101 protein-coding genes (2 of these 101 running past the window's edge) are annotated in these 115,343 nt (G+C 37.0%); 68 read left to right on the forward strand and 33 right to left on the reverse strand.

The window, feature by feature from the left end; all coding sequences use genetic code 11:
• The 4 genes in view from JKP34_RS12465 to JKP34_RS12480 are tightly spaced (at most 24 nt apart) and all read left to right on the forward strand, a layout consistent with a single transcriptional unit that may run on beyond the window.
• A protein-coding gene (locus tag JKP34_RS12465; protein WP_201921895.1) for a S41 family peptidase crosses the window boundary here: on the forward strand, nt 1–822 show its 3' portion. Its footprint begins 804 nt before the window's first position; 822 of the gene's 1,626 nt are visible here — the last part of the coding sequence; its start codon lies off the left edge, out of view; its stop codon occupies nt 820–822.
• Nucleotides 823–826: 4 nt separating this feature from the next.
• Complete coding sequence (locus JKP34_RS12470) at nt 827–1,990, forward strand: homogentisate 1,2-dioxygenase (protein WP_201921897.1); 1,164 nt, start codon at nt 827–829, stop codon at nt 1,988–1,990.
• Between the two features lie 24 nt (nt 1,991–2,014).
• Entirely contained in the window at nt 2,015–2,881 is an 867-nt protein-coding gene (locus JKP34_RS12475; protein ID WP_201921899.1) for a formylglycine-generating enzyme family protein, read from the forward strand.
• Between the two features lie 2 nt (nt 2,882–2,883).
• Nucleotides 2,884–4,281 carry an exonuclease domain-containing protein gene (locus tag JKP34_RS12480; protein ID WP_201921901.1) on the forward strand — a complete coding sequence of 466 codons (1,398 nt, stop codon included), beginning with the start codon at nt 2,884–2,886 and terminating at the stop codon, nt 4,279–4,281.
• A gap of 72 nt (nt 4,282–4,353) precedes the next feature.
• Here the strand turns inward: JKP34_RS12480 and dnaA are convergent, their stop codons facing one another.
• Complete coding sequence (dnaA, locus tag JKP34_RS12485) at nt 4,354–5,775, reverse strand: chromosomal replication initiator protein DnaA (RefSeq protein WP_201921904.1); 1,422 nt, start codon at nt 5,773–5,775, stop codon at nt 4,354–4,356.
• Between the two features lie 311 nt (nt 5,776–6,086).
• Here dnaA and JKP34_RS12490 point away from each other — a divergent pair, with 311 nt between their 5' ends.
• The 21 genes from JKP34_RS12490 (at nt 6,087) to JKP34_RS12590 (ending at nt 29,458) form a co-directional block, all read left to right on the forward strand.
• Entirely contained in the window at nt 6,087–7,892 is a 1,806-nt protein-coding gene (locus JKP34_RS12490) for a methylmalonyl-CoA mutase family protein (protein ID WP_201921907.1), read from the forward strand.
• Nucleotides 7,892–10,018 (forward strand): methylmalonyl-CoA mutase, encoded by a 2,127-nt coding sequence (gene scpA / locus JKP34_RS12495; protein WP_201921910.1) that lies wholly within the window; start codon nt 7,892–7,894, stop codon nt 10,016–10,018. Before JKP34_RS12490 ends, scpA begins: the two co-directional genes overlap by 1 nt.
• 517 nt (nt 10,019–10,535) lie before the next feature.
• On the forward strand, nt 10,536–11,729 hold the full coding sequence (locus JKP34_RS12500) for a PQQ-dependent sugar dehydrogenase (protein ID WP_201921913.1): 1,194 nt from the start codon (nt 10,536–10,538) through the stop codon (nt 11,727–11,729).
• A 125-nt stretch (nt 11,730–11,854) separates the two neighbouring features.
• Nucleotides 11,855–12,643: a TIGR00266 family protein gene (locus tag JKP34_RS12505; protein WP_201922870.1), complete on the forward strand. Its 789-nt coding sequence runs from the start codon at nt 11,855–11,857 to the stop codon at nt 12,641–12,643.
• A gap of 273 nt (nt 12,644–12,916) precedes the next feature.
• Entirely contained in the window at nt 12,917–13,483 is a 567-nt protein-coding gene (locus JKP34_RS12510; RefSeq protein WP_201921916.1) for a hypothetical protein, read from the forward strand.
• A gap of 326 nt (nt 13,484–13,809) precedes the next feature.
• A complete protein-coding gene (locus JKP34_RS12515) occupies nt 13,810–14,181 on the forward strand; it encodes a VOC family protein (protein ID WP_201921919.1) in 372 nt (123 codons plus the stop codon).
• A 203-nt stretch (nt 14,182–14,384) separates the two neighbouring features.
• The gene (locus tag JKP34_RS12520; protein ID WP_236664995.1) at nt 14,385–15,683 is read left to right on the forward strand and encodes an ADP-ribosylglycohydrolase family protein; all 1,299 of its coding nucleotides are present in this window, start codon (nt 14,385–14,387) and stop codon (nt 15,681–15,683) included.
• A 212-nt stretch (nt 15,684–15,895) separates the two neighbouring features.
• Nucleotides 15,896–16,591: a helix-turn-helix transcriptional regulator gene (locus tag JKP34_RS12525; protein ID WP_201921921.1), complete on the forward strand. Its 696-nt coding sequence runs from the start codon at nt 15,896–15,898 to the stop codon at nt 16,589–16,591.
• Nucleotides 16,592–16,638: 47 nt separating this feature from the next.
• Nucleotides 16,639–17,625: a BtrH N-terminal domain-containing protein gene (locus JKP34_RS12530; protein ID WP_201921924.1), complete on the forward strand. Its 987-nt coding sequence runs from the start codon at nt 16,639–16,641 to the stop codon at nt 17,623–17,625.
• A gap of 156 nt (nt 17,626–17,781) precedes the next feature.
• The gene (locus JKP34_RS12535; protein ID WP_201921926.1) at nt 17,782–18,471 is read left to right on the forward strand and encodes a helix-turn-helix transcriptional regulator; all 690 of its coding nucleotides are present in this window, start codon (nt 17,782–17,784) and stop codon (nt 18,469–18,471) included.
• An 81-nt stretch (nt 18,472–18,552) separates the two neighbouring features.
• Nucleotides 18,553–18,945 (forward strand): RidA family protein, encoded by a 393-nt coding sequence (locus JKP34_RS12540; RefSeq protein WP_201921929.1) that lies wholly within the window; start codon nt 18,553–18,555, stop codon nt 18,943–18,945.
• Nucleotides 18,935–19,516 (forward strand): YdeI/OmpD-associated family protein, encoded by a 582-nt coding sequence (locus tag JKP34_RS12545; RefSeq protein WP_201921933.1) that lies wholly within the window; start codon nt 18,935–18,937, stop codon nt 19,514–19,516. Before JKP34_RS12540 ends, JKP34_RS12545 begins: the two co-directional genes overlap by 11 nt.
• 157 nt (nt 19,517–19,673) lie before the next feature.
• Nucleotides 19,674–20,411: a hypothetical protein gene (locus JKP34_RS12550; RefSeq protein WP_201921936.1), complete on the forward strand. Its 738-nt coding sequence runs from the start codon at nt 19,674–19,676 to the stop codon at nt 20,409–20,411.
• Between the two features lie 185 nt (nt 20,412–20,596).
• On the forward strand, nt 20,597–21,256 hold the full coding sequence (locus tag JKP34_RS12555) for a hypothetical protein (RefSeq protein ID WP_201921939.1): 660 nt from the start codon (nt 20,597–20,599) through the stop codon (nt 21,254–21,256).
• Between the two features lie 263 nt (nt 21,257–21,519).
• Nucleotides 21,520–22,284, forward strand: a complete 765-nt coding sequence (locus tag JKP34_RS12560) for a tetratricopeptide repeat protein (RefSeq protein WP_236664996.1) — start codon at nt 21,520–21,522, stop codon at nt 22,282–22,284.
• Nucleotides 22,285–22,444: 160 nt separating this feature from the next.
• Nucleotides 22,445–23,203, forward strand: a complete 759-nt coding sequence (locus tag JKP34_RS12565; RefSeq protein WP_201921945.1) for a hypothetical protein — start codon at nt 22,445–22,447, stop codon at nt 23,201–23,203.
• 172 nt (nt 23,204–23,375) lie between these two features.
• The gene (locus JKP34_RS12570) at nt 23,376–24,056 is read left to right on the forward strand and encodes a hypothetical protein (RefSeq protein ID WP_201921948.1); all 681 of its coding nucleotides are present in this window, start codon (nt 23,376–23,378) and stop codon (nt 24,054–24,056) included.
• Between the two features lie 285 nt (nt 24,057–24,341).
• Nucleotides 24,342–25,340 (forward strand): proline iminopeptidase-family hydrolase, encoded by a 999-nt coding sequence (locus JKP34_RS12575; protein ID WP_201921951.1) that lies wholly within the window; start codon nt 24,342–24,344, stop codon nt 25,338–25,340.
• Nucleotides 25,341–25,454: 114 nt separating this feature from the next.
• The gene (locus tag JKP34_RS12580) at nt 25,455–26,939 is read left to right on the forward strand and encodes an aminopeptidase P family protein (RefSeq protein WP_236664997.1); all 1,485 of its coding nucleotides are present in this window, start codon (nt 25,455–25,457) and stop codon (nt 26,937–26,939) included.
• An 84-nt stretch (nt 26,940–27,023) separates the two neighbouring features.
• Entirely contained in the window at nt 27,024–27,860 is an 837-nt protein-coding gene (locus JKP34_RS12585; protein WP_201921954.1) for a DUF4349 domain-containing protein, read from the forward strand.
• 113 nt (nt 27,861–27,973) lie between these two features.
• Nucleotides 27,974–29,458, forward strand: a complete 1,485-nt coding sequence (locus tag JKP34_RS12590; protein WP_201921957.1) for a dihydrolipoyl dehydrogenase family protein — start codon at nt 27,974–27,976, stop codon at nt 29,456–29,458.
• On the opposite strand, the gene JKP34_RS12595 is transcribed toward JKP34_RS12590, so the two are convergent.
• Genes JKP34_RS12595 through miaA form a run of 3 tightly spaced genes read right to left on the reverse strand, consistent with a single transcriptional unit; the run spans nt 29,451 to nt 31,670 of the window.
• Nucleotides 29,451–30,260 carry a tetratricopeptide repeat protein gene (locus JKP34_RS12595; protein ID WP_201921960.1) on the reverse strand — a complete coding sequence of 270 codons (810 nt, stop codon included), beginning with the start codon at nt 30,258–30,260 and terminating at the stop codon, nt 29,451–29,453. The two genes, JKP34_RS12590 and JKP34_RS12595, sit on opposite strands and share 8 nt — an antisense overlap.
• Complete coding sequence (locus tag JKP34_RS12600; RefSeq protein ID WP_201921962.1) at nt 30,247–30,759, reverse strand: hypothetical protein; 513 nt, start codon at nt 30,757–30,759, stop codon at nt 30,247–30,249. Before JKP34_RS12600 ends, JKP34_RS12595 begins: the two co-directional genes overlap by 14 nt.
• Nucleotides 30,760–30,761: 2 nt before the next feature.
• Complete coding sequence (gene miaA / locus JKP34_RS12605) at nt 30,762–31,670, reverse strand: tRNA (adenosine(37)-N6)-dimethylallyltransferase MiaA (RefSeq protein ID WP_201921965.1); 909 nt, start codon at nt 31,668–31,670, stop codon at nt 30,762–30,764.
• A gap of 57 nt (nt 31,671–31,727) precedes the next feature.
• Between miaA and JKP34_RS12610 the strand changes: the two genes are divergently transcribed.
• From JKP34_RS12610 to JKP34_RS12645, 8 genes are all read left to right on the forward strand, one after another.
• On the forward strand, nt 31,728–35,003 hold the full coding sequence (locus JKP34_RS12610; RefSeq protein WP_201921968.1) for a PAS domain S-box protein: 3,276 nt from the start codon (nt 31,728–31,730) through the stop codon (nt 35,001–35,003).
• Between the two features lies 1 nt (nt 35,004).
• Nucleotides 35,005–35,382: a response regulator gene (locus JKP34_RS12615; RefSeq protein ID WP_201921970.1), complete on the forward strand. Its 378-nt coding sequence runs from the start codon at nt 35,005–35,007 to the stop codon at nt 35,380–35,382.
• 6 nt (nt 35,383–35,388) lie between these two features.
• Nucleotides 35,389–35,664 (forward strand): hypothetical protein, encoded by a 276-nt coding sequence (locus JKP34_RS12620; protein ID WP_201921974.1) that lies wholly within the window; start codon nt 35,389–35,391, stop codon nt 35,662–35,664.
• A complete protein-coding gene (locus JKP34_RS12625; protein ID WP_201921978.1) occupies nt 35,661–36,422 on the forward strand; it encodes an MBL fold metallo-hydrolase in 762 nt (253 codons plus the stop codon). The genes JKP34_RS12620 and JKP34_RS12625 overlap by 4 nt, the downstream gene beginning before the upstream one ends.
• Nucleotides 36,422–37,984, forward strand: coding sequence for an NFACT RNA binding domain-containing protein (locus tag JKP34_RS12630; RefSeq protein ID WP_201921980.1), 1,563 nt, complete (start codon nt 36,422–36,424; stop codon nt 37,982–37,984). Before JKP34_RS12625 ends, JKP34_RS12630 begins: the two co-directional genes overlap by 1 nt.
• 111 nt (nt 37,985–38,095) lie before the next feature.
• Nucleotides 38,096–39,046, forward strand: a complete 951-nt coding sequence (locus JKP34_RS12635) for a hypothetical protein (RefSeq protein ID WP_201921983.1) — start codon at nt 38,096–38,098, stop codon at nt 39,044–39,046.
• Nucleotides 39,047–39,049: 3 nt separating this feature from the next.
• The gene (locus JKP34_RS12640) at nt 39,050–41,593 is read left to right on the forward strand and encodes a CHAT domain-containing protein (RefSeq protein ID WP_201921987.1); all 2,544 of its coding nucleotides are present in this window, start codon (nt 39,050–39,052) and stop codon (nt 41,591–41,593) included.
• 9 nt (nt 41,594–41,602) lie between these two features.
• The gene (locus JKP34_RS12645) at nt 41,603–42,118 is read left to right on the forward strand and encodes a YdeI/OmpD-associated family protein (protein WP_201921990.1); all 516 of its coding nucleotides are present in this window, start codon (nt 41,603–41,605) and stop codon (nt 42,116–42,118) included.
• Between the two features lies 1 nt (nt 42,119).
• On the opposite strand, the gene JKP34_RS12650 is transcribed toward JKP34_RS12645, so the two are convergent.
• The 6 genes from JKP34_RS12650 to JKP34_RS12675 form a co-directional block, all read right to left on the reverse strand.
• Entirely contained in the window at nt 42,120–42,548 is a 429-nt protein-coding gene (locus tag JKP34_RS12650; RefSeq protein ID WP_201921993.1) for a (4Fe-4S)-binding protein, read from the reverse strand.
• A 9-nt stretch (nt 42,549–42,557) separates the two neighbouring features.
• Nucleotides 42,558–42,842, reverse strand: a complete 285-nt coding sequence (locus JKP34_RS12655; protein ID WP_201921996.1) for a GNAT family N-acetyltransferase — start codon at nt 42,840–42,842, stop codon at nt 42,558–42,560.
• 121 nt (nt 42,843–42,963) lie between these two features.
• Nucleotides 42,964–43,500: an SRPBCC family protein gene (locus tag JKP34_RS12660; RefSeq protein ID WP_201921999.1), complete on the reverse strand. Its 537-nt coding sequence runs from the start codon at nt 43,498–43,500 to the stop codon at nt 42,964–42,966.
• A gap of 439 nt (nt 43,501–43,939) precedes the next feature.
• Entirely contained in the window at nt 43,940–44,080 is a 141-nt protein-coding gene (locus JKP34_RS12665; RefSeq protein ID WP_201922002.1) for a hypothetical protein, read from the reverse strand.
• 97 nt (nt 44,081–44,177) lie between these two features.
• Nucleotides 44,178–44,681: a hypothetical protein gene (locus tag JKP34_RS12670; protein ID WP_201922005.1), complete on the reverse strand. Its 504-nt coding sequence runs from the start codon at nt 44,679–44,681 to the stop codon at nt 44,178–44,180.
• Between the two features lie 259 nt (nt 44,682–44,940).
• Nucleotides 44,941–47,211 carry an ATP-dependent helicase gene (locus tag JKP34_RS12675; protein ID WP_201922008.1) on the reverse strand — a complete coding sequence of 757 codons (2,271 nt, stop codon included), beginning with the start codon at nt 47,209–47,211 and terminating at the stop codon, nt 44,941–44,943.
• A 136-nt stretch (nt 47,212–47,347) separates the two neighbouring features.
• Between JKP34_RS12675 and JKP34_RS12680 the strand changes: the two genes are divergently transcribed.
• Both JKP34_RS12680 and JKP34_RS12685 read left to right on the forward strand, forming a co-directional pair.
• A complete protein-coding gene (locus tag JKP34_RS12680; RefSeq protein ID WP_201922011.1) occupies nt 47,348–47,944 on the forward strand; it encodes a DUF3109 family protein in 597 nt (198 codons plus the stop codon).
• Complete coding sequence (locus tag JKP34_RS12685) at nt 47,916–49,262, forward strand: sensor histidine kinase (RefSeq protein ID WP_201922013.1); 1,347 nt, start codon at nt 47,916–47,918, stop codon at nt 49,260–49,262. Before JKP34_RS12680 ends, JKP34_RS12685 begins: the two co-directional genes overlap by 29 nt.
• Nucleotides 49,263–49,266: 4 nt before the next feature.
• Here the strand turns inward: JKP34_RS12685 and JKP34_RS12690 are convergent, their stop codons facing one another.
• Together JKP34_RS12690 and JKP34_RS12695 are read right to left on the reverse strand one after the other, a co-directional pair.
• Entirely contained in the window at nt 49,267–50,070 is an 804-nt protein-coding gene (locus JKP34_RS12690) for a 3'-5' exonuclease (protein WP_201922016.1), read from the reverse strand.
• Between the two features lie 3 nt (nt 50,071–50,073).
• The gene (locus JKP34_RS12695) at nt 50,074–51,450 is read right to left on the reverse strand and encodes a UDP-N-acetylmuramate--L-alanine ligase (RefSeq protein WP_201922018.1); all 1,377 of its coding nucleotides are present in this window, start codon (nt 51,448–51,450) and stop codon (nt 50,074–50,076) included.
• 183 nt (nt 51,451–51,633) lie between these two features.
• On the opposite strand from JKP34_RS12695, the gene dnaB reads away from it, so the two are divergent.
• Together dnaB and JKP34_RS12705 are read left to right on the forward strand one after the other, a co-directional pair.
• Nucleotides 51,634–53,205 carry a replicative DNA helicase gene (dnaB, locus tag JKP34_RS12700; RefSeq protein WP_201922021.1) on the forward strand — a complete coding sequence of 524 codons (1,572 nt, stop codon included), beginning with the start codon at nt 51,634–51,636 and terminating at the stop codon, nt 53,203–53,205.
• A 9-nt stretch (nt 53,206–53,214) separates the two neighbouring features.
• Nucleotides 53,215–54,207: a quinone oxidoreductase family protein gene (locus JKP34_RS12705; protein ID WP_201922024.1), complete on the forward strand. Its 993-nt coding sequence runs from the start codon at nt 53,215–53,217 to the stop codon at nt 54,205–54,207.
• A gap of 103 nt (nt 54,208–54,310) precedes the next feature.
• Here JKP34_RS12705 and JKP34_RS12710 read toward each other — a convergent pair whose 3' ends face one another.
• The gene (locus JKP34_RS12710) at nt 54,311–55,867 is read right to left on the reverse strand and encodes a SulP family inorganic anion transporter (protein WP_201922027.1); all 1,557 of its coding nucleotides are present in this window, start codon (nt 55,865–55,867) and stop codon (nt 54,311–54,313) included.
• A 242-nt stretch (nt 55,868–56,109) separates the two neighbouring features.
• A complete protein-coding gene (locus JKP34_RS12715; RefSeq protein WP_201922031.1) occupies nt 56,110–57,366 on the reverse strand; it encodes a cystathionine gamma-synthase family protein in 1,257 nt (418 codons plus the stop codon).
• 118 nt (nt 57,367–57,484) lie between these two features.
• Between JKP34_RS12715 and JKP34_RS12720 the strand changes: the two genes are divergently transcribed.
• The 6 genes from JKP34_RS12720 (at nt 57,485) to JKP34_RS18205 (ending at nt 63,226) form a co-directional block, all read left to right on the forward strand.
• A complete protein-coding gene (locus JKP34_RS12720) occupies nt 57,485–57,970 on the forward strand; it encodes an Lrp/AsnC family transcriptional regulator (protein WP_236664998.1) in 486 nt (161 codons plus the stop codon).
• A gap of 68 nt (nt 57,971–58,038) precedes the next feature.
• Entirely contained in the window at nt 58,039–58,446 is a 408-nt protein-coding gene (locus JKP34_RS12725; protein ID WP_201922034.1) for a rhodanese-like domain-containing protein, read from the forward strand.
• An 87-nt stretch (nt 58,447–58,533) separates the two neighbouring features.
• Nucleotides 58,534–59,898, forward strand: a complete 1,365-nt coding sequence (locus tag JKP34_RS12730) for an NAD-dependent succinate-semialdehyde dehydrogenase (RefSeq protein ID WP_201922037.1) — start codon at nt 58,534–58,536, stop codon at nt 59,896–59,898.
• A gap of 60 nt (nt 59,899–59,958) precedes the next feature.
• Nucleotides 59,959–61,338, forward strand: coding sequence for an MBL fold metallo-hydrolase RNA specificity domain-containing protein (locus tag JKP34_RS12735; protein WP_201922039.1), 1,380 nt, complete (start codon nt 59,959–59,961; stop codon nt 61,336–61,338).
• A gap of 269 nt (nt 61,339–61,607) precedes the next feature.
• The gene (locus tag JKP34_RS12740) at nt 61,608–61,976 is read left to right on the forward strand and encodes a BlaI/MecI/CopY family transcriptional regulator (RefSeq protein WP_201922041.1); all 369 of its coding nucleotides are present in this window, start codon (nt 61,608–61,610) and stop codon (nt 61,974–61,976) included.
• Complete coding sequence (locus JKP34_RS18205) at nt 61,976–63,226, forward strand: M56 family metallopeptidase (RefSeq protein ID WP_236664999.1); 1,251 nt, start codon at nt 61,976–61,978, stop codon at nt 63,224–63,226. The genes JKP34_RS12740 and JKP34_RS18205 overlap by 1 nt, the downstream gene beginning before the upstream one ends.
• 177 nt (nt 63,227–63,403) lie before the next feature.
• On the opposite strand, the gene JKP34_RS12750 is transcribed toward JKP34_RS18205, so the two are convergent.
• Entirely contained in the window at nt 63,404–65,566 is a 2,163-nt protein-coding gene (locus JKP34_RS12750; protein WP_201922043.1) for a glutamine synthetase III family protein, read from the reverse strand.
• A gap of 240 nt (nt 65,567–65,806) precedes the next feature.
• Between JKP34_RS12750 and mtaB the strand changes: the two genes are divergently transcribed.
• Nucleotides 65,807–67,129 carry a tRNA (N(6)-L-threonylcarbamoyladenosine(37)-C(2))-methylthiotransferase MtaB gene (mtaB, locus tag JKP34_RS12755; protein ID WP_201922045.1) on the forward strand — a complete coding sequence of 441 codons (1,323 nt, stop codon included), beginning with the start codon at nt 65,807–65,809 and terminating at the stop codon, nt 67,127–67,129.
• A 94-nt stretch (nt 67,130–67,223) separates the two neighbouring features.
• Here mtaB and JKP34_RS12760 read toward each other — a convergent pair whose 3' ends face one another.
• Entirely contained in the window at nt 67,224–68,222 is a 999-nt protein-coding gene (locus JKP34_RS12760; protein WP_201922047.1) for a hypothetical protein, read from the reverse strand.
• A 46-nt stretch (nt 68,223–68,268) separates the two neighbouring features.
• Entirely contained in the window at nt 68,269–69,087 is an 819-nt protein-coding gene (locus JKP34_RS12765; RefSeq protein WP_201922049.1) for a hypothetical protein, read from the reverse strand.
• A 262-nt stretch (nt 69,088–69,349) separates the two neighbouring features.
• Here JKP34_RS12765 and JKP34_RS12770 point away from each other — a divergent pair, with 262 nt between their 5' ends.
• Nucleotides 69,350–71,257 (forward strand): tetratricopeptide repeat protein, encoded by a 1,908-nt coding sequence (locus tag JKP34_RS12770; protein ID WP_201922051.1) that lies wholly within the window; start codon nt 69,350–69,352, stop codon nt 71,255–71,257.
• On the forward strand, nt 71,254–71,895 hold the full coding sequence (locus tag JKP34_RS12775) for a response regulator (protein WP_201922054.1): 642 nt from the start codon (nt 71,254–71,256) through the stop codon (nt 71,893–71,895). Before JKP34_RS12770 ends, JKP34_RS12775 begins: the two co-directional genes overlap by 4 nt.
• A gap of 170 nt (nt 71,896–72,065) precedes the next feature.
• On the opposite strand, the gene JKP34_RS12780 is transcribed toward JKP34_RS12775, so the two are convergent.
• The 3 genes from JKP34_RS12780 to JKP34_RS12790 all read right to left on the reverse strand — a co-directional run bounded on the left by JKP34_RS12780 (nt 72,066) and on the right by JKP34_RS12790 (nt 75,270).
• On the reverse strand, nt 72,066–72,680 hold the full coding sequence (locus tag JKP34_RS12780; RefSeq protein WP_201922056.1) for a hypothetical protein: 615 nt from the start codon (nt 72,678–72,680) through the stop codon (nt 72,066–72,068).
• A 233-nt stretch (nt 72,681–72,913) separates the two neighbouring features.
• Nucleotides 72,914–73,234 (reverse strand): hypothetical protein, encoded by a 321-nt coding sequence (locus tag JKP34_RS12785; protein WP_201922060.1) that lies wholly within the window; start codon nt 73,232–73,234, stop codon nt 72,914–72,916.
• Nucleotides 73,235–74,604: 1,370 nt separating this feature from the next.
• Complete coding sequence (locus tag JKP34_RS12790; RefSeq protein ID WP_201922063.1) at nt 74,605–75,270, reverse strand: hypothetical protein; 666 nt, start codon at nt 75,268–75,270, stop codon at nt 74,605–74,607.
• Between the two features lie 527 nt (nt 75,271–75,797).
• On the opposite strand from JKP34_RS12790, the gene JKP34_RS12795 reads away from it, so the two are divergent.
• Nucleotides 75,798–77,396: an OmpA family protein gene (locus tag JKP34_RS12795; protein WP_201922066.1), complete on the forward strand. Its 1,599-nt coding sequence runs from the start codon at nt 75,798–75,800 to the stop codon at nt 77,394–77,396.
• Nucleotides 77,397–77,430: 34 nt separating this feature from the next.
• Here the strand turns inward: JKP34_RS12795 and JKP34_RS12800 are convergent, their stop codons facing one another.
• A complete protein-coding gene (locus JKP34_RS12800; RefSeq protein ID WP_201922069.1) occupies nt 77,431–79,416 on the reverse strand; it encodes an elongation factor G in 1,986 nt (661 codons plus the stop codon).
• 66 nt (nt 79,417–79,482) lie between these two features.
• A complete protein-coding gene (locus tag JKP34_RS12805; RefSeq protein WP_201922072.1) occupies nt 79,483–79,941 on the reverse strand; it encodes a hypothetical protein in 459 nt (152 codons plus the stop codon).
• A 73-nt stretch (nt 79,942–80,014) separates the two neighbouring features.
• Between JKP34_RS12805 and JKP34_RS12810 the strand changes: the two genes are divergently transcribed.
• Complete coding sequence (locus tag JKP34_RS12810) at nt 80,015–80,218, forward strand: YwbE family protein (protein ID WP_201922075.1); 204 nt, start codon at nt 80,015–80,017, stop codon at nt 80,216–80,218.
• A 95-nt stretch (nt 80,219–80,313) separates the two neighbouring features.
• Here the strand turns inward: JKP34_RS12810 and JKP34_RS12815 are convergent, their stop codons facing one another.
• Nucleotides 80,314–80,721: a hypothetical protein gene (locus JKP34_RS12815; protein WP_201922078.1), complete on the reverse strand. Its 408-nt coding sequence runs from the start codon at nt 80,719–80,721 to the stop codon at nt 80,314–80,316.
• 163 nt (nt 80,722–80,884) lie between these two features.
• Between JKP34_RS12815 and hppD the strand changes: the two genes are divergently transcribed.
• The 3 genes from hppD to JKP34_RS12830 are packed head-to-tail and all read left to right on the forward strand — an operon-like array spanning nt 80,885 to nt 84,236.
• Nucleotides 80,885–81,979 carry a 4-hydroxyphenylpyruvate dioxygenase gene (hppD, locus tag JKP34_RS12820; protein WP_201922081.1) on the forward strand — a complete coding sequence of 365 codons (1,095 nt, stop codon included), beginning with the start codon at nt 80,885–80,887 and terminating at the stop codon, nt 81,977–81,979.
• Nucleotides 81,980–82,006: 27 nt separating this feature from the next.
• A complete protein-coding gene (locus JKP34_RS12825; RefSeq protein ID WP_201922083.1) occupies nt 82,007–83,731 on the forward strand; it encodes a phospho-sugar mutase in 1,725 nt (574 codons plus the stop codon).
• 4 nt (nt 83,732–83,735) lie between these two features.
• Nucleotides 83,736–84,236: a metallophosphoesterase family protein gene (locus JKP34_RS12830; RefSeq protein ID WP_201922087.1), complete on the forward strand. Its 501-nt coding sequence runs from the start codon at nt 83,736–83,738 to the stop codon at nt 84,234–84,236.
• Between the two features lie 45 nt (nt 84,237–84,281).
• On the opposite strand, the gene JKP34_RS12835 is transcribed toward JKP34_RS12830, so the two are convergent.
• On the reverse strand, nt 84,282–85,286 hold the full coding sequence (locus tag JKP34_RS12835; RefSeq protein ID WP_201922090.1) for an ABC transporter ATP-binding protein: 1,005 nt from the start codon (nt 85,284–85,286) through the stop codon (nt 84,282–84,284).
• Between the two features lie 77 nt (nt 85,287–85,363).
• Nucleotides 85,364–85,660, reverse strand: coding sequence for a hypothetical protein (locus JKP34_RS12840; RefSeq protein ID WP_201922901.1), 297 nt, complete (start codon nt 85,658–85,660; stop codon nt 85,364–85,366).
• A gap of 160 nt (nt 85,661–85,820) precedes the next feature.
• On the opposite strand from JKP34_RS12840, the gene hisS reads away from it, so the two are divergent.
• The 6 genes from hisS (at nt 85,821) to JKP34_RS12870 (ending at nt 93,353) form a co-directional block, all read left to right on the forward strand.
• Nucleotides 85,821–87,200, forward strand: a complete 1,380-nt coding sequence (gene hisS, locus JKP34_RS12845; protein ID WP_201922093.1) for a histidine--tRNA ligase — start codon at nt 85,821–85,823, stop codon at nt 87,198–87,200.
• A gap of 3 nt (nt 87,201–87,203) precedes the next feature.
• Nucleotides 87,204–88,694 (forward strand): histidine ammonia-lyase, encoded by a 1,491-nt coding sequence (gene hutH / locus JKP34_RS12850; protein ID WP_201922096.1) that lies wholly within the window; start codon nt 87,204–87,206, stop codon nt 88,692–88,694.
• Nucleotides 88,691–90,631, forward strand: a complete 1,941-nt coding sequence (locus JKP34_RS12855) for a T9SS type B sorting domain-containing protein (RefSeq protein ID WP_201922100.1) — start codon at nt 88,691–88,693, stop codon at nt 90,629–90,631. The genes hutH and JKP34_RS12855 overlap by 4 nt, the downstream gene beginning before the upstream one ends.
• A 6-nt stretch (nt 90,632–90,637) precedes the next feature.
• Nucleotides 90,638–90,976: a YbaB/EbfC family nucleoid-associated protein gene (locus JKP34_RS12860; RefSeq protein WP_201922103.1), complete on the forward strand. Its 339-nt coding sequence runs from the start codon at nt 90,638–90,640 to the stop codon at nt 90,974–90,976.
• Nucleotides 90,977–90,987: 11 nt separating this feature from the next.
• The gene (locus JKP34_RS12865) at nt 90,988–91,989 is read left to right on the forward strand and encodes a glycosyltransferase family 2 protein (RefSeq protein ID WP_201922106.1); all 1,002 of its coding nucleotides are present in this window, start codon (nt 90,988–90,990) and stop codon (nt 91,987–91,989) included.
• A 71-nt stretch (nt 91,990–92,060) separates the two neighbouring features.
• On the forward strand, nt 92,061–93,353 hold the full coding sequence (locus tag JKP34_RS12870) for a hypothetical protein (RefSeq protein ID WP_201922108.1): 1,293 nt from the start codon (nt 92,061–92,063) through the stop codon (nt 93,351–93,353).
• On the opposite strand, the gene JKP34_RS12875 is transcribed toward JKP34_RS12870, so the two are convergent.
• A complete protein-coding gene (locus tag JKP34_RS12875; protein WP_201922111.1) occupies nt 93,342–93,716 on the reverse strand; it encodes a DUF1304 domain-containing protein in 375 nt (124 codons plus the stop codon). The genes JKP34_RS12870 and JKP34_RS12875 overlap by 12 nt on opposite strands.
• Nucleotides 93,717–93,838: 122 nt before the next feature.
• On the opposite strand from JKP34_RS12875, the gene JKP34_RS12880 reads away from it, so the two are divergent.
• Nucleotides 93,839–94,801, forward strand: a complete 963-nt coding sequence (locus JKP34_RS12880; RefSeq protein WP_201922114.1) for an SDR family oxidoreductase — start codon at nt 93,839–93,841, stop codon at nt 94,799–94,801.
• On the opposite strand, the gene JKP34_RS12885 is transcribed toward JKP34_RS12880, so the two are convergent.
• The gene (locus tag JKP34_RS12885) at nt 94,798–95,556 is read right to left on the reverse strand and encodes a TMEM175 family protein (protein ID WP_201922117.1); all 759 of its coding nucleotides are present in this window, start codon (nt 95,554–95,556) and stop codon (nt 94,798–94,800) included. The two genes, JKP34_RS12880 and JKP34_RS12885, sit on opposite strands and share 4 nt — an antisense overlap.
• A gap of 162 nt (nt 95,557–95,718) precedes the next feature.
• On the opposite strand from JKP34_RS12885, the gene JKP34_RS12890 reads away from it, so the two are divergent.
• Entirely contained in the window at nt 95,719–96,528 is an 810-nt protein-coding gene (locus tag JKP34_RS12890) for an enoyl-ACP reductase FabI (protein WP_201922120.1), read from the forward strand.
• 82 nt (nt 96,529–96,610) lie between these two features.
• Nucleotides 96,611–97,405 carry a 4-(cytidine 5'-diphospho)-2-C-methyl-D-erythritol kinase gene (gene ispE, locus JKP34_RS12895; RefSeq protein ID WP_201922123.1) on the forward strand — a complete coding sequence of 265 codons (795 nt, stop codon included), beginning with the start codon at nt 96,611–96,613 and terminating at the stop codon, nt 97,403–97,405.
• 1 nt (nt 97,406) lies between these two features.
• Here ispE and JKP34_RS12900 read toward each other — a convergent pair whose 3' ends face one another.
• The 4 genes from JKP34_RS12900 to tgt all read right to left on the reverse strand — a co-directional run bounded on the left by JKP34_RS12900 (nt 97,407) and on the right by tgt (nt 102,490).
• A complete protein-coding gene (locus JKP34_RS12900; protein WP_201922127.1) occupies nt 97,407–99,251 on the reverse strand; it encodes a hypothetical protein in 1,845 nt (614 codons plus the stop codon).
• 58 nt (nt 99,252–99,309) lie between these two features.
• Nucleotides 99,310–100,209 (reverse strand): DMT family transporter, encoded by a 900-nt coding sequence (locus JKP34_RS12905; RefSeq protein ID WP_201922131.1) that lies wholly within the window; start codon nt 100,207–100,209, stop codon nt 99,310–99,312.
• Nucleotides 100,206–101,279: an LptF/LptG family permease gene (locus JKP34_RS12910; protein WP_201922134.1), complete on the reverse strand. Its 1,074-nt coding sequence runs from the start codon at nt 101,277–101,279 to the stop codon at nt 100,206–100,208. The genes JKP34_RS12905 and JKP34_RS12910 overlap by 4 nt, the downstream gene beginning before the upstream one ends.
• 80 nt (nt 101,280–101,359) lie before the next feature.
• Nucleotides 101,360–102,490, reverse strand: a complete 1,131-nt coding sequence (gene tgt / locus JKP34_RS12915; protein WP_201922137.1) for a tRNA guanosine(34) transglycosylase Tgt — start codon at nt 102,488–102,490, stop codon at nt 101,360–101,362.
• A gap of 85 nt (nt 102,491–102,575) precedes the next feature.
• Between tgt and JKP34_RS12920 the strand changes: the two genes are divergently transcribed.
• The 7 genes from JKP34_RS12920 to JKP34_RS12950 all read left to right on the forward strand — a co-directional run bounded on the left by JKP34_RS12920 (nt 102,576) and on the right by JKP34_RS12950 (nt 109,986).
• Nucleotides 102,576–103,691 carry a glycosyltransferase gene (locus JKP34_RS12920; protein WP_201922139.1) on the forward strand — a complete coding sequence of 372 codons (1,116 nt, stop codon included), beginning with the start codon at nt 102,576–102,578 and terminating at the stop codon, nt 103,689–103,691.
• Nucleotides 103,682–104,299 carry an RNA polymerase sigma factor gene (locus JKP34_RS12925; protein WP_201922142.1) on the forward strand — a complete coding sequence of 206 codons (618 nt, stop codon included), beginning with the start codon at nt 103,682–103,684 and terminating at the stop codon, nt 104,297–104,299. The genes JKP34_RS12920 and JKP34_RS12925 overlap by 10 nt, the downstream gene beginning before the upstream one ends.
• 2 nt (nt 104,300–104,301) lie before the next feature.
• Nucleotides 104,302–104,925: a 16S rRNA (guanine(527)-N(7))-methyltransferase RsmG gene (rsmG, locus tag JKP34_RS12930; protein ID WP_201922144.1), complete on the forward strand. Its 624-nt coding sequence runs from the start codon at nt 104,302–104,304 to the stop codon at nt 104,923–104,925.
• 43 nt (nt 104,926–104,968) lie between these two features.
• Nucleotides 104,969–105,712: a hypothetical protein gene (locus JKP34_RS12935; protein WP_201922147.1), complete on the forward strand. Its 744-nt coding sequence runs from the start codon at nt 104,969–104,971 to the stop codon at nt 105,710–105,712.
• Between the two features lie 159 nt (nt 105,713–105,871).
• Nucleotides 105,872–107,506: a CTP synthase gene (locus JKP34_RS12940; RefSeq protein ID WP_201922150.1), complete on the forward strand. Its 1,635-nt coding sequence runs from the start codon at nt 105,872–105,874 to the stop codon at nt 107,504–107,506.
• 7 nt (nt 107,507–107,513) lie between these two features.
• Entirely contained in the window at nt 107,514–109,367 is a 1,854-nt protein-coding gene (gene yidC, locus JKP34_RS12945; RefSeq protein ID WP_201922153.1) for a membrane protein insertase YidC, read from the forward strand.
• A gap of 181 nt (nt 109,368–109,548) precedes the next feature.
• Nucleotides 109,549–109,986 (forward strand): hypothetical protein, encoded by a 438-nt coding sequence (locus tag JKP34_RS12950; RefSeq protein ID WP_201922156.1) that lies wholly within the window; start codon nt 109,549–109,551, stop codon nt 109,984–109,986.
• Nucleotides 109,987–109,991: 5 nt separating this feature from the next.
• On the opposite strand, the gene ppk1 is transcribed toward JKP34_RS12950, so the two are convergent.
• Nucleotides 109,992–112,106, reverse strand: a complete 2,115-nt coding sequence (gene ppk1 / locus JKP34_RS12955) for a polyphosphate kinase 1 (protein ID WP_201922159.1) — start codon at nt 112,104–112,106, stop codon at nt 109,992–109,994.
• Between the two features lie 89 nt (nt 112,107–112,195).
• Entirely contained in the window at nt 112,196–114,157 is a 1,962-nt protein-coding gene (gene gyrB, locus JKP34_RS12960; RefSeq protein ID WP_201922163.1) for a DNA topoisomerase (ATP-hydrolyzing) subunit B, read from the reverse strand.
• A gap of 177 nt (nt 114,158–114,334) precedes the next feature.
• Here gyrB and JKP34_RS12965 point away from each other — a divergent pair, with 177 nt between their 5' ends.
• Nucleotides 114,335–115,343: the 5' portion of a leucine-rich repeat domain-containing protein gene (locus JKP34_RS12965; RefSeq protein ID WP_201922166.1), read on the forward strand. The gene runs 431 nt beyond the window's last position; 1,009 of the gene's 1,440 nt are visible here — the first part of the coding sequence; its start codon is at nt 114,335–114,337; its stop codon lies off the right edge, out of view.

Consider the following 115,343-nt stretch of genomic DNA (forward strand, 5'->3'; position numbering starts at 1 on the left):
ACCAAAGGTAAAGAGAAACGCTACAACTCTGAAGCACGGGCCATAAAAGAAGGCGAGTTTGAAGACAAACCTTTGATTGTACTTATTAATGAAGGTAGTGCTTCCGCATCAGAAATTGTTTCAGGAGCAATACAGGATAACGACAGAGGTTTAATTGTGGGTAGAAGATCTTTCGGTAAAGGCCTTGTTCAAATGCCAATCCCATTAAAAGATGGCTCTGAATTACGCTTAACAATTTCAAGGTATTACACTCCGAGTGGTAGATCAATCCAGAAGCCTTTCGGTGAAGATCCTGATGAATACCGAATGGAAATGAAAGAGAGATATGAGCATGGAGAGTACTTCAATGCAGACAGTATAAGCTTCGTTGATTCCTTAAAATACACTACTACTGATGGCAGAATAGTATACGGAGGCGGAGGTATTATGCCGGATTATTTTATTCCGCTTGACACTACTTACCACTCAGATTATTTAAACAAACTATTCTACAGCAATAGTCTGAGACAATATTCATTTTCTTTCTATGAAGAAAATCAGCAGATGCTCGAAAACATGAACCTGGAAGACTACATCCAGAAGTTTCAAATAACTGATGAGATGATTTCAGAAATGAATGAACTGGCAAAATCTAACGGAGTGGAAGCTAACTGGAATCAAGTAGACAGATCGGCTCCTCTTGTGAAGATATATTTGAAGGCATACATAGCCAGAAATGTTTGGAATAATGAAGGCTTCTACCCTATTTTCAACGAACAAAATGAAATTCTTCAAGGTGCTTTAAAACTTTTTGATAAGGCAGAAGCACTAGCAAAAAAATAATATTATGGCGTATTACGTAAAAATGGGAAATATCCCTCCTAAGCGACACACACAATTCAGACAGCCTGATGGAAGCCTCTATGCAGAAGAATTGGTGAGTTCATTAGGTTTTTCGGGTGTATACTCAAACTTATACCACATCAATCCTCCAACGGAAGTTAAGGAGATAAAAAAATCTGTGCCTTATTCGCAGAAAGTGGATAAGGATTTCCCTTTACAGCAAATCCACCTGAATACTTCTAAAATAAAAGAGACTGGAGGTGACTTTCTTGAAAGTAGAAAGTATCTTTTGATGAACGATGATGTGGCCATGGCGCTAAGCATGCCATCGCGCAAAAGCATGGATTATTATTACAAAAATGCTGAAGCTGATGAGGTGCTTTACATTCATGATGGAAAAGGAACACTTTACTCTCAATTTGGTAAGCTTGAAATTAAAAAAGGAGATTATGTAGTAATCCCAAGAACTACCATTTATAAAATTGAATGGGATTCTGCAGAAATCAGATACCTCTTGATAGAATCTTCCAGCCCGGTAGAAACGGTTAGCCGTTACCGTAATAAACTTGGTCAACTAGAGGAACACTCACCTTATTGCGAAAGAGATATTCATCCTCCTCAAGAATTATATACTGAGGAAAGTAAAGGTGACTACCACGTGAAAATCAAAAAAGGAGGATACATACATAACTATGTTTATGACCACAGCCCTTTTGATATTGTGGGTTGGGATGGCTTTTTATATCCTTATACCTTCTCTATTTATGACTTTGAACCTGTAACAGGACGTATTCATTTGCCACCTCCTGTTCATCAGACTTTCCAGGCACATGGCTTTGTCATTTGCTCTTTTGTTCCAAGGTTGTTTGACTATCATCCGCTTTCAATTCCTGCTCCATACAATCATAGCAATATTGATTCAGATGAAGTTTTATACTATGCTGAAGGGAACTTTATGAGCAGAAAAGGCATTGACAGAGGGTCTTTTACTTTGCACCCTGGTGGTTTGCCACATGGACCGCATCCGGGTACGGTAGAGAAAAGTATTGGCGCTAAGGAAACCAAAGAGTATGCTGTAATGGTGGACACTTTTAAACCGCTATATGTTACAGAAGATGCGAAAGAGTTCCTTGACCCCAACTATCCTATGAGCTGGACTGAGAAGTAACTCTCAGTCCTCAACTTTTTATTAATGATTATTAGAGGCTTTTTAATAACCCTTTTTCTATTTCAATTTACCGCAAAAGCACAAGTACCTGCTCCTCCTAATACCATTCCATTTGATTCATCTCTTTATGTGGATAAATCTGAAGTGGCCAACATTCATTGGTTAGAGTATTTGCACTATGTAAAGAAAGATTCCTCAGATAAATTCTACAAAAGCTGCATTCCTGATACTACATTAATCATTAAATTTTTTCCAAAAGGTGAAGTGTTAAACAACGCTGATTACATTAAAATTAAGGAATTCAGATACTTCCCTATTGTTGGCATCAGCTACCAACAGGCTATCAATTATTGTAAGTGGCGCTCAGAAGCAGTCAATATTAAATGGGCTCAGGAAAAAATAATAGACACATCAGAAGTCAAAGTACAATTTAGACTACCTACCATCGAGGAATGGATTAAAATTGCTTATGCCGGTAATTACTCGGTCAATATTACCGACAGCTTGAGCTGGGAAGAAGATTCCTTATCAGCCATACTTGACAATATGGGGCTACTATCTGATAATACCGATGAAAATAAACTACTCCTCCAATACTTTGATAACAATCCAATTCATCTTGTAGAAAACCTAAAATATAAAAATGTTCCTACAGCATTAAGTGGAAAATTGCCCATGATCTTCCCAGCTACCACAGTTAAGAAAAACGCCAATTATATTTATGACTTAAGGGGTAATGTTAGTGAGATGACACTCACAGAAGGGATAGCAAAGGGAGGCAACTGGAAGAGCACGCCCGGAGAAATTAAACTGATGGATAACGTCAGATATCAGTATCCTTCGGAATTAATTGGCTTCAGATGTGTTTGTGAATTTATAGAAAGGGAATAAACTTGAATTATGCCATTGTAGATATTGAAACCACTGGTGGCTATGCTGCACGTAACCGCATATGCGAAATAGCCATTATCATCCATGATGGAGAAAAAGTGGTTAAAGAGTACCAATCTTTGATAAACCCTGAACGCAGCATTCCAATTGGTGTACAAGCTATACATGGAATTTCAGATACCATGGTAGCCGATGCTCCTAAGTTTTATGAAGAAGCCAAAACCATTCTGGAGCTTCTCGAAGGTAACATCTTTGTAGCACATAGTGTCAATTTTGACTACTCCTTTGTAAAAGCAGCCTTTTCCGATTTAGGATATAATCTGAACTGCAAAAAGCTTTGTACTGTCCGCTTAAGCCGAAAAATACTTCCCGGCTATAAGAGTTACAGTTTAGGAAACTTATGTGAGCAGCGTGGTATTAGAATCCAGGACAGACACCGTGCTTATGGAGATGCTTTAGCCACCGCAGAACTCTTTACGCAGCTTGTTCAGCATGATGAACAACAGATCATTGAGAAATCACTCAAGCGCAATGCTTCCATAGTAAATATTCCTGACAACCTCGATAAAAAGGAATATGATCAACTACCTGAAAAGGCCGGTGTATATTACTTTCTTAACAAGAAACACCAAATCATTTATGTGGGTAAAGCCAAGAATATAAAAAAGAGAATCACTTCTCATTTTGGAGGCAGCAAAACCGAAGTAGCCAAGCAGGCTTTTCAACAAGAAATTTACCACATCGATTACCTCGAAACAGGTAATGAACTGATAGCTTTATTACATGAATCTTATGAAATAAGAAAGAACTGGCCGCGATATAATCGTGCACAAAAGAATAATAATCCGGGCTATTGCATATTCATTTATGAAGATAGATCAGGTTATAAAAGGCTGCAAATTGGTAGAAAGCAGGGTGGGATGAAAACACTTATTCGTTTCACCAATCATGCTACAGCTTTTCATTTCCTTACCACCACTAGCAGAAAGCTAAACATTTGTCCTAAGTTGGCAGGCTACCAAAATAGCACAGGTGCTTGTTTTGATTATCAGGTTGGTACTTGTGAGGGCGCTTGTGTGGGAGAAGAATCACCAGAGACACACAATGATAAAATAGCACAATTTATAGATGCTTGTGATGAAGAAAAAAGAGATTACATTCTAATAGGTGCTGGAAGATCACAGGACGAAAAAACCATAGTAATGGTAGAAAACGGCACTTATCTAGGCTACGGTTTTTTTGAAGAATCTGAAACTGTTAATGATTGGGAAGGATTGAAAAACCTAATTCAAAGATTCCCTGATAACCCAGAAGTCTATAGAATTTTAGCCAGTGATTCTGCTACCAAAGGCAATAAAAAGGTAAAGAAAGATAAGTGGAAAACTGAAGTGGGTAGTTAGGTATATTCTGAGCTCATAGTTTTGAGTTACAAGCTACGAATCTTAAGACTTTATATTTCTATCAGAAATTATTTAGACTTTCTTCATCTTGAAGCGTTTCTTTAAACCTTCAACCTGCTCCTTAAAGTTCTTGTCTACATGCATCATATCATTTACAGATTGTACAGCATGTATTACTGTAGAATGATCTCTCCCTCCAAAATGGTAACCTATAGATTTAAGTGAGTGGTTAGTATGTTCTTTACAAAAGAACATAGCTACCTGACGAGCTATTACGATTTCCTTCTTTCGGGTTTTAGCTTTTAAATCATCAATGGAAACCGCAAAATGTTCAGCGATAGTTTTCTGTATATAGTCGATACCTACCTCAGACTCAATATCATGGACAATATTTTTAAGCGTTTGCTTAGCAAGCTCAAGGTCAATTTCTTTTCTATTAAGTGAAGCATGTGCTATTAAAGAAATCAGTACTCCTTCAAGCTCTCTTATATTAGTATCTATGCTGTAAGCCAGATATTCAATTACATCTTCAGGTATGTTGATACCATCGCTCTCCATTTTATTCTGGATAATGGCAATTCTGGTCTCCAAATCAGGCTGTTGCAAATCTGCAGTTAAACCCCATTTGAATCGGGAAAGCAATCTATCTTCAAGACCTTTCAAATCTCTTGGAGGTCTATCACTTGTCATGATAATCTGCTTACCGTTTTGATGTAAGTGGTTGAATATGTGGAAGAAAATTTCCTGAGTTCTTTCCTTACCTCCTAAAAACTGAACATCATCAATGATAAGTGCATCTACGTGCAAATAGTAATTAGAGAAATCCTGAATCTTATTATTCCTCAGCGCATCAATAAACTGATTGGTAAACTTTTCAGATGATACATAAAGCACAAATTTACCCTCAAGCGTCTGCTTAATCTCGTTCCCAATTGCTTGCACAAGATGTGTTTTTCCGAGACCAACACCGCCATATACCATTAAAGGATTAAAAGAAGTTATTCCAGGCTTTTTGGCTACTGCGTAACCTGCAGAACGAGCAAGTCTATTACAATCTCCTTCAATAAAGGTATCAAAAGTATAATTAGGATTAAGTTGAGAGCTTTGCTGACTTAGATCAATACCGTTAAGCGTAAAAGGATTGGCAAAACCATCAACAGTTTTCTTGGCCTCTTTAGGCCTGTCACTTTTATTGTTGTTTGGCAGGTTAATGGTGAAAGGTTTATAACTCTCATTTCCCCTATCCATAATTACCGAATACTCTAACCTGGCATCTGTACCAAGCTCTTGATGAATGACTTTTCTAAGGATATGCACATAATGCTCTTCTAACCATTCATAGAAAAACTGACTAGGAACCTGTATGGTAAGGACGTTATTTTCCAGCTTTACGGGCTCAATAGGAGAAAACCATGTATTGAAGCTTTGTTCTCCAACGTTCTCCTTAATTGTACGCAGACAATTATCCCACACTGATTTACAGTCTTTTACCATTTATCTTTAAGCCTTCTTGGATTGTATTATGTTCCCGAATTTTTAATGCGGTCGACAAAAATGATAAAAAAATAGAGAACAAAAAAATGCTTTTTTACTTGACACAAGCATAAACAGAATTAGGTCAATTTATGTACTTATATTTCGTAAAATTTCTTTAAAAAATCACATTGTCATTATTAACTATTTCCCTATCAGCCACTTAAACTTTTTAAACCTTTTTTGAAACAGTCTATACCAACTAGCATTTATACAAATGACTTTTATGGTAACAGCCAAATTAACTAAATTAGCAAAAAAATAAGCTTTTTATGCAGCAGGACAATCTCTTTAAAGACTTTCAGCCATCATCAGCAGCTGATTGGAAAGAATTGATAATCAAGGATTTGAAAGGTGCTTCTTTTGAATCGCTCGTAACGCAAACATCAGAAGGTATAGATATACAGCCTTTTTATCATAAAGAGCTTGACAACAATACTATTAACATTGCTAATCCTGCACAGCAAACCCACGAAGCTTTAGCTATCAGGAACTGGATCAATAATTTCGCTATAAAGGTGACTGATGAAAGTGAGGCTAATAAATTGGCATTAGAAGCTTTAAACATTGGTGCTGACGGATTGATTTTCGAGTGCTCGTCAATTCCAGATTTCAAGAAATTATTAAAAGACATACAGGCTGAATACTGTAGCATTTCTTACAAAACGGAAGCTTCTAGTTATGAACTTGCAAAAGCTTATTTTAACTATTTAATAAGTGAAAAAGTTGATTTAAGTAAAATTAGCGGATCCATTCTAACAGACACACTTGAACTTAGAGATGCTGGCGTTGTAGAACTTGCAGAAAGTAATTTTAAAGACTTAGCCAAATTGATTAATTCAATTAAGGAAGTTCAGAATTTTAAAGTTGCTAACATTAGTGCTGATTTATTTCACAATGCAGGAGCTAACATTGTTCATGAACTAGCTTTCACTGTTTCAAAAGCCGTAGAATATTTTGACAAACTCACGGAGGAAGGCCTTTCTATATCAGACATCTTTAAGCATACAGTTTTCTCATTTGCTTTTGGTAGAAAATATTTCTTTGAAATTGCCAAGATAAAGGCATTTAAGATGATCATGATCAAAATAGCCAAAGCCTATGACTATGAGTTAAATCCTGATGATATTTTTATACATGCTGAAGTAAGTAAAAGAACTAAATCAGCTTTAGACTTTCATGTTAATCTTTTGCGCAATACTACAGAAAGCATGTCTGCTATTCTTGCGGGCTGCCAATCATTGTACGTAGCTCCTCATGATGATACCAAAGCAGCTGAAGAGCAAAAACAAACCTTTAAACGTATCGCACTAAATCTTTCCAACATATTAAAGGAAGAAGCTCATCTTGATAAAATCACTGATCCTACGCTAGGTAGCTATTATATAGAATCATTGATTGAAGAAATTGAAAGCAAAAGCTGGGAGGTATTTCTAAGTCTTGAAAAACAAGGATCGTATAGCGAGCTTTTTAAATTACAGCTGGTGAAGTCCTTTATTGATCAGGATGAGAAACTTGGTTCTGACGCAGCACTAGGTAGAAAAGATGCATTTATCGGAGCTAATATGTTCCAAAATGTTGGTGAGCCTTTAAAATTGAAAGCTATACCTACCGAAAGCAGTGATTTTCTAAGTTCAAAGCGTGCAGCCTGGAAAATTGAGAAGTTAAGAAAGCGTACGGAAGACTTTGTTTTACAAAATGGAGAAGATTCACGACCTAAGGCTACAATCATTCTATTTGGAACAGATGCTGTTGCAAAAGCAAAGTCAGACTTCACCTACTCTTTTCTTGGGATGGCAGGTATCAAAATTGAGGAAGAAATTTTCCTGAAAGATTTCGCCAAACTTGAAACAGTTAAAAAGAATCTCAACTCAGATTTGATCATTTATTGCTATAAGGAAAAGCCTGATTTTCATGAAGCAAACTTTAAGCATGACAATGCCAAAATTATGATTGCAGGACAAGAGGCTAATGAAGAGGAAATGTGTTCAAAAGGACTTTATGCCTGCATTCACAGACATTCAGAAGCTTTCAGTTTCTTAAACGATTTATTGAACGACTTAAAGATTACGCTATAATGAGACCTGATTTCAGTAAAGTAGATTCAAAGATTGATATTAAGTCAGTTGAAATAAAAGATAGAAGCAATTGGGAAACACCTGAAGGAATAAGTGTACCGCCATCTATCTCTGCAAACGACATAAAAACGCTTAAGCATCTTAATTTTATAGCCGGTAAAGCTCCCTATCTGAGAGGACCTTATAGTACCATGTATGTGAAAAAGCCATGGACTATCAGGCAATATGCCGGATTCTCGACAGCAGAAGAATCAAATGCTTTTTACAGAAGAAATTTGGCTGCCGGCCAAAAAGGCCTATCTGTTGCCTTCGATTTAGCCACACATAGAGGTTATGATTCTGATCACCCTCGGGTAGAAGGTGATGTGGGGAAAGCAGGAGTTGCCATCGACAGTATTTTAGACATGAAAGTGCTATTTGATCAGATTCCTTTAGATCAGATGTCTGTTTCAATGACCATGAATGGCGCTGTAATTCCGATCATGGCATTTTATATAGTGGCAGCTGAAGAGCAAGGAGTTCCACCAGAAAAGCTTTCAGGGACAATTCAAAATGACATTTTGAAGGAATTCATGGTGCGTAATACTTACATCTATCCGCCCGAGCCTTCTATGAAAATCATCTCTGATATTTTTGAATATACAAGCAAGCACATGCCGAAATTCAACTCTATCAGTATTAGTGGTTACCACATGCATGAGGCAGGTGCTACAGCGGATATTGAATTGGCTTATACCCTTGCAGATGGTTTGGAATACATTCGCGCTGGCTTAAAATCAGGTTTGAAAATCGATGAGTTCGCTCCTCGCCTATCTTTCTTCTGGGCTATTGGCATGAACCACTTTATGGAAATTGCCAAGATGCGCGCAGGTCGTTTATTGTGGGCTAAAATAGTGAAACAATTTGATCCACAGAATTCTAAATCTTTAGCATTAAGAACACATAGCCAAACATCAGGCTATAGTTTAACTGAGCAGGATCCATATAATAATGTAAGCAGAACTTGTGTAGAAGCCATGGCTGCCGCGCTTGGGCATACACAATCATTACACACTAATGCACTGGATGAAGCCATTGCCTTGCCAACCGATTTCTCTGCAAGAATTGCCCGTAATACGCAGCTATTTTTACAGAATGAAACAGGAATCACCAAAACGGTTGACCCTTGGGGAGGTTCCTATTATGTAGAATACCTCACCGATCAATTGGTGCAGAAAGCCTGGAAACTCATTGAAGAAGTAGAAGAGTTGGGCGGTATGGCCAAAGCAATAGAGACAGGCTTACCAAAAATGCGTATTGAGGAAGCTTCTGCCAGAAAGCAAGCACGCATTGATTCAGGCAGAGATATTATTGTTGGTGTAAATCGCTACCAAACAGAAGAAGAAAGTGACATTGAACTGCTGGAGGTAGATAATACGGCTGTACTCAAATCGCAAATTAAAAGAATTGAAAAACTCAAAGCAGAGCGCGACCAGGCAAAAGTAGATGCTTCTTTAGCTAAACTCGAAGAGGCGGCAAAAACTGGTAAAGGCAACTTATTAGCTCTAGCCATAGATGCGGCTAGAGACAGAGCCACTTTAGGAGAAATATCAGATGCTATGGAAAAATCATTTGGAAGGCATAAAGCCACTATCCGATCTATATCAGGCGTTTATTCTGGTGAAGTAGGCACTTCAGATGAATTCAAAGCGGCACAAAAACTAGCTAATGATTTTGCCGAACTGGATGGTAGAAGACCTAGAATCCTTATTGCCAAGATGGGTCAGGATGGGCACGATAGAGGTGCTAAAGTGATAGCTACCAGCTTTGCTGATTTAGGCTTTGATGTAGACATTGGGCCGTTGTTCCAAACGCCTGAAGAAGTAGCAATGCAGGCAGCTGAGAATGATGTTCACATGGTTGGGGCTTCCAGTTTGGCAGCAGGCCATAAAACATTGATTCCAAAGCTAATAGCTGAACTCAAGAAAATTGGCAGAGAAGATATCATGGTCATTGCAGGTGGGGTAATTCCACCAAAAGATTATGATTTCTTGTATGATGCTGGAGTAAGTGCCGTATTCGGGCCAGGAACCAACATCGCTAAAGCAGCAGGTGAAATATTGCAAAAGCTGATGGAAGAAGAGTAAGAAACATAACACCTCTTGTCCATATATTATTAGCTAAGAACAGACTCTCCCTTAGAAAAAGGGGGGACTAAGGGGGATTTTATATTGTATTAATCAATCCTCCCTAACTCCTTCTCCAAGGAAGAGAGTTTGTAAGAAACTTATCCAATTGTTGGTATTATCACCAACAAATACCAATTACCGTCATACCAGAATTTTTTGACCTATTTTTCCAAAGGTCAAAAAATATCAGGTATCTCTTAAACCAATAACCGAAAGTACTAAAGGAGATTCCTGATAAATAAAGTCCTTTAAAGTTTAGCGAAGAGAATCTCTCCCTTAGAAAAAGTGGGATTTAGGGGAATTTTATTATGAATTAATCAATCCTCCCTACATCCTTCTCCAAGGAGGAGAGTTTGTAAGAAACTTATCCAATTGTTGGTATTATCACCAACAAATACGCGCTAACTCTAAGTTTTAACTAATTTCAATCAAACAACTCTTTTTACAATCAGTTAGCTAACAAACCCATAATAAAATGAACAAAATCAAATATTTATTCGGACTCATATCTCTACTGATTATAGCCTGCTCATCTTCTAATGAAGATAAGCCGAAGGAAAATCAGCCAACATCAGCCGAAATACTGGCATCGGATTCAACTTCCAGCAATGTCCAATATAGCGGTGATGAAAGATTAGCCAGCATCAACTTACCAGATGGCTTTCATATTTCTGTATTTGCAGAAGTAGATAATGCACGCTCCATGACGCTCTCTCCCAGCGGAACTTTTTATGTTGGTAACAGAAAAGGAGATAAAGTCTACGCTGTGCGAGATTCCGATAATGATAATATCGCTGATGAGAAATATATAATTGCCGAAGGTCTGGACATGCCTAATGGTGTAGCTTTTAAAGATGGTGATTTATATGTAGCTGAAAACAGCCGCATCATCAAATTTACCAATATTGAAAGTCAACTAGCCAATTCACCAGCTTATGAAGTGATTTATGATAAATACCCTACAGATGATCACCATGGCTGGAAGTATATTGCTTTCGGTCCTGATGGGAAATTATACGTGCCTGTGGGTGCACCTTGCAATATTTGTAACAATCCTGATAAGCCGATTTATGCAAGTATTACTCGAATGAATGCCGATGGTAGCAATATGGAAATATTTGCCGAAGGCGTAAGAAACACCGTAGGTTTTACATGGCATCCTGAAACTGGTGACATGTATTTTACTGACAATGGTCGCGATATGCTGGGTGATAATATCCCTCCATGTGAGTTAAATGTAGCATCCGCTAAGGGACAACATTTTGGTTATCCTTACTGCCATGGTGGAACTATTGCTGACCCACAGTTTGGAGAATTAAGAGGCTGTGAAGAATTCAAAAAGCCTTATAGAAATTTAGGCCCTCATGTGGCACCACTAGGGGTGAAATTTTATACGGCCAATATGTTTCCTGAGCAGTACCAAGATCAGATTTTTATTGCTGAGCATGGTAGCTGGAATCGCTCTACCAAAATTGGCTACCGCATACAAATGGTATCAAACACGCAAGACGGACAACCAACATATGAAACCTTTATTGATGGTTGGTTAGATGATGAAGAACAAGAAGCCTGGGGCCGCCCTGTTGATGTATTGATTGCACCTGATGGAGCAATGCTCATTAGCGATGATAAAGCAGGATTAATTTACAGAGTTACCTACAAAGGATAGAGAAAAAATTCCTGATGAATATAAAGCAGCTAAAATTTTAGCTGCTTTTTTTGTTGGTAGCTGCTAGTTTTCCGTATCATCATTATATTTTAAGCTTATAATTAATTGAACTGAAAACTAATATGATGAATTCACACGAAATTGACTACACCATTCATGGAGATGACATGCAGGTTGTTTCAATAGAATTAGACCCACAGGAAACCGTTATAGCTGAGGCCGGCTCTATGAACTGGATGGACAGAGATATTCGCTTTGAAGCCATGATGGGTGATGGCTCCAAACCAAGTCAGGGCATATTCAGCAAGTTGTTAGATGCTGGCAAGCGAGTACTCACTGGCGAATCTATTTTTATCACACATTTTACCAATGTGGGAGTGGGCAAAAGAGAAGTAAGCTTTGCCGCCCCCTACCCCGGTAAGATTATTCCTGTTGATTTAAGTGAAATGAATAAGAACATTCTTTGTCAAAAAGATGCATTTTTATGTGCTGCCAAAGGAACTGAAGTTTCCATTGCACTCAACAAGAGACTCGGTTCAGGTTTTTTTGGTGGTGAAGGTTTTATACTACAAAAGCTCAGAGGTGACGGACTAGCTTTTTTACACGCTGGTGGCACTGTCATTAAAAAAGAACTGAATAATGAATCTATATTGATAGATACAGGCTGTATTGTTGCTTTTACTGAAGGTCTGGATTTTAATATTGAAAGAGCAGGAAATTTAAAATCGATGTTTTTTGGTGGTGAGGGCTTATTCCTGGCAACACTACAAGGAACAGGAACGGTTTATTTACAAAGCTTACCTTTCTCACGTTTGGCCGATAGAATTATACAGCATGCCCCTAAAATGGGAGGCTCATCAAAAGGTGAAGGCTCTATATTAGGTGGTTTCGGAAGGTTAATTGATGGAGATTAATCACCCATAAATAGCCTAATATTTTACCAGTCATCCTATGACTTCAAGTCATGGGATGAATATTTTATAAACAATCTCCCTGTTGCGTCACATAGGTAAAATATTTAGTTTGCTTTATGTGAATCATCAAATCGATTCAAAGCCTCCATCCTAAACGATAACAAACGCTCACAATCTGTTATTAAAATATAATGCGGATATAACAACTTGCGTTTCTATATTCGGATGTTAGAGTGAATAGAAATATAATTTCTATAATAAATCAGAAAGACAATGTGGCACAATAGAATTTTAATTGCATTTATAGCGTTCATTATAATCTCCTGTTCAGATAGAAAAGCCGAGGTTACAATTGATAACCCAACTGGTTCTAAAATAGTCTTGCAATTTGAGGGAGAAGAACATATAATCGACTCGTTAAGTCAGAAAATCATTTACTTCAAAGTAGGAAAGAATGAAATAACATATAATGATTCTACTATTACATACGATTTAACTGAATTTGATAATGACTACAATAAACCTGATTTCCTACTAAATCCAACCGCTAGCACTTATATACTCGAACAAATCAACTACACAAACCGTAGTCCAAACGGAAATATAGATTTATATAAAGATAAGATTCCATATGACACGATACGTGTTATGAACGCTTTTGATATTTCAGGAAATTATTTGAAGACAAATGACTTTATAATTAGGGAAAAATGGGATTATGGAATTAACGAAAACATCCCAAGAAAACTACAGATAAAAGATGTTAATAAAAATGTATATCGCGTAAAGATCTATAGGGAAGCTGATTTTATTGATAAATTAATGGAGCAAAATAAATAATAAATGCTCTGAAAAAAGGGCTATATAACTTATAAATAAAGTAAAACCTGTTGATTAAAAAATGAAACTTGATATGATGAAATGAAAATCACTCTAACAAATGCTACGAATGAATGGGGTTTCATCGGTCAGGAAATTTTGGTTGCACTTGGAAAGTCCACCACAAGTTTTAAATTTAAATCAAGGCGTGGCTATGTGCGAGATAGGAGGTTAGTGCTTTCTAATCCCCACTCATCATAGCTCAACGTTAAAATCATAACTCAACCTCTCCTAAAAATTCTTTATATTGAGTAAAAGCAATTATTCAAAAACTAAAACTCAATCTTATGCAATTAGGTGCCTTTTCTGTAAGTCTCAATGTCAAGGATATTGAGGCCTCCAAAGCTTTTTATGAAAAACTAGGCTTTAGCGTATTCGGTGGTGACCTCAACATGAAATATCTCATCATGAAAAATGGTGATACGCTTATCGGGTTATTTCAAGGCATGTTTGAAGGCAACATATTAACCTTTAACCCCGGCTGGGATCAAAATGCTCAAACGCTTGATCAATACGATGACGTTAGAGATATCCAGAAAAGCCTAAAGTTAGCTAATATCAAGCTGGAAAAAGAAGCGGACAGCTCCACATCAGGCCCTGAAAGCATTACACTTATTGACCCTGACGGCAATGCTATTTTGATTGACCAGCATATTTGAGTAACAACCGATTGGCAAAAACCTATTGCTTCATATAGGCAAAATGTTTAGTTTGCCTATATGTTAAACCAAAGCCGATACAAAGCCCCTTCACTAAACGACAACAAACGTTTACAAACGCTTACAATCGGTTATCCAAAAAATATAAGCCGGATATAACAACTTTGGTTACTATATTCGGGTGTTATCGGCAATAAACCAAAATGAGAACAGCAACTGCACCTAAAAAAGAGAAGTTTAAGCCAATAGAAATAGAACATTGGGTTGAATCTGACATTAGGTTGAATGAAGAAGAGTATCAGAAAGTCCTGCTTGGTTTAATGCCTGACTCCATGGACGATAAATGGTACATCTTTTTTGATGATAACCAATTACATATGCATCGTTCTTGGACAGGAAAGGAAATATATCGAGCCGAATTCCACCAAGATGGTGATTATTACTTAGCCCATGGGTTCTTTGTCGAAAGAAATAATGAAGTGTACAAAAATGAAGATGACTCAATAGATATTAAACTTTTTAATAATCTCTTAAAACATCTAAAGGATAGGAAGCTATGGAATCATCCAAAAAACGCTATTTTGGGATTAATTGTAGGTGATGCTCTTGGAGTACCAGTCGAATTTCAAAATAGAGAATCCCTTTCTAAACGCTCTGTTAAAAAGATGATTGGATATGGGACACATAATCAACCTGCAGGTACTTGGTCTGACGATAGTTCTCTAACATTATGTTTAGCGGATGAACTCACAAAAGGGTTTGATCTTGATAAAATCGGTAAATCATTTGTTTCATGGCTAGATGAGGGAAGATGGACTCCGTACGGCAACGTTTTTGATATTGGGATTGGAACACGAAAAGCTATAGACAGATTAAGGAAAGGTGAAGTAGCTTATTTGGCTGGTGACTGGGACGAAATGTCTAACGGTAATGGCTCTTTAATGAGAATTCTCCCACTTTTATTTCATATACGGTATTTGCCCATATTAGATAGATATGAAATAACAAGAAAAGTATCAAGCATAACTCATGGTCATGTAAGAGCGGCATTAGCTTGTTTTTACTATCTAGAATTTGCAAAAGTACTGTGTGAATATTCTTTGCCCACCTACGCTTACAAAATGGCAAATATCAGTTTGAAGTATATCGTAGGTGAATTAAATATCAATGAAAAGGAATACGATCAATTTCATAGATTAACAAAAGGAAATATTCATGAATTAAGCCAAAATGAAATAAAGTCTTCAGGATATGTCATTGATACTCTTGAAGCATCAATCTGGTGCGTATTGACATCCAGTTCCTATGAGGAAAGCGTTTTAAAGGCTGTAAACCTTGGTGAAGATACAGACACGACAGGTGCAGTTACAGGTGGATTGGCGGGTTTGATTTATTCAGCGGCAGCTATTCCATTAGAGTGGTTAGACAAGATTCCACGATTGAATGAAATTGAGATAGTAATTGAACAATTAAGGCTAAAGTATAAAGAAGAAAGCCGATAACATTCTGTATAAATCATGGCTAGTTAGTGCTAAATGAAACTATGGTTCTTCGTAGATAGTCCGTCAATCCGCAGGATTGACTTATTGCTGAAAATTAATTTAATAAGCCAATCCCGCGGATTGCCTCGGTAGTTAAAGCAAATTTTTATATTTTTAATCAGCCACGAATTTATACAGTGGCGTTAGGCACAAACTAAAAACAACAAACTAAAATGGACAGACTGACACGATTGACATCTATATTAATTCAATTGCAGTCAAAAAAAATAATTGTTGCTAAAGAAATTGCAGACAGATTTGAAATAAGTCTTAGGACAGTTTATAGAGATATTAAAACATTACAAGATGCTGGAGTTCCGATAGGTTCTGAAAACGGAAAAGGTTATTTTCTAGTGAGTGGTTATCATCTACCTCCAATTATGCTTAATGAAAAAGAGGTGAACACATTAGTAACAGCTGAAAAATTGATACAAAACCAAGAAGATAACTCACTTCAAAGTGATTTTTCCTCACTACTTTTTAAAATAAAATCTGTATTGAGAGAATTTCAAAAAGAAAATTATGAAAAACTAGAAAATAGAATTGCTCCTTCTTATCTGAAAATACCATTTCAAAGTAATTCACTTTCAGATTTTAAAAATGCTATTATCAAAAATGAAATCGTTGAAATAATCTATCATTCTATTCACAAAAAAGAAATATCTAAACGAACAATTAATCCTTTAGGCGTTTACTTTTCAAATAAAGCTTGGATTCTTGTTTCCTTTTGCAACAATAAAAAGGAATATAGAGAATTTAGACTTGACAGAATAACTGATTACAAATTTACTAATAGTAAATTTGAAAATTTAACTGATTTTGACCTCACTAAATATTTTATTGAAAAGTATAAACCAAAGTTGACATAAGGTTGTCATAACTCAACTCTAATTTTGTGCTGAACAAATAAAATATTATGATAATAAAGAACTTTAAAGCATTTAACGGACAACATTGTGAAACTACAACAACTGGAAGCTTATTATATCAACTTGATATTAACCTTTCAGAGCCTATGCTATTCGGACTTGGAGAAGGTTTAGGTTATATTTTTTGGAATATGAAAATTATGGATTTCCCTTTTATTGGAGGTCGAATAAAACCAGATATATTAACAGAAAACATTTGTAGAAACTTGAACCTTAATCTAGAAGTAAAGGAAACTTCATCTATAAAAAAGGCTTGGGAAAATGTTAAAGTAAATATTGTACAAGGAAAAGCAGTCGGTTTGAAACTAGATTGCTATCACTTAGATTATTTCACAACAAAAATTCACTTTGCTGGACATTACGCTTCCATTTATGGTTATGACGAAAAATTAGCATATTTAAATGATACCAATCAACAAGGCAGACAAGCTAGAACAACATTAAAAAACCTAGAATTAGCAAGAAATGAAAAAGGTCCAATGTCTTCAAAAAATCTTTCTTATACTATTTCTAAAAATGAAAAACTACCTGAATTAGAAAAAGCTATAAAAAGTGCAATTCAAAACAATGCTAATGATTTTTTAAACCCTCAAATAAAAAACATTGGCTACAAAGGAATATATAAAACTAGTTCAGAAATTAAAAAGTGGTTTAAAACGAGTGAGAATATTAAAAAAGACTTTCAAACTTCTGCTTCTTTAATGGAAAATGGAGGGACAGGTGGCTCTTTGTTTAGAAACATTTATCGAGATTTCTTAAAAGAAAGTGGAGAATTAATTGAGTCCAATGAATTACTTAAAGCAAGTGAAAAATATGATACAATAGCTAAATTATGGAAGAATGTTGCTGATTTATTTATTAAAATAGGAGAAACAGAAGATATTAAATATGTAAATCAAACCTCTGAAATATTAGTTGAATTATCTGAACTAGAAAAAAAAACTATGGAAGAACTAAAAAAAGCCAGTGCCTAACAATGTGTATAGTGCATGCGGGTTTCAGAGGTTTTCGGGCGTTTGTGGATCGTAAAAACAGTGGCTGTAAATTGACAGTAAATCGCTTCGTAATCCCGCACGACACCATACCATAAAACGTTGTAAGCCATTTGAAAAACGACTGAGAAATAACGAATGAACGAAAATGAAACAAAACGACTTTCAAGGCTGACTGCTATTTTAACGCAGTTACAAACGAAACGACTTTTGACTTCTACAGAATTAGCGGACAAATTTTCGGTAAGTGTTAGAACGATTTATAGAGATATCCGAGCTTTGGAACAAGCAGGAGTTCCTATAATCACAGAAGAAGGCAAAGGCTATTCATTAATGGAAGGTTACAAAATTCCGCCAGTAATGTTTACTGAATCCCAAGCCAATGCTTTAATCACAGCCGAACAATTAGTTCTTAAAAACAAAGATACTTCATTAATAAAAGATTATTCAGAAGCTATTGAAAAAGTGAAGGCAGTTTTGAAATATAGTCAAAAAGACAAAGTCAATTTGCTATCTGAAAGGACACGATTCAAACAAAATCTCAACCGAGAAAGAAACAGCAACAACCTATCAGAACTACAATTTGCTTTGACCAATTTTCGACTTGTGAATATCGACTACATAAACGCTGACGAGAAATCAACCTCGCGAATTATAGAACCATTTGCATTATTAAGCACAGAAAATTGGTTGCTGGTTGCTTACTGCCAATTACGTGAAGAATTTAGGTTTTTCCGTTTAGACAGAATTAAAAAATTGCACGTACTCAACGAACATTTTGAACCGCACAAGATGACCTTGCAAGAGTACTTTGATAAATTTCATTAGGCTCATTTCAACCCCTGACATAAGGCTGTCACAACCCCATTTTATTTTTGCTTCAAGTTTAACAAGTAAATTATTCTCAAAATGGAAAAAAGAACAATTGACCCTTGGAAATGGGGCGAACAAACCAATTCTGCGCAAGCGGTAGAAGTAAAAAATGTAGACGGAACCTTGTACTGTTCCGGACAGGTTGCCATAGACGAAAATGGCGTGCCAAGTAAGGCAGATATGCGTTCTCAATTGATCCAAACTATTCAAAATTTAGAAAAGTTAATCAACGAATCGGGATATGAATGCAAAAACATTGTAAGGCTTAATGTTTACACAACTTCAACACAAGATTTTTTCACAACGTGTATGGATGTGTATGTTCCGTTTTTACAAAAGTATGGTATAAAACAAGCAACAACATTACTTGAAGTTAAAGGACTTTTCGCAACTTTGACGGTAGAATTAGAGGCCACAGTTGTCAAGTAAAAACATAGAAACATATTATCCAACAAGCCGTGCAGATTGGCGAAGATGGTTAGTGAAAAATCACGAAACCGAGCAATCTGTATGGCTTGTGTTTTATAATAAAAAATCAGAAAAGGAATCTATTAGTTGGAGTGATGCAGTTGATGAGGCGCTATGTTTTGGTTGGATTGACAGCAAAAAACAGACAATTGACGAATTCAGTTATCGCCAATACTATTCAAAAAGAAAATCGAATAGCACTTGGTCTAAAATCAACAAAGCGAAAGTAGAACAACTCGTGAAAAACGGTTTGATGACAAAATCGGGCTTGAACAGCATTGAAGTTGCAAAGCAAAACGGTTCTTGGGCAATTTTAGACAAGGTAGAGAATTTAACTGTACCAAAAGACTTAAAAGAAGCATTGGCGAGTTACAAAAATGCTTTTGAATACTTTGACAGCCAAAGCAAATCCAACAAAAAGATGTTGTTGTATTGGGTTACTTCTGCCAAACGTCCAGAAACCAGACAAAAACGAATTGAAGAAATTTCTGAATTAGCAAGCGTAGGAAAAAAGCCAAAACAATTCAGATAAAAATAAAAAACGGCTTACGAAAATGTGAATAAGCAATAGCGGCTTTAGTGTAAACTTGAACCGTTTTTGCGTTATATTAAGTATCTTGTTTCCAGAAAAATAGTAGCTATAAATCCGCTACTGCTCATACGCGGGACCGTTATACACATCTAGTTTAATGCCTAAACGAATTAAGTATTTTCATAGCAAACTTTTGATACCCGTAGGATTCTTCGGAATATGTACATTTTTTGCTTACATCAATATTATTGCTCATGGATTTAGCCTCTTCAATATTCTTATTTTATTATCAAGTCTTGCTTTGACGGTATTTGGACTCTTTTCAATTTGGAAATACCGTTTCTTTAAAGAACCAAAACCTATAAGACAGCAAGAACTCAAATTTGATTTTAATGACGATTCAATAATTCTAACTCAAGGTTATTATTTTAGACATAGCAGCATTTATAAAAGTCAAAGAATAAAGGCATGTCAAATTTCTGAAGTAACCTTGAACACGTCTCCTCCTTCTATAGTAATTAACAACAATGAAGTCATTTTCCTTGGTTATGAAGATCTAGATCAATTAAGAGAATTCAGCGAACGAAATTCTTTGGAAGAATCTGAACGAGTTGATATTTGGGAGTTACTCAATCAGCCGTTTCTTGACACGGAGTTCAGTGAAGAAGAAAAGTCTCAGACTTTACAGAGATTAAGAGACAACGGACTGACAAAATACGAAATTAAGACGATCAGGAAACGAATAGGAAGAATTATGTGGCTCTATACCTGGAGCATGGAATGGGCATACCTAGGACAAATGGATTACTTGAGACTGTCGTTTGAGTCAAAAAAAAGGTACTGGTGGTCAATGGGTATCGCATTAAGAAACTTCAAAAAAAGCGGACAACATTAGCCGTGAATGAATGAGGTTTCATCGGTCAGGACAGTTTGGTAGCATTTGGAAAGTCCACCACAAGTTTTAAATTTAAATCAAAGCGTGACCATGAGCGAGACGAGAGGTTAGTGCATTCTAATCCCCACTCATCATAGCTGGTCGTTGTATGGAATTTGAACAGAACCATAATAAGTATTAATACCATGAAAAGAGTAGTTCTTTTATTTTTCTTCCTAGCATATTCCCATCTTGGATTGAGCAAAAATGTTGTTGATATTTTTACTCAATTACCCGCTAAATATGTATTAAATTTAAACGTATCAGAGAGAGAACAGCTTCTTGAAACATATTATAATGTGACTATCAAAACTGAAGAATCGAATAGGCATCCTTCTGGAGAAATTTCCATCACTCTTATTGACATAAAGAACGGATACATGAAGATTTCAGCGAACTATGGTGATGCAGGGCTCGAAATTTGTTATTGGAACAGAGAAAAGACAGAAAAGTTAATTGCAATTAACCATTATGGTTATGCTACTTCAAAATTTACTATAGCAATAAGCTTTTTGTTGTATCAGGATAAATCTGATTTTACAGAATTACAATCAACTGAAATAATTCCTTATGCCGACATCAGTAAGCATTTGAATAAGAATAAAATGACAAGCGATGAACAAAAATTGGCTAGACAGCTTGAATTGTATAAACAAGAAAACATAGTTTTAGAACTACCGCGTTTCGGAAAAAGGATAAAAGCTACTTATGGAATTGACAATTCTGACAATTGGAGAACAAGACTCTTAGAACATGATTCTGTTGAGTTAGGATGGGATCAATTAAACCTCGTCATTCAAAAGTAACTCCACACCATGTTCTGTATTAAGCGTTTCAGTGCATTAAGCTATCGAGATTTTAGCTCTGCTTAGATAACTCGTCAATACTGCAGAGTGTCTCGGTAGTTAATTGAAATTTTCATACTTTTAATCAGCCACGAATTTATACAGTGGCGTTATCTCTCATAAGTGCTACAATGAAATACTTGCTTTCAATTTTAACTTTATCCTTTACTTGCATAAATCTGCTAGCTCAGGAACCTATGGCACCTTTTCCTGTTAAAATTAGCTTGGATAATTTTAAAGACTGTCAATATCCACAGGATACGACTTCTTTACATGAGACTATTACGAATCTGGATTTCCAATACGGAAAAAAACCTTATGATTATTCTAGGTTCGAATATATAGATATAAATCAGGACGGTGAATGTGAAGTATTTCACTATTTTTCCTCTGGTGTTAGAGGTTGGCCACACGATTTCTTGACTGTTTATGATTTAGTAAATAGTAATTTGATAAAACTATTTGACGGATCAAGCTATTTTTCATCTTTTGCCGAATCAGACGGCAAGTATCTTCAAATAAACTACATAGAGTTTGACGGACACAAAACTAATCCTATCTATAAAAACACAGTTTGGAAATTTGATGGTGAAAAATATTCTCCTTCATACTCTCCTGATTTTACTAAAGGACAAATGAAGTCTGCAGGCCTTAAATCATATCAGAATCAAGACTATAGTACAGCCTTAGTCTATTTTAAAAATGTATTAATTATGCCTCATAATTCAGAAGATGAGTTATTAGCATCAGCAAATGATGTGGCTATTACTCTTATAAAACTAGACCGTTCAAATCAGGTTGAAGATTTTTTAAAGCCCTATATTTTTAAAGCATCAGACCAGGACATTTTAGCAAATAGCTATTATAATCTTGGGCTAGCAAAGGAATTAATTGATGACCTCGATGAGGCAAAAGAATATTTTCAAAAATCGAATCAATTAAATCAGACAAAAGCAGCACAAGATAAAATTAAAAAATACGAGAGGTAACATTCTGTATAAATCATGGCTGTTAAGTGGAATATTGTGACTTTAACTCTTCGTAGTTAGCACTTCAATACTCCGGATTGCCGTGGTAGTTAACTCAAAATTTTATACTTTTAATGAACCACAAATTTATGCGGTGGCGTTATGCTTAATTACTCATACCATGAATAAAATCTTAGTTCTATTTCCGTTATTATTTTTGGCTTTATCTTCTACTGCCCAGACGTCAGATAATATAGTCAATAAAACAAGCGAATATAAAAAACTTGATTTTAGCTCTGTATTTGTTGGCGAGAAATTTTATTCAGACAATCGAACAGAAAAATACAATAGGGTTGAACCAATAGGATATTTTGGAAGCAATTATCAAAGAGTTTTTGTCCATTTCATTTCCGTCATTCAGGATCAGGAAAATCCATTAGTATATTTCGTTTATGGTAAGACTAAACTGAAAGACAATATATCAGTTTTTCAGGGTAAAATCATTATTAAAGAGGTAATTGAATATAAAAGACATGAATTTCCAGAATTTAATCGTGGAGAAATTAATGGTGAATATGTATTTTTTGAAGACACAAAAAATAATGGTTCAGGAAAATTCCAAGGAGAATTTACTTCTAGCTGGTTAATAAATCAGGACAATAAAGTCGAATATGATGGAATGATGTTGGCAGCGGACGGATTTTCAAACAATCAATTTGAAGGAGTTTGGATAAGTTATAATTCGGGAAAAGAATATATCTGCAATTGGGGTGATTACAGAATTCCTAATAGCGGAAATCTTGATAATGGAGCTGGTGAATTTTTCCCTAGTAAAGAATATCTTAATAGAGGCTGGCAGACCTATATTGATCAATATGGAGATCCGAGCGAAGTTAAAACCAAAAGAGCACGAGAATTAGAAAAAGCAAATTGGTGGTAAAAACTAAGCATAACATTCTGTATGAAATCATAGCTGTTAGTAGGTCATTGCTCCCTTAGCTCTTCTTAGATAGCCCAGCAATACTGTGTATTGCCGCGGTAGTTGACGCAAATCTTTATACTTTTAATCAACCACGAATTTAAACGGTGGCGCTAGTTTTAACTATAATCAAATGCGAATCCTAATTTTATATCTGCTACTTTATGCCTTCTCAACATCATATGGACAACTTCCAGAAGTTTCCAAAAATTGGGAAAAGGAACATGTAGCAAGTAGATTATCATCAAAAGATTTAAAAGATTATTTGAAATACGATTTTTCAAATATACTATCTAATCAAAACCGATTTGAGGGTGATGGTTGGTCTTCATATACGGGATTTTTTGGACCAAAGAATAGAAGGATAGACTTTCATCTTCTTGCAACAAAAATCTCCCCTGAAGTATATTCTGTTACAGGCAAAAGTAAATTAGGCGAAAACATACGTGAACTATCAGGTAAAATTGTATTACTGAATGCCTATATAACAAATTGGAAGGCCCATGTAATTACATTCAAATATGAATTGAATGAGCCTGGAGATAAAGATGGAGACGGTAAATTTGTAGGAATCGGTTCAATAGCGTTTCAATTAAATGAAAATAATGCAGAAATCTTCTGGTCAGCTGCTGGAGATTATAGAGAATATAATAATGTATTTGTTGGTGAGTGGCAAAGATTTAACTCAAGCGTTACAAGAGAATGTATTTTCACCTTTTATGTGAGTGGAACGCATAACAAACTAGTTTTGAAGTCAGAGCTTTTTATAAACCATTTCCTGAAGAAAGTGAATGCAAATGCTTTTATGAACTAAAGGATGAAGTTAGGCAGTACGGGTGGCAAGATTATAATGATCGAGATATCAAGAAAGAAATCTGGTGGAAATAAAGCTATACCTAATAACAGATAAAAAACCAGAACTACCGGGAAAGCAAAGCTTTTTAGCCATATCGTTAAAATAATTCTTCTTACCGCCAATGCTATTTTGATTAGCATATTTAGAGAAGTAACCTATCTTTCGGTTATAAAATTAAAGGGAAATCAATTGAGGTTATAAATCTGTAAATTGAGCCCAACTGTTTAAAAACGCCAAATAATTATGAAGCAAACAATATTCAAATCTACCCAATCCATAGTCAAAGCTATTATGCTCTCTATTTGCATGGTGGCAGTTATTATATCCTGTTCACAAAAACAAGCCAAAGAAACTGATAAATCGGCTAACAACTTAAGCACAGGCGAAGGCTATGTAGAAGTGGAAGGCGGAAAAGTTTGGTATGGCATTATGGGTGGTGGCGATAAAACACCTATTCTATGTTTGCATGGAGGCCCCGGAGGCACAAGTGCTGGCTATTACAAATTGTCAGAACTGGCCGAGGAAAGGCCTATCATTTTCTTTGATCAATTGGGCAGTGGCAGATCCGATCATCATCAAGATACTTCGCTCTTGAAAGTGGAAAAGTTTGTAGAACAGGTGCATGCTGTAAAAGAAGCACTAATGCTGGACAATTTCTACCTGATGGGTGGCTCTTGGGGTGGTGCTTTGGCGCTTGAATATTATTTGGTCCATCCCGAAGGGATTAAAGGTTTGATCTTTAGAAGTCCTTATTTTAGCACACCTATTTGGGAAAAAGATGCCGATATTTTGGTAAGTCAATTACCGGATACCATCAAAGCGGCCATCTACCAGGCAGAGAAAGATAGCACATTCAATACAGAAGCTTATGCTGCTGCCAATACATATTTCCTTAAGCAACACGGCAGAAGAACAGAAAAGGTGCAACATCCTTATGATACAGTTCCATCGCCTGGAAATTCCTTTATATACAATTACATGTGGGGACCAAGTGAATTTACTGCTACCGGCACCCTGAAAACTTATGACAATCACGAAGCGCTTAAAAAGGTGAAAGTGCCGGCATTATTTACCACGGGTGAATATGATGAGGCAAGGCCAGAAACCATTGAAGAATTGTCAAAACTGGTTCCTCAATCAAGCTTTGTGGTAATTCCTGATGCAGGGCATTCCACGCTGAGTGATAACCGATCAGCTATGATTGGCGCCATTCAAACATTTTTAAAAGAACAAGAAGAGTAAATTAGTAAATTGAATTATGTAATGAGCATAAACTTAGAGTCCTAAACATACCAACTGCGGATGAATAAGTTTATTGCGAATTCCATGTGGCCATAAAAGATAAAATATATACACATGAAAAGACTCCACTTATGCTCGCTCCTTTTTCTTTGGTTGAATTTGATCATGGTCAGTCATTTAACTGCTCAAAAGCCGGATGATTTCCTAAGTTCTGAATTCCATCGGGAAAGAAGAGCTACCCTGAGAGCCAAAATGCCTGCCAATAGCGTTGCTGTATTTTTCTCCAATCCGGTAAGGAACAGGGCCAATGATGTAAATTATATGTACCATCAAGACCCTAATTTTTATTACCTCACTGGTCATGAAGCGCCCCATGCACTCTTGATGATATTTTCTGAGAAGCAGCCAATAAATGGACAAAAGGTTGATGAACTTCTTTTTATAAGAGGCAAAAATGCTTTGGCAGAACTTTATGATGGCGCAAGGATGAATCCTCAGGAAGCTGCTGAAGCTTTGAAAGTAGCCACAGTATTTCAAACGCCCGACTTTAAAGATTTCCCTATTGATTTTGGTCAGTTTGATCATGTGCTGTTCTACGATTTTAAGGATGACGTAAGAAATACGAATGAAGCGGGAGACCTTTATGACCTTATTGAACAATTTAAAATAAAAACTAATTACCCTAACGATCAGCAGCTTACACTGGAAGTAGAGCCCTCTCCTACTAACCTTAACACCAAAATGCTGGATAGTTTGCTGGCACCTATGCGTGGCATTAAAACGGCTCAGGAAATTGAATTGCTGAGAAAAGCAGTGAAAATTTCAGCACTTGGACAGGCAGAAGTAATGAGAGCCATGCAACCGGGCATGTCAGAATTTGAAGTGCAGGGCATGCATGAGTTTATTTTCAAAAAATACCAGGCTGAATATGAAGTTTATCCTAGTATAGTAGGTGCCGGACATAATGGTTGTGTATTACACTACATCGATAATTACAAACCTTCTATTGAAGATGGTGAGCTCATATTAATGGATTTAGGTGCAGAATATCATGGCTATACAGCCGATGTTACACGCACCATTCCGGTAAATGGTAAATTCACCAAAGAACAAAAGCAGATTTATGATTTGGTTTATAAGGCACAGGAAGCAGCTATGTCTATCGCTAAAGCGGGCGTTCCTTTTAAAGCTTTGTATGATACAACTCTGGCGGTAGTAAATGAAGGCCTATTGAAGTTAGGCATTCTAAAGTCCCTGACGCCAGAAGATATGATCAACCCTGCTACAGGTCGCCATTGGTTTTATCCTCATGGCTGTTGCCATCATATTGGTTTAGATGTGCATGATTTAGGCACCTATGGCAATTTAGAAGCTGGCATGGTGATTACCATTGAGCCGGGTATTTACATTCCTGCTGGTAGCCCTACTGAAAAAAAATGGTGGGACATCCCTGTCCGTATAGAAGATGATTACTTAATCACTGAAGAGGGCATTGAATTATTATCCGATGATGCACCTAGAAAAAGTGAGGAGATTGAAGCATTGATGAAAAAGGAAAGTGCTTTCAACCAAATGCAGTTACCTGCACTGGATGAATAGTTCCTTTTCTAAAAATGAATTTAAAATCAACTTGAATATTTGATTCAATAATTCGTTGTGTCTCCATCAATTAACCTCATTGAAATGAAAAATTTTGTACTTGCTCTGTTAATCACACTTTCAGCCTGTTCTGGAAATCCTGAGAATTTAGAGGCCTATAATGAAGCCTCAGTAGCTAACTTAATGGAATTGCCTGCGACTAAGCAGTCGGCACAGCCTGATTCAAAAGCTGGTACCAATGAAATAAGAAAGAAACTTGTTTATAAAGGCGGGATTGAATTTGAGTCAAAGAACATTGAGAAAGACTATCAAAAAATTAGCGAGCTGCTACCTAAGTATGAGGCTTACCTTGAAAATGAAGATCAGTCAAAAAATGATTACCGCATCAATTATCATCTAACAATCAGAGTTCCGGTAGATGCTTATGATACTGTTTATTCAAAAATCTCAAGCTATGCCTATAAACTGGATAACCGTTTTTCCAGAATTGAGGATGTAACCGAACAATACTACGATCTTAAAGGAAGGTTAAAGAATCAGCAGGAACTTGAAAAGCGTTATTTACAGCTGCTCAACAAAGCTGATGACATTAAAGATGTCCTGGCTATTGAGAATAAACTCAATGAGGTACGAACTGAAATTGAATACTTGCAAGGGCAGTTTAATTACCTATCGAAACAAGTAAGTTATAGCACTATTGAAGTTAACTTTTATGAAAAACTACCTTATGAGGATAGTATAAGTGGAAGAGATAGCTTTGGCGAAAGAATAGCCAATGCCCTGACTGATGGATGGCATATTTTCATTTCTTTTATAGTTGGCCTTATAAGTTTATGGCCATTCATCCTACTCATAGTACTGGTGATAATTTTAACCATTACTTTAAGAAGCAAATTCAAGAAAAAGAAAATCGAGCTATAGTACATTTCGAAATAGCTTTCAGCAATTTTCTGAAAGACTAGTTTTGAGCAATCTCCCCTATTCGCATAATATTTTATATATTGAGTGAGCTATTAACCTAGTCTTACTGCTTTATGGAAAAATTTGACCTGATTGTGATTGGTGCTGGCCCATCAGGCTATGCTGCAGCCATGCGTGCTGTTGATTTTAAGAAGAAAACACTCCTAATCGAAAGAAACACTTTAGGAGGTGCAGGCATTACCAATGGCGCATTATCCTCTAAAACCTGGTGGGAACTTTCTCGTGATATGCTGGCCTTCCGTAAAAACCTGAAGCGTTATGGCATGACACCTCCCTCTGCCATATGGAAAGAAATTCAGTCAGAAGTAAATACTGCAGTAAAGGAGAAAGTTGATCTCTTAAATGATCATTTGGAGCATATTAAAACAGACAGCAAATACAGTAACTACTTAACCTTCATTCAAGGAGAAGCAGATATTATTGCTGAGCATCAGGTGCATGTAAAAAATGGCAATGGGGAAATCACCTATGAAGGGAGCAACATCATTATTGCTACTGGCAGCAGACCACGTCATGTGCCCGAACTTCCTATTGATGAAAAACATGTTTTTACCAGTGATGGCATAGAGCAAATGGATGACTTTCCGGAGAGTCTTGTGATTGTTGGTGCTGGTGTTATTGGTTGTGAATATGCCACCATATTTGCAGGATTCGGTAAAACAAAGGTTTATTTAATCGATAAAGGAGATAGTATTTTACCTTTTGAGGACAGTGATGTCGTGGAAGTAATTGAGCGCAATCTGGAAGCAGAAGGTGTGCATATTCACCGTAATTCACAGCTTTCCAAAATGGAGGTTAAAGATGGCCGAGTGCATTATACGCTTACTTTTACTGATGGAACTGTGGAAGAGTTTGAAGTGGAAAAGGCCTTGGTATCAATTGGCCGTGTGCCTAATTTTGAAAAACTCTGGGCAGAAGCTGTTCCTATTAAAATGGGAAAAAGAGGTGTGGAAGACCATGACACCAATACAACGGTTAGTAATATTTATGCGGTGGGCGATATCACTGCTGATATCAACCTGGTAAATGTAGGTGAGCTTGAAGGACGGTATGCTGTTGAAAAGATTTTTGGTAAGCCAGACAAAAAGCTAGTCTATGAAAATATCAGCACCATCATGTTTCTGAATCCCGAAGTGGCAGGTGTTGGCTTAAACGAAAAAATGGCCAGACAACAAGGCCTCAATTATAAAGTGGTAAGTCTGGATTACAGCTGCATTTCAAGAGCCATTGCTAAGCGCAATACCGAAGGCTTTATCAAATTATTAGTTACCGATGATGATGAAATGAAAGTTTTGGGCATGCGCGTGATAGGTGAACAAGCTTCATCAGCCATACAAGCTGTTGCCTTGCTGATTAGCATGAATAAAGGTATTGAGGAATTGGCTGAATGCGTTCACCCCCACCCGAGCATTACCGAAGGTATACAAGAAAGTGTACGCGCACTATTAGGTAAATCCATCTTAAAATCAGGATTGATGAAGAATAAAGTCAGTTGTTACTGCTATGATTGTAGCAAAGAAGAATTGAAAGCTATTTGATTATATTAATCCTACCCATTAAATCATCAATCTGGCTTTGATAAAGCTGGAAAGGCACTTCATAATAGGCGTTTGTCTCAGACTTATATTTTCGATATAACTTATCAGCAGTTTCTATACTCTCTTTGGCTTGTGAAATTTTTCCTTGACTATAATAGACTTTGGCTCTCAGAAAATGAGCTTCAGGATATCTATTATCCATTTCCAATACACTACTTAAAGTAGCTAATGCGCTTTCAAAATCCTTGAGATAAAACTGAGCATAGGCCTGATATAAAAAAGCATTTGTCTCAACGTAGTCTGCTCCAAACTCAGCCGTAGTCAATTTAATTCCTCTTTCGAGATAAGTAAGTGCAGAATCGTAGTTGCCCTCTAATAGAAAAGTCAACCCAATTAATTTATGTAAATTCTCTCCCCAAGCTACCGGATTCTGATCGGAAGAAATCTTGAGTAATGTCTTGAAGTCTTCCAACGCATCATCATAGTCATGCATCATATACAGCTTCACATAACCACGGTAACCTATATGACCTTCAGGATTAAGGTCGACCGCCTTTTGTAAATAAGCCATTCCGGTATCTATATCTCCCCTTTTATTGAAAGCGATTGATCGCTGTTTCCAAGCATGATCATCTGAGGGGTTTTCTGCTAAGTGTAACTTATAATACTCTTGCTTTTCAGTTGAACCTTGAGGAAAATACCTTAAATGTTCATAGTCCTTTATCTCCTCCTTTTTCGAAGAACTACATGATAAGACTATCAAAGAAATCAGTATCAGAAGGAGGTATTTATAGGAAGACATCTATTATTTTTTTATCCTTTATTCTAAACTTGATATGCTGATAGGCATCATAAAATTGATCATTAAACTTTCCGGGAAGCCAATAGCCCATAGCGCTAATGGAATCAACTAAGGCATTTTGCAAGGCCGTATTTTGGTCTTTTTTAATATAATTTTCATCAAAATACTTCGATCTAAACCGACCTGTGAGTCCCTGGCAATTGATTACAAACCTTATCACTATAATTCCATCAGATTCAGCTAACTCGTTCAATGCCTCCAGCTTAGGCTTAAAATAATTTTTAATGCTTATTACTCCTTCTTTATATTGAGGATTTACCTGGTAATATTCTTGAATGTAGTTTTCATCACAAACGGTAAAATTCGGGTTATCTCGTGCTGTATCAGGTTTAATATAACCTACTTTCTCTTTGGTTCTTAAGCTGTAAGGGGCTGTATTCTGGGCTAATAAAATTGAAGAGCTTAAACAGGTAATTAGAATTAAAAATAGTCTTAACATATTTATTTACTACTTAAATAATCAATTAACTCCTCTTCATTTTCCGGATGAAACCACTTAAACTCTTTATCTTTTTTAAACCAGGTAAGCTGTCTTTTAGCATACCTCCTGCTATTACGCTTTAATAACCGAATGGCCTCTTCCTTATCGTACTTACCATCTAAATACTCGAATATCTCAGTATAACCTACCGTTTGTAATGCATTTAAGTCCTTAAAAGCATAAAATTCTTTCGCTTCATTAAATAGTCCTTCTTCAATCATCAAATCCATCCGCAAATCGATGCGTTCATACAGCTCCTCTCTAGGTCTTTCTAAGGCAATTTTAACAATATCAAAAGGTCTGTCGGAAGGTTTATTTTTTGAACGCCAATAGGTCATATTCTTGCCGCTGGCTTCATAAACTTCCATTGCCCGCGTTAAACGAATGGGATTATGTTGATCAACTATCTCAAAATATTCAGGATCAATAGTTTTTACCTGATCTTGTAAAAAAGCGAGTCCCTTTTCTTCTCTCAGTAAATTCCATTTCTCACGAATCTCTTCGGCTACAGCAGGCATATCATCCATGCCTTCGCACAGTGCTTTGATATACAATCCGGAACCGCCAGTTACTACTACGGTATGATAAGTTTGAAATAACTCATTCAACAAGCTCAAAGCATCCCTTTCATACTGGGCCACATCATAAGTATCATGAATACTCAAACTATTGATAAAATAGTGTTTTACGCGGGTCAACTCCTCTGGTGAAGGCTTGGCAGTACCAATCTCCAACTCCTTATAAAATTGCCTGGAGTCTGCTGATAAAATCACCGTATTAAAATGTTCGGCCACCTCTAAGGATAGGTCAGTTTTACCCACAGCAGTTGGCCCGGCAATTACAATGATACGTTTTGTTTTTTTATCCAATTCTTAGCATAATTAGCCTTTTATAAACTAAATTAAAGGTTTTAACCTTCAACCTTTTTGGATTTACAAAAATACGATAAAGAACAACTAATAAAAGAAATTGAGAAGCTACAGTCTCAACTGGCACAAACTCAATATTTTGATCAAAACGGCAAATACATGCTGTCAGCTCAGGCTTTTGAAGACAGCATCGACTTGAGCATGGAACTGTCAAAAGATGGACGTATTCTTAAAACCAATAAGAATTGGCGTAAAACCTTAGGGTATAAAAATGAGGAACTCAGTCACATCTATTTGAGAGACATTATTCAGGATGACAATCTCCCCGCTTTTCAAGCTGTTTTCAACAAGGTAGCTGAAAGCGGCAAGCAGTCGTTTATTGAGGCTCGCTTAAGTTCTAAAGAAGGTGAAATTATTTATGTAAGCGGCAGTCTATTTTCTGTTAATAACGGAGAATCATTAGTGGGTGCATTTCATGATATCACACACCAGGTAAATGCAGAAAAGGCTCAGAACCTTTATTATGTAATTTCAAATTTAACGCTGAATGCCACTAACTTACAGCAGCTTTTCAAAAGTATCCACAATATTCTAAACGAAACAATTGAAGCCAATAACTTCTTCATTGCGCAGTTTGATTTTGACAAAAAGCTTATTCATTTTCCATATATTTTTGATGATTACATTCCTGATAGTCCAAAATCAATTACTTCTCCTTTAGGTAAAGGGCTTTGCGAATATCTTTATCATATCAACGAGCCTAAAATTTTTAAGGAAAGCCAGATCATGGATATGATCATTGATGGTAAAATTGATAAGCTTGGCTCTGTGCCCAAATCCTTTTTAGGTGTACCCTTTAGAACTGAAAAAGGTATACCTGGTGTAATTGGCGTACAGAGTTATAGAAATGAAAATAGCTATACCCAGCGCGATTTGGAATTACTCAATTTTATTTCTGCGCAAGTGGTACTTTCCGTTGAACGGAAAATCAACGAGGAAAAGCTCAACAATCAGGCCGCCAGGTTGCAGTCTATTTTTGACAGTTCTAACCACATTATTTGGTCCATTGATAATGGTCTCAGAATTACGTCTTTCAACAGGAACTTTGAGTATGAAATGCTCAAGAATTTTAATATTAAGCCTGTTCCTGATACGCAGCTAAAGGGTAAACATATTTTTGATAAACTATCCGACAACCAAAAAGAATTCTGGAAAAATAAGTTTGATCTTGCACTGGACGGACGAGCACAAAATTTTGAATTAAAATTCATTGATCCTGACAGCTCGAAAATTATCTGGAGAGAAATTTACCTCAACCCAATTTACTCGGAAAATGGTGAGGTAAGAGGCGTTTCAGGTATTGCTCATGACATTACAGATAAAAAAGCCAATGCTGTTCAGATTCTTGAATCAGAGAATCGTTTTAGAAAAATATTCGAATCTTTTCAGGATATCTATTTCAACTGTACACTTAGTGGCACTATTCTACTTATAAGTCCATCCGTAAAGGACATGATAGGTTATGATGCTGAGGAAGTTACTGGGAAGAATGTTACCAATTATTATCTGTACACTAAAAAAACCAAAGACCTCTTAAAACAATTGGTGGCCAAGCGTAGGGTACAAAACTTTGAAGCCACGCTGATCACCCATGATGGTAGACTCATTAACTGTATTTGCAACGTTCGAATATTGCGCGACAAGGAAAGCAGGGAAGTTACTATTGAAGGAGTGGCCAGAGATATTACTAAGCTGAAACAGGCCAATCGTGAATTGATGCACGCCAAGAACCTTGCTGAAAACTCCTTAAAGGTTAAGGAGCAGTTCCTGGCCAATATGAGTCATGAAATTCGTACACCTATGAATGGTGTTATCGGCATGGTTGACTTACTCTCGCAAACACCTCTTAATCCTGAACAGAGAAATTTTGTTGATGTAATCAAGCGGTCCTCACAAACGTTATTGACCATACTGAACGATATACTTGACCTTTCTAAAATTGAAGCCGGCAAGATGAAGCTTCATCCTGCTGTTACAGAAATTGAAGATATATTTGAGAAAGTGCTTAACCTCTTTTCACAGCAGGCCAAGCAGAAGGAAATTACCCTCAACTATAAAATTGATCAAAATATCCCTCAGTATTTGTTACTCGATGAAACTCGTGTACTTCAGATATTATCAAACCTAACTTCCAATGCATTAAAGTTTACGGATAAACAGGGCTCAGTAACTCTGCATGCCTCGCGCGAGAATGAAAGTGGCACTTATAGAATAGCTGTTGAAGACACCGGAATAGGTATTAGCATTAACGATCAACAGAAACTATTTAGGTTGTTTACCCAGGTTGACAACTCCAGCACTAAGTCATTCAGCGGTACTGGTTTAGGACTTGCTATTTCGAAAGAACTAAGTCAACTAATGGGTGGAGAAATAGGCGTTAACTCAGAACCAGATGCCGGCAGTGTATTTTGGTTCACCATGAAGGCTGATCAAGCTAAAGATCAAGAAGTTGAACGATATTTGAACGATAAAAGCAAACAAGGTAAAAAGCACCAATTTAAATTTAATTACAGTGAGGCGCCCTACATTCTAATTGTTGATGATAACACTATAAACCGACAGGTAGCCAGTCAGATACTTTATAAATCAGGCTTTAGAACAGATATTGCCACGGGTGGTAAAATGGCCATTGACAAGGTAAAAAGGCATAACTATGATTTAATACTCATGGATATACAAATGCCACAAATGGATGGCATTACCGCTACCAAAGAGATTAAAAAACTTAGTAAGAAAATACCGCCTATTATAGCCATGACTGCCTATTCAATGAAGGAAGACAGAGAACGCTTTCTTGGGATGGGTATGGACGATTATCTCGCCAAACCAATTGTTTCAAAAGTATTGCTTGAGAAAATAAGCGAGCATCTTAAAGTTGAAGCCGAAATAGAAGAGGTTAATTTTCAAAAAACCACCCCTGAACACAATAAGGAACCCGAAATAATCGATGTAGAAGTATTGGAACAGCTTAAGAAGTATGCTGATGAAACCGTTATCTCATCAATTTTTGAAGAGTTTGAAATTGAAGCCAAGGGTCTTATACTTGATAGCATCAATGCTGAAAAGACTTCGGACATCACAAAAATTTTAAGTAATTTGCATACCCTCAAAGGAAATGCTGGAACTTTGGGTGTGCATAATTTAGAGAGTCAAGCTAAGAAAATTGAGACTGACTTAAAAGATGAAAAAACTGATAGTCTGAAAAAAGACTTGAACGATTTACTAAATTATTTTAATAAATTTACAGAGAATTACCAGTCAATTTTACAATAGAATGGCAGAAAACAAGAAAGTACTGATAGCAGAAGATAGTTCTGTAATCCAAAACCTAACAAAAAAGATTTTGATGATGCAAAACTACTCAATCCACTCGGCAAAGAATGGTGAGCAAGTAATGAAGGCATTAGAACAAGATAGATTTGATATCATATTAATGGATATTAATATGCCGGTTATGGATGGCATGGAATGCACAAAAGCTATCCGAGCTCTGGATAATCCTGAAAAGGCTAATATTCCGATTATAGCGATAACCGGTAATGCTAAAAACTATTCAATGGAAGACTTTAAAGATGCGGGCATAAACGAATATTTGCCTAAACCTCTAAATTTTGATCAACTTGTTGAAACAGTTAAAAAGCTGACTAGTTAAAATTTTATGAAGATTAAGTACACCAAATCTTTCCTGAACAAACTTGAAGATGTTTTCTCTGAATCGGATTATATGCTCCGATATGAAAAAGGAAATTTCAAATCAGGCTATTGTGTACTTAAAGATCAGAATATAGTGATAGTCAATAAATTTTTTGATTTAACAGGTAAAATCAATTGTTTGCTTGAAATCATGAAAAGTATTGAACTTGACTCCAAATCATTTTCTGAGAAAAACAGAAACTTTTATCTGGAACTTCAACAAACCGAATTAGCTCTTTGAAAGTAACCTTTTTAGGCACCGGCACTTCTCAGGGTATACCAGTTATAGGATGTGAGTGTGATGTCTGTACCTCATTAGATTTTCGAGACAAAAGACTTCGCACCAGTATTCACCTTGAGGTAGATGATACCAGCATAGTGGTTGACACAGGACCTGACTTTAGAGCACAGATGTTACGTGAGAGAATCACTCACCTTGATGCTGTGCTTTTTACTCATGAACACAAGGACCATACTGCCGGGCTCGATGATGTAAGGTCATTTAACTTCAAGCAGCAATATGATATGCCTGTTTTTGGAAGAAAGCAGGTTCTTGAACAGCTTAAGCAAGAATTCTCTTACATTTTTGCAGCTAAAAAATATCCAGGAGTACCTCGGGTGAATCTAAACGAAATAAAAAATAAGCCTTTTGAGTTTAATGGAGTGAATATTCAACCAATAGACGTACTTCATTATAAACTGCCTGTTTTCGGATTCAGAATTAAAGATTTCACTTACATCACAGATGTTAATTACATTTCAGATGACGAAAAAGAGAAAATAAAAGGCAGCAAGGCATTAGTTCTTAGCGCTTTACAAAAAGAAGATCACATATCTCATTTTAATTTATCAGAAGCTATTGACTTGGTTAATGAGCTAAAAGTACCGCAAGCTTATTTTATTCATATGAGCCATCGTTTAGGTAAGCATGCCGATATAGAAAAAGAACTACCAGAGCACATTGACCTGGCTCATGATGGATTAAAAATTGAGCTTTAATGCATAATAATTATTACTTCTTTAGGTCGCTGGTTAATGCACTGCGTCCAAAATTGGTAGGAAGCTTCCTAACCTCTTGTTTCAGCCAAAATAAGGATGAACTCATTCTTGAATTTCAGCAAACTGAAAGAAAACCCTTTTACATCAAAGCTTCATTAAAACCTGAGTTCACTTGCTTATCATTTCCAAGCGAGTTTGCACGAACGAAGAAGAATAGTGTGAATCTCTTCCCTAAGTTTGTCAATCTTCAACTCACTGAGATTACATTATTTGAAAACGAAAGAAGCTTTAGCCTAAATTTCAATAATGAGCTGGATTTACTTTTTAAGATGCATGGTAACAGAGCTAACATCATTGCATTTGAAAACCAGACAGCCTTTAAGCTCTTCAAAAACAACTTCCCAAATGATTTAGAACTTACTTTTAAAGAACTTCACAGACCCCTTGAGCAATCTAAAGAAGCATTTATAGAGGCTGAAGGTAATTATATGAAGGTCTTCCCTACTTTCGGCAAACTGATTAAAAAGTATCTGAAAGAGATTGGCTATAATAGCAAAAGCCAAGATGAGCAGTGGGAAATCATTAATTTACTTGATCAAGACTTAAGAAATCCTAATAATTTCTATACCTCAATATATCAGGATGACATTTACTTTTCATTAATTAAGATAGGTGAAATTGTTCGTGAACATAACGACCCAATTGAAGCTGTCACACAATTTTATTACTATTATTCAAAGGAGTACTTTGTTCAGAAAGAAAAACAAACGCTATTAAAGAATCTTGAAAAGAAAAGAAATCAATCTATCAACTACATTAAGAAATCTAGCGAAAAGCTAGATGACATTAAGAATAAACCAGGCTATAATCAGCTGGCTGATATTATTATGGCCAACATGCACCAAATACCTGAACGTGCAGAAAAAGTTGAGCTTTTTAATTTCTACACCAATGAGATGATAACCATCTCGCTTAAAGCCAATTTAAGTCCTCAAAAAAACGCAGAGAATCTTTATAGAAAGTCAAAAAATCAGCAAATAGAAATAGATCAGATTGAAGCATCTGTCAAGCAGAAAAAGTTAGAACTGGATAAGATAGAAGAAGAAATTGAGCTCATTAACTCAACTGATGATGTGAAGGGCATTAAAAAATTATCTAAAAGAAATAAGCCTGAAAAACGGCTACAGGTTGAAGAAAGAGTTCCTTATAAAAGATTTGAAACCGAAGGCTTTACAATATTAGTGGGAAAAGGTGCAAGAGAAAATGATGAGCTTACCTTAAAATATGCGAAAAAGGATGATCTCTGGCTTCATGCTAAAGATGTAACGGGTTCACATGTAGTGCTTAAACATCAAAGTAACAAGCCTTTCCCATCACAGGTGATTGACAAAGCTGCTCAACTCGCAGCTTTCTATTCTAAAAGAAAAACTGATAGTCTATGCCCTGTGATTGTTACACCTAAAAAATATATTAGAAAACCCAAAGGCTTGCCTCCAGGCATGGTACATGTTGATAAGGAAGAAACCATATTAGTGAGTCCTGAACAATGGTGGTTGGGCTAAACTGAGGTAAACAATAGGTAGACAACCGTTATCTCGTCTTAATAAGCACAAAATACATGGTAGATATTGAGTAATATTGTAAATTACATTAAGCACTCTTAACCATTAGGCATGATAAGATCAACTTTAGTCGTTATTCTTTTCCTCATTATCTCAGTAAATCAGCTCTTGGGCCAAGGTTGTAGTGATGCTGGTTTCTGTACAATGGGCGCTATGCGGCCTGATCAGGAATTCAATAAGAATATCCCACTCAGATTAAGATCAATCTCTCTTAATTTATACGAAGGACAGGCACTTACAAGCCCGAGTATTAAAGCAGCTATTTTAGATTTCGGTATAGTGGCTTTTAACAATATAGACCTGCAGTTCAAGGTTCCGTATATGAGTGTTTCAGGTAATTTTGGTAATACATCCGGAATAGGAGACCTTTCTTTTGCAGCAACCAAAAGTATAAAATCAACTCCGAGATATGATTGGCTGGGTACGGTAGGTTTCAAAATACCTACAGGCAATTCAGATTTAAAGCAGGAAGAACATGATGTAGTTTTACCAATGTACTATCAAGTTACATTGGGTACTTACGATTTAATCCTGGGCACTTCCTTTCTTACCAGAGATTGGATGTTTTCATTCGGGTATCAGCAGCCTTTAATTCATCAAAACGAAAATACCTTTCAGGCAGACCCTAACCAATGGAGTTGGTATGAGGGCGGCATGAACTATGTAAGAGAACATGCCGAAGCAGTAGACCTTAAAAGAGGTACTGACATCATGTTTAGAGTTGAGCGAAACTTTAGATTGTCAAGGTTAAACTTCAACCTAGGCTTGTTACCTATTTATAGGATTACGAAAGATCAGGGAAGAAATTCCAATGGAGAATATGAAAAATTAGATGGCACCACAGGTTTAGCTATGTCAGGCTTGGCTGGTGCTGGTTATAATTTCAATGTTTACTCGAGCATAAGTCTTATTGCCGGATTTAAAATTACCGACAGAGACTATAATCCGGACGGATTAACAAGAAAGCATGTTATCAACTTCGCTTATACTTACAACTTTTAAAATATGCGATTCACAGTATTTTTACTATTCATCATATTTCAAGGCTTTTCCTCTCTGGCTCAGCTATCCGATAGCTATAAGGATTATATTAAACGAAGTGTAAGAGAAAATCCTCAAACACTAATTGCAGAATTTGATAATAAAGCAGAACAAGATATTGCTACCAGCCTACTCATTGGTGAGCTCTATTTTTACAGTGGCAACAATGACAAAGCGGCTGAGATAATTGATGCCGGCCTTATTAGCCTTGAAGCTTCTGGTGAAGCTAAGAGCTCATTATATGCTCGCGCCCTGAGTAATAGAGGACTTATTTTTTGGAATGACGGCAAAAATGAGAAGGCTGAAAACTATCTGGAAAGGTCATTAGCACTGAATAAACAGATTAATGCTACCAATGAGGCAATTGCTGATACTTATAATAACTTAGGTTTAATAGCCAAATCAGTGGATAACCTTAAGCAGGCAAGATCATACTTTGAGCAAGCACTTGAACTACTTGAGTCAGAAGCAATACCAAATGAGGAGAAAATTGCCCTGGTCAATATAAACTTATCTCTTATAGAAGTAGAGAATGAGAAATATCGTGATGCTTTATCACGTTTAAATCGACTTTTGTCTAGCTGGGAAAAGTCACATGTAGAGGATTTACCAACCGAAGCTTTTATCTTGACCAATTTAGCCTTGATTTATGAGCAAACAGGTGATCCTGAATTGGCAAGAACCTTTCTGAAGGATGCCATCGATATTAACCGAACTTTTTATGGTGATAGAAATGCAGAATTAGCTAATACCTATGCTTTTCTTGCCGAGTTGGAAAGAAAACAAGGCAATTTCAAAGAAGCACTTAACAATATTCAGCACGCCTTAGTGAGTAATAGTTTAAATTTTAATAGTAAAGACTATGAGCATAATCCATCTAAAGAGAATGTGATCAAGCCTTCTTATCAATTATCCATTCTTTTAAGCAAGGCTCAAATCTTTGAAGATTACTATTTTAATTTTTCTTTAAAAAAACAACACCTTGAAACTGCATTAAGTTGTTTAGACGATGCTGACAATATAATTGACCTCATCAGAGCCAATACAAGTAATAAAAAAGATCAGCTTGCATTGAGCGCCCTAGCTTCGCAAGTCTATGAATCGGCACAACGTATCGCTATTACATTAGATGATGTGACTCTTTTAGGTAACACATACCTTAAAAAGGCTTTCTACTATTCTGAAAAAGCAAAAGCAAGTACTTTAATAAGTGCCGTGGCCGAATCAGATGCTAAATCTTTTTCCAATATTCCTCAGTCAATGCTAGAAGAAGAAGTAGCCTTGAAAAATAGACTAGCCTTTCTTAGTAATGCAATCGCTAACGCTCAAGATGAAGTAGAGATTTCTGATTACAAAAAAGAGTTGTTTGAAGCACAAAGAACTTATGAACAGTTCATCAAAGGTTTAGAGAAGGATTATCCTGAATATTACAACCTTAAGCACAATACTGCCCCTTCTTCACTCGATGAAGTACAAAAGAGCCTTGAACCCAATGAACTACTTTTATCATATGCCTTTGCTCCAGTAAGAAATGAAATATATAGATATGAAATAAGTCAGAATGATTTCAAAGTAACCACTATTTACTATCAGGAAGAAGTTTCTAGGAATTTAAGAGCATTCCGAAACATTCTTACTTACCAAATAAAGCAACCCTATCAGCCTGTTGCAAGTAGCTTGTACAGTGCTTTAATTCCGAAAAGAATTAAAAATAGCATAACAAAAATCACAGTTATTCCAGACGGAATACTAGGCACGGTGCCTTTTGAAGCTTTTATAGCTGAACAGCTTGAACAAAATGATTTCTGGGCACTGCCTTATTTAATCAAGGAATATGCTATTACTTATAATTATTCCGCATCCTTTCATACCATAAAACCTAAAGCCACAGTTAGCTCAAAGGCTCTTTTATTAGCACCGGTTGAGTTTTTATCGGCTTCACTCAATAGTTTACCTGCTACCAGAGAAGAACTCAATTCATTAAGCGCGACCCTATCAAGCAATGCGATTAAATGTGATACCTATATTGAGAATCGGGCTACTGAAAATAACTTTAAAACAGCAGATTTAAAGAATTATAAATACATTCATTTAGCCACTCATGGTGCTGTAAATAGTACCAACCCGGAGTTATCAGCTATTTATCTGACAGGTAAGGATGAAAGTGATGATGGTATTCTATATACTAATGAGATATATGACCTTAACTTCAATGCAGATCTTGTCTCACTTTCAGCATGCGAGACCGGCCTTGGCAAAATCAGTAGAGGTGAAGGCATTATTGGCTTAGGAAGAGCCTTCAGTTATGCAGGAGCGCAGCATTTACTAGTTTCCCTGTGGAAAGTTCAAGATGCATCAACAGCACTCTTAATGCAGCAATTCTACAAAGAAAGTGTAAAAAAAGGATCAAGCTTTTCCAAGAGCCTACAGCAAGCACAAATTGAATTAATCAATAACGGATATGCGAACCCTTATCTATGGGCGCCTTTTGTTATTTGGGGTAAGTAAGTAGTTTCAATGAAAGTCTTTATATCCAAGCTATCGAAATTCGATTCGAATGTTTACCAATATCACCTTCCCGTACCGGAAGAAATAGCTCAAAATTTTATTGAGGGAGAAAACAGACGCATCATTTGTACATTAAATGGTGTACATAAGTGGCATGCTGCATTGATGAAAGCTCAGGACTATTGGTTTATTCTTGTTAATAAAGCAATAATGGAAAAGCTGGGACTAACTCAAAATGTAGATGTAAAAGTTGAGTTAGAGAAAGATCATTCAACTTATGGCTTAGAAATGCCTGATGAACTTCAGGTTCTATTTGAGCAGGATGAAGATGCTTATAGCTATTTTAAGAATTTGACGATGGGTAAGCAAAGGAGCCTGATCTACATTGTTGGAAAATATAAATCTTCGGACAGTAGATTACGAAAAGCATTGGCAATTGCCCATCATCTTAAAGAGGTTCAGGGAAATCTGGATTACAAACTGCTAAACTCAACTATTAAGTTTTATAATAATAAACCCCTGTAAGCTACCCTTTAAAATTAATCTTAGCATGTGTGCCATCACAATAGGGTTTATTGCCCGAGGCACCACATCTACAAAAAGCTGTCACCTTTGATTTCTTGGTTTCCTCACCATTATGATGTTTTACGGTTAAATTCCCATAAACCATCAGCGGTCCGTTTTCAATAGTTTCTATTATACTTTCTGTTTTTCTAGTCTCTTCCACTTCGTCTTTATTATCATTCATGTAATAGCTTAAAGCACCACTAGGGCATTTATTGATCTGAGCTTTAATGGTATCAGTATCTGCTCCTTCTGCATTAATCCATGGCTTTTTATTAGGATCAAAAACCTCAGGCAACCCCTTAAAACATTTTTCAGAGTGTATGCATACTTTGGGCTTCCACACAACTGTTACTTCTCCATTTGAGTATTCCTTCGTAATATCTTTCATAACATCGGCTTAATTTAATACATCTCTTATTTCATCTTCCTTATCAAAGACTGATTTAGCAAATGGACAGAGTGGTACTATTTTGATGTTCTCAGCCCTCGCCCATTCAACAATTTTATACAGTATTTGCTTCCCAACGCCTTCTCCCCTAAAGGCTTCTTCAACTTCTGTGTGATCAATAATAATTTTGTCTTGTCCAGCTTTAGAATAGAACATTTCACCAGCTCTTTTGCCATCCTTTTCGGCTCTAAATGAACCTCTTATCGGACCTGATTTTTCATGAGTTATATTCATATTATTTTATTTATCTATTAAACATTAAAAGGCTAGAATGTTCTAATTTACAATACTTAGCACATAAAAAAAGCCATCAATACAAATACTGATGGCTAAGAATAACTGAATAAATTATTTTTTACTCCAGTTCCTCCTTCAAATATTTTAAACCTGTTTCTAAATCATTCCCAACCATTTCTTCCATATCCATAAAAAGAAGCATTAAATTCATAGGGTAATCGAAATGGCCATTAAAACCCCATTTAACCAAAGTTCTATCTCCATCAAGAGATTCTAACTCCATATAGGCTGGTTCAATTGATTCAAATGGTTCATAAAATCTTAATTCAAAATCAATTCTTTTACCTTCTTCAATTTTGATTATTTCTTGCTCTCCAACTCCCACGTTAGCACTATCACTTTCCCATCTGGCCACAAAACCTACTGTACCATCCTGTCCTCTGTACGATTTAACCATATGAGGATCATTCTTTTGCCATACACTGTAATTATCTTGATTCTTCAGATACTTAATGTAATCGAATACTTCATTCTTTGGACTGCTAATTACGATCTCTCTTTCTACAGCATAATCTTTGTCCAGAAATAGTCCAATAGCCAAAAAGATTACGATAATGCCAAGAATTATAAGAAGGATATTTTTTACAATTTTCATAGTGTTAAATGTGAAATGGTTTAGTCTAATTTAATCATTTTTTATAAATACTAAACAACCTCTCACATATCATAGGCACGAAATTCAAGAGTTTTGATAAAATCAATCTTAGTTGAGTCTGAAGCTATTATTCTTGAAGTATCAACCTCATTTTGGTCTGGTTGACTGTGTAAAGGCATCGTTCTGAGATAAAACAGTAGCAGAACTGTTGAAGAAAAAAGTATAAGCTTGATATGTTTCATTAAAACTTGCATGGTTCATTTATTATGAATCAAAATTGCAACAAAAAGAAACAAAAGAAATGAGCATTTTGCCCAAAATTAGAACTAGTGAAACACCTATTTCAATGGCTATAAAAAGGCATAGAATTTTAGAGAGGTAGTTGAAAGCCTACCACTTTCTGGAATAAGTTAGCAATCTTAAATTTTTCAGGATTATATTAACGGGTGATTTCCTGACTTACAGCTTTAGATTCTGCACTTAACTTAACGCTAACACCAATTGCCAAAATAGCAATTATTATGATGAGAAATAATAAGTTTCTCGACATGAAAGGATTTGATTGAAATATCTTTTTCATAATCCAAATTTAGCAACATAAGCTTTTGAAATAGACTTATGTTGCCGAATTACGTTAAAACTAATGATAAGCACGATGAATGATTATTCCTTATGGATTAATCGTTAACGTTAACAGCAAAATTATCATTACCATTTTGGAGATTGAACATCTCATTTAATTCTTTGATATGACCATTGTAGTCAAGCATATTTCTGTTGGAAGCTACAGAACCATCTATAATTATGTTGTCGAAAGAAGGAGCTGATAATTCAATATTATCTTTTACTTTGTTCAAGGCTTCTCTTATACTAATTTTAATCCACTCGCCCTGTTTAAATTGATAGAAACCACTCTCTCTATCTTCAACATAAACCATTTGATCATAAGATAAATCTGTAAAAGCCGTTATTTCATCAGCTGCAACCTTAGGTATAAGAATAGCTAAATCTGAATTATTTACCTGTAGTTTCATGCTATTTTCTAGTTTGGTTACGTCAGTACCTATCTCAGGACTTTGCGCCTGTGATTTAAGACTAAAACCTAATAAGAGTAGGAAAACTATAATGCCTAAAAGTGTATTCTTATTAACTAAACCTTGGTGATTAAATATGCTTCTCATGACTTTTTGTTTTATTGTTTATACAAATGTCATCAAAACACTTCCTCTAAGAATTAGGGAATTTCTAAAAATGGGATTAGGTGTTTCACCTATTTTGCTAAAAAACAGCACTGAATAGACGTAAACACTAGTTTAGCTTTTATTTTCAGATGAGGCAACAGCTTTCTTAATGAAAATTCTCTGTAAATAGTTTATACCTGAAAGTTAAACTGTAAGCGACTTACTGAAGCTCAGTTAATATTTTTTTAAACTATCAACTTCAGTCCTCCAGAATTCTGAGCTTTGCAAAAGTGAGCAATAGCGTTTTCTCACCGAACAACTCAAATTCAATGGTTGCCTTCCTATTAGCTCCATCTACATCCATTTTTACTACTTTCCCAAAGCCAAACTTAGGATGCTCCACCCTCATACCTGTATCAAGACTTCTTGTATCACTAGGTTTAAAATCAGCAGAGGGTGTATGCAGTTTTTTACCTGGTGGTACTTTAGGTGTAGTAGCCTTCCTCTTTGCAACAAGATTTCTTGCATATAGACTATTACTGCTACCGTTGTTCATGCTTCCCATAGGCTCAGAAGAATTAAACTTCCGATCTACTTTTAGAAACTCCGGATCAATCTCCTCAATGAACCTGCTTGGTTCACAACTTTTTAAACGACCAAAGCGGTATCGACTTAAAGCATATGTAAGCGTTACCTTTTCCATAGCCCTTGTCAAAGCCACATAAAACAGACGTCTCTCCTCTTCCAGGTCGGCTCTGCTATTGAGCATCATTTGAGAAGGAAACAAATCCTCTTCCATGCCAACAATATAAACATGCTTAAACTCTAAACCCTTTGCCGAGTGTATAGTCATCATGTTTACATAATTAGTATCATTCGGGTCTTGATTATCAGCATCTGTCAAAAGTGCCACATCCGCTATAAATGCTTCCAGTGATTTATCTTCTGATTCTGTACTATCCACAAACTCTTTAATGGCATTTAAAAGCTCCTGAACGTTCTCATACCTGTTTAAACCTTCAATGGTTTTATCATCATAAAGCTCCTTTAACAAACCTGATTGTTTAGCAATAAATGATGCTGTTTCGAAAGCATCTTCCCTTTCAAGTTTTATTCTGAAGGACTTTATGAGGGTAACAAAATTCTGAACAGCGTTTGCAGCTCTTCCGGGTAAGAAATTTTGAATATTGTTGAGCACATCCCACAAAGGTCTTTCATTCTCGAAGGCAGCTACCATTATTTTATCAACGCTGGTACCTCCTATTCCTCTCTTAGGAAGGTTGATGATGCGCCTAAATGACTGTTCATCATTTTGGTTGATGGTAAACCTTAGATAGGCTAGCAAATCTTTTATCTCTCTTCTTTGATAGAAAGAAAGGCCTCCAAAAATTCTGTAAGGAATGTTCATCTTTCGCAAAGCTTCCTCCATACTTCTGGACTGACTATTGGTTCGATAAAGAATTGCGAAATCCTTATTTTCTAACTTTTTATTACTTCTATCTTCAAAAATAGAAGAAGCCACTAACCTGCCCTCTTCATTATCAGAGGTTGCTTTTATAAGATGTACTTTTTCTCCATGGTCATTTTCAGTCCAAACACTTTTCTTGAGCTGAGCTGAATTTTTAACAATCACTGAATTAGCAGCATTCACAATATTTTGAGTGCTACGGTAATTCTGCTCTAATTTGATTACGCTTAAATCAGGATAATCCTTCTCAAAATTTAAGATGTTCTGGATATTAGCACCTCTAAAGGCATAAATACTTTGTGCATCATCACCAACTACACAAATGTTTTGATGAACAGATGCCAGTCTTTTAGTTATCAAATACTGTGAGATATTCGTATCCTGGAACTCATCAATCATCACATATTGAAAGCGTTGCTGATATTTATTGAGCACATCGAGATGATCTCTGAACAGAATATTGGTATTGAAAAGCAAATCATCAAAATCCATAGCACCAGCCCTGAAACACCTTTGTACATATTCCTTATATATGGCTCCCATTTTAGGTTTCTGCGCCTGCTCGTCATCAGAAATATATACTGGGTTGCTGATGTAGTTTTGCCATGAAATAAGATTGTTCTTAGCACCTGATATGCGGTTATAAACTACATTGGCCTTGTAAAGCTTTTCATCAAGCCCCATTTCTCGGACAATGTTTTTAATAAGTGATTTTGAATCGTCCGTATCATAAATGGTGAAATTGCTTGGATAGCCTAGTTTGTCTGATTCAGCTCTTAAAATCCGTGAAAAAACGGAGTGAAACGTACCCATCCACAGATTTCGAGCATCAGTACCTACAACTTTCTCTATACGCTCGCGCATTTCTTTAGCAGCCTTATTGGTAAAGGTTAGAGCCAATATTTTAAAAGGATCAACATCTTTACTCCTTATTAAATGAGCAATTCTATAGGTCAAAACCCTCGTCTTCCCTGATCCTGCACCAGCAATAATCATTGTTGGCCCTTCTAAATTCTCTACACCCTCTCGCTGCGGTGGATTTAAATGTGCTAAATAATCCATCTTACAAATTTATAAGCAATTGGTGTTATCCCATGAGCTAAAGGAGAAAATATAAAAGAAGCTTTCACATATTTTAGTCGATCTGAAAAACAACTAATAATTAGTGCTTGCCAATTGTGCTTATTAATTTTGCAGTATGATTTTAATAGGCAATACGGTAATAACAGATGACATCAAGGACAAAAATTTTGTTTGCAATTTAGACAAATGCAAGGGTGCTTGTTGTGTAGAAGGTGATTTAGGCGCCCCACTTACAAAGGAAGAGCTTCCTAAAATGAAGGAAATCTACCCAAAAGTAAAGCCTTACCTATCAAAAGAAGGCATAAAAGCCATAGAGGAGCAAGGTGAATACATTGAAGATTGGGAAGGAGACTACAGTACCACCACCATTGATGAAAAAGAATGTGCCTATGCCATTTATGATGATAAGGGAATATTAAAGTGTGGTATTGAGCAAGCTTATAATGATGGAGAGATAGATTTCATGAAGCCTATTTCATGTCACCTATACCCTATTAGAATTACACAGTACGACCAGTACGATGCATTGAACTACGATAGGTGGGAAATCTGCAACCCTGCATGTGATTTTGGTGAAAAACTGGGGATTCCTCTTTATAAATTCCTAAAAGATGCTTTAATTAGAAAGTATGGAGAAGGCTGGTATTCGGAATTAGTAGCCGAGATAGAGTCTGATGGTATAAATGAAGGCAACGGAGGTACCCAATTATAACTATAATAATACCTTCCTCTTTTTTGAAGATAAGCAAATTGAGCGAGCCTTTAATAGAGGACGATACAGGCAAGACTTACAATCTCTTCGGTTTGTTTTAGGATTTGCTACTGTACTAAGCATCTGTTACCTTTTTTTCGATCTCTATAGATATACCGATAATATAAACGCCCTTATATTCAGAGGTGGGCTTGCTTTGGTGCTTATGACTTTTGTTTTAGCCACCTATTTGATTCAACCGAGCAAATACAAACAGCTTCAGTTTCTTGCATTCTTTATAGCTATTTTTACTGCTGTTGTCGGTTTTCTCCAGAATACATCAGAAGAACAGGGCGAATTATTTCTGAGTAATTTTCTCAGCAGTGGCATATTTCTTTCCTGTACCATATTAGGGTTGAGATTTCGGTATGTTTTACCCCTCATTACTATATTCCTAGTCGCATATCTCATCCATGTTAGCTTAATGGACTATGGTGTAAATGATTATCAATTTACCCAAATCCCTCAATTATTTACTTTTTATGTTATTGGTGTAATTACTTCCTATCTATGGGACAAGCAGAAAATGGTTCTCTTTATGAAGGAGAGTAAGCTTCATCAACAATATGATACAGTAGATAAACTTAACCATGTAAAAGACAGATTATTTTCTACTATTTCGCATGATGTGAGAGGACCCATCATGAATTTAAAAGGTGTAATAGAACTTTTTAAAAAAGGAGCAATTTCTGATTCTGAGCTTAAGCAATTAGTACAGTCACTAGATAAGGAAATAGGTAAAACATCAACTTTGATAGATAATCTGCTTGCTTGGTCAAAAACACAGCTTAAAGGGATTGAGATTACAAAAGAGAAATATCAGCTTAAACCTCAATTAGAAAAACTGTTGGAACTATATAAGGCTCAAATAGAGGAGAAAAACCTCACGCTACAGCTTAGTATCAGTAACGATGACACCATTTTTGCTGATAGAGAAATGATGCTCATTGTATTTCGTAATTTGCTATCAAACGCTATTAAATTCACCCCAATAGGTGGTAAAATTGAAATCAACGGACATGAAATCACTAATGAGCATTGCTACCTCATTTCTGTAAAAGATAACGGTAAAGGCATAGCCTCTGAGAAAATTAAAAATCTCTTTAAGATTGAGAAAGACAGAATACTAGGAACCACTCATGACAGAGGAGCCGGACTAGGACTGACACTGGTAAAAGAGTTTATTGATTTAAATAATGGGGAAATTAATTGTAGCAGTAAACTGGGTTCAGGCACTACATTTGAAATAAAGCTACCCCACCCAGTTACCAAAGCTTGAGAAGCTATTGATTAAAACCTCTGAGTTTAATCTCTGTAAGTCTTCTTTTGGTATCAATAGCAAAGTCACCTTTCATCATCCAATCATAGTAACCTGATTCTCTTTTCAATACCTCTTCTACAGGTTTTCCCTTATGCTTGCCAAAGTTGAATACTTCTACATCATCTTCATTGAAAACGAATCTACCAGCTAAGTCCACCATTTTGTTATTAGTGATCTTATGGATTTTGTCTACATCATTTTCGAAAACACCCTGTACATTTCCTCGTAAATCTGTCAGTTTTTCTCCCTCATATCGTGCTATCTGGGCATCTAACACCTCCCATGTAGCAATGGTATCAGCCTCAGCTGAATGTGCATTTTCGAGGGTTTTATCGCAGTAGAACTTATAGGCAGCACCCAGGGTACGTTTCTCCATCATGTGGAAAATCTTTTGGGCGTCCAGCAACTTCCTTCCTGATAAATCAAAGTCAACATCTGCTCTTAAAAACTCTTCCACTAAAACAGGAACATCAAACTTGAGCATATTGAAACCTGCCAGGTCGCATCCATTTAAAAAAGTATTTAGTTCTTTTGCCACCACTTTAAAGGGCGGCAAGTCTTTTACATCTTTATCGTAAATCCCATGAATCATGCTTGATTCTGCCGGAATAGGCATTTCAGGGTGAACCCTGTCAGTTTTCTTAATCATCTCTCCATCAGGCATTACCTTAACGAAAGAGTATTCAATGATTCTGTCTGTAACCGTATTGGTCCCAGTGGTTTCTAAATCAAAAATTACAAGAGGTCTTTTGAGCTTTAAATGCATGTATTATGAGACTAGTTTTTCAGCTAATTCTTTAAGGTTTATTTGATTAAACTTCCCTGAACTTAGGAAAGCGAAGGTATTCTTATCTCCTGTTTTACTGGCCTCAACTTGAGCTACAAGGCTTTCTACATCTTCAAAGAATTTTATATTTTCATTTCCAAAAGCCTTTTGAATGTCAGCCTCTGAAAAAGCCGCTGCATCATTCAACTTTAAGTTTTTAGGATTTAAATACACAAAAGCCTGATCAGCCTTATCTAAAGTGCCTTTGTACTCTTTTATAAACTCTCTATTTAAGCTACTGAAAGTATGTAGTTCGTAAGCTATTGTTAAATTAGCATTCGCATATTGTTCCTTTAAAGCATCCACAGTTGCACCAACTTTAGAGGGTGAATGTGCATAATCTTTAAATACAATGTTGCCATTATTTTCAGCTAAAAGCTCTAATCTATTTTTGGCTCCTTTAAAGCTTTGAATAGCATCATAAAACACCTTTTCTTCTATACCTATAAGCTTAAGAAGTGCTAGTGCTCCAGCAATGTTTTGTAAATTATGTTTTCCGAAAACGTTTACTGGTATTTCTCCAAAATCCTTAGTCTTAAGAAAGGTCTTACCTTCTTTAATTACGGCCTCATGAGTTTTATAAGGCACTTGCCTAACATCTTCTCGCTCTTTTGAACCTACGATGTTAGTAAGGTCATCTTCTTCATTAAACACAAGACTTCCCGCCTTAGGTGTTTGGTCAGCAAAAAGATCAAACTGCTTGGTATACTCATTAAAGGTGGTAAACACATTTTTATGGTCCCAGGCTATACCTGATATTAAACCTATATGATGTTCATATTTCAAAAATTTAGCGACAGGTTCAAGCTTTGATGCCAGATATTCGTCACCTTCCAGTACTATAACAGGAGCATCAGACAATGAAACTGTTAAAGGAAAACCTTCAACTTCAGCACCTACCAAGTAGTCGAATTCTCTTCCGGCATGTTTCAAAACATGCATGATCATTGAAGTGATGGTACTTTTACCATGACTGCCACCAACCACTATTCTTTGCTTATTTTCAGACCACTCTCTGATAAACTCAGGAAATGAGTAAATGGGCAACCCTAGCTCTTTAGCTTTGAGTAATTCAGGATTATCCTCCTTAGCATGCATACCAAGTACTACCAGATCAATACTATCATTTATGCTTTCAGGCTTCCATCCTACCTGAGCATTTATACCACCGTTTTTTAGCTTGCCTGCTGCCGGCTCATAAATCTCATCATCGGATCCACTAACTTTTATTCCCTTCTCATGAAGTGCCAATGCCATGTTGTGCATTACACTGCCACCGATTGCTATAAAATGTACTGATTTGATTGTCTTAATATCCATTCTTTAAAGTTATGCATCAAAAATATAATAAACTTGCTGGTGTGGCAAATTTAATCCTTCCTATTGATGTTGATAAGCTGTGGAAAACTTGTCAAAAACTTGATTGGTTTCAATCCACTAAGCTCGATTTAAAGCGTTAAGTTTGTTAGCTTTTCATAAATTAGTAATACTTGAAGGGGGAATATGGATAAGAATAAATCTACAGCAATAAGGTTAGGGTATCAATCTAGAAAGACCGAAATAGGTGAAAATATGGGTAAAATACCCCCTCAGGCTGTCGATTTGGAAGAAGCTGTTCTGGGTGCGCTAATGCTTGAAAAGGATGCGCTTACTTCTGTTATTGATATTCTAAAACCTGAAAGTTTCTACAAAGATGCCCATCAGGAAATTTATAAAGCTATTGTTGTACTTTTCAACAATTCAGAACCAATTGATTTACTTACTGTTACCAACCAGCTTAGAAAAAACGGTAAACTCGACCTTGTAGGTGGCTCTTATTATATCACCGAACTTACTTCAAGAGTAAACTCTGCAGCAAATATTGAGTATCACGCCAGAATTATTGCGGAGCAGGCCATTAAAAGAGAGCTCATCAAAATTTCAAGAGAGATTCAGAATGAGGCTTATGAAGATACAACAGATGTTTTCGATTTATTAGATAAAACGGAATCTGAACTTTTTGATATTACTAACTCTAATATCAAGAAGAATTATGCAGATATGCATTCCCTGATGAAGGAAGCATTTAGAGAATTAGAAGAGCGTAAAAACCATACAGATGGCTTAACAGGTGTGCCTACAGGATTCTCAGCTCTCGATAGAGTGACTTCAGGCTGGCAAAAGTCAGATATGGTGATTATTGCGGCTCGTCCTGGTATGGGTAAAACAGCCTTTGTGGTTTCGGCTCTTAGAAATGCTGCTGTTGATTTCAAACAACCGGTAGCAATTTTCTCACTGGAAATGTCATCAGTTCAGCTGGTAAACAGACTAATTTCTGCCGAAGCCGAACTAGACTCTGAGAAAATTAAGAAAGGTCAGCTTGCAGATTATGAATGGCAACAGTTAGTACATAAAACTGCAGCTTTAACTGAAGCGCCAATTTTTATAGATGATACTCCTGCCCTATCTATTCTTGAATTAAGGGCAAAATGTAGAAGACTAAAGCAGCAGCACGATATTCAACTCGTTGTGATTGATTACTTGCAGTTGATGTCAGGTGATAGCACCAAAAGTGGTGGTGGCTCAGGAAACCGCGAGCAGGAAATTGCTTCCATCTCAAGGGCACTTAAAAATATCGCAAAAGAATTAAATGTGCCTGTAATTGCACTTTCACAGTTAAGTAGAGCTGTAGAAACAAGAGGTGGAGATAAACGTCCTCAGCTTTCAGATTTGAGGGAATCAGGATCAATTGAGCAGGATGCCGATATGGTAATGTTCTTGTATCGACCTGAATATTATGGCATTACAGAAGATGAAAATGGTATCCCTACAACCAATGTAGGTGAAGTTATAATTGCCAAGCACAGAAATGGTTCGCTAGAAACCGTTCCACTTAAATTCGTTGGTAGATTCACCAAATTCTCTGACTTGGATAGTCCCGGAATGAATATGGAGCCAAGCAATCCTGGTTATGGTACAACATTTCCTTCATCGGCCAACATACCTTCAGACTTTGACGCGCCTTCATCTGTGACCTTACCAAGCAAAGCAACCGGTAAAGATTCAGATAATAATCCTGATGAAGCACCATTTTAAAAAAATATTATGAAGACACTTATCATTGAAGATGCTGGTAAAGTCTCTTTCACTGAAAAACAGAAGCCAACTGCCTCCAAGGGACAGGTGCTTATTAAAATAAAAGCCGTAGCGCTTAATCATAGAGACCAATACATAAGAGAAGGCAAATATCCTGGAATTAATTATGGAACTACTTTAGGAGCTGATGCCTGCGGTCAGGTAATAGAACTTGGCGAAGAAGTGGATAATAAATGGCTTAATAAAGAGGTAGTTATCAACCCCAATATTGAATGGGGTGATAATCCTAGAGTGCAGTCAAAGAATTATCACATATTGGGCACACCAACTGATGGTGTATTTGCAGAGTTTGTAGCCATAGATGAAAATAAAATAGCGGAGAAGCCAAAACATATGTCACACGAAGAGGCTGCTGCTTTGCCGCTTGCAGGAATGACTGCTTTTAGGGCATTATTTCATCATGGACAGCTCGAAACTTCTCAGAAAGTACTGATATCAGGTGTTGGTGGCGGAGTGGCACAATTTGCTTTTCAATTTGCATTGGCTTCTACATCTGAAGTATATGTAACTTCGGGTAATGCTGAAAAGAGAGCAAAATGTATAGAACTGGGTGCCAAAGGAGCCTTCAATTACAAAGAAGAAGACTGGACGAAGCAAGCCAAAGAGCAGGCTGGCGGTTTTGATTTGGTAATTGATAGTGCTGGTGGCAGTGGCTTAAACGATTTTATAAAATTAATGAAGCCTGCAGGTAGAATTGTCTTTTATGGCGCCACAACAGGAAAACCAAAAGATTTAGATTTATTCAGAATGTTTTGGAATCAAATCACTTTGCAGGGCTCTACTATGGCTAGCGATCAGGAATTCCACCAAATGATTGAGTTTGTGAACACCCATAAGATCAAGCCAATAATTGATTCTACGGTAGCATTTGATGAGATCATTTCCCAGTTCGATAAAATGAAGGAAGGTAAACAGTTTGGAAAGCTTGTAGCCAAGTTTTGATAGCTCCGCTTCAAAACTAGTAATCGCTAGTTGCGAGTTTCTAGTTACAAGTTATTTGTTCAAAAATATTTTACTTGTAACTAGAAACTCGAGGCTTATAAGGCTAGTCTACTTTATCAACCGCCATTTTATAAGTAGGATCTTCCATCACATTTACATCAATTATTGCATCAGCATCTGACAGAAGCTTACGGCAATCTTCACTCAAGTGTCTTAGATGAACCTTCTTGCCTACTTTGGCATAACGATCGGTAATTTTATTAACAGCCTCAATCGCTGACATATCTACTATCCTACTCTCTTCGAAATCAATAATTACTTCATCCGGATCATTCAACACATCGAACTTATCATTAAAAGCTGTAGTAGAGCCGAAGAAAAGCGGACCATATATCTCATAATGCTTTACACCTTCATCATCTATTCTTTTTCTAGCTCTAATTCTTTTAGCATTATCCCAGGCAAAAACTAAAGCAGCAATTACAACTCCAATGATAACTGCTAAGGCCAGGTTATGAAGGAAGGCAGTAACCAAAGTAACCAACACCATCACAAAAATATCTGACTTCGGCATTTTATTAAATGTTCTTAAACTAGCCCACTCAAATGTACCGATTGAAACCATAATCATTAGTCCGGTTAAAGCCGCCATAGGTAGCATTTCAATATAATTGGCAGCAAACATGATAAACACCAATAACATAACTGAGGCTACAATTCCTGAAAGTCTGGCACGAGCACCAGAAGAAATATTAATCAAACTTTGACCAATCATAGCACATCCGCCCATTCCAGAGAATAAGCCCGATAATACATTGGCTGCTCCCTGCGCTACAGCTTCTTTATTACCTCTACCCCTGGTTTCAGTAATTTCATCTATTAAGTTGAGCGTTAATAAACTTTCAATTAAGCCCACACTAGCCATGATAGCTGCATAGGGTAGAATAATCTGTAAAGTCTCCCATGTGAAAGGAATGCTAGGAATATGAAAAGGAGGAAACCCACCATTTACAGAGGCAATATCTCCTACTGTTTTGGTATCAATGCCCATAAAGAAAACAATGCCGAAAACGGTAAGTATAGCTACCAAACCAGCAGGAACCACTTTGGTAAGTTTGGGCAATCCCCAAATGATAGCCATAGTAACAAGTACTAAAGCAAGGAAAGAATACATTTCCATTCCAGTTAGCCAATTGCCATCGGCATCTTTAAACTGTGCCAACTGAGAACTGAATATGATAATCGCTAATCCATTTACAAAACCAAAAATTACGGGCTGAGGAACCAGGCGCATCAGCTTACCAAGGCGTAGAACACCAGCAAGTATTTGAATGATACCTGCTAAGATTACAGTAGCCAATACATACTCTATACCATGAGATTGAGACAGAGCCAATATCACTACTGCTACTGCTCCGGTTGCACCTGATATCATGCCTGGTCTACCACCAAAAATCGAGGTGATTAAACCCATCACAAAAGCTGCATATAAACCCGTTAATGGTGATAAATCAGCTATTAAGGCAAAAGCCACAGCCTCAGGTATTAAAGCAATGGCTACGGTAAGTCCCGATAGTACCTCAGTACCGTAGTTCACCTTTTGCGATAAATCGAAAAGGTTAAAGTATTTTTTTAGTTTTAATTGGCGGGTAGATGACATAGCGCTGACTTAAAATTTAAGTGCGCAAAGGTACTGATTTAAAAAGCATAACAAAAGCTTGAGCAATCATTGTATGACTAATCCTTACATGTAAACGATTGCATTTTTAAGAGTTGCCAAAATAAATCAGATTGCTCTAATGCTGTCAGCAGCATTGACTTACCATAAATAGAAATAGAAAGAGGACTGTCAAACTGATCCGACTTCGGTATCTAATTTTAACAGCCCTCTTTTATAAATTATTAAATGCTGGTTAATGCCTGTTCAATATCCCAGATTATATCCTTAGCATCTTCCACTCCTACAGAAATTCTTACCAAACTTTCGGTAATGGCTATTTCCTGACGAATGTCTTCATCTACATCGGAGTGTGTCATTGTTGCCGGATGTTCAGCTAGTGACTCTGTGCTTCCTAAGCTCACTGCGAGCTTAATCAACTTCATGCTATTTAAAAATCTGAATGCTGCCTTCTCTCCACCTTTTATATCAAAAGCAACCATGGCACCTTTGTTACCTCCACATTGCTCTTTGAATATTTTGTATTGGCGACCATCTGCTTCTGTAAGATTGCCAAGATAATATACCTTATCTACCTTTGGGTGGCTATTTAAGAATTCTGCTACTTTCTCAGCATTCTGAGCTTGCTTTTCCATTCTTAATTTCAACGTCTCTAATGAGCGCATCAACAACCAGCCTGTATGTGGACCAGCCATATTTCCCATAAAGGTTCTCATACCCTTCACTCTACCGATTAACTCAGCAGAACCTAAGCAGGCACCAGCCACAAGGTCACTATGACCTCCAATGTATTTAGTAGCTGAGTAGATCACTAAATCAGCCCCGAGCTGTAAAGGATGCTGCCATATTGGACCCATATAAGTATTATCTACTCCAACGTAAATAGGATTTTCTTCTGTTTTGAGCTCATCAGCGATTTCTCTAAACATACTGATATCAACAAGCGCATTAGTTGGATTGGCAGGAGTTTCAAGGTAAATGAAAGAGATTTTATCTTTCAAACCGCTTTTCTCAATCTTTTCCATCACGGCTTCCTTATCATCAAGAGGAGAAACACCCACACATTGAATATTGAAGTTAGGTAATACCTTAGTTATCAGGTGATCCGTTCCGCCATAAACAGGCATAGAGTATAAAACTGCCTGACCAGGTTTCAGAAACTCAAACAACATAGAGCTAATGGCACCCATCCCACTTTCAAAGATCGCTGCGTCTTCTGATCCATCCCATAGACTTAATCTATTTTCTGTAATCTGAAGATTTGGGTTATTTAATCTGCTATAAATAAGTCCGAGCTCCTCTCCTTCCGATTGAGTCCTTTTTCCATAGGCAATCTCAAAAAAGGCTTTGCCATCTTCTGCTTTTTTGAAAGCAAAAGTAGATGTTTGAAAAATTGGGCATTTAATGGCCCCCTCTGATAATTCCGGCTTATATCCGAAAGACATCATCTGGCTTTCCGGTGCAAATTGATGATCACTCATATTTTCTTACTTTTTATTCAAATGTAGATTTTATTTCTGAGTAATTAAATAATTTAGTGTTATCCTCTTTAATTATTAATTTTACAGATAATTCATCTAATAATACCGATTGAATATTATGGAAATAGATAATTTTTCTACAATTAAGCTTGACGAAACAGATTTACAGATCATCAGACTGCTGCAACATAATGCACGTATTACTAATAAAGAGCTGGCCGCTAAACTTGACTTAACACCTACACCTGTTTATGAGCGGGTAAAACGACTGGAAAGGATGAAGGTAATTAATCAATACGTAGCGCTAATAAACCCTAAATTAATCGGAAAGGATTTAATGGCGATCTGTATGCTAAGACTTGAGAAACACACCAAAGAAAAATTAGCAGATTTTGAAGCTCACGTTGCCACAATTCCTGAAGTGGTAGAATGCTATCATCTGGCCGGACAATATGACTACCATTTGAAAGTGCTCGTAAAAGACATGAATACTTTTCAAGATTTCATTGTTAACAAGCTATCGGTAAATGCTAACCTTTCAAATATACAGAGTTCATTTGTGATGTCGAAAATCACTGATAGCACAGCAGTACCGATTGATTAATAATTGAGTAACTTTGGTTACATAACAGCTCAAGGCTTTTGTTAACTTTACCTTTTAAACATTTAGATATGAAGAAATTTTTCTTTTACAGCTTTATCGCTCTTATACCTTTATCAGCCTGTTCACAAAAATCAGATAAAGAACAAAGCGATGCAATTAAACAGATTAAAGTAGCAGAATTAAACCAAATAGATTTTGCAGCCAATCCTGAGTTTGTGCTTATAGATGTACGAACTACTGAAGAAGTAAATGATGGCGCAATAGCAAATAGTAAGCATATTGATGTACTAGAGCAAGACTCTTTCAATAATGCTGTGCAAGAACTTGACAAATCAAAAACCTATTACCTCTATTGTAGATCTGGTGGCAGAAGCACTCGTGCTGCGGAAATGATGAAGGCAATGGGATTTGAAAACCTCTATAATGTAGAAGGAGGAATTACTGCGTGGAAAGGTCAAGGCTTTCCTATAGAATAAGCAATTTTCAGTAAACGATATAGTCATTTGTCGGTTAATACCTTGAGGAAACTCCTCGGGGTATTTTTTTATCAAGAAATTTTTAAAATGGCAATAGAAAGCAAAAATCCATTGAATAACGAGGTTGTTAAAACCTTTTCGGAAGAACCGGACGAACTTATATTAGAGAAATTAGAGAACGCACACACTACCTATAAAAACTGGAAACAAACCAGCTTTAGTGAGCGAAGCACTTTAATGAAAAAGGCTGCTGAAGTATTAAGAAATAACAAAGAAAAGTATGCAGGCCTCATGACCCTGGAAATGGGAAAAGCTAAAAGAGAAGCCATTTCTGAAGTAGAAAAATGTGCCCGCTGTTGCGACTACTACGCTGATAATGCAGAAGAATTTCTCTCCAATCAAAAACTGGAAGTACCTGATGGCAAAGCTTACATTGCATATGACCCAATAGGCCCTGTCTTGGCAGTTATGCCATGGAACTTCCCTTTATGGCAGGTATTCCGCTTTGCAGCACCTAACCTGATGGCAGGGAATGTAGGACTGCTTAAACATGCCTCCAATGTACCTCAATGCGCTAAAGCTATTGAAGAAGTGTTTGTTGAGGCTGGCTTTCCTACCGGTGCCTTTCAAACGCTCATCATTTCATCTTCAAAAGTCAACATGATTTTAGATGATGAAAGAGTTGTGGCAGCTACACTCACAGGCAGTGAATATGCCGGAAGTAAGGTGGCTGAAAGAGCAGGCAAAAACCTGAAGAAGACAGTGCTTGAATTAGGAGGAAGCGATCCTTTCATTGTGTTGGAAGATGCCGACATTGAAGAAGCAGCTAAAACTGGTGCTAAAGCGAGGATGATAAACAACGGCCAAAGTTGTATTGCCGCCAAGCGTTTCATTCTACATAAAAATATTGCTGATGATTTTCTGGAGAAGTTTAAAGCAGAATTTGAAAAGCTCAAAATTGGTGATCCGGACGATGATGACAACGATTACGGCCCTATGGCACGAGAAGACTTGGCCGATGAATTGTTAGAACAAGTAAACAAATCTGTTGATAAAGGAGCTAAAATCTTAATTGGTGGCAAACGTATGGATAGAGAAGGCGCATTCTTCGAACCTACCATTTTGACAGATGTTAAACCCGGCATGCCTGCTTATGAGGAAGAATTATTTGGTCCTGTAGCCATTGTTATAATAGCAGAGTCCAATGCAGACGCTGTAAGAATTGTGAATGATTCCAGATTTGGATTGGGCGGTTCATTATGGTCACAGAATATAGAAGAAGCACAGAAGCTAGTCAGACAGGTTGAATCTGGTGCAGTTTACATCAACAAACTGATGGCTTCACATCCGGCTGTTCCGTTTGGAGGCATCAAAATGAGTGGTTACGGGAGAGAGCTATCGCATTTGGGGATAAGAGAGTTTATGAATGAGAAAACTATCTGGATCGCCTGAATAGATAATTAATAGAATTTTGTAAGCCTTACATCCAAGAATTTTCACCATATTAAGTGAATGGATGTAAGGCTTAAATTTTTAGGTGGTGCACAATCAGTTACTGGCTCCAAATATTTGCTGGAGGTTGATAATTATAAGCTGCTTGTAGACTGCGGACTTTTTCAAGGACTCAAGAAGTTAAGGTTACGTAATTGGGATGACTTCCCTGTTGAAACCGACAGCATTGATGCCATCTTGTTAACCCATGCTCATTTAGACCATAGTGGTTATGTACCACGTTTGGTAGCACAAGGATATGATAAAAATATCTATTGCACAGCCTCTACAGCAGCCTTACTTGAAATTCTTTGGAAGGATTCAGCCAAACTGCAAAAGGAAGAAGCAGACTTTGCCAGACAAAAGGGTTACAGTAAGCATAAGAATCCCACAGGACTTTACACGGAAGATGATGTTGAAAGTGCTTTAAAATTAATAAAAACGGTTGACTTCAATCAAACTTTAGAATTGAATGAAGTCATTCACGCAAAATGGTCCAATGCAGGTCATATCCTTGGTGCTTCATCTATTGAATTGACCTTAAGAGGAACTCTACAGCAAAAAACCATCATTTTTTCAGGAGATCTCGGAAGACAAAAAGACCCGGTTATGCTTCCGCCATCAACTTACGATCAAGCAGATGTAGTGCTCATAGAATCAACTTATGGTGATAGAATCAATATTCTAGATAATGTAGAGGGCAATCTGGCCGGGCAAATAAATGAAACGCTCGATGAAGGGGTTGTACTCATTCCTGCCTTTACTGTTGGTAGAACACAGAGTTTGCTATTTATGCTTCACCAGTTGATGAAAGCTAAAAAAATTCCAGATGTACCTGTTTATATTGATAGCCCCATGGCCATAAGTGTCACTAAACTTTATGAACAATTTGATCAGGAACATCGCCTGCATGATAAAGACATTTTTGAGGATAAGAATTTTCATTATATAAGAAGTGCAGAAGCCTCTGCCGGTTTGAAAGATCTTAAAAAAAGGGCTATCATTATTTCTGCAAGTGGCATGATTACGGGTGGCAGAATTCTCAATCACCTTTTTCACAGAATTGAAAATGAGCATGACTTATTACTATTTGTAGGCTATCAGGCTGATGGCACCCGAGGTAGGGATATTCTGGAAGGAAAGGATGAAATAAAAATATTCGGTGAGTACAGAAAAGTTAAATGTAAAACATACAAGATTGATGGGCTATCAGCTCATGCCGATCAGACCGAATTAATCCAATGGTTTAATCATATTAAGGACAGCCCTAAATTCACCTTTCTGGTACATGGTGAGGTCGAAGCAGCAAATGAAATGAAAAAGCTTTTAGCAGAAAGAAGCTTACCTAACTTGATCATTCCAGACTATTTGGAATCTTTTGAGTTGTTTCAGGGCATTTAATGACGCATTGATTATATATTATTAAAAGAGCTAGTGAATAGTTTTATGGTATAGCCTCATGTATTTATCAAAATCGGCAATCTGAAATTAGAAAATCACCCCCTTCTTGACCTAAATCTACCTGCAGCTGCTTTTCTGAAAGATATTAACAACTCAATAGTCTCAATCATAAGAGATCTAATCAACTAAATATTTAGTTAAAAATAACAAAATAGTTTTGTAACTAAGTTTTTAGTTATAAATTACAACCCTCAATCATTTGAATAAAAGTGCAGCAACTAACAAGAGCAGAAGAAGAAATAATGCAAAAGCTTTGGGAACTGAAAGAAGCAAGAGTTCGCGATGTCCTGGAGATTATGCCTGAGCCTAAGCCAGCTTATAATACAGTAAGTACTATTATCAGAATTCTTGAAAGGAAGGGCGTGGTAGGTCATCAGATAGAAGGTAAAGGTTATATATACCACCCTATTCTAAAGGAAGAGGAGTTTAAAAAGCAATCTATCAAACATTTGATAACTGATTATTTTGAAGGTTCTTTTCACAAAATGGCCTCATTCTTTGCTAAGGAAGAAGACCTTAACAAAGAAGAAATAGAAGAACTCTTAACTCATTTAAAGGAGAATAAAAAAAGAAAATAATGGTAGCATTTAATTATATCATTCAGCTAAATATAGCCTTCACTATATTGCTAGGCATATACTATTTCACCTTAAGAAAGCATACCGATTTCCGCTTCAACAGATTCTATTTACTGGCAATAGCCCTATTTGCTTTGGTAGTTCCGTTGATAAAAATACCTGTAATCAGTCAGTTGGAGATACTAAAATTCCCCTTGCTAAATGCTGATGAGGGAGTAAACAGTATGGCAAATGAAGCAAGTAAGTTTGACGGTTTCCTGATACAAGAGCTTATTGCTATTTCATATTTCAGCATAAGCCTCATCTGCCTGGTGATACTCTTTGTTAAACTTGGCAGAATGTTTAAACAGGTAAAAGCAATGAAATCAAGTGCCTCTTTTGATTCTGATAACAATATTTTCATTCTTAATGCTACTATTGCACCTTTTACCTTCTTAAGGTGGTCTTTTATTCCTGAGGCCCTCAAACATGAAAAAGAAGCTTCGCTCATAATAGCCCATGAGCAATCTCATGCCAAAGATTTACATAGCATAGACATTATCATTGCCGAGCTCATGACATGTCTGCTGTTTATCAACCCCTTACATCGGGTGTATAAAAGATATATAGCTGACAACCACGAGTACCTGGCAGATGCCGTTGCCGTACAGCATGATGATGAAGCAAAATATACAGACTTATTGGTAAAACATGCCCTGTATCCTTCTCATATGAGTATGGCCAGTTTTTTCTCTAAACCCACAATTTTAAAAAGAATAAATATGATGAAAACAGAAAAGAAGAATTTAAGAACAAAATACGCAGCTACCTTTATAGGGCTTCTATTCATAACTATTATGGCTTGTGATTTTCAGTCAGAAGAAGAAGCTATCGTGATAGAAAACAATCAAAACAAAAAGGTTAATGGCCCTGTAGACGTAGATAGTGACCAAATTTTCACTGTTGTGGAAGATCAAGCTTTACCTGTTGATGGTATAGACGAGTTCTATGATTTTATTGCAGAGGAGCTTGAAAACAAGTATCCTAAGCAAGCACAATCGCTAGGTATTGAAGGTGTTGTTTACGTTCAGTTTACCATCGAAAAAGATGGAAGCCTTTCCAACATCACAGCCGTTAAAGGCATTGGTGCCGGATGCGATCAAGCAGCCGTAAATGCGGTGGCTTCTTACGGTAAGTGGATTCCCGGTAAGCAAGCGGGTGTTACTGTAAGATCACAAAGAGTAGTACCTATCAGGTTTGTGCTCAACTAAAAAAGACTATAGATATATAATTGCAAATCCTGCCTAAGTGCAGGATTTTTTTTTGTTAAATGTATTTTCGATTTGATTAACAAGCCTGCCAAACAATCAATTATTAGAGGATAAATCCATAAAAAAACCCTAGCAATACTGCCAGGGCTTTAAAACAAAATGAATGGTTGTTTACTATTATCTTAAGAAAAGCATTTCTCTGTACTTCGGTAATGGCCAAAGCTCATCATCTACATACAGTTCAAGCTTATCAGCAGCATATCTGATTTTCTCAAAATAAGCTTCTTTAATATCAGAAGCATATTTAGCTGCTCTTTCATGCATATCTTCAATCTTATTAAGCTCTTTACGCTTTTCTACCATTTCGTGTACCAAGCTGGTAAGGTCTTTCGTATAGCCACTGATTAATTCAATGTTCTTTACTATCTCCTTATTATCAAGTTTTAGCTGTGCTAAGTTTTGTGCATTCTGTGCTAAAGTGTTCTGGTACTTCACAGCAGTAGGGATGATTTGGTTTAAGGCAATATCTCCCATCACTCTTGCTTCAATTTGAAGCTTCATCATATAATTTTCCAGATAAATTTCATTTCTGGCTTCAAGCTCTTCGGCAGTCATCACTCCATGCTTAGCAAATAAGTCTTTCGACTTCTTAGAAACAAAAGCTTCCAATGCTCCTGGAGTATTTTTCACGTTAGGCAAGCCTCTTTTTTCAGCTTCCTTTTCCCACGCTTCAGAATAACCATCACCTTCAAATCTTACTTTCTTCGAAGCCTTGATGTAATCTCTCAGAATGTTAACAATAGCGATTTTCTTGTCAGTACCTTTATCCATTTCAGCTTTCACCGCTTTGTGGAAATCCGTTAACTGCTCTGCTACTATTAAATTAAGAATAGTCATCGGCTGCGCTACGTTCTGATCAGAACCTACCGCTCGGAACTCAAACTTATTACCGGTAAAGGCAAAAGGAGAAGTTCTGTTTCTATCCGTATTATCAAGTATAATTTGAGGGATTTTATCAATACCGAGCTTCATATACATGTTCTCGCCCTTATCGATTTTAATATTACCCTTTTCCTCCAATTCATCAAGCACAGCCGTTAACTCTGAACCAATGAATACAGACATAATAGCTGGTGGCGCCTCATTAGCACCTAATCTGTGGTCGTTACCTGCTGAGGCAATAGAAGCTCTCAATAAATCACCATTGTCATAAATAGCTTTGATGGTATTTACCAGGAATACCAAAAACTGAAGGTTCTCTCTGGCACTGCTGCTAGGCTGGAATAAGTTGGTACCTGTATTGGTAATTAACGACCAGTTGTTGTGCTTACCACTACCATTTAATCCTGAAAATGGCTTCTCATGAAATAAAACCTGAAGGTTATGACGTTCCGCTACGCGCTTCATCACATCCATCATTAAGCTGTTGTGGTCTGTTGCTACGTTAATATCTTCAAATAAAGGAGCCACCTCATACTGACCTGGAGCTACCTCGTTGTGTCTTGTACTTACAGGAATTCCTAACTTTAAAGACTCAATTTCGAAGTCCTTCATATAGTTATAAATTCTGCTAGGGATGGCACCAAAGTAGTGATCATCCAGCTGCTGACCTCTTGCCGGGTTATGACCGTACAAGGTTCTGCCTGCCATTACTAAATCAGGACGGGCCATATATAAAGCCTTATCAACAAGGAAGTACTCCTGCTCGCAACCTAATGAAGCATTTACTTTATTAACATTTCTATCGAATAGTTGAGCTACTTTAGTAGCCGCTGCATCTACAGCTTCCACAGCCTTTAATAAAGGTGCTTTGTGGTCAAGCGCCTCACCAGTGTACGAAACAAAAATAGTAGGAATACATAAAGTTCTCCCCCAAACAAAGATAGGCGAAGTAGGATCCCAGGCGGTATAACCTCTTGCCTCAAAAGTAGTTCTTAAACCACCATTAGGGAAAGATGAGGCATCCGGCTCTTGCTGTACAAGCATAGAACCTGCAAACACTTCAATACCTTTTTGTGCATTGAAGAAAGAATCGTGCTTTTCTGCAGTAGCACCTGTTAGTGGTTGAAACCAGTGCGTATAGTGTGTAACACCTTTAGTGATAGCCCATGTTTTTACTGCTGATGCTACCTGATCCGCAGTTTCCATATCAATCTTTTTGCCCTTGTCGATTGCCTGCTTAATTTTTTTGAAAACATCAGGTGACAAGCTCGCTTTCATTTGATCCAGCGAAAAAACATCCGTCTGAAAATAATCTGAAATTTTGTTCGAAGGAGCTTCTATCCTTTCGGTAGTCCTTTTTTGAACAATGTCTAGCGCGTGTAAGCGTGAATGAGCCATTTTTTATGTTTTTTGATTAGAATTCAATACAAAATTAAGAGGATTTACAAGATTTTTACAAAATCGAGTTATTTTTTTAACCAAATCAGAAAATTTTAGTGAAAAAATCTGAAAACCAGGTAAAATTTAAAATCCACTTAATAAGATGTGAGTTTCATCGGCTTTTTGCAATCCTTAAAAGCTTTAATAAGAGTAAATTAAAGCTTATCTTTGCAGTCCCAAAATTGAAAAGCAGTAGGAATGGACAAAAAAGTAGCTTTTTATACTTTAGGATGTAAACTCAACTTCTCTGAAACCTCCTCAATCGCCAGAATGTTTGAAGGCCGAGGTTATGAAAAGGTGGAGTTTCAGGAAAATCCCGACATATTCGTGATTAACACCTGTTCTGTGACCGAGAACGCAGACAAAAAGTGTAGAAAAGTAGTAAAGGAGGCTCGAAAGATCAACCCTGATGCTTTTGTGACTATTATTGGTTGTTATGCCCAGCTGAAGCCAAAAGAAATTTCAGAAATTAAAGGAGTAGATGCCGTTTTAGGCGCTGCAGAGAAATTTCAGCTGATTGATAAGCTGGATGGCTTTACCAAAAAGAAAGAAACACAAGTGCTAGCTTCGGAAATTAGCGAAGCCAAAACTTTCAATAATGCCTATTCTATAAACGACCGTACCAGAACTTTCCTAAAAGTACAGGATGGCTGTAATTACCATTGTGCTTTCTGTACCATTCCGCTGGCACGTGGCAAGAGCCGTAGCGATACCATCGAGAATATTGTAAAAAGTGCGGAAGAAATTGCCGCATCTGGTGTGAGAGAAATCGTACTCACAGGTGTGAATACGGGTGACTTTGGGATTCAGGATGGCAGACGGAAAGAGCGTTTCATCGACCTGGTAAAGGCTTTAGATAAGGTGGAAGGCATTGACCGTTTCCGTATTTCAAGCATAGAGCCTAACCTATTAACCAATGAGATCATTGAATTTGTTAGCCAGTCGAGCAAATTCGTACCTCACTTCCATATCCCATTACAAAGTGGAAGTAATAAAATTTTGCGCAAAATGCGCAGAAGGTATTTGCGTGAGTTGTATGTGGACCGCGTAACAAAAATCAAACAGCTTATGCCGTATTGCTGCATAGGTGTGGATGTAATTGTGGGCTTCCCGGGAGAAACAGAAGAAGACTTTTTGGAGACTTATAACTTCTTAAAAGACCTTCCCGTCTCCTACCTACACGTATTTACCTATTCTGAGCGTGCCAATACCGATGCTCCTGAAATGGACAATCCGGTGCCTATGAACATCAGAAATGAGCGTTCACAAATGCTGCGTAACCTATCCGAAAAGATCAAAAGAAAGTTCTACGAAGAAAATATAGGCCGTGAAGACATTGTATTGTTTGAAAATGATGTAAAAGACGGTATGATGGAAGGCTTCACCGACAATTATGTGCGCGTAGTGGCCAAATACGACCCTATCCTCATCAATGAATTGAAGAAGGTAAAACTTACTGAAATCAATGAAAAAGGCTTAATGGAAATTACTGAGGTAGAGACTGAGGTGTTGACCCATTGATACCCATCATCAATAGCATTTAAACCTGGGCCGCATGGTCTGGGAAAGAAAAAAAGCATCCTGAACTGATCAGGATGCTTTTTTTTGAATAGACTTACTTTTTCTTTCTGGCTTTTTTAGGCTGCCAGTTTCTTAGCTCCACTAACCTTTCTGTTAGTGTTTTGGAAAGTCTGCTGCTCACCACATCAAAACCTTCCAAATAATGCGCCTGAAACTCCCCCCTCTTTAGTTCAATAATCGGAATTTCCATTCTTTCTATCCCTGCATATCCATACATAACTCCTCCCCTGGCGGTATTCATACTTTTTGAATTGATCCGACCATTATATTCCGCCTCAGGATTATCATTTATTGGGCCCGCAACACCCATTTCTACTTTATTCAGGCTAATATATTTTCTGTGCGTGGTGGTAAGTATGGTCACAACTAACACCCCATCTAATCCCAGCTTCTCAGCCAATTCTCCGTATCCGGAAGGACCTTTCACATCCACATCAAGTACACCCGCTGTAACCGGATACCAGGTATAGCCTTCAGGCACCGTGCCTGCAAAATTGGTTTCTTTTCCATTTTCAAGACTACTGGTGATCATTTGCGTGAAACCACCGGTTTCAATTTCATCTCTACTATTCATGTAGATTTCCTTCTTTTCAGGTGTGTCGGCAAATTCCGCAGGCTCTAACAACTGTATGTCTACCTCATTAAAAGCCTGTTTCATAGCAGGAAGCATATACTCTTTCAGGTTCTCTATGAGCAGCTTGCTCCCTTCCTCGGAGGTTGTAAAATAAGTGGTGGTAGTCCAGTTTCCGGCCGTATTAGAAGTTGAAGCGGAAGCCGTATACAACTGCATAGTCAATAAACCTATCTTTTTAGGCTGAGGGGTTTTGTCAGCATCCAACAAGCCCACACTGGTAAGTCCTTCGAGCCAATAGGCGCCAGTAAAGCTGGTTTTTACAAATTTACCCCATTGCTTATCCTTCATTTCAGCAATATCTTTAATACTCTTTTGAGCTTGAGCCGGACTAATAAACAGCATGCAGCTAAGGGTGGAAGCCACCAGCAGGTAGCGTAATTTAAAGTTAAAATGTATCATGGTTTTAAAATTTAGTTTATGTTAATTTGAGAGATCTAGTTATTATTTATAAGGCAAGGCCAAAGGTAAACCTGGCAGCCAGTGTAATGAGGTAAAAGTTGCTGTAAGGGCGCATGCTCACCTCATAATTGATGGATCTTGTTCCATAAAATATTTGCTGAAAGCCAATTCTTGCCCCCAGCACGGAGGCTTTCAGCTCCGAATCCTGCTGATTAGGGGCATCATCCTTCTCATCAGCTAAGTTGTTGATGGGTGCGAAAATAAGATCGAGGTACAATTGCTTATCGTAATGGGTATCGTAGATATAGTTATTGTATTCAATTTTGGTATGCTCCCTTTTTCTTCTACAAATCCCCAGCGTAAGGCCAGCATTGGAGGCAATGCCACTGCTATAGCTGTACAAGCCTGCCTTCGCTAAAATATCGGTTTTCACTTCTCCTTTAGCCTTAAAAGAGCGGTTGTAACTTCTCGCATAGCCACCGGATACGCCATAGGAACTCTCCAGCACTATCTTCACCTTGCCATTTTCTTTCTCACCTGCTATAAGAGGGTACATCACGCCCAGGTTGAGCTCCATAGGTTTGGCTGTATAAGATACGCCTTCTCTTTCAATATGCCCCACTCCTACCAATTCACGATGGCCCTGAAACCAAAGTGTGAGAGGCAATTGATCCAGGTCGTATTGCGCACGGGCATCTGCCGAAATCCCTAATACGGTGGCCCCTCCTAGAAACATAGCGCCTCCCAATCCAACAAAGCCTTTGTGGACATCCACATCTGCTTCCAGCACCTTATAGCTGACTTTCTGTGCGTTAAGTGGACAAGACATGCATAGCATGAGTATGATAATTAGATTTTTTTTCATTATTTAAGGGTTTAGTTATGGAAAAATTACTCCCCGCCAGCTGGCAGGGAGCTGCTCTCTTTCAGAAGTTCTCAAAGTCATCAGAGAGCAAATGACTTTTTATACTATGCTTTTTATAGGCAGCGCAGAGGCTGCATAAAGACAAAAGATTATTTTTATGTGCAATTGATAAGATGGTTCTGTTCATGACTTTGAGAGTTATTGTTAAGTCAAAATTCCGATTAATATCAGCCTATTCTTATCGTGGTAATTGGGTATTTATATGTGGAAATTACGTAAAAGGCTTCTTGAGAGCACTTTAAAAACGATTGGAAAAACCATTGGAGCCAGCCTCCTGCTAGTAGTCTATTTTGGCAGTCATCTCTCATTTGGGCAATCCCATGAGGTAGATTCAGCTGCTTTTTACAGGGAAATGGCGGTGCAAACCAGCTATAACAATACAGACTCTATGCGATTGATGTTAGCAGCTTACAAACGCCACCTCAATCAGGACCCGAAAAAGGAAAGTGATTACCTCTCCATATTGGGCATTTATTATCAGCAAAAATCCCAATATGACTCTTCCCTGTATTATCAGGATCGTGCCTATGAACTGGCCTCCCAAATTCAGGATTCGGTTTTGCTGGCGCAAATCATACAGCGAAAAGGTAATGTGCATAAATACCTGGGGAATTATGAGCTGGCGATGGAGTTATTTTTTCAAGCAATGTCCATAGCTAAAGCCCAGAATGATACTAAAACGGCTGCCACTGCCGGTATGGCTATAGGGCAGGTATATGGCTATATGCAAGAATATGACAAAGCTAGGGACATCATTAGCGAAAGCCTGGAGTACGTTCAGCAAGACCCTGATGATCGCGTGCTCTGGAGCTTACTGATTGAGCGTGGCAATATCAATACCATGACGGGCATGCTGGATGCTGCCGAACAAGATTACTCTCAGGCTAAAGTGATAGCGGAGAAATTAAACCTGATGGAAGGTAGAATGCTGATCTACTCCAACCTGGGGGCAGTATATTTCTTTAGAAATGAAATGGACAAAGCCATTGAAAGCTATCAAAGAGGGGCTTTACTGGCTGATTCTGTTGGGGACAAGATTTCCTATGGAATAGCGGAAATGAATACTGGTGAGGCCTACTATACCATAGAAGAATTTGAAAAGGCCGAAGAAAAACTGCTCCAAAGTCTGGAGCTTTTCAGCGAGCTAAAAAGCAAGAATTTCATAAAAGACAATTACTATTACCTCTATGAAATGGAAAGCCGCAGAGGAGATGATAAGAAGGCTTTAAAATACTATCAGCTACATGCTGCCTATAAAGATTCCATCATCAACGAGAGTAACTTAAATAAAATAGCCGAGCTGCAAACACAATACAAAACGGTAGAAAACGAAAAGCTACTGGCAGAAAATCAATTGGAGATCCAGGAAAAGGAAGCGCAGATCTTCTACCTCTATGCCGGCTTTGCCTTATTCATCATTCTGGCTTTTGCTGTCTACTACCGCTATAAAGCCAATCAACGACATAAAATGCAGCTGGCCATTGCTCAGGAAAGAGAACAAGGCTTACAAAATGTAGTGATGGCTACGGAAAGCGAGCGCAACCGCATCAGTAAAGACCTGCATGATGGTGTGGGCCAACAGCTTTCTGCACTCAAGCTGGCACTGGCTGATTTATCGAATAAGGTAGAGGGTGAGGCCAGGAGTGAAGTAGAAAGTATTGCTTCCCACTTTAAGCAATCGGCCGATGAGGTGCGCTCCATATCGCATCAGATGATGCCCCGCGCTCTAATGGAAAATGGTTTGGTAGAAGCTATAGAAGATATGCTCCAGCAAGCTTTTGCCTTCTCCTCCATCAGCTACCAATTTGAGCATAAAAATGTAAACCAGCGCTTTGATGAACATATAGAGATTGGCCTTTACAGAGTACTGCAGGAGTTGATCAATAACATCATCAAGCATTCCCAGGCGAGCAATGTTCAGGTGCAGTTGTATAAGGTAGAACAACAGCTGATGCTGCTGGTAGAAGATGATGGTAAGGGGTTAGAAAATAAAGCCACCAAAGGATATGGCCTGAAGAACATAGAAAGCAGGCTGAGCATTATTCATGGAAAAGTGAATTTTGAATCTGCCGGAGGAACTACCGCCATCATAAGTGTACCTGTAAAATGAAGTATCAGCTTATTTTAGTAGACGACCACAAGCTGGTGGCTGAGGGGATCAGTACCTTAATTGGGCAGTTGGAGGATTTTGAACTCATAGCCCAATACAATGATGCCCGTGAAGCACTCAATAAAGTGCCGCTCTTAAAGCCCGACCTGCTGATCACCGACCTGGATATGCCCTACCTCAACGGACTGGAGCTTATCAGCCAACTGAAACAGGATAATAGCCCGCTTAAGTTTGTGCTCTTGACCATGCACCTCGACCGAGCTACCGTAAAGCAATGTATGAAGCTGGGTGTGGAAGGCTATATTCTCAAGAATGCCCAGGCCAGCGAATTCCAACATTGTCTGCAAACCATTAAGGCAGGCCATAGCTATTATACCCCCCAGGCCATGCAATCGCTGGTAGACAAAGCCAGTGAGATCAAAGCCACGGCTTTAAAGAAAACACAGCTTTTATCTACCCGGGAGCTGGAAATACTGGTGCTGGTAGCCAAAGGACTTTCCACCAAAGAGATTTCCGATGCTTTGCATATTGCTGTACGCACTACGGAAACCCATCGCAAAGCCATTATGCAAAAGCTGGAAGTAAGCAATGTAGCGGGCATGGTACGCATAGCCGTGCAGGAGGGTTTGTTGGGGTAAGATTTAGTGCTTATTAGATTGACGAAGTAGAGACTGAGGTTTTGACTCATTAATAATTGTAATTAGCAATTAACCTTTTACATGTAGAGATTGGAATCAGACTGATTTATAGGTTCTTTTCTAATAGGTAAAGTGTCACGAGCTACAAGCTTGGGTCAGCTGTAGAAGACTTAAAATCTACAACCCATCCGTAGTGTTCCCCATGGTTGAAAACCAAAGCTATAGTAGGGGTTACCAACGTACTGACCATATCTTAAATCATATTGTTTAAAAAATATGTATGGAGTAAAAGCAGCTCCAACGAAAAATACGTCTTTAAAGAAAGAATAATTATAGGCTAATTGAGCCGCCACCACTAAATCAAGCAATCCTTTTCTTTTGTCTCTACCATTGGAACCCATGTAGTAATCAAACCAAATATAAGGTACAGGCTCTAAACCAGCTTCAATCATATGATTGCCCATTTTATAAAAAAGCTTTAATTGAATAGGGAAAAAAAGTGAGTAATCGTACTCTGCTGTCCATGGTGAAAAACCTATACCCAAAGCAACACCTAAATTGTCTTGAAAATATATAGATCCTTCATAATGAAGGGAGACAGCTCTTGAAACTCCTGGCAATTCAACAAAAACACTATTCTTCTTGCCTCTTACATTTTGAGAGAAACCACAAATTGCTATTGCTAAAAGAAAAGATATTAAAACTACCTTTTTAGGTATAATGGGTATCACTAAATTTCTCGTTTTTTTAATAGTAAAATTAACACCAGTGCAATAACCAGTCATATGCGAAGATCAAATCATGTTAATTCTCCAAACATCTTTCTACATAGAGGATTGAATCAATGAAAAGCTAACCACACCTAGATAACTGAAGCAGATTTTTTTAGTATATTATAAGGTCATTCTGTAGGAATCTAAAAATTCAAAGATACTTTTTTTTACTAATCATAGTTTGAGATATTTCATTCTAACGAAATTTTCTTAACGAAGTAATTGGGAATCTATAAAAGCTTAAACTACCTACCTTTAATTTTCCTTTTTTTATCTCGGTGTCTCTGGTTAGGGTTATACTTATCTTTCGCAGAATTAAAAGTAACATCTTTACCGCTATACTTTAGAATAAAGTAAAATACTAAACTAATCAAGCCAAAGTAGATATAGCCCCACGCATTAATTGTAACTGTTGTTGGGTCTTTGAGCAAAAGTTGGCCCTGAGCAGTGTCATACATATAACCATTAACATACAGGTTCAAAATCTTAAATATTATACCTATAGTAAGAAATAGTATTCCAGCAATCAATAAAACTGTCCTAGCCTGTTTATCTATTTTAGCCATACGTATAATTATAATTTGGTACTAATACAAAAGAAACATAAGAACAGTATATAACAAGGTTTTAGAGCTTTGTTATATCCATGAAAAGCCGTAATTGATAGCTATGATCGAATTCCCTTTTTACCGAGATCGTCATTCCCACGGAAGTGGGAATCTCCTCTTTAAGGATTCCCTTTCCTGCCTGTCGGCAGACAGGTTCAAGGGAATGACGTTCGAAGCCATCAGTTATACTAAAGGAGAAGAGTATCAGTATTAATTCAACTACTAGTATAGATCCCTACGGGATGACGATAGGAGATTATTCTTAGCACGAAAAGTCATTCCGTAGGAATCTAAGAAATCAAATCATTATTATTTGTTATTAATTCATCTTAGAAATCTGCTTCTATCGCAATCGTCATTACGAGGCGCTAGCCGTGGCAATCTCACAAATATGAACAAGATTGCTTCGTACCTCGCAATGACGATGAAGTTAAGAGATTTATTTAATTGAGTTAATGCTCCAAGCCTTCCCGAAGTAAATACTAGGCAGACACTTCTCTTAAGAGGAGTTAAATTAATGGAAGATAGATCCCTACGGGATGACGGTAGGAGATTATTCTTAGCACGAAAAGTCATTCCGGAGGAATCTAAGAAATCAAATCATTATTATTTGTTATTAATTCATCTTAGAAATGTGCTTCTATCGCAATCGTCATTGCGAGGCACTAGCCGTGGCAATCTCACAAATATGAACAAGATTGCTTCGTACCTCGCAATGACGATGAAGTTAAGAGATTTATTTAATTGAGTTAATGCTCCAAGCCTTCCCGAAGTAAATCCGGGACAGGCACTTCTCCAAGGAGGAGATGAATTGCTGAAGAATCGTAACTGCTACCTATAATCAAATTCCCTTTTTACCGCAATCGTCATTCCCATGGAAGTGGGAATCTCCTCTTTAAGGATTCCCTTTCCTGCCTGTCGGCAGACAGGTGCAAGGGAATAACGTTCGAAGCCATCAGTTATACTAAAGGAGAAGAGTATCAGTATTAATTCAACTACTAGTATAGATCCCTACGGGATGACGATAGGAGATTATTCTTAGCACGAAAAGTCATTCCGTAGGAATCTAAGAAATCAAATCATTATTATTTGTTATTAATTCATCTTATAAATCTGCTTCTATCGCAGTCGTCATTGCGAGGCGCTAGCCGTGGCAATCTCATGAATACGAACAAGATTGCTTCGTACCTCGCAATGACGATGAATTTAAGAGGTTTATTTAATGAGTTAATCCTCCCAATCTAACCCGGTAGAAATTGTTAGTGGTGTACTATCACATAGCTTAAATTATGCAGGAAGTTAAAGACCTATCACTTTCTCTTCATTTATTAAACAAAGTTTTTATTGGCTTTTACTTTTGTCAGAATTTCTTTTAAGGCTCTATACAGGTAATATCGTCTGCCATTATTTACTCCCTTTCCAAATGATATTCTTCGTTTTCCCTCGAGAAGAATGGAGCTTCCTCGGCTGCCAGGATAATTTAAGGCATTCTGTTTTTCACTCACGGTCGAGATCTCATCCCATGTGAATTTCTTGGCTAATCCAATTGAACCAAGTCCTGTAAATACCTTGCCCCCATGTTTGTCCAGGCTAAGTTCAACTTTACCCCAAATGGCCATAAGCGCTAAACTCCAAAATATAACCGATCCGATTAGAAAAGGAATTCCGAACAGTGACATAAAAGGATCAAATTCCCCTTTTATTATTTGCGATCCGTAAATTCCACCAATTGATCCTCCTGACCAGACCACCATAAATGGCACAAGAAAGAAAGCAATTGGAGACCTGGTGGTAGCTCCAATAACGATTTGGTTCATTTCATGCCTAATCCACGTTCCTTTCGGAGGATTGTTCAGGTCAAATCCATCAGAATTAATATTACCAAAGGCTTCAGATATTTTAAATATGTTATGACAGCTTTGGCATTGGGCTAAATCCGTTTGGATATTGATATGCTGGCTCTGAACATCTGTATTACAGTTCGGACATTTCATACTAAAAATTTTGAGTAAAAATTAAGCTAATATAATATTTACTTTATACATGTTTAAGCTCCGTTTATGAACAGAGTAACAGGCATATATTTTCGCTTTTCAGCTAGCTAAAAAACATTTGAATTTAGCCAAACTATGAACTTAGAAAATTAAAATATGAGATTATCTTTTCTTGGATTGTTGTCTGAACTACTTCAATTAAAGTCTGTCAACCCTCCCAACCTTCCCTAAGTAAATCCTAGGCAGGCACTTCTCCAAGGAGGAGAATATCAACGAAATAATGGTAATTAACATCCAAAATCAAATTCCCTTTTTACCGAGATCGTCATTGCAAGGCGCTAGCCGCGGCAATCTCACAAAGATGAACAAGATTGCTTCGTACCTCGCAATGACGATGAAGTTAAGAGATTTGTTTACTGAGTTAATCCTCCCAGCCTTCCCGAAGTAAATACGGGATAGGCACTTCTCCACGGGGGAGTTTTCCATAACACGCATTTTCTGTATATTCAGCATAAAATTGAGAGATCATGCAAAAGCTACTTATCGGATTGTTTTTTCTGAGCTGCACCACGCTAGCCACAGCACAAAAGCGCAGGCTTCCACAAAATATTTCAAGCTGGAGCAATAATGAATACGCACCCAAATTAACAGCAGACGGCCGCACCTTGCTCTACATGTCTGACTATACTGATTCCGGAGAACCTGAAATATTCATCAGCACTGCTATAGGAAATAATTGGAGTAAAGGGCAGAAGGTGGACATTCCTAATAAAAACATGATCCCTTTTGGTGCATACAACATCTCCTATGATGGTGAGCAGTTGATCTATGCTTCCAAGAAAAGTCCTGGAATTGGCGGTTATGATATTCGCTTTCAGCAAAAGGAAGGTAATAACAGCTGGGGACAATCTGTTAACCCAGGCAAGCCACTCAACTCTCCCTTAAACGAGATGGATCCTACCCTATCGGCAGATGGCAAAACATTGTATTTCAGCCGTTGTGAAACATTGGATCCTGATGGTGGAAATTGCAAAATCTACGCTGCCGAATTTTTGGGAGATGTTTACTGGAAAGAACCTGAGGAAATCAAACTGGATTTAGCCTCCTCCTCCTTTGTAAACCCAGTAATACTACCCGATAATAAAACGCTTTACTTCGCTGCCCTCAATAAAGAGGGGAATTACGACTTCTATATGAGCCGCAAGGAAGCTAATGGCTGGAGCAAGCCACTGCCTATGGATTTTCTGAATACGGATGCGCATGATCGTTACATTGGTGTTACTGCTTTGGGTGATGTAGCTTACATTCATGAAGAAGATGAGCGCGGCTATGATTTGTATATGGTTAAAGTACCGGAAGCATTTCAGCCGGCTAAAGTGTATTACCTGGAAGGTACAGTCACCAATCTACCAGCAAAAGCTTTGATAAAAGCCACAGATGTAGCAACAGATCAAGAATTGGTTCGGTTAATTCTCGACCCGGCAGATAAAACCTTTGGTATTTATATACCTGAAGGCCATCAGGTAGACTTTTCTATAGAAACCAAGGAATCAGGCTATGGCTATTATAGCGAGTATTTGGATTTGGAAGATTTAGGATCGTCTAAGAAGGTAGTGAAAGACATCCTGCTTCCTACTTTGGAGAGTGGGCAAGCCTATCCGGCAGCCATCGTATTTGAAGAAAATTCAGCAGACTTTGTTTCCGGAGCTGAGGAAGAGTTAGACCGATTGATCACCCTCATGAAACAAAACCGCGACTTTCATTTCAAGCTGGAGGTTTATCAAGCAAGTGTAACAGAATCAGATCAATATGCCGACAGCTTAACGGAGACACGTTATGATACACTTTTAGTTACAGCCAACAAAATGGATTCTATTTCAGAAAACACCACAGAAGTTTCAGCTACTGATAGCACAAGTTTTGAGTATACCCCTCTTGAAGAAATCGTGACTATTTACCATAACGACCTTAGCCAAAAACGAGCCGATGCCATTACCGCCTATTTATTGGATAAAGGGGTACCTGAGAGCATGTTTAGCACCAGTGGCAAAGGTGCAAATGCTGAGTTGAATTATTCTGATTTAGAAAGAGATAGAAATTATAAGGTGGTGTTTAGTCTGGAGTGATTCTGCTACAATCTCTCATTTCTATCTTCCAGAATCAGCTCATCATCCTGTCATCAGCTTTGAAAGCCCCACGCATATGGAGAATCCATTGTGATTCATTGAGTGGGGAAACACCTTTATAAGCTCTTGTCTTTTCTTCACTGAAACTTGTCTTTTCATATCCGTCTAGTGTGAGTTTAAGCCTTCCTTTACCAGAAGTAGTAGCATTAAATTGAATGGAGTAATCCATAGCTTCGGCTACAGCTACCCTTCCTTTCATACTAAAATACTCCCCCTCAAAAAGTGGAGATTCTATTTGTGCATGCATCTGATTTAGGTCACCCGAAATTGCTCCTAATAATTCCTGATGTGCTTTGATTTCAAAAGCATACATAGGTTCAAGCAAATCGGTACCAGCATTTTCCAAAGCTCGCATCACTCCCATTGGTGTGGCTAACAAAAAATCACCGGGATTGGAGTGGACTGTATGCTCTTCTCCAGCAAGCAAGGTGATCTTAATATCCGTTACTTCATAGCCATGAATACCCTGTTTGAGCGTCCACGGAATAGCTCGCTTCACTTCATTGATGTACTTATTGCTTACATCGCTGGTACGCACCGTATTCTCAAATTCAACACCACTGCCAGCTGGAGCAGGCTCTATCAGGAAAGTCATGATTGCCCAGCAAGGTTTAGGCATCCAGTAGCGCACATAGCCCTCAGCAGCTTTGGTAGGTGTTTCTTTGTAAATAACTTGAGGCTGAAGAAATTCAGCGGCAATTCCCCACCTTTCCTGCAGACTGTCTTTCAATACTTCCGTTTGGATGGGGCCTAATATCTTGATATGAAATTCGCGTTCTTCCTTAAACCATCTGAAGTCCAATACAGGATCTTCCATATGGAGTATTTCTAAAGCTTCCCCTAACTTCTGGTAGTCCTTATCCTCTAAAGGCTTCACTTCCACCCCTAATACCGCATGGCTTATAGGGGTAAAACCATCCGCTATTTTTGAAGTTCCTAAAACATCCCCTGCCTGAATAGCTTCCGAAGTGGTAACCAAGCCTATTTCTCCTGTTTGTAATTCTGTTACCTGTTCCAATCCGCTGGCCTCTGCTTTAAAAATCTGATTCACCTTAATCTCCCGTTCCAGCTGTTGTGAATAGATACTATCCTTTGTTTTAATAGTAGCTCCATAAGATTTGAGGTAGGATAACCTTCCTAATTTATCGTGATACTCTACTTTGAACACTCTGGCACTGATCTTTTCATAGCTTTGCCTGGCCTCGGGTACCTTTTGCTCCAGTTCTTGCAGCAAAGCTTCTATGCCAATGCCTAGCTTAGCACTTCCGAAAATGGCAGTTTGCAGCATTTGGTTTTTAATATAGGGAGTAGCCAGATGCTGGATTCTCTGCAAATCATCCGTTTGGCCACCAAGATAAGCTTCCATAAAAGCTTCATCACATTCTGCCAGATTTTCTAATGATTGCTCCAGGATGTAGGAATCAAAGCCCTTTGCCTCTGCCATTGGAATAAGTTCAACTTGCTCATGAGTAATTTTAGGAAGATTGATAGCAAACAATTTAGCGTCTAACTCCTTCTGGAAATCTGAAAATACCTGCTCAAGCTCTACTCCATCTCGGTCTATTTTGTTAAAGAAAATGATGACCGGAAGCTTCCGCTCTTTGAGACTCTCCCATAGATTTAAAGTATGCGCCTGCACGCCTTCTTTAGCGGAAACCACTAATATTACACCATCCAGAATAGACAGGGAGCGATCTACCTCTGCTGCAAAATCGAGGTGACCGGGCGTATCTACCAGTTGGAAGGTCGTGCCCTTCCATAAAAAATTTACAGAGGAAGCTTTTATGGATATCCCTCTACTTTTCTCCATTGCCAGTGCATCAGTTATGGCAGATCCTTTATCCACGCTTCCCAAGGCTTTTGTAGCTCCTGCCTGATGTAGCAGGCACTCGGTGAGAGAAGTCTTCCCTGCATCTACATGTGCTAGAATCCCTATCGTTAAAACTTTATTTTCTGCCATGAAGCCGTAAACTTATCATTTTGAATAGAAACTAAAACGGGATTGGGAATAATTGCAATTATAAACTCATAGTAAGGGTAAGGCAAAATAGGCTGCCACTAACAGTGCCGGAAAAGCCCGATAAAGCACAGGAATAAGCTGCTGTAAATCTAACCCTTTAGTTAAGCGCAAAATAATTAATATCAAGGTACAAAAGGTAATTGTACCTCCTCCGATTAACAACATGTTTAGCGCTCCAGGAAAATGATTGAGATAGAATAAAATTCCTATTGTAGTAATTGCTGTACCAATCCACAAAACTTTAGGCATAAGTACATGCCCTAACAAGTCGTTGAAATCTCTCTCCTTTTCTGATGGTTCAGATTGGCCATTAGGAAGCTGAGCAAATAAAAAGAATACCAAACCTAAGCCTGATATACTGATAGAATATAGCAGGTCGATTTTGGAACCTAATAGCTGCAATGCTATAGCAATAACCAGAATCCCCATCATTAGAAGCTCAGCTTTATTTAAAATTTTCTTCATAGTGCCTTAATTTCGTAAATAACAAACATAATAAATTTATTAGCTTGCTATCTAAACATTTCAGGAAACACTAATGTCAGACGGAAGAAATAGAAAAGATATCCAAATAGGAATAGAGGTGGAAGTTGTACAAAAGCAGGACCAAAGATCTGGTGACTTAACAAATGGCTTTGTGAAAAAGATATTAACCAAATCTTCATTCCATCCTCATGGTATTAAGGTAATGTTAGAAACTGGTGAAGTAGGCAGAGTAAAGGATATTGTTGAGGAAGAATAGACATAAAATCACTTAACAACCCCACAAAAAAAACTCATGATAACTAAATCATGAGCTTTTTAATTAAGCATTAAAAATTTGATTTTAACGCTTACTTATTTTGCCTGCCAAACAACCTCTTTGTGGTCGTTACCAGCTTGCAATACAATTCTTGTTGGGTTTGGTGCTAAAGCTAACGTTACCTTAGGGCTTTTAAAGTCATCAGCTTCAACTAATACGCCATGGCCAGGAGCTACCTCAAACGTGTCGCCATCAACTATGTATTCATCTGCCAGGTAAGCAATAGGAAGTAACACATCATTATCAGGACAGAATTCATCATGTACCTGAGCCAATGCATCTTCCATATATTCTCCATAATTTTCAATGAAGTCGTCTTCAGCATCATGAAGCTCCTCCTCAATTTTGTCATAGTCCTTATCAGCATAAGTAAGCTTGCTTAATGCAATCTTCTTTTTCACTAAATCTGTAAGGTCTTTGTCTAATTTCTTTATATCTACCATTTGATTTATATAAGGTTAAACCGTTTTCGAGCTGTAAAATTCCTGTAATTGCTTTGAACTTCCAAGCTTTCCTAACACTAATTAGGATAAGTTTCTCTTTTATTTCAATTACTAAGTAAAAGCCTTAATTTTGATACACAACATTAAAATAACTACTGAATAAATGGAGCAAGATTTTTTACCTATAAAAGGAACAGATTACATTGAATTTTATGTAGGCAATGCCAAGCAATCATGCATGTTTTATCAGACAGCTTTCGGCTTTGAATTGAAAGCTTATGCTGGTCCTGAAACTGGCGTGAGAGACCGAGTTTCTTATATGTTACAACAGGGCAAAATTCGTTTAGTACTTACCTCTGCATTAAAGCCTGACTCTCCTATCACCGAACATGTTACCAAGCATGGTGATGGTGTTAAAGTATTAGCCCTTTGGGTGGATGATGCTGAATTATCATACAAAGAAACTACCAGCCGTGGTGCTAAATCCCACACCGAACCAAAAGTTTTGGAAGATGAAAATGGTAAAGTAACTATTTCAAGTATTCATACTTATGGCGAGACAATCCATACTTTTGTAGATCGCTCTCAGTATGATGGTCCTTTCCTTCCTGGATTTGTAGAGAAGAAAAGTGAGCTTCCGGCTTCTCCAATTGGTTTGGAGTATGTTGACCATTGTGTTGGTAATGTAGGCTGGGGTGAAATGAATACATGGGTTGAGTTTTACGAAAAAGTGATGGGCTTCAGCCTCTTATTAACTTTCGATGACAAAGATATTTCTACTGACTACACTGCTTTAATGAGTAAGGTAGTATCCAATGGTAATGGTTATATTAAATTCCCTATCAATGAGCCTGCTGAGGGTAAAAAGAAATCGCAGATTGAAGAGTATATAGATTTCTATAATGGCGCAGGTGTACAGCATATAGCTATTGCCACAAAAGATATTTGCCAAACAGTTTCTGAAATGAAAAAACGAGGAGTCGAATTTCTTCATGTCCCTGAAAACTATTATGAAGATTTGCACGAACGTGTAGGCGAAATAGATGAAGACATCCAACCTTTAAAGGATTTGAATATTTTAGTAGATAGAGATGATGAAGGCTATCTGCTTCAGATATTTACAAAGCCGGTTCAGGACAGACCAACTGTTTTTTATGAAATAATCCAGAGAAAAGGCGCTAAGTCGTTCGGAAAAGGTAACTTCAAAGCATTATTTGAAGCAATTGAAAGAGAACAAGAACTTAGAGGAAACCTATAAAAAATTATTGCATAAGCCTTAAAAACTATGACTGCACAGGAAAGAGCTGATCAGTGGTTGCACAGTGCTGCCGTTGACGAACAAACCAAAGATACCATCAGGAAAATGCAAAGTGAGCAACCTGATGAATTTGAAGAATCTTTTTACAAAGATCTTGAATTCGGAACTGGTGGCCTAAGAGGAATTATGGGAGTTGGTAGTAACCGAATGAACAAATACACACTCGGTATGGCTACTCAGGGCTTAGCCAACTACCTCAACAAAACCTTTACTGATCATGGCATCTGTGTAGCCATAGCACATGATAGTAGAAACAACAGTGACGTTTTCTCTAAAACAGTTGCTGATGTTTTTACTGCCAATGGCATAAAAGTCTACTTTTTTGATGCTCTAAGACCTACACCGGAGCTTTCATTTGCCATCAGGTATTTGCAGGCTAAAAGCGGTGTGGTATTAACAGCATCTCATAACCCGAAGGAATATAATGGCTATAAGGCTTATTGGTCTGACGGTGCTCAAATGATTTACCCTCACGATGTAAATGTAATGGAAGAGGTTAAATCCATTAAATCAATTGATGACGTACAGTTCAACGGCAACGATGCACTATTAGAATACATTGGGGAAGATGTTGACAAAGCTTATTTAGAGGAGCTACAGAAAATATCCTTGTTCAAAGATGCCTCTGACAAGGATAAAGACATCAAAATAGTGTACTCTCCTATCCATGGAACAGGTGTTACTTTGGTACCTAAAGCACTGCACAATTACGGTTTCAATGAGCTTTACATAGTGGAAGAACAATCAAAACCTGATGGTAATTTTCCTACCGTAGTATATCCTAATCCTGAAGAAAAGGAAGCCATGAAACTGGCTTTAGCCAAAGCCAAGGAAATTGATGCGGATATAGTGATGGCTACCGATCCGGATGCAGACAGAGTAGGTATTGCTGTAAAAAACAATAAAAATGAGTGGGAGCTTTTAAATGGTAACCAAACGGGTTCCCTTCTTATATACTACCTACTTAGCCGATGGAACGACTTAGGTAAATTAGATGGCAACCAATTCATAGTGAAGACCATTGTTACCACTGAGCTCATTAAAAACATAGCTGATAGGTTTAAAGTCGAAAGTTATGACACCTTAACAGGCTTCAAACATATCGCAGGGCTCATCCGCGATTTAGAAGGTAAAAAGAAGTTTATAGGTGGTGGTGAAGAAAGTTATGGCTACTTAATTGATGACTTTGTAAGAGATAAAGATGCTGTAGCCTCAGCCGTTATGATTGCTGAGATGACAGCTTTTGCTAAATCTCAGGGTAAAACAGTTTACGAATACTTGTTAGAAGTTTACGAAAACTGCGGCCTTTACAGAGAAGAACTTGTGTCTATTACTAAGAAAGGAATTTCAGGAAGTGAGGAAATTCAGCAGATGATGACGAACTTCCGTGAAAACACTCCTAAAAGCCTTCATGGCATTGAAGTAGTAAGCTTGCGAGATTATCAGAAAGGACATGAGGTTGACCTAGAGAGTGGAAAGAAAACCACACTAGACTTTCCAAAATCAAATGTACTACAATTCTTCCTTGCAGATGGAAGTAAAGTATCAGCCAGACCTTCTGGCACAGAACCTAAAATCAAGTTCTATGTAAGTGTTAAAGGTGAGCTAAAAAATAAAGCCAATTTTGAAGAAAGCTTCAGCAAGTTAAAAGATAAGATTGAAGCTATTATTGATGACCTTAACGTAAGATAAGGTTTTGAAAATAGGGCTTATTTCAGACACTCACGGTCATTTAGAAGCTTCAGTAGCTAAGTACTTTAAAAATTGTGATGAAATATGGCATGCAGGTGATATTGGAGAGGGAAACATAATGGAATCCCTCTCCGAAATTGCCCCGGTTCAGGCGGTATTTGGCAATATCGATACACCGGCTGTCCAAAAGCAATATTCTGAAGACCTGATACTAGAGAGAGAAGGAAAGAAAATCCTGATGACGCATATAGCGGGTAAACCACCACGCTATAATCCTAGGGTCAAAAAGCTGATCAAAGAATTAAAGCCTGACATCTTTATTTGCGGTCACTCCCATATACTTCGTGTAATCCCTGACAAAGAAAATAATTGCTTATACATCAATCCCGGGGCTGCCGGGAAACAAGGTTTTCACCGCGAAAAGACAATCATCAGATTTGATATCAATTCAGGGAAAATAGAAAACATGGAAGTAATAGAGTTGGGTAAAAGAGGTGCTTCCTAAATCTGTCTAGGTAAAATTTGTTTCTTCAAGAACATTGTAAAAAGACTATCCATTCATTTCAATCAAATGGCTTTTCTCAAAACTTAAGAAAATCTGCTCACCAGCTTTATGAGCGTGCTCCGAATGGACCGTCCATTTCAGATTCTTTTCTAATTCACATACCACCTGGTAATAGCCACCCATAAACTTACAGGAAAGCACAGAGGCCTTCAAACTATTCTTTTGAGACTTAGTTCTTATTTTAAGGTGATAAGGCCTAAGGCCTATCAAGCCTTTTTTCGAATCAATATGAAAAGCATCGAGCAACTGCTCATTGAATACATTAATCTTTCCAAATAACTCAGCCGTTTCGAGATTATTGGGTTGTAAAAACACCTTTTCAGGCGTGTCAATCTGCTTTAAATTCATTTTAACAAGTACTCCCACTCTATCAGCCAATTGAAAGATTTCATCTGTTTGGTGCGTAATAAATACGATTGTAGTGGAAAGTTCTTGATTAGCTGCTCTTAAGGCATCAAATAAAGTAGACCTGTTCAGTTGATCGAGCTGGGTAAATGGCTCATCAAGTAATAAAACCTGTGGTTCCGTTGCCATAGCTCTGGCCATAGAAAGCCTTTGTTTTTCACCACCCGACAATTGTTCAACGGAGTAATCTAAAATTGTTTGTAATCTAAATATTTTGGTAAGCTGTTGAACTTTTTCCTCGGTAAAAGAATCATTAAAAGCTAAAAGGGCTTCGGTGAGATTCTCCAATACCGTCCTTCTATGGAGCAATTTAAAATCCTGCGCCATATATTTTATTTCCTCATGGCCGGGAACTAAATGATCAGCATAAGGTAAAATAGACTCTCCATCAAAATCTATATCTCCTGAATTAGCTCCTATTAAACCTCCCAACATTTTTAAAAGCGTAGATTTGCCAGCACCACTTCTACCTGTAATAGCTAATATTTCTCCACGATTTATGTCAAACGACACATCATCAAGAATAACAGTCTCATCAAAAGACTTGCTTAGTTCTGCTATTTTAAAAATCTTGGATTTAGGCATTGGCTCAGTCAGGTACCAACAAAAAAAGCGTCCTGTTAGTTATCAGGACGCTTTCAAAATTATGTTGTAAGAAGAAATTAGTCTTCTTTCTTATCTTCTTTATCTTCTGTCTTTTTTGGAGCAGCCTTTTTCTTAGGAGCAGCTTTCTTTGCTTTTGGAGCTTCCTCCTTTTTAGCTTCAGCTTTTTCCTCTTTGGCAGCTTCTTTTTTCGCAGCTGGCTTTTTCTTATCCGCTTTTGCAAATTCAGCTTTTACAGCTTCAATATCTACATTTTTGATCACAGGCTTCTGCTGCAATCTTTGGATTGAATCTACTCTCTTCTTAGCTGTTACTCTATTTTTTCTCGCTTTTCTTTTAAGACTTGTTCCTGCCATGGTTAATTCTTTATCAAAATTGGAATGCAAAGGTAAAATAAACCTTTAATTAATCAAACTATTAACACACACAAATAATGAGAATGTGATATATTAAATTACAATTTTTGATTATTTATAACATATCCTCATAACTTTGCGACAGTAAAATAATGCATCAATGAGTAAGCAAAAACCTTCATTACCAAAAGGAACAAGAGATTTCGGACCTGCAGAGATGAATAAAAGGCATTTCATTCTGGAAACTATAAAGAAAGTTTATCAGAAATATGGATACGCCCCTATTGAAACACCAGCTATGGAAAACCTAAGCGTTTTACAAGGCAAATATGGTGATGAAGGTGATCAATTACTTTTTAAAATATTAAACTCAGGAGACTTTCTTTCAAAAACTGAAAAGACAGACCTAAACAGCTCGAAGGATTTACTACCTAAGATAGCTGAGAAAGGTCTGCGTTACGATTTAACAGTTCCTTTTGCCCGCTTTGTGGTAATGAATCAGCATAATTTGAGTTTTCCTTTCAAGCGCTACCAAATTCAACCTGTTTGGCGTGCTGACAAACCTCAAAAAGGTCGCTACAGAGAGTTTTACCAATGTGATGCAGATGCCATCGGTACAGACTCTCTTTTATGTGAGGCAGAGATTGTGCTAATGATCAAAGAAGTCTTCACTTTACTTCAAGCTAAAAAAGCCAATAGCCTTGACTATAGCATTAAAATAAATAACCGTAAAATACTGAGTGGCTTGGTTGAAGCCATCGGGCAAAAAGGTAAAGAAACCGATTTTGCAGTAGCCATTGATAAGCTTGATAAAATCGGCATTGATAAAGTAAAAGAAGAACTGAGTTCTAAGGGTTTTGATCAGGCTGCTATCGATAAACTTGATCCTGTATTTGCTATTTCTGGAAATAACAGAGAAAAGTTGCAAGCCGTTAAATCAGTTCTTCAATCATCAGAAGTTGGATTGAAAGGCACAAATGAGCTTGAAGAAGTGCTCAATATACTTGATAGCTTCGGTATGGAAGTTCCTGAACTGGAACTGGATATTACCCTGGCAAGAGGTCTCTCCTATTACACGGGTGCTATTTTTGAAGTAAAACCCAATAACGTGAAAATGGGAAGCATCAGTGGTGGCGGTCGATACGATGGGCTTACTGATAACTTTGGCCTACCTAATGTTTCTGGCGTAGGTATTTCTTTTGGTGTAGACAGAATATATGATGTGCTGGAGGAATTGGATTTATATCCTGACAACAATATTACGAGCACAAAAGTACTGATTACCGCATTTGATCAGGATAGCTGGAATTATGGTTTAAAAGTACTTTCTAGTTTGAGAAATGCTGAAATTAAATCTGAAATATATCCTGAGCCGGTTAAGATTAAGAAGCAGATGAAATATGCCAACGATAAGCAAATACCTTTTGTAATTGTTATCGGTTCTGAAGAAATAAAAAGCGGTAAGCTTGCACTCAAAAACATGCAAGAAGGCACACAAGAGATGCTTTCTACAGATGAAATCATTAACTTTTTAAAATAAGCTATGTCCAATTTTTATAGCATAAGCCATGAAGCACTCACAATTGATTCAGTAGAGTCAATCATAAAAAGCAATAAGAAACTTCAACTGTCTGATGCTGCCAAGTCATCAATCCTTAAATGTCGCCAGTTTCTAGATGATCACATCAAAAATTCTGAAGCTCCTGTTTATGGTATTAACACTGGCTTTGGTTCTTTATATAGCAAAAACATTTCGCGTACCGACCTTGAGCAATTACAAACCAATCTGGTGATGTCCCATGCTTGTGGTACTGGTGCCAAGATAGATAAAAGCATTGTTAAAATTATGCTTTTGCTAAAGATACAATCATTAGCATACGGCCACAGTGGCGTTCAACTCACTACAGTTGAGCGTTTGATAGAATTCTTTAACAATGATATTTTACCGGTTATTTATGAAGCAGGCTCTTTAGGTGCTTCCGGTGATTTAGCTCCTTTGGCTCACCTCTCCCTGCCTCTATTAGGTAAAGGAGAAGTATACTTCAAAAATGAAAAAATCAGCGGTGAGGATTTGCTTTCTAAAATGAATTGGGAACCTATCCACCTTAGGTCAAAAGAGGGCTTAGCATTATTGAATGGCACCCAGTTTATGAATGCTTTTGCCACTCAAGCTTTGATAGATGGACGAAGAATTTTCAAATGGGCGAACTTTATTGGAGCCACTTCATTAGATGCTTTTGATGGTAGAATTGATCCTTTTGATGAGAAAATACATCAAATAAGAAAACAGAATGGGCAAATTGAAGTAGCTAAAGAAATTAGAAGCATTCTGGCCGATAGTCAAATCATTAAACAACCTAAGCGGCATGTACAGGATCCCTACAGTTTCAGATGTATCCCTCAGGTACATGGAGCCACTTTTGATGCGATAAAACATTGCGAAAATGTTATATCAGCAGAACTAGCAGGTGTCACTGATAATCCAAATATTTTCCCTGAAGAGGGAGAAATCATTTCAGGAGGTAACTTCCATGGTCAGCCTTTAGCCATCACGATGGATTTCCTCGCTATTGCCCTTGCCGAACTAGGTAATATTTCAGAAAGAAGAACCTATCAGCTTATTTCAGGCTTAAGGGGACTTCCCGATTTCCTAGTAATGAATCCTGGTTTAAATTCAGGATTAATGATTCCGCAATACAGCGCAGCAAGTTTAGTAAGCCAAAACAAACAATTGTGCACACCTGCATCTGTTGATAGTATTGTTTCATCAAATGGGCAGGAAGATCATGTAAGCATGGGAGCCAATTCTGCTACTAAATTGTATAAAATCGTTCATAACTTGTATCAGATTTTGGCTATTGAAATGATAACTGCTTCACAAGCACTTGATTTCAGAGAACCATCTAAATCGAGTAGTTCGATACAGGAAGTGCTTAATAATTTCAGGAAAGAAGTTCCGTTAATTAAGGAAGATCGTATTTTGCATGATGACATCATAAAAGCAGAAGATTTCCTTAAAAATTACTCTATTTGAGAAAGTTATTAATAACCATATTATTCACTTCATTAGTAAGCCTTTCGCTAAAAGCGCAAGACGGATTTTCAAGTGAAAATGGCTTATTTACAATTAATTACCTAAAAGGTTGTGCTGGAACCGAAGTAGTTGTTACCCCTCAAAGACCAGGAACAGTCTTTGTATGTTATGATGGAGACCCTACTAATCCTGAAAGTTCTGAAAACTTGGCTTGTTATAACGAAAGTGCAAATAATCCAGACGGAAGACTCATACACACATATGATCAACCCGGAATTTACAAAGTATTAATGTTTAAAGAGGATTCCCCAGATTTCCCAAGGGAGTTTGACAGTTTAACCGTAGAAATTATTGATCCGCAAGTACCCTCAATTTCTGCCATCAATTGCAATGATGACATAATCTTTGACCTTAATGGTTCTCAGGAGTCTTTCGATTTCTATTCAATAGATTTTGGAGATGGAAGTATGGTTGACGATTACAGCGTAAACAACTTTCCTCTAACACATACTTATGCTAACAACAATCAGCAATACACTGTAACTATAGATGGAAAATTTGATGATTCAGGTAATAATAATTGTAGCAATACAAATAATACATTTACAATAACCCCAGCAAATTTGAGCGAATCCGAAGCAATCATTTCTTCTCTTAGCATGATAGATGAATCATCATTTAGTATTGACTATGAACTGAACAACTATCAGAATTACAACCTGCAGTTAAAAGAAACTGCTAATGGAAACTATCAGGATATTTTATTTATTTCAGGAGAAACAACAGGTAGCTATACTTTTCAAAATCTATCATTAAATGAAAGCTTCTATTGTGCAAGAATCATAAGTGAAAGTGCCTGTAACAATAACACCCTAACTTCAAATGAGGCATGCACCATTTTGTTTGAAGGCGAAGCTCAGCAAGAAGGTAATTCACTTAATTGGAACTCCACTCAATTTCAAAGTTCTTCTCTCTTTAAAAATGGAACTGAAATACATTCAGGGCCAGCCCCTTACCTTGACGAGAATGTTTTATGCGGTCAAGATGATACTTATTTTGTTCAGGTAACTGATTCAAGCGGGTTAAACATACAATCCTTTGAACAAACTTTAACGGCATTAAGCGGAGATCCGGCATTATCCATCACTGAAATGGCTGTAACAACACTTAGTGATAATGAGGTACTTTTATCCTGGCTTGTTCCTCAAGGTATTGAACCAGAGAACTTTGTTGTTTATAAGAAGAGAAGTGCAGAAGAAGATTTCTTTTTACTGGATTCAGCTAAGCAAAATGAATATACAGATGTAGGCTTGGATTTTACAGTCAGAGAATTCTTTTACACTGTTACTTACACCAATAATTGCGGAGGCATAGCTGATGTAGTTATTGAGGCACAAAATATTGTATTAACAGCCAGTCAAGAGGGAAGCAATCTTACCTTAAACTGGAATGATTACACAGGTTATAGTGCTAATTTCAGCAATTACATAGTTCGCCAATACGATGAAAATATGAACCTTATCAACAGCTTTGATGTGCAATCAGAAACAAGCTTTGAACAAAACCTGGCTACTTCCGACATTCAAAAATATATCTATCAGGTAGAGGCTATTTCATCAAGCGGATTGATTTCTTACAGCAATGAACTTGCATTTAAAATCCCTGCTACTTTTTTCGTTCCCACCGCCTTCACTCCTAATAATGACGGTAGAAATGAGGAATTAAAAGTACTAGGTAAATTTATTGATAAAGTAGATTTCAAAGTTTTTAACAGATGGGGCAACCTGCTTTTCCAAACAACTACCCTTGATAAAGGTTGGGATGGATACTTAACTAATAGAGAAGCACCGGAAGGCACATACACCTACACACTAACTGTAATTGACCAATATGGTGAAGAATATAACAAAAACGGAACAGTAAATTTAATTAGATAGAAAGATATGTTTGACATGATGAAAATGATGGGCCAAATCAAAGATGTGCAAGCCAAAGTCAAAAAAGCACAAGAAGAATTGGTACACATCACTGCTGATGGAGAAGCTGGAGCAGGAATGGTAAAAGCAACAGTTAATGGGAAAAGACAGGTAATCAAAATTGATATTGATAACTCATTAATGAATGACAACGATAAAGAAATGATTCAAGACCTTACCGTTGCTGCCATCAATAAAGCGATGGAAGAGGTGGACATTTTGGCAAAAGATGCCATGAAAAAAGCTACAGATGGCGTATTACCTAACATTCCTGGTATGGATCTGGGTGGTATGTTTAACGCCTAACAAGGAACTAAGTGAATAGTACGGTTGCAGTAGTCATCCTCAATTATAATGGCAGAAATTATCTGGAGCAATTTCTGCCATCTGTTATTGAACATAGTCATCCTCATCAAATTATCATTGCCGATAATGCCTCAACCGATGATTCTGTTGCATTCCTTAAAGAAAACTATCCATTACTCACCTTAATTGAACTTGCAGAAAATACCGGCTATGCGGGTGGCTATAACAGAGCTTTAAAGCATGTTGAAGCCGATTATTTTGTTTTGCTTAACTCAGATGTAGAGGTCACTCCTAGCTGGATTGATCCTGTAATTGAATACATGCAAGCGGACGAACAAATTATTGCGTGCCAACCCAAAGTAAAATCGTATCACAAGAAAGACTATTTTGAATATGCAGGTGCCGCGGGTGGGTTTATAGATTATTTAGGCTATCCATTTTGCAGAGGGCGCATATTCTCTACCCTAGAAAAAGACGAAGGCCAATATGATAATAGCCAAGAAGTGTTCTGGGCTACAGGTGCTTGTTTATTTGTGAAATCAAAAGCTTTCTTTGAATTGGGTATGCTAGATGAAAGCTTTTTTGCACACATGGAGGAAATCGATTTCTGCTGGCGCGCAAAAAATAAAGGATATAAAATAGCTTACTGCAGTAATAGTATAGTTTACCATGTAGGCGGTGGTACTTTACAAGCTGAAAGTCCTTTTAAAACCTACCTTAATTTCAGGAATAACCTTTTAATGCTCTATAAAAATTTGAGTATTGCTGAGTTTCCTGCCATCTACAAACTTAGACGCTGGCTCGATTTCATGGCGGCTTTCCAATTATTTCTACAAGGAAAGGCAAAGAATGCTAAAGCTGTCTATACTGCACATAGGGATTTCAAAAGCATGAGGTTGAAATATTCCACTACAGACAAACTTGGCTTATCACATGCTCAGATATATTCCAAATCAATTGTTAGAGAATACTTTGCCAAAAAGTATAGAAAATTTAGTGAGCTGAATTTCTAACAACAAAATAATAGATAATTTTTACTATTATTATTCCTTAAACTTTTTGCTCACTAAACCACCACAGAACCATGGTGCAATTCAAAGGCTCTAAACCTGATAATAAAATCCCTCAATGGCTAGAAACTATTCAGGAAAACTCGTGGGAAGCTGAATTACTCCTTTCAGCTGTGCTGTTATTCGGTTTGATTCAAACTCCAATATTTCTTGACACATGGACGCGTGAGTTCTTTGCCTGGAATGATGGCTACCTTAAAACGCTATTGGAAAATATCAATAGAGGTTTAGAAATTCTAAGAATAGGCTTCATATTCCATATTATTGTAAGAGCTATGTGGATTGCCCAAGTTGGCTTCAGTTATGTATATCCCTCCGGTATAAAAGTAGACGCATTAAAATTTAAAGGAAGATTTAGAAAAGAGCTAAGCAAAGTTGATTCAAGTGTTCAAAGTATAATGTTCCTTGAGCGACTGGCCAGTACAATATTCGCTATTTCCTTTTCTCTATTTGGACTGCTGCTAGGAATAGTGGCATGGGCTTCTCCATTTTTAGGTTTTGCTTTATTAATAGAAAATCCAGATATACATACAGCGGTTAAAGGGATTTTGATCTTTTTAATGTTGTCCTATCTGTTTTTATCATTCTTGGTATTTATAGATTTTGTAACTAATGGATTGCTAAGAAGAGGTAGAAGAAGAGCTAAATACTTTTATCATATCTCTTGGTTCTTCCGAATTTTCACGCTTTCATTTCTTTACAGAAAAACACTTCTAACAATAGTTTCTAATACAAAGGGTTATAAAAAATACGTAATAACAATAGGCCTTCTTCTAATTGTTGTATTCAGTGATAATTTAACTGATATGGTTCCCGACCACTACTTTGATAACTACAGAGAAAACCTGAAAATGGGTTTCACTCAAAACGCCAATTATGAATCGAAAAGAAGTGTTTCCGATGTGATGGTAGCTACTGTTCAATCCGATATTATAGACAATAATGTGATTAGCCTTTTTATTAAAGACATTTCTCTTTTTGGAAAGTTTGACTGGAAAGAAGATGAAAAAGATACTTCTAAGATTAAGTTTACTACTTCTTTGAAAGATGAAGTATTTAATATTAAAACAGAAAATTTAAATGAGGTATTAAATATTTATGTTGATTCTGTTCAGTGTCAAGAGTTAAATTGGAATAGTACGGTTCATCCTAAAACTTATGACAAAGGCTATATCGCTTACATTAATTTAGATACGCTACCAGCTAAACTTTACAACCTCATTATAAAAGTGAAAGAAGAGGAAGATGATAAGCCTATTGAAAAAGACTCTACCATTGCATTTATCCCTTTTTATTTAAATAAATAATTTATTAAGCCAGATTAGAATTAGGGCTATAAGTGCAGGAAGTGCCTGAACAATAAATATTTTCTTCGAAGCTGTTATAGCTCCATATATCCCTGCGACCGCAACACAGGCCAGAAAGAATGTAGCCACATTAACTGACCATTCTTCGTCATGGATAAAAAACGACCAAATTAAACCAGCAGCCAGAAAACCATTATATAAACCTTGATTAGCTGCCAGCGCTACTGTTTTAGGAAACAAGTCTTTGGGAAACGACCTGAAAATCTTAGGACCTTTGGTAGTCCACGCAAACATCTCAAACCATAAAAAATATAAGTGAAGGACTGCGATAATGCCTATTAGAATGTTTGCTACAATTACCATGTGGATTCTTTATTAGCAAAATAAATAAAATTAGGCTGAGTAGCTAATCATTGCAAATTTAGTCCTTCTAAGTAAAATCAATTTTTATCTTTGTGGCATAGTAGTATCACAGCAAAATCTTTATGTCAAAGAAGAAACTTATAATCACCGGAGGATCAGGCTTTATCGGATCAAATCTAACTCAAAAATACCTAAACGATGATAGGGTTGAAAAAGTAAGGGTGATAGATGATCTTTCCAATGGATACTATGACAATATCAAAGAATTTGAAAGTCATCCTAAATTTGAATTCTTTAAAGCTGACATTTGTGATTATGAGCGCATGCTCGAACTAACTAAAGGTTTTGACTTGATCACACATCAGGCCGCATTAGGTTCGGTACCAAGATCAATAGAGAACCCAATGCGAAGCACACAGGTGAACATTGATGGTACTGTCAACATTTTACATTGTGCTGTTCAAAACAAAATAGATCGTGTAGTTTTAGCTTGTTCTTCAAGTACATATGGCGATAGCCCTACCCTCCCAAAGGTTGAAGATAAAATAGGAAATCCCTTAAGCCCATATGCAGTAACAAAATACGCTGTAGAGTTATTTGCAGATGTATTTCATAAAACTTACGGACTCAATTATGTTGGTCTGCGTTACTTCAACATATTCGGCCCTAAGCAAAATCCAGACAATCCTTATGCTGCGGTAATCCCTATTTTCTGTAAAGCTTTTATGGAAGATAAAGCGCCAACTATTAATGGGGATGGTGAAACCAGTCGTGACTTTACTTTTGTAGAGAATGCCTTGCATGCTAATGACAGAGCACTATTTACTGAAAACTCAAGGGCACTCAATCAGATTTATAATGTAGCTTGTGGAGATCAGGTTACACTTAATGAGATGATTGATATGCTAAAAGACATTACAGGAAAAGACATTTCTCCTAATTATGGACCTGAAAGACCTGGTGATGTAAAGCACTCTAAAGCCGATATCTCAAAAATAGAGGAGCTTCTAGAATATTCCCCTAAAGTGCGATTCAGAGAAGGTCTGGAAAAGGTGTATGAATGGTATAAGGAAACCTATCCTTAAATATTTAATAAAAGCTTTTTATATCGCTTGTTTCTAATAGCATGAAAAGTTGGCAATAAAACCGGATATAGCCAATAAGAAAAGCCGGCTATTATAACTTTTGAAAATTGATTACTAAATGGAATTAACGTAATTATACAGGAAATAAAAGGCACCGCAGCCATTAATAAGTTATTGTATATTCCAGTTCTAGTAAGAAATACTTCCACAGTATTAAGTCCGATAGCCCTTCTTCTACTATTTGCCAAGGCATACATCCAAGCAAGTACCAGGAAAATAAGCATTGCTCCAATACCATAAATAAATAGTAAACTTGACATTTCCGATGAATTAATCACTTCGGTATTTAAGTAATTAAATGTTTCCCTGTCATCAGTAAGAAGGGCGCTATACATTCCAAAAAGGAACTTAAATAGAAATTTCAAAGGATATACATAGATGAGCACCAGAAATAACAAGATAGTATTTATGGCTACTATTTTCACATCTCTAAAACCATACCTGATGAAAAAGATATAATGTTGAAACCAAATAACCGAAAGCAGCACTATACATATCCCAAAGGGTACTACATCAGCCAAAGACTTTTGTAAGTCTGCAAAAGTATTCGGCACTGTAGATGATAATACCATTAAAGTTACTGCCAAAGCAAAAACGGCATCACTAAAGGTTTCAATTCTTGTTTGCTCCTCTCCTCTGTATCTAAATTCAGGGTTCAGTCCTCCATGACTTTTCTTTACTGCTTTTCTAATCATAAGGTCGATTTTACAGCAATATAGGACTTCAGTACATTAATTAAATAATTTATCAAGCGATTTTATAAAGGATAATAAAGATGATATCTACTAAAACTGAAGGAAAGCATTCCAAACTATAGAGAAATTCATATTTTTGTTGAAACACTAAGTAATTAAACTATGTCGAATAATTTATTAGCAGGAAAAAAAGGGATTATAACAGGCGCGTTGGATGAAAACTCAATAGCCTGGAAAACAGCCCTAAAGGCAAAAGAACAAGGTGCTCAATTTGTATTAACAAATGCTCCGGTTGCACTTCGAATGGGTGGCATTCAGGAGTTGGCAAAAGAGTGTAATACAGAAGTAATTCCGGCAGATGCCACTTCCGTTGACGATATCAAGAATTTATATACCCAATCAAAAGAGCTTTTAGGTGGTAATTTTGATTTTATACTTCACTCAATAGGTATGAGCCCGAATGTTAGAAAGGGAAAAGCTTACCATGAGTTAAATTATGACTGGTTACAGAAAACTTATGACATCTCTGCAGTATCATTTCATAAAATGATGCAAACAGCTGATCAAATGAATGTAATGAATGATTGGGGTTCAATAGTAGGTTTATCATACATTGCGGCTCAACGTACTTACCCTTTCTATAATGATATGGCCGATGCAAAAGCCTTATTAGAATCAATTGCCAGAAGCTACGGTTACAGATTCGGTAAAAAGAATAAAGTAAGAGTAAACACAATTTCTCAGTCACCTACACCTACAACTGCAGGCTCTGGTATTGACGGATTTGATTCATTCTACAACTTCGCACAGAAAATGTCTCCATTAGGAAATGCTACTGCTGACCAATGTGCTGACTACATCATCACTATGTTCTCAGACCTTACAAAAATGGTTACCATGCAGAATTTATTCCATGATGGTGGGTACTCATTCACAGGTATTTCTGAAGAACTAATTGAAGAAATGAAATAATCATCTCGCTTGAGATATATACAAAAGCAGTATTGTTCAAGCAGTGCTGCTTTTTTTATGAAAATTTATTTAAACGTTACAAATGATTAGTTTTCCAAACGCTAAAATCAACTTAGGTCTTCACATTACCTCGAAAAGGGCTGATGGCTACCACAACATTGATAGCTGCTTTTATCCTATCCCGCTCTATGATGTTTTAGAAATTATTGAAGCTAACGAAACTACATTAAATACCTCAGGTCTTGATATAGACGGCAGTCATTCAGATAACCTTATATGGAAAGCATATAACCTATTAAAACAGGATTATGACCTTTCTGCTCTTGAAATTCATTTACTGAAAAAAATTCCAATGGGCGCTGGCATGGGGGGTGGATCAGCAGATGGTGCCTTTATGCTCAAATTGCTAAATGAATATTTCAAATTAGGTCTTAACACAAAAGAACTTGAAAAGTATGCATTACAGTTAGGTAGTGATTGTCCATTTTTTGTAGAGAATACCGCCAAGCATGTTACAGGAAGAGGCGAGATCATGGAGCCTATTGACTTAGATTTAAAGGGTTATTGGCTAGCCCTTATTTACCCGGGCATTCATATCAGTACTAAAGAAGCTTACAGTGGCATAGTGCCAGATAATACCCGAGCATCTGTGAAAGAAATCATTGAGAAGGAACCAATTGAAAACTGGAACTCCCTATTAGCCAACGATTTCGAAAATACAGCTTTCAAAAATCATCCTGAACTGGCTAGTTACAAAAATGAATTATACGAGTTAGGTGCTATATATGCCGCTATGACAGGTAGCGGATCAACCATGTTCGGCATATTTAAGGAAGTGGTAGATTACCCAAAAATCGATAAGTGGCTAGAACTATAAGCTATTGGTTTTGATTGAGGAAATCCCAAGCTAATTCTCCTTCTCGCCCCTTTCTTCTATTACGTTTGATTTGCTTTTTTATGTAGTTAAGTTCTCTATAGTTATCTTCCAACTTCTCCAACTCAATGTGTTGTTCAATTAGCTGCTGTCTGTAGCTTTTTACCTTATCAACTAGTTCAGGGTTCTTTAACTGTTCATCATTCTCATCAAGCACATCATAAATAAGCAGATAAGATCTATTTCTGATTAGGTTTTTCTCAACTGCTTCCAGCTTCACCTTAAGCGTAGTAATTTGCCCTTCTTGATTAAAGGCCAATGCATTGACACTACTGCTAATTGCCAATGCTGCTCCTGTATAAGGTACTGCCTGGTTAGCAATAGTTTGCTCATCAAAAAAGGAGCCTACAGCACTAAACCCACCTAGAAATATGGAAGAAAGTAAAAAAGCCTTTTTCAATTTAGCATTACGCTCTAATCTATCATCAAGTTCTTCTATTCTTAATCTCAACCCACCTAGTATGGCCTCAGTATTTTGTAGATAATTGGTATACTGCTGATATATCTTTTGAGAGTTGATGCCTTCATTGACTGTAATTGTAAAAAATTTATTGTCACTAGCCATTTCAGGATCTCTCACGCTCAACAGCACATCATACTGAACAGGTATACCATCAGCTTTGACTATATCAAATCCTAAAGTATCACTCATTAAGAATAGTGCCTCCCCGTCTTGTTGCAAGTAAAGCCATTGTGGCTCATTCTCAAGCTTGAATTCCAGCTGATTTAAAGAATGGTTTTCATCATTCACAAACACTCTCCTTTTTACAGCATAACCTTCTCTTATTGATAAATTACTTAATCTGGCAATAGTTGGTGGTGTATTATTACGGTTCTGGGTAATCTGTACTTTTTTGGCTATTAATTCTTCAGAATTATTTTTATTTACTGCCTTTAATGTGAGTTCAACAGGAAAGTTATCTGATAAAGCAGCTAATTCATTACTACTTAGTTTCCAGCTAAACTGACCATCTTTTGTGGTTAAAACAGCGCCACCCTGAACTGATAAATCTGCCAGGTAATTGTATTCCTCATTATCAGGATCATTCACCGAGAAGTCGATCGTTAAGGGTTGGTCGGCTGAAATAATATAATTTTCACTTAATGAGTATTTAAAAGTGGGTGGTAAATTTTTATCCTGAATTTTAAAATGAAAATCCGATCGACTTATGCTATTGGTTTCATCAATAGCTATAATTTCAAGGTCATAATATTTATTATCAGCTTGTTGCTGCGTTGGTTTCCATTGTAGCAGCAGTCGGTTTCCTAATATGGTGATTTCGGATTGCTCAAAAGACTTTATATTAGGATTTCCATTCAGCACATAACTGATCAATACATTTTCATTTCTTCGGACATTAGCGGAAGTAGCCACAAACTCCAGCTCATAGCTTTCACCTTGACCTAACACTATAAAACCATCATTAATCAAACTATCAGGACTAAAATTAATCAGAGGCGTGTAGGCTCTCTTCATCACTTTAATAACTGTAGTGGCTTTCTCTAATAATTTTTCAGCAGAATCAGTTAAAGTGAACTCTACTTGAAACAAGCCATTTACTCCTTTAGGATTGTCCCAATAAAACTCTCCTTCTTGTCGATCGAACTTGGCACTATCCAGGTTAGAAGTCCAGCTTAATTGATACTGCTCATTCCAATCCACTTTAAAAATTACGGCCTCGCCTATTTCAACCTCTTGTATGAGAGGGGCTGTTAATTGAGACTTATTCTGTGCACTCAGCTGAGCTATAAAAAAGTACAGAATAGTAAGTAACTTAAGAATCTTCATAAAAGCTTATTTCTAAAAATACCCATTAAGCTGATAGTTTGTTTATGATTCAGAAGAATTACCGGATCATGTCGCTTCTGAGTGCTCTCCTTTTAACCATTTTGTTGATTAAAGGATAAGCCAATACCGATAACAAAATGATGGAGGTTCCCAGATAAAACCCTCCAGACATCTCTTCCTGTTTACCAAAGATAAGAAAGGCTAAAATAATACCATAAATAGGCTCAAGATTAACAGTGAGGTTTACCACAAATGCAGAGAGCACTTTTTGAATTTCTACTGAAACCGCAAACGCATAAACCGTACAAAAGGCAGCAAGAAGGATCAAATAAGTCCAATCCATTTGAATTTCAGGCAAAACAAATAATGAAGGCTGATAAAAAAGCATGAATATGGCTGTACCCAAACATGCACCAAACATTTCATAGAAAGTAATTGTGTAAGCAGGATGGTGCTTGGTAAACTCTCCGTTTAGTACGGTAAAAACGCTACAAAGAATGGCAGATATGATAGCCATACCAATGCCAAGTACATAATCGAATTCAAATTGTAGTATGATGTAGAGACCAACTATCACAAACAAGCCTAGAAAAAGCTCGTAGATTCTAATTTTCCTTCTGGTCATCATAGGCTCAATTAGGCTAGTCCAGAAGGAACAAGTAGCCATTCCTGCCAAACAAATGGAAGCAGTTGAAACCCTGGCGGACCAGAAAAAAAGTATCCAGTGCGCTGATATAATAAATCCGGTACCAATGATTTTAAGAATAGCTGCCCTACCAATATTGAGTTTCCGCTTCCTTAACAGCAGCAGAATAAACAGAATGATACTGGCGAACAATGTTCTATAAAGCACAACCTGTGGTGCCGAAAGTGTAATTAATAAACCAAGAATTGCTGAAAAGCCCCAAATTAATACAATGAAATGTAGTTTCAGATAACTTTTTAGCTCGTGGTTCATCGTGGTGTAAATTTATAGAGTATCAGTCCTATACAGCTAAAGACTATATTAGGTATCCATACAGCTAAAATAGGATTCATGGTTGAATTTTCAGCTATGGCCTTGCTCATTATAAAGAAAATAATAAAAACAAAGGCTATTACGAACCCAAGCGCAATTTGGAAACCTGTACCACCTCTGGTTTTTCTTGATGAAACTACAACTCCAATAAAGACTAGAATAATAGCCGCAAAAGGTGACATATATCGGATATAACGTTCAATCAAGTACACTTTAACGTTATCCGCACCACGTTCTTTGAGCAGGCCAATATAGCTATTAAGCTCCGTCATGGTTAGTGTTTCCTGCAGTCCCTTATCACTCTCAAAATCATCAGGTGAGATATTTAAAACGGTATCCATCTCTTTTCCTGAACTCACAAATTCCTTAAAACCTTCAATTTCTCGCAGCTCCCAATCCTTTATGGTCCAGCTGGCTTTGGCAGAATCCCACTCTATTCTTCTTGCAGAAAGTTTAGCCTTTAGTTCCTGATTAGTAATTTTTTCTAGCGTAAATCTGTAGCCTACATCTCTTTGGTTGTTATAGCTTTCCATATAAGCGTAGGTCTCAGGAGCTATTTTTATATGAATATCTCTATCACTGTAATAAAACGGCTTTTGAATATAGGCTGCCTCAAAAGCAATCCTGGTTTTATTAGCTTCAGGAATTATAAAGGAATTTAAAAAGAAACTTGCTACGGCAATAATGCTGGCACCTATAAAGTAAGGTCGCATAAACCTTCTAAAGCTCATACCGCCTGCTAGCATAGCAATAATTTCTGTATGCCCTGCTAAACGTGAAGTCACAAAAACAGTGGCTATAAAGATGGTTATTGGCGTAATGAGGTTAGCTATCCAGGGAATAAAAGCTCCATAATAAGGAAGAATATCAATAAGCTTCAAATTGTGCTCCATGAAGTCATCATTCTTCTCTGTGTAATCAATAACCACTACAATGGCTAATATGATTAAAACCACAAATATGAATGTTGACAATAACTTCTTTATAATGTATTTATCTAATAGCTTCATTAATTCAATTGGCAATTAACAATGAACAATTATCAATTGATCATTTTAAATTCGTAAATCGTAAATCTCAATTCTAAAATCTACAGCCTCTCCATCAATTTTCTAGCCATCTTTTCTTTCCAGCTATAAAAAGTGCCTTGCTCTATTTGCTCCCTCGCCTGCTCAACCAGCCAAAGGTAAAAAGTTAGGTTATGAATACTAGCGATTTGAGCTCCAAGTATTTCTTTTGAAGTTATCAAGTGTCGTAAATAAGCTTTAGAATAGAAAGTATCTACATAAGTACCAAGAGCCGGATCAATAGGACTTAAATCATCTTCCCACTTTTTATTTCTGATATTGATGATCCCTTCCGTTGTAAATAGCATCCCATTTCTGGCATTTCTGGTTGGCATTACACAGTCAAACATATCAACACCTAATGCAATACACTCCAATATATTAGCAGGTGTTCCTACTCCCATTAAATACCTTGGCTTGTCCGATGGAAGAATATCACAAACCAACTCAGTCATTTCATACATCATTTCAGCAGGCTCACCTACTGATAAGCCGCCAATGGCATTTCCATCTCTACCTTTTGAGGCAATTACTTCTGCTGACTGCTTTCTTAAATCTTTATAAGTACTTCCTTGAACTATTGGAAATAAAGTTTGCTCATAGCCGTAATGACCTTCCGTTTCATCAAATCTGGTAATGCACCTATCTAGCCAGCGGTGGGTCATGTCCATCGACTTTCGGGCATACTCATAATCGCAAGGATATGGTGTACACTCGTCAAAAGCCATCATGATATCCGCGCCTATTTTGCGCTGTATATCCATCACACCCTCAGGGCTGAAGATATGCTTTGATCCATCTATGTGAGATTTAAAGGTTACTCCCTCCTCTTTGATTTTCCGCGTACCGGATAAGCTATAAACCTGGTATCCTCCACTATCTGTTAGTATGGGTTTATCCCAACCATTGAACTTGTGCAAGCCTCCGGCTTTTTGAAGAATATCTAAACCAGGTCTCAGGTAAAGGTGATAGGTATTTCCTAAAATAATTTGTGCCTCAATATCATCCTTCAACTCGCGCTGATGAACTGCTTTCACTGAACCAGCTGTGCCAACAGGCATAAAAATGGGTGTTTGAATATCGCCATGAGCTGTCTTAACAATTCCGGTTCTTGCTTTTGAATCTTTATCGGTATGCTTAATCTTAAATTCCATGCTGGTGCAAAAATATAGCTTATATAGAAATTATAGTTTTTATTTTCCAATATCTTTGCCGCCAAAGTAAAAAAGACAGCGCTTCATGCCTCAGATACATTTCACCTTTTATTTATTATCAACTTTATTAATCATTCAACTCTACTTTTTTCTTCGCTATATCATTAAGCTACTTAATTATAATAGTTCAGATGAAACATCAGATTTGCATCCAACTTCGGTAGTGATTTGTGCGCACAACGAATTTGATAATCTACAAAATCATTTACCCAGCATCTTAACCCAACAGCATGCTAACTATGAAGTAATTGTGGTCGATGACCGCTCGCATGATCAGAGTTACGATTGGCTATTAGAGCAGAAAAAAGCTTACCCCCACCTCAAAGTAATTCGGATTGATGAAGTGCCCAATCATATCAATAATAAAAAGTATGCACTTACAATTGGTATTAAAGCTGCTAAAAATGAATTTATTCTCTTAACAGATGCTGATTGTGAGGTTAAGTCAAAACTTTGGGTTGACAGAATGTCACAATCTTTTAATCAATCTACAGATTTTGTCTTAGGCGCTTCTCTATATCAAAAAAGGAAAGGATTTCTAAATCAGCTCATACAATTCGAAACCTATAAAACTGCCATGCTTTATCTATCGAAAGCATTAGTGAGTAAGCCCTATATGGGTGTAGGTAGAAATTTAGCCTATCGGAAATCACTTTTTCTTCGGCAAAAAGGCTTTCATGGCTATCAATCTTTAACTGGGGGTGATGATGATTTATTTGTTAATAAACATGCTAACAATAAAAATACAAGAATAAGCATAAGCTCTGAGTCTGTTACTTATTCAATCCCCAAAACCAATTGGAGTGCGTATAACTTGCAAAAGAAAAGACACTATTCTGTAGGTAAGTATTATCACAGAAGCGATAAATTGTTTTTAGCAAGTATTCAATTGTCCACAGGACTTATATACCTCTCATATATTTTAGGCTTGATCTTTTTATCAAGAAACTTTATACTAATTTCATCATCATTAATGTTAGTGAGGTGGGTAGGACAATATGTCGCATATTTGAAACTTAGCATTAAGTTTGGTGATAAGTATCAACCTTGGCTTTTACCCGTAATAGAAATATTTGAATTATTCTATTACTTCGTTATAGGGTTAAGGGCTATTCGCTCAAAACGAATTCGATGGAAATAAATAAGAACAGAAACTTTTCTGAAAAAGCACTCAAAGATTTCAGACTTATAGATCAAGCTGTTATCAATAAAGACCAAATGGCATATGCCGAGTTGATGCAGCGCTATAAAAAGCCGGTTTATCACATGATTCTTAAAATGGTAAGAAATGTAGATGATGCCGAAGATTTAACAATTGAAGCTTTCTCCAAAGCTTTCAAGAGTTTGCACCGCTTTAAGAAAGACTACACTTTTAGTACCTGGCTTTTTAGAATTGCTACTAATAATGCTATTGACTTCATTAGAAAAAAGAAGCTGAAAACAGTCAGCATTCATAACTCTTACACTGATGATAATGGTGATGCCGTAGCAATGGATATTGAGGATGATAAGAACCTTACTCCACAGGATTCAGCTATAAAACAGCAGCGTATAGAATTGATGCGCATGTTTGTTGATAAGCTCCCTGCCAAATATCAGCGTCTGGTAAAGTTGAGATATTTTCAGGAATTATCTTATGAAGAGATTGCTACCGAACTTGAAGCTCCATTGGGTACTGTAAAGGCTCAACTGCATCGTTCAAGAGAGCTTATGAAAGAATTGATCCAAGGCAAAGAAACACGTTTCTAAGTATGGATTCAGTTGAACTCATTAATAAGTACTTTCCTGATTTATCAGAGCAGCAGCAAAAACAATTTGCACAGCTAGGTAAATTATACTCAGAGTGGAATGAGAAAATCAATGTGATTTCAAGAAAAGACATTGATCACATTTATGAGCGACATATATTGCATGCCCTCTCCATTGCCAAGTTTAAAGACCTAAATGGAAAAAAGATTCTTGATGTGGGCACAGGTGGTGGTTTTCCAGGTATCCCATTAGCTATAATGTTTCCGGATGCACAATTTACTTTAGTCGATTCTATCGGTAAAAAGATAACTGTTGTTCAGGAAGTTGCAGAAGCCATCGGTTTGCAGAATCTAAAGGCACATCATCAAAGAGCTGAAAAAGTAAAAGATAAATTTGATTTTGTAGTGAGCCGCGCTGTTACCCGAATGAATAAATTTCTGCCCTGGGTAAGGGAGAAAATCAAAATGGATGCTAACTCAACAGATGTTGGCATTATTGCACTTAAGGGTGGTGATTTGACCGAGGAAATGGCGGAAATAAAGAGAGGCTATCAAGAAAAAAGCCTTACCGATTATTATGAAGAAGAATTTTTTGAAACCAAGAAAATCATCTTTATACCTTTCTAACTTATGAGAATTCCATGTGGCTTTTGAAAACAAACACATACGCATGAAAATATTTAAGTACATCGTAATATTTCTCTTGCTAATTGCAGCAGCAGGAACCGTTACCTTTTTTGTTTTAGACAAACCACTTCCTGAAGGTGAACAAGGCCCCAGAGCTGAAGCTTTGGCTGATCGCATGTTGGAAGCAATAAATGATTCTGCATGGCAAGCTACGGGAGTTGTTAGTTGGAACTATCAGGATATTCATGATTTTGTGTGGGACAAGGACCGAAGCTTTGTAAAAGTTAGCTGGGAACAGTATGATGTATTCGTCAACCTATCAACCAAGCAAGGAAAAGCTTATGCAAAGAGTAAACTTGTAAAAGACTCAAGTGCCACAGTTGAGTTTGTTACCAAAGCTTATAATTTTTGGGCCAATGACAGCTTTTGGCTAAATCCCATTTCTAAAATTAGGGATAGAGGCACCAAACGATCACTCATTAACTTAGATCAGCCTAATAAAACCGGACTATTGGTAACATATCAATCTGGGGGTGTAACACCTGGAGACTCCTATCTCTATGTTGTGGATGAAGAGAATTACAGACCTGAAGCCATAAAAATGTGGGTGTCCATTATTCCTATAGGTGGTATTGAATTTAGTTGGGAAGAATATGTGAAGACTGAAACGGGTGCAATAATTTCTGTTTATCATGATGGGCCTATTGGTGTTAAGATCAACGGACTCAAAACCTATTCAGATATCACAGCATTTGAGGAAGGTGATATTTTTGAAGTTTTAAATTAAGATTGACACCTATGGAATCAGCCTATTCATAAACAATTAATATCACTCTTTCCATTTCAAATTGTATTCTCAATTTAATTCTCTATTCAACTGCACATTTTCAAAAGCTTATTGTACCTTTGTATCCCATAAGTATTAAAGCGACTCGAACACTATCTTATGGCATCTCAAAAATCTACTAAATTCATCTTCGTTACAGGAGGTGTTACTTCATCACTCGGAAAAGGTATAATTGCAGCATCACTGGCTAAACTTTTACAGGCCAGAGGCTTCTCTGTTACCATCCAAAAATTAGATCCTTATATCAATATAGATCCGGGAACTTTAAACCCATATGAGCATGGCGAATGTTTTGTTACGGATGATGGAGCGGAAACGGATTTAGATTTAGGTCATTATGAGCGTTTTTTGAATATTAACACTTCACAAGCCAATAATGTAACAACTGGTAGAATTTATAATAATGTTATTACTAAAGAGCGTGAAGGTGCCTATTTGGGAAAAACTGTACAGGTTATTCCTCATATCACAGACGAGATAAAAAGAAATATTTATGCTGTTGCTGATAATGATGAATATGACATTGTTATTACAGAGATTGGCGGTTGCGTAGGTGATATTGAGTCTCTTCCCTTCATTGAGGCAGTTCGCCAGGTAAGGTGGGATGTTGGAGCCAACAATTTCCTTGTAATAAATTTAACGTTGGTGCCTTACCTAAGAGCAGCAAAAGAATTAAAAACTAAGCCTACACAACACGCAGTTAAGCAATTATTGGAAGCTGGTATTCAACCAGATATACTAGTTTGTAGAACTGAGCATAAACTTCCTCAAGAGATTAGAAAGAAACTGGCTCAATTCTGTAATGTTAATATTAATTCAGTAATTGAAGCAATGGACGCAGATTCAATCTATGATGTGCCTTTATTAATGAGAAAGGAAAAGCTTGATGAGCGAGTGCTTGCCAAGTTAAAGCTTTCACACAAGGTAGATCCAGAGCTCACACAGTGGAAAGAGTTCCTTGGAAAGCTCAAAAACCCGATCTCTGAAATAAATATTGCCTTAGTGGGTAAATACATTGAATTACCTGATGCTTATAAATCAATAACCGAAGCTTTTGTACATGCAGGTGCACAGAATGAAACCAAGGTAAATATCAAATGGGTACATTCTGAAGAAATTAATGATGCCAATGTGAAAGAGCTATTAGGCAATGTTCATGGGGTTCTTGTTGCTCCAGGGTTTGGTGAAAGGGGTATTGATGGAAAGATTACCGCCATTAAATATGTGCGAGAAGAAAAAATACCATTTTTTGGTATTTGCTTAGGCATGCAATGTGCGGTGGCAGAATTTGGTCAAAATGTGTTAAAACTTAAAGGAGCCATTTCAACTGAAATGAATCCTAAAACAAAGCATCCGGTAATTGACCTCATGGTTGAGCAGCAAGGCATCACTAAAAAAGGTGGAACTATGCGTTTGGGAGCTTATCAGTGTGATCTTAAGAAAAACACTAAAGCCTACCAGGCATACGGAAAATCTAAAATAAAAGAGCGACATAGGCACAGATATGAATTTAATAACTCATATTTGCAGCAGTTTGAAGAGGCAGGCATGATTGCCAGCGGAATTAATCCGGATACTAATCTTGTTGAAATTATAGAGATTCCGGATCATCCTTGGTTTGTGGGCTCGCAATTTCACCCTGAATTAAAAAGTACGGTGTTAAATCCACATCCTTTATTCGTTCGCTTCGTAAAAGCCTCTCTGGAACATAAAATTTTATCAGAATCGAATTAAAAGTTAAATGGACAAAAATCAAGCAACAGGATTAATCCTAATGTCAATTTTGTTAGTTGCCTATTTCTGGTTTTTTGGTAGCCCAACAGAGCTACCTGAAAATGCAGACAATACATCACAAACTACCGAAGTTGATTCTTCATATAATAAAAGTACAGAAATAAAGTCTGGTGAGAATACTTCACCCGTAGAAACGGTAGCCAATGACTCGTTAATTAATGAACAATTAAAATCGAGATATGGCGTATTTGCTCCTGCTGCTCGAGGTGAAGAAAAGAACATTACTGTAAGTACTGATGTAATCAACCTGGTTTTTAATGCTAAAGGTGCCTCTATTGATAATTTAGAGTTAAAAGACTTTAAAACATTCAATCAAGAGCCTCTTATTTTGGTGAATAAAGAATGGGAAGAGAAAGAGCTATTGGTAAATACTGTAGTAGGTGCGGTAAATATCAATGAGCTTTATTATGAACTTCAGAACAACCCTAAAACCTCATTAACTGAAGGTGATACTGTAACATATGACTTTGTGGCTGACCTTGGCGGTGGCAGAAAAGTTATTCAAAGTTATACCCTTTCAGGTAATGCCTATGAAGTGGGGTATGATGTAAGCTTAAAGGGTTTCCAAAATGAACTATTAGGTGACCAAATCACGCTGGTTTGGGACAAACAGATGAAGCTCTATGAGAAGGACCTTGAATCTAGCAGAACTAAATCTACCATCAAATACTATAATTCAGAGGATGGTGTTGATGACCTGGGCGAAAGAAGCGTAGATGAAGAAACAGAAGAGTTAGCAATACCAATTAATTGGGTGGCTTACAAACAAAACTTCTTTACTTCTGCCCTAATTACGGATTTACCAATGCGCAGGGCTAAGTTAACTACAACTGGCGAAGGTATATCTGATGAATTTGTAAAATATGGTAGCATCAGAACCGAAATTGGTTTAGATGAAGTAAAAGATAATAAGGCATCTTTCAAGTATTACTTTGGTCCTAATAATTACAAAATATTAAAGAAAACAGCTCCTGATTTTGAAGACAACTTAAATTTAGGATGGTTCCCAATTTCATTGGTTAACAAATTTGTTATCATCAATGTATTCCAGTTCCTTGAAAAATATATTGCTAATTATGGTATCATCATCATCATATTAGTATTGCTTATCAAATTAGCTTTATCGCCACTTTCTTACAAGTCATATGTTTCTATGGCTAAAACGAAGGTTTTAAAACCACAGCTTGATGAGATTAAAGAAAAGCATGGTGGTGATATGCAGAAGGCACAGGCTGAACAAATGCAGCTCTATCAAAAAGTAGGTGTTAATCCACTTTCGGGCTGTATTCCTTTGTTATTACAGATGCCTATACTTTTTGCCATGTTCTACTTCTTCCCTAGTAGTATAGAGTTAAGAGGCCAGTCATTCCTTTGGGCAACTGATTTATCAACTTATGATAGCATAGCAAGCTTACCGTTTGACATACCTTTTTACGGTGATCATGTAAGTTTATTCACCATATTAATGACAGCTTCTACCTTGCTTATCACTTGGTCGCAAGGTCAGGTAAGTTCTGTTCAAGGGCCAATGAAGAATGTACAGTATATGATGCCAATCATCTTCATGTTTGTATTGAATAGTTTCCCTGCTGCACTAAGTTTCTATTATCTTATTGCTAACCTAATCACATTTGGTCAGCAGACATTAATCAGAAGAATGATTGATGAAGATAAGATTAAGCAAATACTTGAAGAAAATAAGAAGAAGAACGCTAACAAAAAGACTTCTAAATTTCAACAGAGACTTCAGGAAGCTATGAAGGCTAGCGAGGAAAACAAAAAGTCAAAAAACAAGAAATAAAAGTTTACTTAAGTATATAATAGTAAAAGCCGGACTTTGTTCGGCTTTTTTTGTGTTTAAACAATTGATAATTGCATAATTCATAAAATCTTCCAACCGTTCATAGACTTTCAAAATCCTTTTCATAAATTACATCTATTAACTGTATAATTATCAAATAAAATAGGGGAAAGGATTCTTAATGAAACTTTATACTCATCCTAAACTTACTGTTGAAATAAAAGAAGTTGAAGGGGTAAAGTATTTTAAAGAGGTTTGGAGAGGTATTTTCAATACTGTTGTCTTCAGGGACCTCATGTGGAAAACCATAAAAATTTATGAAAAACAAATACCTGAACTAGGTAATAAGCCAGCAGATAAGATTCTTATCTTGTCAGATACAAGTGAGATGGAGCTTATTAGGGAGGAAGATATTCAATGGACTATAGACATAATAGAACCTATCTACATTGGGTTAGGAATTACCTATCAGGCATTTATACCCCCAAAAACTGAACGTCTTCAGGATTTAGTTGAATTGTATTCTACAAGCTCCAATGATAGATCTTTTCAGAACTTCCCATTTGCAACGGAGGAAGATGGATTAGAATGGTATCTTAACCAGTTAAATAAGAGTTAAAACCGTTAGAAAAGACTAACGGATTCTATTATTTCTGGTGTGATGCGATAGAACTCTTTATGAATATTAAACTCATCAGCCTCTCCTTGAGTTGAGGCTGTATATGAACCATCTTCATTCATTATAAAGCTATTACTGTTATCCTTAAGATTATATCGCAAGATGTTCATTACTTGACGCTTTAAGGTATCATCCACCAAAAGGAAGAGTGACTCGAGTCTTCTTTCGAAAGAACGTACCATCATATCAGCGCTTCCTCCATACACTTTAGGGTTATTATTATTGTGGAAATAATAAATTCTTGAATGTTCTAGATAATCACCAACTATTGACCTCACTTCAATATTTTCACTCAAATCTTTTCTTCCAGGCCTTAAACAGCAAATGCCTCTAACGATCAGCTTAATGGGAACACCCGCCTGAGAAGCTTTATACAATTCAGCAATTGACTCATTATCCTCCAGTGAGTTAACTTTTATACAGATGCCAGACGGCAATCCATTTTTGGCATTTTCAGCTTCATTTCTAATGAGATCAATCAATCGATCGCGCATATCCTTCGGTGCTGTAATCAGACGCTTATATTCCGGAGGATAGCTATGTCCTGTAATTACATTAAAGAATTCTGATATGTCCTGAGCATAGTCCTCATCGGTAGTCATCAAGCCGATGTCGGTATACAATCTCGCAGTATCTTCATTATAGTTACCACTTGCCAAATGCAGATAACGGGTTACCTTCTCCCCTTCTTTACGCACTATCATTAATAGTTTAGTGTGTGTTTTATATCTACTCACGCCATATATAACAAAGCAGCCGGCTTTTTGAAGGCGTTTGGCTTCCCTCATATTGTTCTCTTCATCAAAGCGAGCCTTTACCTCAAAAAGAACCGAAACGTGAATTCCATTTTCTGCAGCTTTTAGGAGTGCATTTGTAATTCTTGAGTCCTCAGCTAAACGGTAAATAGTTAATTTGATGGATAATACTTTAGGGTCTTCAGCAGCCTTCTCTAGCATATCAAGCACTGGTTCTATGCTGTTATAAGGATGATGCAAAAGGATATCCCTACTTTTTAAAATTTCAAAGATATTGTCTGCATCAGATTTGTGTTCAGGAAAAGCCAAAGGTGGTACTGGTGAACCTAAGTGCGGTAATTGACTTTTAAAGTCAGAGTGTTTAACTATTTGCCAAAGACCTGTATAATCTATTAAGGAGTCCTCATCTACCTTAAAAATATTTTCCTTATCTATCTCCCATCTGTCACAGAGTACTTTCATCATCCACTTATCATAGCCCTTCTCTACCTCAAGTCTTACCACCCTACCCGTTCTTCTGGTTTTGAGCTTTTTGCGCATCTCTTCAAGGAAGTTCGCATCAATGTCATCACTTTCTTCAAGTGTAAAATCTCCATTTCTGGTAATCCTGAAAAGGTTGATAGCTAATATTTCTATATTTCTAAATAGCTTGTAAATATTGGCTCTCACTATTTCCTCAACGGGCAGAAATATCATGTCATCTTCTCTCTCAATTTCATAGAAGCGCTGAATATTTGATGGGATTTGTATAAACGAAAGCTTTTTGTTTTCCTTCTTATCTCCTACTGTTCTGGTCACAACCGAGAATATCTGAATTTTATTCATCAGTATGGGGAAGGTGTGATAGGTATCATACACCATTGGTGTAAGCATTGGGAAAACTATTTTATCAAAAAAACTATCAGCTTTTGATTTTTCCCCTTCCGTCATTTCATCATACTTGATGAGCTGAAAGCCATTTTCATGAAAAAGAGGTTTTAAATGCTCTTTAAAAGTCTCATGCTGCTTGCTCACAAACTGCTGACATTCAGATAGTAACTTCTTTCTGAAAGGAATCTCTCTTAGCCCTGAATAATCAATTCTTTCACGTCCATAATCAATATAATTATAAAGCGATCCTACCCTGATCATAAAAAACTCATCCAGGTTGGATGCAGTAATGGCAAGGAACTTGAGCCTATCAAATATTACCCTGTCGGTATGCAATGCCTGATCAAGCACTCTATAATTAAACTGTAACCAACTAAGGTCACGACTAATTAAATTACTTTTCTGAACAAGTGAAGAAACTCTATCTAATGCCATATTAAACTGATTGTTACACTAAATTAAAAAAGGGTTTACTTAATAAAAGCAAACCCTCTCCAAATTGTTAAAATTTAATTATTTGATAATTAAACATCTACTTTCGCATACTTTGCATTCTTCTCAATGAAGTCTCTTCTAGGTGGTACTTCATCTCCCATTAACATGCTAAATAAATGATCTGCTTCTGCAGCTGACTCAATAGAAACTCGCTTCATGTTCCTTGAATCAGGATTCATTGTAGTAATCCAAAGCTGCTCAGGATTCATCTCTCCCAAACCTTTATAACGCTGTATATGAAGTGAATCTTCTTTACCTTCAGGAGCCATTTCTTTCACTACTCCTGCACGTTCACCTTCAGTATAAACATATGCTTCCTTTTTACCACGCTTGATTAAATAAAGAGGTGGTTGTGCAATATAAACATAACCTAACTCAATTAACTCGCGCATATAGCGGAAGAACAAAGTAAGTATTAAGGTTCTAATGTGAGAACCATCAATATCCGCATCGGTCATGATCACAATTTTGTGATACCTCAGCTTAGCCAGATTTAAGGCTTTATCATCATCCTCAGTTCCGATGGTCACACCAAGAGCAGTAAGGATGTTCTTGATTTCATCGTTATCGTAGATTTTATGTTCTTGTGCTTTTTCTACATTAAGAATTTTACCTTTAAGTGGAAGTATTGCCTGAAATTTTCTATCACGGCCTTGCTTGGCTGATCCACCTGCCGAGTCTCCCTCCACCAAGTACAACTCGCAAATGCCAGGGTCTTTTTCAGAACAATCAGCTAGTTTACCCGGAAGGCCTGAACCACTCATTACGTTCTTTCTCTGAACCATCTCACGAGCTTTACGCGCAGCATGTCTGGCCTGAGCAGCTAAAAGAACCTTCTGAACAATCATTTTAGCTTCCTTAGGATTTTCTTCAAGAAAGTGTGTTAGTGTTTCAGAAACACAAGTTTCAACAGCACCAATTACTTCTGAGTTACCTAGTTTAGTTTTTGTTTGCCCTTCGAACTGTGGTTCGGCAACTTTTACAGAGATAATAGCCGTTAAACCTTCTCTAAAGTCATCACCTGAAATTTCAATTTTCGATTTCTCTAATAAACCAGATTTATCAGCATAAGATTTAAGTGTTCTGGTTAATGCCCTTCTAAACCCTGATACGTGAGAACCTCCTTCATAAGTATTGATGTTATTCACATATGAAACAACATTCTCTGTAAAGGAAGTATTATAATTCATAGCTACCTGAACTGGTACGCCATTCTTCTCTCCTTCCATATATACGGGAGATGGTATTAGTTTTTCTCTAGATCCATCCAGATAATCAACAAATTCCAGTAAACCTCCTTCTGAAAAGAAATCTTCTTCCTTTGTCTTTCCTTCATCATCAAGTTCGCGATGATCAATCAACTTAATTTTGATGCCGGCATTCAGATACGCCAACTCTCTTAAACGAGTAGCAACAGTATCGTATTTGTAAACAGATTCAGCAAAAATGCTTTTGTCCGGAACGAAATGTATTTGAGTACCTGTAATATCAGTCTCTCCAACTACTTCTACTCCTGTTTGAGGAATACCCTCACTATATTCTTGCTGGTGTATTTTACCGTTTTTGCTATAAACTGTAGCAACAAGTTTTGTGGATAAGGCATTCACACATGAAACACCAACACCATGCAAACCACCTGAAACTTTATAAGTGTCTTTATCGAATTTACCACCTGCGTGAAGAACAGTCATAACAACTTCCAATGCAGACTTGCCCTCTTTCTCGTGCATGTCCACCGGAATACCCCTACCATTATCTGTTACAGTAATAGAGTTATCTTCATTTATCTCTACTTTGATTTCATCGCAATAACCTGCCATGGCCTCATCAATAGAGTTATCAACAACTTCCCAAATCATATGATGAAGGCCTTTTATACCCACATCACCAATATACATGGCAGGTCGTTTTCTTACTGCTTCTAATCCTTCGAGTACGGTAATATTACCGGCTGAATACTCTTTGTTCTTATTCTCTTTATCCTTACTCATAATTCTTTCAACAAAGCTTCAAAAATAGTCTTTTTTGCTGGATTTTGATAGTAATTCAATACCTTTTTTAAGGTAATGTTCTGCTTTAGAAAATGAAATAAAAACTAAATATTTTAAATAGGTTATTGGTTAAGAAAATAATCAACTATATATTTAGTTCAACCAATTATTATTAACATGAAAAAACTAAGCCATCTTCTTTTATTCATCATCATATCGACACAATTAACAGCTCAGTCACGAGGTGTCAAATTTTACAATCCTCAAGATTCAATTAGGTATGATGAACTTACTTTGATGCTTTTTAATGGGTATAAAGTTGTTAGCACGAAAGATGGTTTAAAAATGCAAGTTGTTGATAGTAGCTTATTGAAACATAATTATTCCCGAGACTCACTTAACAAGCTAAGAAATAACATACCTACTTATTCATTTCTTACATACAATTCTAATCCTTCTTATACTACGCTAACACAATTGCATGCAAGTGATAAAAAAGATACCATCCAATATCTATCTTTCGAAGGCCCCTCAATAGATAAACTACCTATTCGCGAAATACTAAAATGTAAGAAGCTTAAAGGATTAGAACTTGTTAATACAACTGTAAAGAAAATACCATGGTTGCTCAATTGGAGTTTATTTGGCTTAGATAGCTTACAGACTATACATATCTACAATCACCAATCAAAAAAGGCTCTTAAGTTCACGAAAAATGATCAGGTGACTAAATTAGTTTATCGCGAAAATCCATATGCTAAAGCACCAAAAGGCTTATGGAAATTGAAGAATCTTCGAGAATTAGACTTAGTCAGGAATGACTTAAGAGATGCTGCGGTTCTAAAGTTGAACAAATTCAAAAAATTAAAAGAGTTAAACATGAGTAGGAATAAAATCCGCATTCAGGATTTAACCAACTCTCAAATTGATAACCTAGAAAACCTAATTTTGAGCTTTTGCGATTTGGATGGAATACCAGCTACCATCAAACATTTTCCCTCACTAAAAGAACTTCAATTAGCTGAAAATGACATAAAATCAGAAAATATATCTTCTGAAATGGCCAATCTTAAAGAACTAGAAATCCTCTCATTCTATAAAAATAATCTAACCTTTTTACCTGCTTTCCTTTTTGAATTAAATCAATTGGAAGAGCTCGATCTATATTACAATGAAATTGAAATAG

It is taken from the genome of Marivirga atlantica, from assembly GCF_016734805.1.
Classification (GTDB): Bacteria; Bacteroidota; Bacteroidia; order Cytophagales; family Cyclobacteriaceae; genus Marivirga; species Marivirga atlantica.

What these genes read in the sequence shown, in the direction of transcription:
- JKP34_RS12685 (WP_201922013.1), top strand. Translation starts at nt 47,916, where the DNA reads ATGAAGGCAACGGAGGTACCCAATTATAACTATAATAATACCTTCCTC.
- mtaB (WP_201922045.1), top strand. Translation starts at nt 65,807, where the DNA reads ATGGACAAAAAAGTAGCTTTTTATACTTTAGGATGTAAACTCAACTTC.
- JKP34_RS12875 (WP_201922111.1), bottom strand. Translation starts at nt 93,716, where the DNA reads ATGGTAATTGTAGCAAACATTCTAATAGGCATTATCGCAGTCCTTCAC.
- JKP34_RS12595 (WP_201921960.1), bottom strand. Translation starts at nt 30,260, where the DNA reads ATGTCTTCCTATAAATACCTCCTTCTGATACTGATTTCTTTGATAGTC.
- JKP34_RS12475 (WP_201921899.1), top strand. Translation starts at nt 2,015, where the DNA reads ATGATTATTAGAGGCTTTTTAATAACCCTTTTTCTATTTCAATTTACC.
- JKP34_RS12575 (WP_201921951.1), top strand. Translation starts at nt 24,342, where the DNA reads ATGAAGCAAACAATATTCAAATCTACCCAATCCATAGTCAAAGCTATT.
- JKP34_RS12470 (WP_201921897.1), top strand. Translation starts at nt 827, where the DNA reads ATGGCGTATTACGTAAAAATGGGAAATATCCCTCCTAAGCGACACACA.
- JKP34_RS12835 (WP_201922090.1), bottom strand. Translation starts at nt 85,286, where the DNA reads ATGCCTAAATCCAAGATTTTTAAAATAGCAGAACTAAGCAAGTCTTTT.
- JKP34_RS12660 (WP_201921999.1), bottom strand. Translation starts at nt 43,500, where the DNA reads ATGAAAATTGTAAAAAATATCCTTCTTATAATTCTTGGCATTATCGTA.
- dnaB (WP_201922021.1), top strand. Translation starts at nt 51,634, where the DNA reads ATGGATAAGAATAAATCTACAGCAATAAGGTTAGGGTATCAATCTAGA.
- JKP34_RS12690 (WP_201922016.1), bottom strand. Translation starts at nt 50,070, where the DNA reads ATGCATTTAAAGCTCAAAAGACCTCTTGTAATTTTTGATTTAGAAACC.
- tgt (WP_201922137.1), bottom strand. Translation starts at nt 102,490, where the DNA reads ATGGAATTTAAGATTAAGCATACCGATAAAGATTCAAAAGCAAGAACC.
- gyrB (WP_201922163.1), bottom strand. Translation starts at nt 114,157, where the DNA reads ATGAGTAAGGATAAAGAGAATAAGAACAAAGAGTATTCAGCCGGTAAT.
- JKP34_RS12640 (WP_201921987.1), top strand. Translation starts at nt 39,050, where the DNA reads ATGCGATTCACAGTATTTTTACTATTCATCATATTTCAAGGCTTTTCC.
- JKP34_RS12920 (WP_201922139.1), top strand. Translation starts at nt 102,576, where the DNA reads ATGCCTCAGATACATTTCACCTTTTATTTATTATCAACTTTATTAATC.
- JKP34_RS12935 (WP_201922147.1), top strand. Translation starts at nt 104,969, where the DNA reads ATGAAAATATTTAAGTACATCGTAATATTTCTCTTGCTAATTGCAGCA.
- JKP34_RS12505 (WP_201922870.1), top strand. Translation starts at nt 11,855, where the DNA reads ATGAATTCACACGAAATTGACTACACCATTCATGGAGATGACATGCAG.
- JKP34_RS18205 (WP_236664999.1), top strand. Translation starts at nt 61,976, where the DNA reads ATGGTAGCATTTAATTATATCATTCAGCTAAATATAGCCTTCACTATA.
- JKP34_RS12725 (WP_201922034.1), top strand. Translation starts at nt 58,039, where the DNA reads ATGAAGAAATTTTTCTTTTACAGCTTTATCGCTCTTATACCTTTATCA.
- JKP34_RS12795 (WP_201922066.1), top strand. Translation starts at nt 75,798, where the DNA reads ATGCAAAAGCTACTTATCGGATTGTTTTTTCTGAGCTGCACCACGCTA.
- ppk1 (WP_201922159.1), bottom strand. Translation starts at nt 112,106, where the DNA reads ATGGCATTAGATAGAGTTTCTTCACTTGTTCAGAAAAGTAATTTAATT.
- JKP34_RS12530 (WP_201921924.1), top strand. Translation starts at nt 16,639, where the DNA reads ATGATAATAAAGAACTTTAAAGCATTTAACGGACAACATTGTGAAACT.
- JKP34_RS12735 (WP_201922039.1), top strand. Translation starts at nt 59,959, where the DNA reads ATGGATGTAAGGCTTAAATTTTTAGGTGGTGCACAATCAGTTACTGGC.
- JKP34_RS12885 (WP_201922117.1), bottom strand. Translation starts at nt 95,556, where the DNA reads ATGATTAGAAAAGCAGTAAAGAAAAGTCATGGAGGACTGAACCCTGAA.
- JKP34_RS12580 (WP_236664997.1), top strand. Translation starts at nt 25,455, where the DNA reads ATGAAAAGACTCCACTTATGCTCGCTCCTTTTTCTTTGGTTGAATTTG.
- JKP34_RS12765 (WP_201922049.1), bottom strand. Translation starts at nt 69,087, where the DNA reads ATGAAAAAAAATCTAATTATCATACTCATGCTATGCATGTCTTGTCCA.
- JKP34_RS12680 (WP_201922011.1), top strand. Translation starts at nt 47,348, where the DNA reads ATGATTTTAATAGGCAATACGGTAATAACAGATGACATCAAGGACAAA.
- JKP34_RS12750 (WP_201922043.1), bottom strand. Translation starts at nt 65,566, where the DNA reads ATGGCTCATTCACGCTTACACGCGCTAGACATTGTTCAAAAAAGGACT.
- JKP34_RS12655 (WP_201921996.1), bottom strand. Translation starts at nt 42,842, where the DNA reads ATGAATATAACTCATGAAAAATCAGGTCCGATAAGAGGTTCATTTAGA.
- ispE (WP_201922123.1), top strand. Translation starts at nt 96,611, where the DNA reads ATGATTAGTTTTCCAAACGCTAAAATCAACTTAGGTCTTCACATTACC.
- JKP34_RS12555 (WP_201921939.1), top strand. Translation starts at nt 20,597, where the DNA reads ATGAAAAGAGTAGTTCTTTTATTTTTCTTCCTAGCATATTCCCATCTT.
- rsmG (WP_201922144.1), top strand. Translation starts at nt 104,302, where the DNA reads ATGGATTCAGTTGAACTCATTAATAAGTACTTTCCTGATTTATCAGAG.
- scpA (WP_201921910.1), top strand. Translation starts at nt 7,892, where the DNA reads ATGAGACCTGATTTCAGTAAAGTAGATTCAAAGATTGATATTAAGTCA.
- JKP34_RS12705 (WP_201922024.1), top strand. Translation starts at nt 53,215, where the DNA reads ATGAAGACACTTATCATTGAAGATGCTGGTAAAGTCTCTTTCACTGAA.
- JKP34_RS12860 (WP_201922103.1), top strand. Translation starts at nt 90,638, where the DNA reads ATGTTTGACATGATGAAAATGATGGGCCAAATCAAAGATGTGCAAGCC.
- JKP34_RS12525 (WP_201921921.1), top strand. Translation starts at nt 15,896, where the DNA reads ATGGACAGACTGACACGATTGACATCTATATTAATTCAATTGCAGTCA.
- JKP34_RS12515 (WP_201921919.1), top strand. Translation starts at nt 13,810, where the DNA reads ATGCAATTAGGTGCCTTTTCTGTAAGTCTCAATGTCAAGGATATTGAG.
- JKP34_RS12780 (WP_201922056.1), bottom strand. Translation starts at nt 72,680, where the DNA reads ATGACTGGTTATTGCACTGGTGTTAATTTTACTATTAAAAAAACGAGA.
- JKP34_RS12840 (WP_201922901.1), bottom strand. Translation starts at nt 85,660, where the DNA reads ATGGCAGGAACAAGTCTTAAAAGAAAAGCGAGAAAAAATAGAGTAACA.
- JKP34_RS12540 (WP_201921929.1), top strand. Translation starts at nt 18,553, where the DNA reads ATGGAAAAAAGAACAATTGACCCTTGGAAATGGGGCGAACAAACCAAT.
- JKP34_RS12675 (WP_201922008.1), bottom strand. Translation starts at nt 47,211, where the DNA reads ATGGATTATTTAGCACATTTAAATCCACCGCAGCGAGAGGGTGTAGAG.
- JKP34_RS12570 (WP_201921948.1), top strand. Translation starts at nt 23,376, where the DNA reads ATGCGAATCCTAATTTTATATCTGCTACTTTATGCCTTCTCAACATCA.
- JKP34_RS12760 (WP_201922047.1), bottom strand. Translation starts at nt 68,222, where the DNA reads ATGATACATTTTAACTTTAAATTACGCTACCTGCTGGTGGCTTCCACC.
- JKP34_RS12550 (WP_201921936.1), top strand. Translation starts at nt 19,674, where the DNA reads ATGCCTAAACGAATTAAGTATTTTCATAGCAAACTTTTGATACCCGTA.
- JKP34_RS12805 (WP_201922072.1), bottom strand. Translation starts at nt 79,941, where the DNA reads ATGAAGAAAATTTTAAATAAAGCTGAGCTTCTAATGATGGGGATTCTG.
- JKP34_RS12615 (WP_201921970.1), top strand. Translation starts at nt 35,005, where the DNA reads ATGGCAGAAAACAAGAAAGTACTGATAGCAGAAGATAGTTCTGTAATC.
- yidC (WP_201922153.1), top strand. Translation starts at nt 107,514, where the DNA reads ATGGACAAAAATCAAGCAACAGGATTAATCCTAATGTCAATTTTGTTA.
- JKP34_RS12810 (WP_201922075.1), top strand. Translation starts at nt 80,015, where the DNA reads ATGTCAGACGGAAGAAATAGAAAAGATATCCAAATAGGAATAGAGGTG.
- JKP34_RS12590 (WP_201921957.1), top strand. Translation starts at nt 27,974, where the DNA reads ATGGAAAAATTTGACCTGATTGTGATTGGTGCTGGCCCATCAGGCTAT.
- JKP34_RS12870 (WP_201922108.1), top strand. Translation starts at nt 92,061, where the DNA reads ATGGTGCAATTCAAAGGCTCTAAACCTGATAATAAAATCCCTCAATGG.
- JKP34_RS12565 (WP_201921945.1), top strand. Translation starts at nt 22,445, where the DNA reads ATGAATAAAATCTTAGTTCTATTTCCGTTATTATTTTTGGCTTTATCT.
- JKP34_RS12730 (WP_201922037.1), top strand. Translation starts at nt 58,534, where the DNA reads ATGGCAATAGAAAGCAAAAATCCATTGAATAACGAGGTTGTTAAAACC.
- JKP34_RS12910 (WP_201922134.1), bottom strand. Translation starts at nt 101,279, where the DNA reads ATGAAGCTATTAGATAAATACATTATAAAGAAGTTATTGTCAACATTC.
- JKP34_RS12880 (WP_201922114.1), top strand. Translation starts at nt 93,839, where the DNA reads ATGTCAAAGAAGAAACTTATAATCACCGGAGGATCAGGCTTTATCGGA.
- JKP34_RS12620 (WP_201921974.1), top strand. Translation starts at nt 35,389, where the DNA reads ATGAAGATTAAGTACACCAAATCTTTCCTGAACAAACTTGAAGATGTT.
- JKP34_RS12500 (WP_201921913.1), top strand. Translation starts at nt 10,536, where the DNA reads ATGAACAAAATCAAATATTTATTCGGACTCATATCTCTACTGATTATA.
- JKP34_RS12695 (WP_201922018.1), bottom strand. Translation starts at nt 51,450, where the DNA reads ATGGATATTAAGACAATCAAATCAGTACATTTTATAGCAATCGGTGGC.
- JKP34_RS12635 (WP_201921983.1), top strand. Translation starts at nt 38,096, where the DNA reads ATGATAAGATCAACTTTAGTCGTTATTCTTTTCCTCATTATCTCAGTA.
- hppD (WP_201922081.1), top strand. Translation starts at nt 80,885, where the DNA reads ATGGAGCAAGATTTTTTACCTATAAAAGGAACAGATTACATTGAATTT.
- JKP34_RS12630 (WP_201921980.1), top strand. Translation starts at nt 36,422, where the DNA reads ATGCATAATAATTATTACTTCTTTAGGTCGCTGGTTAATGCACTGCGT.
- JKP34_RS12510 (WP_201921916.1), top strand. Translation starts at nt 12,917, where the DNA reads ATGTGGCACAATAGAATTTTAATTGCATTTATAGCGTTCATTATAATC.
- dnaA (WP_201921904.1), bottom strand. Translation starts at nt 5,775, where the DNA reads ATGGTAAAAGACTGTAAATCAGTGTGGGATAATTGTCTGCGTACAATT.
- JKP34_RS12720 (WP_236664998.1), top strand. Translation starts at nt 57,485, where the DNA reads ATGGAAATAGATAATTTTTCTACAATTAAGCTTGACGAAACAGATTTA.
- JKP34_RS12950 (WP_201922156.1), top strand. Translation starts at nt 109,549, where the DNA reads ATGAAACTTTATACTCATCCTAAACTTACTGTTGAAATAAAAGAAGTT.
- JKP34_RS12890 (WP_201922120.1), top strand. Translation starts at nt 95,719, where the DNA reads ATGTCGAATAATTTATTAGCAGGAAAAAAAGGGATTATAACAGGCGCG.
- hutH (WP_201922096.1), top strand. Translation starts at nt 87,204, where the DNA reads ATGTCCAATTTTTATAGCATAAGCCATGAAGCACTCACAATTGATTCA.
- JKP34_RS12490 (WP_201921907.1), top strand. Translation starts at nt 6,087, where the DNA reads ATGCAGCAGGACAATCTCTTTAAAGACTTTCAGCCATCATCAGCAGCT.
- JKP34_RS12585 (WP_201921954.1), top strand. Translation starts at nt 27,024, where the DNA reads ATGAAAAATTTTGTACTTGCTCTGTTAATCACACTTTCAGCCTGTTCT.
- JKP34_RS12710 (WP_201922027.1), bottom strand. Translation starts at nt 55,867, where the DNA reads ATGTCATCTACCCGCCAATTAAAACTAAAAAAATACTTTAACCTTTTC.
- JKP34_RS12670 (WP_201922005.1), bottom strand. Translation starts at nt 44,681, where the DNA reads ATGAGAAGCATATTTAATCACCAAGGTTTAGTTAATAAGAATACACTT.
- JKP34_RS12925 (WP_201922142.1), top strand. Translation starts at nt 103,682, where the DNA reads ATGGAAATAAATAAGAACAGAAACTTTTCTGAAAAAGCACTCAAAGAT.
- JKP34_RS12600 (WP_201921962.1), bottom strand. Translation starts at nt 30,759, where the DNA reads ATGTTAAGACTATTTTTAATTCTAATTACCTGTTTAAGCTCTTCAATT.
- JKP34_RS12825 (WP_201922083.1), top strand. Translation starts at nt 82,007, where the DNA reads ATGACTGCACAGGAAAGAGCTGATCAGTGGTTGCACAGTGCTGCCGTT.
- JKP34_RS12790 (WP_201922063.1), bottom strand. Translation starts at nt 75,270, where the DNA reads ATGAAATGTCCGAACTGTAATACAGATGTTCAGAGCCAGCATATCAAT.
- JKP34_RS12715 (WP_201922031.1), bottom strand. Translation starts at nt 57,366, where the DNA reads ATGAGTGATCATCAATTTGCACCGGAAAGCCAGATGATGTCTTTCGGA.
- JKP34_RS12900 (WP_201922127.1), bottom strand. Translation starts at nt 99,251, where the DNA reads ATGAAGATTCTTAAGTTACTTACTATTCTGTACTTTTTTATAGCTCAG.
- JKP34_RS12905 (WP_201922131.1), bottom strand. Translation starts at nt 100,209, where the DNA reads ATGAACCACGAGCTAAAAAGTTATCTGAAACTACATTTCATTGTATTA.
- JKP34_RS12770 (WP_201922051.1), top strand. Translation starts at nt 69,350, where the DNA reads ATGTGGAAATTACGTAAAAGGCTTCTTGAGAGCACTTTAAAAACGATT.
- JKP34_RS12650 (WP_201921993.1), bottom strand. Translation starts at nt 42,548, where the DNA reads ATGAAAGATATTACGAAGGAATACTCAAATGGAGAAGTAACAGTTGTG.
- JKP34_RS12775 (WP_201922054.1), top strand. Translation starts at nt 71,254, where the DNA reads ATGAAGTATCAGCTTATTTTAGTAGACGACCACAAGCTGGTGGCTGAG.
- JKP34_RS12645 (WP_201921990.1), top strand. Translation starts at nt 41,603, where the DNA reads ATGAAAGTCTTTATATCCAAGCTATCGAAATTCGATTCGAATGTTTAC.
- JKP34_RS12520 (WP_236664995.1), top strand. Translation starts at nt 14,385, where the DNA reads ATGAGAACAGCAACTGCACCTAAAAAAGAGAAGTTTAAGCCAATAGAA.
- hisS (WP_201922093.1), top strand. Translation starts at nt 85,821, where the DNA reads ATGAGTAAGCAAAAACCTTCATTACCAAAAGGAACAAGAGATTTCGGA.
- JKP34_RS12940 (WP_201922150.1), top strand. Translation starts at nt 105,872, where the DNA reads ATGGCATCTCAAAAATCTACTAAATTCATCTTCGTTACAGGAGGTGTT.
- JKP34_RS12665 (WP_201922002.1), bottom strand. Translation starts at nt 44,080, where the DNA reads ATGAAAAAGATATTTCAATCAAATCCTTTCATGTCGAGAAACTTATTA.
- JKP34_RS12535 (WP_201921926.1), top strand. Translation starts at nt 17,782, where the DNA reads ATGAACGAAAATGAAACAAAACGACTTTCAAGGCTGACTGCTATTTTA.
- JKP34_RS12785 (WP_201922060.1), bottom strand. Translation starts at nt 73,234, where the DNA reads ATGGCTAAAATAGATAAACAGGCTAGGACAGTTTTATTGATTGCTGGA.
- JKP34_RS12800 (WP_201922069.1), bottom strand. Translation starts at nt 79,416, where the DNA reads ATGGCAGAAAATAAAGTTTTAACGATAGGGATTCTAGCACATGTAGAT.
- JKP34_RS12815 (WP_201922078.1), bottom strand. Translation starts at nt 80,721, where the DNA reads ATGGTAGATATAAAGAAATTAGACAAAGACCTTACAGATTTAGTGAAA.